The sequence below is a fragment of the Bradyrhizobium ganzhouense genome (assembly GCF_049949285.1).
Classification (GTDB): domain Bacteria; phylum Pseudomonadota; class Alphaproteobacteria; order Rhizobiales; family Xanthobacteraceae; genus Bradyrhizobium; species Bradyrhizobium ganzhouense.
The window spans coordinates 6,432,811-6,543,712 of sequence record NZ_CP181318.1; the positions used below are offsets into that span (position 1 = coordinate 6,432,811).

111 protein-coding genes and 2 pseudogenes (2 of these 113 running past the window's edge) are annotated in these 110,902 nt (G+C 63.2%); 45 read left to right on the forward strand and 68 right to left on the reverse strand.

The genetic code is table 11. The features are described from left to right. Together ACLFLU_RS29700 and ACLFLU_RS29705 are read left to right on the forward strand one after the other, a co-directional pair. Positions 1-608, forward strand: partial view of an NAD/NADP octopine/nopaline dehydrogenase family protein gene (locus ACLFLU_RS29700; protein WP_426408293.1) — the 3' portion only. The gene continues 481 nt to the left of window position 1, outside the view; 608 of the gene's 1,089 nt are visible here — the last part of the coding sequence; the start codon falls outside the window, past its left edge; it ends in the stop codon at positions 606-608. A 3-nt stretch (positions 609-611) separates the two neighbouring features. After that, on the forward strand, positions 612-1,604 hold the full coding sequence (locus ACLFLU_RS29705; protein ID WP_426408294.1) for a 3-hydroxybutyryl-CoA dehydrogenase: 993 nt from the start codon (positions 612-614) through the stop codon (positions 1,602-1,604). Here the strand turns inward: ACLFLU_RS29705 and ACLFLU_RS29710 are convergent. From ACLFLU_RS29710 to ACLFLU_RS29735, 6 genes are all read right to left on the reverse strand, one after another. Then, positions 1,601-2,647, reverse strand: a complete 1,047-nt coding sequence (locus ACLFLU_RS29710) for a peptidase M29 (RefSeq protein ID WP_148752679.1) — start codon at positions 2,645-2,647, stop codon at positions 1,601-1,603. The two genes, ACLFLU_RS29705 and ACLFLU_RS29710, sit on opposite strands and share 4 nt — an antisense overlap. 37 nt (positions 2,648-2,684) lie before the next feature. Further along, entirely contained in the window at positions 2,685-3,449 is a 765-nt protein-coding gene (locus tag ACLFLU_RS29715) for an ABC transporter permease (RefSeq protein ID WP_426408295.1), read from the reverse strand. Beyond that, positions 3,449-4,234: an ABC transporter permease gene (locus tag ACLFLU_RS29720; protein ID WP_426408296.1), complete on the reverse strand. Its 786-nt coding sequence runs from the start codon at positions 4,232-4,234 to the stop codon at positions 3,449-3,451. The genes ACLFLU_RS29715 and ACLFLU_RS29720 overlap by 1 nt, the downstream gene beginning before the upstream one ends. Then, on the reverse strand, positions 4,231-5,076 hold the full coding sequence (locus ACLFLU_RS29725; protein ID WP_426408297.1) for an ABC transporter ATP-binding protein: 846 nt from the start codon (positions 5,074-5,076) through the stop codon (positions 4,231-4,233). Before ACLFLU_RS29725 ends, ACLFLU_RS29720 begins: the two co-directional genes overlap by 4 nt. Before the next feature lie 125 nt (positions 5,077-5,201). Beyond that, positions 5,202-6,896: a dihydroxy-acid dehydratase gene (gene ilvD, locus ACLFLU_RS29730; RefSeq protein ID WP_426408298.1), complete on the reverse strand. Its 1,695-nt coding sequence runs from the start codon at positions 6,894-6,896 to the stop codon at positions 5,202-5,204. A gap of 78 nt (positions 6,897-6,974) precedes the next feature. Then, positions 6,975-7,958: an ABC transporter substrate-binding protein gene (locus tag ACLFLU_RS29735; RefSeq protein WP_426408299.1), complete on the reverse strand. Its 984-nt coding sequence runs from the start codon at positions 7,956-7,958 to the stop codon at positions 6,975-6,977. Between the two features lie 176 nt (positions 7,959-8,134). Here ACLFLU_RS29735 and ACLFLU_RS29740 point away from each other — a divergent pair, with 176 nt between their 5' ends. Next, complete coding sequence (locus tag ACLFLU_RS29740) at positions 8,135-9,043, forward strand: NAD(P)-dependent oxidoreductase (protein WP_426408300.1); 909 nt, start codon at positions 8,135-8,137, stop codon at positions 9,041-9,043. Positions 9,044-9,066: 23 nt separating this feature from the next. Here ACLFLU_RS29740 and ACLFLU_RS29745 read toward each other — a convergent pair whose 3' ends face one another. From ACLFLU_RS29745 to ACLFLU_RS29780, 8 genes and pseudogenes are all read right to left on the reverse strand, one after another. Then, positions 9,067-9,630 carry a flavin reductase family protein gene (locus tag ACLFLU_RS29745; protein WP_426408301.1) on the reverse strand — a complete coding sequence of 188 codons (564 nt, stop codon included), beginning with the start codon at positions 9,628-9,630 and terminating at the stop codon, positions 9,067-9,069. A gap of 9 nt (positions 9,631-9,639) precedes the next feature. Beyond that, positions 9,640-10,869 (reverse strand): acyl-CoA dehydrogenase family protein, encoded by a 1,230-nt coding sequence (locus tag ACLFLU_RS29750; protein ID WP_426408302.1) that lies wholly within the window; start codon positions 10,867-10,869, stop codon positions 9,640-9,642. 111 nt (positions 10,870-10,980) lie between these two features. Next, positions 10,981-12,249, reverse strand: coding sequence for a CaiB/BaiF CoA transferase family protein (locus ACLFLU_RS29755; protein WP_426408303.1), 1,269 nt, complete (start codon positions 12,247-12,249; stop codon positions 10,981-10,983). 236 nt (positions 12,250-12,485) lie between these two features. After that, positions 12,486-12,914 (reverse strand): GNAT family N-acetyltransferase, encoded by a 429-nt coding sequence (locus tag ACLFLU_RS29760; RefSeq protein WP_426408304.1) that lies wholly within the window; start codon positions 12,912-12,914, stop codon positions 12,486-12,488. 63 nt (positions 12,915-12,977) lie between these two features. Next, positions 12,978-13,277: a hypothetical protein gene (locus ACLFLU_RS29765; RefSeq protein ID WP_426408305.1), complete on the reverse strand. Its 300-nt coding sequence runs from the start codon at positions 13,275-13,277 to the stop codon at positions 12,978-12,980. Next, positions 13,274-13,465, reverse strand: a pseudogene (locus ACLFLU_RS29770) (hypothetical protein); the annotation flags it as partial. The gene ACLFLU_RS29765 and the pseudogene ACLFLU_RS29770, both read right to left, overlap by 4 nt. Positions 13,466-13,573: 108 nt before the next feature. Continuing rightward, positions 13,574-13,831: pseudogene (locus tag ACLFLU_RS29775) on the reverse strand (portal protein); the annotation flags it as partial. 60 nt (positions 13,832-13,891) lie between these two features. Continuing rightward, positions 13,892-14,962 carry a peptidoglycan DD-metalloendopeptidase family protein gene (locus ACLFLU_RS29780; RefSeq protein WP_426408306.1) on the reverse strand — a complete coding sequence of 357 codons (1,071 nt, stop codon included), beginning with the start codon at positions 14,960-14,962 and terminating at the stop codon, positions 13,892-13,894. 343 nt (positions 14,963-15,305) lie between these two features. On the opposite strand from ACLFLU_RS29780, the gene ACLFLU_RS29785 reads away from it, so the two are divergent. Next, positions 15,306-16,091 carry a hypothetical protein gene (locus ACLFLU_RS29785; protein WP_426408307.1) on the forward strand — a complete coding sequence of 262 codons (786 nt, stop codon included), beginning with the start codon at positions 15,306-15,308 and terminating at the stop codon, positions 16,089-16,091. Positions 16,092-16,149: 58 nt separating this feature from the next. Here ACLFLU_RS29785 and ACLFLU_RS29790 read toward each other — a convergent pair whose 3' ends face one another. From ACLFLU_RS29790 to ACLFLU_RS29815, 6 genes are all read right to left on the reverse strand, one after another. Then, entirely contained in the window at positions 16,150-16,671 is a 522-nt protein-coding gene (locus tag ACLFLU_RS29790) for a hypothetical protein (RefSeq protein ID WP_426408308.1), read from the reverse strand. A 218-nt stretch (positions 16,672-16,889) separates the two neighbouring features. Then, positions 16,890-17,279 (reverse strand): hypothetical protein, encoded by a 390-nt coding sequence (locus ACLFLU_RS29795; RefSeq protein ID WP_426408309.1) that lies wholly within the window; start codon positions 17,277-17,279, stop codon positions 16,890-16,892. A 134-nt stretch (positions 17,280-17,413) separates the two neighbouring features. Then, a complete protein-coding gene (locus ACLFLU_RS29800; RefSeq protein WP_426408310.1) occupies positions 17,414-17,989 on the reverse strand; it encodes a portal protein in 576 nt (191 codons plus the stop codon). 329 nt (positions 17,990-18,318) lie between these two features. After that, on the reverse strand, positions 18,319-18,597 hold the full coding sequence (locus ACLFLU_RS29805; protein ID WP_426408311.1) for a hypothetical protein: 279 nt from the start codon (positions 18,595-18,597) through the stop codon (positions 18,319-18,321). A gap of 22 nt (positions 18,598-18,619) precedes the next feature. Next, positions 18,620-18,847 (reverse strand): hypothetical protein, encoded by a 228-nt coding sequence (locus tag ACLFLU_RS29810; protein WP_426408312.1) that lies wholly within the window; start codon positions 18,845-18,847, stop codon positions 18,620-18,622. Positions 18,848-18,951: 104 nt separating this feature from the next. Further along, complete coding sequence (locus ACLFLU_RS29815; RefSeq protein WP_426408313.1) at positions 18,952-20,238, reverse strand: PBSX family phage terminase large subunit; 1,287 nt, start codon at positions 20,236-20,238, stop codon at positions 18,952-18,954. Between ACLFLU_RS29815 and ACLFLU_RS29820 the strand changes: the two genes are divergently transcribed. Beyond that, entirely contained in the window at positions 20,238-20,693 is a 456-nt protein-coding gene (locus tag ACLFLU_RS29820) for a hypothetical protein (RefSeq protein ID WP_426408314.1), read from the forward strand. The genes ACLFLU_RS29815 and ACLFLU_RS29820 overlap by 1 nt on opposite strands. A 155-nt stretch (positions 20,694-20,848) precedes the next feature. On the opposite strand, the gene ACLFLU_RS29825 is transcribed toward ACLFLU_RS29820, so the two are convergent. The 4 genes from ACLFLU_RS29825 to ACLFLU_RS29840 all read right to left on the reverse strand — a co-directional run bounded on the left by ACLFLU_RS29825 (position 20,849) and on the right by ACLFLU_RS29840 (position 23,364). Beyond that, on the reverse strand, positions 20,849-21,199 hold the full coding sequence (locus tag ACLFLU_RS29825; protein ID WP_426408315.1) for a hypothetical protein: 351 nt from the start codon (positions 21,197-21,199) through the stop codon (positions 20,849-20,851). Next, positions 21,196-21,579 carry a hypothetical protein gene (locus ACLFLU_RS29830; protein ID WP_426408316.1) on the reverse strand — a complete coding sequence of 128 codons (384 nt, stop codon included), beginning with the start codon at positions 21,577-21,579 and terminating at the stop codon, positions 21,196-21,198. The genes ACLFLU_RS29825 and ACLFLU_RS29830 overlap by 4 nt, the downstream gene beginning before the upstream one ends. A gap of 293 nt (positions 21,580-21,872) precedes the next feature. Next, a complete protein-coding gene (locus ACLFLU_RS29835; protein ID WP_426408317.1) occupies positions 21,873-22,526 on the reverse strand; it encodes an imm11 family protein in 654 nt (217 codons plus the stop codon). 49 nt (positions 22,527-22,575) lie between these two features. Beyond that, complete coding sequence (locus ACLFLU_RS29840) at positions 22,576-23,364, reverse strand: DUF4261 domain-containing protein (RefSeq protein WP_426408318.1); 789 nt, start codon at positions 23,362-23,364, stop codon at positions 22,576-22,578. A gap of 731 nt (positions 23,365-24,095) precedes the next feature. On the opposite strand from ACLFLU_RS29840, the gene ACLFLU_RS29845 reads away from it, so the two are divergent. After that, positions 24,096-24,311, forward strand: coding sequence for a DUF3551 domain-containing protein (locus tag ACLFLU_RS29845; protein ID WP_426414101.1), 216 nt, complete (start codon positions 24,096-24,098; stop codon positions 24,309-24,311). 375 nt (positions 24,312-24,686) lie between these two features. Here the strand turns inward: ACLFLU_RS29845 and ACLFLU_RS29850 are convergent, their stop codons facing one another. The 3 genes from ACLFLU_RS29850 to ACLFLU_RS29860 all read right to left on the reverse strand — a co-directional run bounded on the left by ACLFLU_RS29850 (position 24,687) and on the right by ACLFLU_RS29860 (position 25,791). Next, on the reverse strand, positions 24,687-24,935 hold the full coding sequence (locus ACLFLU_RS29850) for a hypothetical protein (RefSeq protein WP_426408319.1): 249 nt from the start codon (positions 24,933-24,935) through the stop codon (positions 24,687-24,689). Positions 24,936-25,039: 104 nt separating this feature from the next. Continuing rightward, positions 25,040-25,288, reverse strand: a complete 249-nt coding sequence (locus ACLFLU_RS29855; protein ID WP_426408320.1) for a hypothetical protein — start codon at positions 25,286-25,288, stop codon at positions 25,040-25,042. Between the two features lie 242 nt (positions 25,289-25,530). Further along, entirely contained in the window at positions 25,531-25,791 is a 261-nt protein-coding gene (locus ACLFLU_RS29860) for a hypothetical protein (RefSeq protein ID WP_426408321.1), read from the reverse strand. Positions 25,792-26,049: 258 nt separating this feature from the next. Here ACLFLU_RS29860 and ACLFLU_RS29865 point away from each other — a divergent pair, with 258 nt between their 5' ends. The 3 genes from ACLFLU_RS29865 (at position 26,050) to ACLFLU_RS29875 (ending at position 29,470) form a co-directional block, all read left to right on the forward strand. Next, positions 26,050-26,235 (forward strand): hypothetical protein, encoded by a 186-nt coding sequence (locus ACLFLU_RS29865; protein WP_334525284.1) that lies wholly within the window; start codon positions 26,050-26,052, stop codon positions 26,233-26,235. A 423-nt stretch (positions 26,236-26,658) separates the two neighbouring features. Further along, a complete protein-coding gene (locus ACLFLU_RS29870) occupies positions 26,659-27,909 on the forward strand; it encodes an NRAMP family divalent metal transporter (protein ID WP_426408322.1) in 1,251 nt (416 codons plus the stop codon). A gap of 346 nt (positions 27,910-28,255) precedes the next feature. Beyond that, positions 28,256-29,470 (forward strand): mandelate racemase/muconate lactonizing enzyme family protein, encoded by a 1,215-nt coding sequence (locus tag ACLFLU_RS29875; RefSeq protein ID WP_426408323.1) that lies wholly within the window; start codon positions 28,256-28,258, stop codon positions 29,468-29,470. Positions 29,471-29,473: 3 nt separating this feature from the next. Here ACLFLU_RS29875 and ACLFLU_RS29880 read toward each other — a convergent pair whose 3' ends face one another. The 4 genes from ACLFLU_RS29880 to rocF all read right to left on the reverse strand — a co-directional run bounded on the left by ACLFLU_RS29880 (position 29,474) and on the right by rocF (position 32,824). Further along, the gene (locus tag ACLFLU_RS29880) at positions 29,474-29,770 is read right to left on the reverse strand and encodes a hypothetical protein (RefSeq protein WP_426414102.1); all 297 of its coding nucleotides are present in this window, start codon (positions 29,768-29,770) and stop codon (positions 29,474-29,476) included. A gap of 119 nt (positions 29,771-29,889) precedes the next feature. Continuing rightward, a complete protein-coding gene (locus ACLFLU_RS29885) occupies positions 29,890-30,429 on the reverse strand; it encodes a c-type cytochrome (RefSeq protein ID WP_426408324.1) in 540 nt (179 codons plus the stop codon). Continuing rightward, a complete protein-coding gene (gene soxC, locus ACLFLU_RS29890; RefSeq protein WP_426408325.1) occupies positions 30,416-31,687 on the reverse strand; it encodes a sulfite dehydrogenase in 1,272 nt (423 codons plus the stop codon). Before soxC ends, ACLFLU_RS29885 begins: the two co-directional genes overlap by 14 nt. A gap of 159 nt (positions 31,688-31,846) precedes the next feature. Then, on the reverse strand, positions 31,847-32,824 hold the full coding sequence (gene rocF, locus ACLFLU_RS29895) for an arginase (RefSeq protein ID WP_426408326.1): 978 nt from the start codon (positions 32,822-32,824) through the stop codon (positions 31,847-31,849). Between the two features lie 243 nt (positions 32,825-33,067). Here rocF and ACLFLU_RS29900 point away from each other — a divergent pair, with 243 nt between their 5' ends. After that, positions 33,068-33,328, forward strand: a complete 261-nt coding sequence (locus ACLFLU_RS29900; protein ID WP_426408327.1) for a hypothetical protein — start codon at positions 33,068-33,070, stop codon at positions 33,326-33,328. A 17-nt stretch (positions 33,329-33,345) separates the two neighbouring features. Here the strand turns inward: ACLFLU_RS29900 and ACLFLU_RS29905 are convergent, their stop codons facing one another. Both ACLFLU_RS29905 and ACLFLU_RS29910 read right to left on the reverse strand, forming a co-directional pair. Then, positions 33,346-36,090: an EAL domain-containing protein gene (locus ACLFLU_RS29905; protein WP_426408328.1), complete on the reverse strand. Its 2,745-nt coding sequence runs from the start codon at positions 36,088-36,090 to the stop codon at positions 33,346-33,348. A 64-nt stretch (positions 36,091-36,154) separates the two neighbouring features. Continuing rightward, positions 36,155-37,342, reverse strand: a complete 1,188-nt coding sequence (locus tag ACLFLU_RS29910; RefSeq protein ID WP_426408329.1) for a FecR family protein — start codon at positions 37,340-37,342, stop codon at positions 36,155-36,157. Between the two features lie 131 nt (positions 37,343-37,473). Between ACLFLU_RS29910 and ACLFLU_RS29915 the strand changes: the two genes are divergently transcribed. Together ACLFLU_RS29915 and ACLFLU_RS29920 are read left to right on the forward strand one after the other, a co-directional pair. Beyond that, a complete protein-coding gene (locus tag ACLFLU_RS29915) occupies positions 37,474-39,270 on the forward strand; it encodes a ShlB/FhaC/HecB family hemolysin secretion/activation protein (RefSeq protein WP_426408330.1) in 1,797 nt (598 codons plus the stop codon). Between the two features lie 141 nt (positions 39,271-39,411). Continuing rightward, a complete protein-coding gene (locus ACLFLU_RS29920) occupies positions 39,412-40,242 on the forward strand; it encodes an alpha/beta fold hydrolase (RefSeq protein WP_426408331.1) in 831 nt (276 codons plus the stop codon). A 192-nt stretch (positions 40,243-40,434) separates the two neighbouring features. Here the strand turns inward: ACLFLU_RS29920 and ACLFLU_RS29925 are convergent, their stop codons facing one another. From ACLFLU_RS29925 to ACLFLU_RS29945, 5 genes are all read right to left on the reverse strand, one after another. Next, positions 40,435-40,776: a phasin gene (locus ACLFLU_RS29925; RefSeq protein WP_426408332.1), complete on the reverse strand. Its 342-nt coding sequence runs from the start codon at positions 40,774-40,776 to the stop codon at positions 40,435-40,437. Positions 40,777-40,923: 147 nt separating this feature from the next. Further along, on the reverse strand, positions 40,924-41,109 hold the full coding sequence (locus ACLFLU_RS29930) for a hypothetical protein (protein WP_027531907.1): 186 nt from the start codon (positions 41,107-41,109) through the stop codon (positions 40,924-40,926). A gap of 391 nt (positions 41,110-41,500) precedes the next feature. Continuing rightward, positions 41,501-41,965: a hypothetical protein gene (locus ACLFLU_RS29935; RefSeq protein ID WP_426408333.1), complete on the reverse strand. Its 465-nt coding sequence runs from the start codon at positions 41,963-41,965 to the stop codon at positions 41,501-41,503. A 91-nt stretch (positions 41,966-42,056) separates the two neighbouring features. Further along, positions 42,057-42,620, reverse strand: coding sequence for a hypothetical protein (locus ACLFLU_RS29940; RefSeq protein ID WP_426408334.1), 564 nt, complete (start codon positions 42,618-42,620; stop codon positions 42,057-42,059). Between the two features lie 40 nt (positions 42,621-42,660). Then, positions 42,661-43,194, reverse strand: a complete 534-nt coding sequence (locus ACLFLU_RS29945) for a GcrA family cell cycle regulator (RefSeq protein WP_426408335.1) — start codon at positions 43,192-43,194, stop codon at positions 42,661-42,663. A gap of 163 nt (positions 43,195-43,357) precedes the next feature. Between ACLFLU_RS29945 and ACLFLU_RS29950 the strand changes: the two genes are divergently transcribed. Continuing rightward, on the forward strand, positions 43,358-43,966 hold the full coding sequence (locus ACLFLU_RS29950) for a S24 family peptidase (RefSeq protein WP_426408336.1): 609 nt from the start codon (positions 43,358-43,360) through the stop codon (positions 43,964-43,966). A gap of 99 nt (positions 43,967-44,065) precedes the next feature. Further along, on the forward strand, positions 44,066-44,341 hold the full coding sequence (locus ACLFLU_RS29955) for a hypothetical protein (RefSeq protein ID WP_426408337.1): 276 nt from the start codon (positions 44,066-44,068) through the stop codon (positions 44,339-44,341). A 38-nt stretch (positions 44,342-44,379) separates the two neighbouring features. On the opposite strand, the gene ACLFLU_RS29960 is transcribed toward ACLFLU_RS29955, so the two are convergent. Beyond that, positions 44,380-45,354 (reverse strand): quinone oxidoreductase family protein, encoded by a 975-nt coding sequence (locus ACLFLU_RS29960; protein ID WP_426408338.1) that lies wholly within the window; start codon positions 45,352-45,354, stop codon positions 44,380-44,382. Positions 45,355-45,581: 227 nt separating this feature from the next. On the opposite strand from ACLFLU_RS29960, the gene ACLFLU_RS29965 reads away from it, so the two are divergent. From ACLFLU_RS29965 to ACLFLU_RS29975, 3 genes are all read left to right on the forward strand, one after another. After that, positions 45,582-45,782, forward strand: a complete 201-nt coding sequence (locus ACLFLU_RS29965) for a hypothetical protein (protein WP_426408339.1) — start codon at positions 45,582-45,584, stop codon at positions 45,780-45,782. A gap of 146 nt (positions 45,783-45,928) precedes the next feature. Then, positions 45,929-46,876 (forward strand): AAA family ATPase, encoded by a 948-nt coding sequence (locus ACLFLU_RS29970; RefSeq protein ID WP_426408340.1) that lies wholly within the window; start codon positions 45,929-45,931, stop codon positions 46,874-46,876. 6 nt (positions 46,877-46,882) lie between these two features. Next, on the forward strand, positions 46,883-48,262 hold the full coding sequence (locus tag ACLFLU_RS29975) for a vWA domain-containing protein (protein ID WP_426408341.1): 1,380 nt from the start codon (positions 46,883-46,885) through the stop codon (positions 48,260-48,262). A 13-nt stretch (positions 48,263-48,275) separates the two neighbouring features. Here the strand turns inward: ACLFLU_RS29975 and ACLFLU_RS29980 are convergent, their stop codons facing one another. Continuing rightward, on the reverse strand, positions 48,276-48,458 hold the full coding sequence (locus ACLFLU_RS29980; RefSeq protein ID WP_426408342.1) for a hypothetical protein: 183 nt from the start codon (positions 48,456-48,458) through the stop codon (positions 48,276-48,278). A gap of 353 nt (positions 48,459-48,811) precedes the next feature. Between ACLFLU_RS29980 and ACLFLU_RS29985 the strand changes: the two genes are divergently transcribed. Next, complete coding sequence (locus ACLFLU_RS29985) at positions 48,812-49,033, forward strand: hypothetical protein (protein WP_426408343.1); 222 nt, start codon at positions 48,812-48,814, stop codon at positions 49,031-49,033. Positions 49,034-49,041: 8 nt separating this feature from the next. Here the strand turns inward: ACLFLU_RS29985 and ACLFLU_RS29990 are convergent, their stop codons facing one another. Genes ACLFLU_RS29990 through ACLFLU_RS30000 form a run of 3 tightly spaced genes read right to left on the reverse strand, consistent with a single transcriptional unit; the run spans position 49,042 to position 52,989 of the window. Beyond that, positions 49,042-50,433, reverse strand: a complete 1,392-nt coding sequence (locus tag ACLFLU_RS29990) for an NCS2 family permease (RefSeq protein ID WP_426408344.1) — start codon at positions 50,431-50,433, stop codon at positions 49,042-49,044. Positions 50,434-50,446: 13 nt separating this feature from the next. Then, positions 50,447-52,312 carry an adenine deaminase gene (locus ACLFLU_RS29995; RefSeq protein ID WP_426408345.1) on the reverse strand — a complete coding sequence of 622 codons (1,866 nt, stop codon included), beginning with the start codon at positions 52,310-52,312 and terminating at the stop codon, positions 50,447-50,449. An 8-nt stretch (positions 52,313-52,320) separates the two neighbouring features. Then, positions 52,321-52,989, reverse strand: coding sequence for a TetR/AcrR family transcriptional regulator (locus tag ACLFLU_RS30000; RefSeq protein WP_426408346.1), 669 nt, complete (start codon positions 52,987-52,989; stop codon positions 52,321-52,323). A 232-nt stretch (positions 52,990-53,221) separates the two neighbouring features. Here ACLFLU_RS30000 and ACLFLU_RS30005 point away from each other — a divergent pair, with 232 nt between their 5' ends. Then, on the forward strand, positions 53,222-54,235 hold the full coding sequence (locus tag ACLFLU_RS30005; protein ID WP_426408347.1) for a formamidase: 1,014 nt from the start codon (positions 53,222-53,224) through the stop codon (positions 54,233-54,235). An 86-nt stretch (positions 54,236-54,321) separates the two neighbouring features. Beyond that, positions 54,322-55,641, forward strand: a complete 1,320-nt coding sequence (locus ACLFLU_RS30010; RefSeq protein ID WP_426408348.1) for a dicarboxylate/amino acid:cation symporter — start codon at positions 54,322-54,324, stop codon at positions 55,639-55,641. A gap of 18 nt (positions 55,642-55,659) precedes the next feature. On the opposite strand, the gene ACLFLU_RS30015 is transcribed toward ACLFLU_RS30010, so the two are convergent. The 5 genes from ACLFLU_RS30015 to ACLFLU_RS30035 form a co-directional block, all read right to left on the reverse strand. Next, positions 55,660-56,091 carry a hypothetical protein gene (locus tag ACLFLU_RS30015; protein ID WP_426408349.1) on the reverse strand — a complete coding sequence of 144 codons (432 nt, stop codon included), beginning with the start codon at positions 56,089-56,091 and terminating at the stop codon, positions 55,660-55,662. After that, positions 56,088-57,488, reverse strand: coding sequence for a sulfotransferase (locus ACLFLU_RS30020; RefSeq protein ID WP_426408350.1), 1,401 nt, complete (start codon positions 57,486-57,488; stop codon positions 56,088-56,090). The genes ACLFLU_RS30015 and ACLFLU_RS30020 overlap by 4 nt, the downstream gene beginning before the upstream one ends. 250 nt (positions 57,489-57,738) lie before the next feature. Continuing rightward, a complete protein-coding gene (locus tag ACLFLU_RS30025) occupies positions 57,739-59,811 on the reverse strand; it encodes an alkaline phosphatase family protein (RefSeq protein ID WP_426408351.1) in 2,073 nt (690 codons plus the stop codon). 231 nt (positions 59,812-60,042) lie between these two features. Next, complete coding sequence (locus ACLFLU_RS30030; protein WP_426408352.1) at positions 60,043-61,416, reverse strand: hypothetical protein; 1,374 nt, start codon at positions 61,414-61,416, stop codon at positions 60,043-60,045. Positions 61,417-61,512: 96 nt separating this feature from the next. Then, positions 61,513-62,772 (reverse strand): allantoate amidohydrolase, encoded by a 1,260-nt coding sequence (locus tag ACLFLU_RS30035; RefSeq protein ID WP_426414103.1) that lies wholly within the window; start codon positions 62,770-62,772, stop codon positions 61,513-61,515. 405 nt (positions 62,773-63,177) lie between these two features. On the opposite strand from ACLFLU_RS30035, the gene ACLFLU_RS30040 reads away from it, so the two are divergent. From ACLFLU_RS30040 to ACLFLU_RS30065, 6 genes are read left to right on the forward strand one after another with little or no spacing between them, the layout of a single operon-like run. After that, positions 63,178-64,290, forward strand: coding sequence for a BMP family ABC transporter substrate-binding protein (locus tag ACLFLU_RS30040; protein WP_426408353.1), 1,113 nt, complete (start codon positions 63,178-63,180; stop codon positions 64,288-64,290). Continuing rightward, positions 64,287-65,399, forward strand: coding sequence for an ABC transporter permease (locus ACLFLU_RS30045; protein WP_426408354.1), 1,113 nt, complete (start codon positions 64,287-64,289; stop codon positions 65,397-65,399). The genes ACLFLU_RS30040 and ACLFLU_RS30045 overlap by 4 nt, the downstream gene beginning before the upstream one ends. Position 65,400: 1 nt before the next feature. Continuing rightward, positions 65,401-66,327: an ABC transporter permease gene (locus ACLFLU_RS30050; RefSeq protein WP_188096507.1), complete on the forward strand. Its 927-nt coding sequence runs from the start codon at positions 65,401-65,403 to the stop codon at positions 66,325-66,327. 11 nt (positions 66,328-66,338) lie between these two features. Further along, positions 66,339-67,022, forward strand: a complete 684-nt coding sequence (locus ACLFLU_RS30055; RefSeq protein WP_426408355.1) for a cysteine hydrolase family protein — start codon at positions 66,339-66,341, stop codon at positions 67,020-67,022. Beyond that, complete coding sequence (locus tag ACLFLU_RS30060) at positions 67,019-68,551, forward strand: ABC transporter ATP-binding protein (protein ID WP_426408356.1); 1,533 nt, start codon at positions 67,019-67,021, stop codon at positions 68,549-68,551. The genes ACLFLU_RS30055 and ACLFLU_RS30060 overlap by 4 nt, the downstream gene beginning before the upstream one ends. A gap of 13 nt (positions 68,552-68,564) precedes the next feature. Beyond that, positions 68,565-69,044 carry a nucleoside deaminase gene (locus ACLFLU_RS30065; protein ID WP_426408357.1) on the forward strand — a complete coding sequence of 160 codons (480 nt, stop codon included), beginning with the start codon at positions 68,565-68,567 and terminating at the stop codon, positions 69,042-69,044. A gap of 176 nt (positions 69,045-69,220) precedes the next feature. On the opposite strand, the gene ACLFLU_RS30070 is transcribed toward ACLFLU_RS30065, so the two are convergent. Then, positions 69,221-70,327, reverse strand: a complete 1,107-nt coding sequence (locus ACLFLU_RS30070; RefSeq protein WP_426408358.1) for a hypothetical protein — start codon at positions 70,325-70,327, stop codon at positions 69,221-69,223. 572 nt (positions 70,328-70,899) lie between these two features. Here ACLFLU_RS30070 and ACLFLU_RS30075 point away from each other — a divergent pair. The 4 genes from ACLFLU_RS30075 to ACLFLU_RS30090 all read left to right on the forward strand — a co-directional run bounded on the left by ACLFLU_RS30075 (position 70,900) and on the right by ACLFLU_RS30090 (position 75,605). Further along, positions 70,900-72,471: an ABC transporter ATP-binding protein gene (locus ACLFLU_RS30075; protein WP_426408359.1), complete on the forward strand. Its 1,572-nt coding sequence runs from the start codon at positions 70,900-70,902 to the stop codon at positions 72,469-72,471. Then, on the forward strand, positions 72,455-73,546 hold the full coding sequence (locus ACLFLU_RS30080; protein ID WP_426408360.1) for an ABC transporter permease: 1,092 nt from the start codon (positions 72,455-72,457) through the stop codon (positions 73,544-73,546). Before ACLFLU_RS30075 ends, ACLFLU_RS30080 begins: the two co-directional genes overlap by 17 nt. Further along, positions 73,533-74,450: an ABC transporter permease gene (locus tag ACLFLU_RS30085; protein WP_426408361.1), complete on the forward strand. Its 918-nt coding sequence runs from the start codon at positions 73,533-73,535 to the stop codon at positions 74,448-74,450. Before ACLFLU_RS30080 ends, ACLFLU_RS30085 begins: the two co-directional genes overlap by 14 nt. Positions 74,451-74,528: 78 nt before the next feature. Next, entirely contained in the window at positions 74,529-75,605 is a 1,077-nt protein-coding gene (locus ACLFLU_RS30090) for a BMP family ABC transporter substrate-binding protein (RefSeq protein ID WP_426408362.1), read from the forward strand. A gap of 100 nt (positions 75,606-75,705) precedes the next feature. Here the strand turns inward: ACLFLU_RS30090 and ACLFLU_RS30095 are convergent, their stop codons facing one another. Further along, the gene (locus tag ACLFLU_RS30095) at positions 75,706-77,055 is read right to left on the reverse strand and encodes an 8-oxoguanine deaminase (RefSeq protein WP_426408363.1); all 1,350 of its coding nucleotides are present in this window, start codon (positions 77,053-77,055) and stop codon (positions 75,706-75,708) included. A 152-nt stretch (positions 77,056-77,207) separates the two neighbouring features. Between ACLFLU_RS30095 and ACLFLU_RS30100 the strand changes: the two genes are divergently transcribed. Both ACLFLU_RS30100 and ACLFLU_RS30105 read left to right on the forward strand, forming a co-directional pair. Then, the gene (locus tag ACLFLU_RS30100) at positions 77,208-78,035 is read left to right on the forward strand and encodes an FAD binding domain-containing protein (protein WP_426408364.1); all 828 of its coding nucleotides are present in this window, start codon (positions 77,208-77,210) and stop codon (positions 78,033-78,035) included. Further along, entirely contained in the window at positions 78,032-80,758 is a 2,727-nt protein-coding gene (locus ACLFLU_RS30105; protein ID WP_426408365.1) for a molybdopterin-dependent oxidoreductase, read from the forward strand. The genes ACLFLU_RS30100 and ACLFLU_RS30105 overlap by 4 nt, the downstream gene beginning before the upstream one ends. On the opposite strand, the gene uraD is transcribed toward ACLFLU_RS30105, so the two are convergent. From uraD to ACLFLU_RS30125, 4 genes are all read right to left on the reverse strand, one after another. Beyond that, positions 80,755-81,642 (reverse strand): 2-oxo-4-hydroxy-4-carboxy-5-ureidoimidazoline decarboxylase, encoded by an 888-nt coding sequence (uraD, locus tag ACLFLU_RS30110; protein WP_426408366.1) that lies wholly within the window; start codon positions 81,640-81,642, stop codon positions 80,755-80,757. The genes ACLFLU_RS30105 and uraD overlap by 4 nt on opposite strands. 6 nt (positions 81,643-81,648) lie before the next feature. Beyond that, positions 81,649-82,584, reverse strand: coding sequence for an allantoinase PuuE (gene puuE, locus ACLFLU_RS30115; RefSeq protein ID WP_426408367.1), 936 nt, complete (start codon positions 82,582-82,584; stop codon positions 81,649-81,651). After that, entirely contained in the window at positions 82,585-82,998 is a 414-nt protein-coding gene (locus ACLFLU_RS30120; protein ID WP_027531871.1) for a DUF3830 family protein, read from the reverse strand. A 90-nt stretch (positions 82,999-83,088) separates the two neighbouring features. Then, positions 83,089-83,373 (reverse strand): hypothetical protein, encoded by a 285-nt coding sequence (locus tag ACLFLU_RS30125; RefSeq protein WP_426408368.1) that lies wholly within the window; start codon positions 83,371-83,373, stop codon positions 83,089-83,091. Positions 83,374-83,599: 226 nt separating this feature from the next. On the opposite strand from ACLFLU_RS30125, the gene ACLFLU_RS30130 reads away from it, so the two are divergent. Next, complete coding sequence (locus ACLFLU_RS30130) at positions 83,600-83,818, forward strand: hypothetical protein (protein WP_426408369.1); 219 nt, start codon at positions 83,600-83,602, stop codon at positions 83,816-83,818. A 1,015-nt stretch (positions 83,819-84,833) separates the two neighbouring features. Here ACLFLU_RS30130 and ACLFLU_RS30135 read toward each other — a convergent pair. The 5 genes from ACLFLU_RS30135 to ACLFLU_RS30155 form a co-directional block, all read right to left on the reverse strand. Then, positions 84,834-85,223, reverse strand: a complete 390-nt coding sequence (locus ACLFLU_RS30135; protein ID WP_426408370.1) for a hypothetical protein — start codon at positions 85,221-85,223, stop codon at positions 84,834-84,836. A gap of 185 nt (positions 85,224-85,408) precedes the next feature. Beyond that, on the reverse strand, positions 85,409-86,728 hold the full coding sequence (locus ACLFLU_RS30140) for an alpha/beta hydrolase (RefSeq protein WP_426408371.1): 1,320 nt from the start codon (positions 86,726-86,728) through the stop codon (positions 85,409-85,411). Positions 86,729-86,848: 120 nt separating this feature from the next. Continuing rightward, positions 86,849-88,636 (reverse strand): chloride channel protein, encoded by a 1,788-nt coding sequence (locus ACLFLU_RS30145; RefSeq protein WP_426408372.1) that lies wholly within the window; start codon positions 88,634-88,636, stop codon positions 86,849-86,851. A gap of 8 nt (positions 88,637-88,644) precedes the next feature. Further along, complete coding sequence (locus ACLFLU_RS30150) at positions 88,645-89,292, reverse strand: class II aldolase/adducin family protein (protein ID WP_426408373.1); 648 nt, start codon at positions 89,290-89,292, stop codon at positions 88,645-88,647. Between the two features lie 188 nt (positions 89,293-89,480). Beyond that, on the reverse strand, positions 89,481-90,107 hold the full coding sequence (locus tag ACLFLU_RS30155) for a MarC family protein (RefSeq protein WP_334525460.1): 627 nt from the start codon (positions 90,105-90,107) through the stop codon (positions 89,481-89,483). Positions 90,108-90,403: 296 nt separating this feature from the next. Here ACLFLU_RS30155 and ACLFLU_RS30160 point away from each other — a divergent pair, with 296 nt between their 5' ends. Genes ACLFLU_RS30160 through ACLFLU_RS30170 form a run of 3 tightly spaced genes read left to right on the forward strand, consistent with a single transcriptional unit; the run spans position 90,404 to position 93,338 of the window. Continuing rightward, a complete protein-coding gene (locus ACLFLU_RS30160; protein WP_148771077.1) occupies positions 90,404-90,787 on the forward strand; it encodes an Hsp20/alpha crystallin family protein in 384 nt (127 codons plus the stop codon). 8 nt (positions 90,788-90,795) lie between these two features. Beyond that, a complete protein-coding gene (gene lon, locus ACLFLU_RS30165; protein ID WP_426408374.1) occupies positions 90,796-93,177 on the forward strand; it encodes an endopeptidase La in 2,382 nt (793 codons plus the stop codon). Positions 93,178-93,182: 5 nt separating this feature from the next. Next, positions 93,183-93,338 carry a hypothetical protein gene (locus tag ACLFLU_RS30170; protein ID WP_426408375.1) on the forward strand — a complete coding sequence of 52 codons (156 nt, stop codon included), beginning with the start codon at positions 93,183-93,185 and terminating at the stop codon, positions 93,336-93,338. Positions 93,339-93,415: 77 nt separating this feature from the next. Here ACLFLU_RS30170 and ACLFLU_RS30175 read toward each other — a convergent pair whose 3' ends face one another. The 6 genes from ACLFLU_RS30175 to ACLFLU_RS30200 form a co-directional block, all read right to left on the reverse strand. Continuing rightward, positions 93,416-93,718 carry an HU family DNA-binding protein gene (locus ACLFLU_RS30175; protein ID WP_157326967.1) on the reverse strand — a complete coding sequence of 101 codons (303 nt, stop codon included), beginning with the start codon at positions 93,716-93,718 and terminating at the stop codon, positions 93,416-93,418. A gap of 345 nt (positions 93,719-94,063) precedes the next feature. Beyond that, complete coding sequence (locus tag ACLFLU_RS30180) at positions 94,064-95,296, reverse strand: acetyl-CoA C-acetyltransferase (RefSeq protein ID WP_426408376.1); 1,233 nt, start codon at positions 95,294-95,296, stop codon at positions 94,064-94,066. A 127-nt stretch (positions 95,297-95,423) separates the two neighbouring features. Beyond that, positions 95,424-96,887 (reverse strand): GH1 family beta-glucosidase, encoded by a 1,464-nt coding sequence (locus tag ACLFLU_RS30185; RefSeq protein ID WP_426408377.1) that lies wholly within the window; start codon positions 96,885-96,887, stop codon positions 95,424-95,426. A 153-nt stretch (positions 96,888-97,040) separates the two neighbouring features. Beyond that, entirely contained in the window at positions 97,041-97,448 is a 408-nt protein-coding gene (locus tag ACLFLU_RS30190; RefSeq protein WP_426408378.1) for a hypothetical protein, read from the reverse strand. Between the two features lie 141 nt (positions 97,449-97,589). Further along, on the reverse strand, positions 97,590-100,061 hold the full coding sequence (locus ACLFLU_RS30195) for a TonB-dependent receptor (RefSeq protein WP_426408379.1): 2,472 nt from the start codon (positions 100,059-100,061) through the stop codon (positions 97,590-97,592). A 173-nt stretch (positions 100,062-100,234) separates the two neighbouring features. After that, the gene (locus tag ACLFLU_RS30200; protein ID WP_426408380.1) at positions 100,235-101,593 is read right to left on the reverse strand and encodes a histidine kinase; all 1,359 of its coding nucleotides are present in this window, start codon (positions 101,591-101,593) and stop codon (positions 100,235-100,237) included. Positions 101,594-101,800: 207 nt separating this feature from the next. On the opposite strand from ACLFLU_RS30200, the gene ACLFLU_RS30205 reads away from it, so the two are divergent. Next, positions 101,801-102,421 (forward strand): response regulator, encoded by a 621-nt coding sequence (locus ACLFLU_RS30205; protein ID WP_426408381.1) that lies wholly within the window; start codon positions 101,801-101,803, stop codon positions 102,419-102,421. Positions 102,422-102,509: 88 nt separating this feature from the next. Continuing rightward, positions 102,510-103,355, forward strand: coding sequence for an S-formylglutathione hydrolase (gene fghA, locus ACLFLU_RS30210; protein WP_426408382.1), 846 nt, complete (start codon positions 102,510-102,512; stop codon positions 103,353-103,355). Positions 103,356-103,364: 9 nt separating this feature from the next. Here the strand turns inward: fghA and ACLFLU_RS30215 are convergent, their stop codons facing one another. Then, positions 103,365-103,868 (reverse strand): DUF3280 domain-containing protein, encoded by a 504-nt coding sequence (locus ACLFLU_RS30215; RefSeq protein WP_426408383.1) that lies wholly within the window; start codon positions 103,866-103,868, stop codon positions 103,365-103,367. A gap of 127 nt (positions 103,869-103,995) precedes the next feature. Between ACLFLU_RS30215 and ACLFLU_RS30220 the strand changes: the two genes are divergently transcribed. The 6 genes from ACLFLU_RS30220 to ACLFLU_RS30245 all read left to right on the forward strand — a co-directional run bounded on the left by ACLFLU_RS30220 (position 103,996) and on the right by ACLFLU_RS30245 (position 108,854). Further along, on the forward strand, positions 103,996-105,177 hold the full coding sequence (locus tag ACLFLU_RS30220) for an ABC transporter substrate-binding protein (RefSeq protein WP_426408384.1): 1,182 nt from the start codon (positions 103,996-103,998) through the stop codon (positions 105,175-105,177). Continuing rightward, positions 105,162-106,145, forward strand: a complete 984-nt coding sequence (locus ACLFLU_RS30225; protein WP_426408385.1) for a YVTN family beta-propeller repeat protein — start codon at positions 105,162-105,164, stop codon at positions 106,143-106,145. Before ACLFLU_RS30220 ends, ACLFLU_RS30225 begins: the two co-directional genes overlap by 16 nt. After that, positions 106,142-106,948 carry an ABC transporter ATP-binding protein gene (locus ACLFLU_RS30230; RefSeq protein ID WP_426408386.1) on the forward strand — a complete coding sequence of 269 codons (807 nt, stop codon included), beginning with the start codon at positions 106,142-106,144 and terminating at the stop codon, positions 106,946-106,948. Before ACLFLU_RS30225 ends, ACLFLU_RS30230 begins: the two co-directional genes overlap by 4 nt. Then, positions 106,945-107,793, forward strand: a complete 849-nt coding sequence (locus ACLFLU_RS30235; protein ID WP_426408387.1) for an ABC transporter permease — start codon at positions 106,945-106,947, stop codon at positions 107,791-107,793. Before ACLFLU_RS30230 ends, ACLFLU_RS30235 begins: the two co-directional genes overlap by 4 nt. Then, a complete protein-coding gene (locus ACLFLU_RS30240) occupies positions 107,790-108,404 on the forward strand; it encodes a hypothetical protein (protein WP_426408388.1) in 615 nt (204 codons plus the stop codon). Before ACLFLU_RS30235 ends, ACLFLU_RS30240 begins: the two co-directional genes overlap by 4 nt. A gap of 150 nt (positions 108,405-108,554) precedes the next feature. Beyond that, on the forward strand, positions 108,555-108,854 hold the full coding sequence (locus tag ACLFLU_RS30245) for a copper-binding protein (protein WP_426408389.1): 300 nt from the start codon (positions 108,555-108,557) through the stop codon (positions 108,852-108,854). 179 nt (positions 108,855-109,033) lie between these two features. Here the strand turns inward: ACLFLU_RS30245 and ACLFLU_RS30250 are convergent, their stop codons facing one another. Continuing rightward, positions 109,034-109,591 carry a PQQ-dependent catabolism-associated CXXCW motif protein gene (locus ACLFLU_RS30250; protein ID WP_426408390.1) on the reverse strand — a complete coding sequence of 186 codons (558 nt, stop codon included), beginning with the start codon at positions 109,589-109,591 and terminating at the stop codon, positions 109,034-109,036. Then, positions 109,588-110,466 carry a substrate-binding domain-containing protein gene (locus ACLFLU_RS30255; protein ID WP_426408391.1) on the reverse strand — a complete coding sequence of 293 codons (879 nt, stop codon included), beginning with the start codon at positions 110,464-110,466 and terminating at the stop codon, positions 109,588-109,590. The genes ACLFLU_RS30250 and ACLFLU_RS30255 overlap by 4 nt, the downstream gene beginning before the upstream one ends. A gap of 127 nt (positions 110,467-110,593) precedes the next feature. Between ACLFLU_RS30255 and ACLFLU_RS30260 the strand changes: the two genes are divergently transcribed. Next, positions 110,594-110,902, forward strand: the beginning of a protein-coding gene (locus ACLFLU_RS30260) for a quinoprotein relay system zinc metallohydrolase 2 (RefSeq protein ID WP_426408392.1). The gene runs 618 nt beyond the window's last position; 309 of the gene's 927 nt are visible here — the first part of the coding sequence; the start codon lies at positions 110,594-110,596; its stop codon lies beyond the right edge, outside the window.

A 110,902-nucleotide genomic window follows, 5' to 3' on the forward strand; every position in this document is an offset into this window, starting at 1 on the left:
TCCCGCTCGACCAGGCGCCACATGCGCTCGAAGTGATTGGACGCGCCTTCCCTGATGTGATCGAGCCCTGCGGTGACGCGCTATCCGGCGCGCTGATGAATGCGGGCTGCATCATTCACCCGCCGCTGATCGTGATGAACGCAGGCCCGATCGAACATTTCGAGCGGTGGGATATCCACAAGGAAGGCACGCAGGCTGCGATCCGACGGGTGACCGACGTCCTCGACGCCGAGCGGATCGCCGTGCGCGAGGCGCTTGGATATAGCGCACCGCATTTTCCGCTCGCCCACCATTACGCCAAGGAAGGCGAGATCTGGATGTATGGCCGCGGCTCGCATGACCGCCTGACGGATTCCGGCGACTGGCGCGAGCGGATCGTGCTGACCGAACACCGCTACATGCGCGAGGATCTGCGGCTTGGGTTGTCGCTGCTGGTGTCCGTCGCCGGGCTGGCGGGCGTGGCCACGCCCCTCGCCAAGGCTTTCCTGGCCATCGGCGCCGCGATCTGCGGCGAGGACCTCGCGCAAGGCGGCCGGACGCTGGAGACGCTGGGGCTTGGCAAGCTTCACAAGGCCGAATTGCAGATGCTGCTTCGCGAAGGATACTGACCGATGACCCGTCGCGCCAACATTGCCTGTCTCGGGGCCGGCCGCATGGGACGCGGCATCGCCGTCGCATTCGCCTATGCGGGCCACACAGTCACGATGATCGACATCAAGGCGCGTTCAGCGGAGGACTTCGCCAGGTTGGAGGCGGATGCGCTGGGCGAGGTCAGGAAGACCTTTGGCAACCTATCGAAGCTGGGGATGCTGACCGAGACCGACGTTGATCCGCTGATCGCGCGGGTTTCGGTGGTGCCGGCCAGCCAAAGCGGCGCCGCGTTGTCCCAAGCCGGAATGGTGTTCGAGGGCGTTCCTGAGGTCGTCGAGCTCAAGCGCGAGGTGCTGGGGGCGGCTTCAGAGCAGGTTGGCCCCGACACGATCATTGCATCGACGACGTCGACCATCCTCGTCGACGATCTCTCGGGCGCGATCCTGAATCCCCGTCGCTTCCTCAACGTGCACTGGCTCAACCCAGCCTATCTGATCCCACTGGTCGAGGTTTCGCCCGGCAAAGCCACCGATCCTGCCATCATCGACGAGGTCAAGGCGCTGCTCGAAGGCATCGGCAAGGTGCCTGTCGTTTGCGCGGCGACGCCCGGCTTCATCGTCCCGCGCATTCAGGCACTGGCAATGAACGAGGCCGCGCGCATGGTCGAGGAAGGTGTCGCCAGCGCGGAGGAGATCGACAAGGCGATCCGCTACGGTTTCGGTTTCCGCTATGCCGTGCTCGGGCTGCTCGAATTCATCGACTGGGGTGGCGGCGATATTCTGTACTACGCCAGCAAATATCTGGAGGGCGCACTCGGCAGCGACCGCTATCGCGCGCCGGACGTCATTTCACGCAACATGCATGAAGGCCGGATCGGCCTGCGCACAGGGGCCGGCTTCCTCGACTATTCAGGCATGGACGTTGACGCCTATCGCGCAAAGCGCCTCCAGGCCATGGTCGACCTGCTCCGGCACTTCGACCTCGCTCGCCCGCCGGTGCTCGACCGCAGCTAGCCAAAAACGTCCTGAAGCACACCTTCCCGCACCACTGCGACGCCATCGAGCTCGATGGTCGTTCCCATCATTGGAAGGTCGAAATGGCCTGCGGTATAACGGCCGGCAAATTCGTTGGCCCCCGTCGAGAACAGAAAATTGCCGGAGACGGCACGGATCTCAGTGCCGTTGGTGTCGCGCTGGTCGTACATTGACAGCGCCTCGTAACGCGCACCCGGGTTCATGCCGAAACCGACATGCGACACGGCATAAGCCTCCCGATCGCCCCAGGCGGCGAGATAGGCGCGCATCATTGCGGCATCCGTGCCCTCGCCTTCCAGCTCGACCACGTAATCGTCCTTCAACGTCATCTTCACCGGCGACGTCAGGTAGCGCTTGAACGTGAGATTGATGTCGCCCGGCGCCATCACCAGCGTGCCATTAATCGTCCCGCTCTTGGGGAAGCTGACGACGATGCCGCCCGGCCAATGCGCCAGTGTGCCGGGCTTGTCGGTCCAGCCCCACACACCAACCGTGGACGCGCCGACCATGTCCACGTCGAGCGCCGTGCCGGCCTTCGAGGTGACCCGCATCCGCTTCGTTCCACGCAGCATCTTTGCCGCTGCGCGAACGCGCTTCTCCAGCGCGGGATCCGGCACCATCCGCTCCAGCGCCTCGGGATGCTCGTTGGAGATCACCAGAATACGCGCGCCAGCCTTCAGGATTTCGGGCGTCTCCACCGCATGCATCAGGCCTTCGATGGTGCAATCCACCACGAAGCCAGCTTGCTGAAGCGCAGTGATGACCGGCCCAAGCTTTTGGATTGCCTCGCTCGCTCCCGTTGAACGAACCGGAACAATGTTGCGGTTACGCGGTGTCGGCATGACGACATGAAACGGCTTCGCTCCCATTCGCAACAGCGCAAGCTCCGCCAGATGCACGTTCAACGCGCGCGACTGCGTCTCCGAGAGGATCGCCGCGGTATCACCGGCCTTGACCGCACATCGCTCAAAAATCTCGCAAAACGCGTCGATCCATTTTGCCTCGATGCGATCAGCCAACATGGTTCACTCCCGGTCTTCTGGTTTCTTATTCGTCAATTCACGCTTCGGGGAAACCTCGCAAGAGGTACGATCGCACGGCGCCCAAAAGGCCGTTCAAGATCAATCCCAGCAGCGAGATCGTGATCAGCGGCACGAACATGTCGACCGCCTGGAAGGTGCGCGCCGCCGTCACAAGGGAATGCCCCAAGCCGTCCGTCGACGTGATCATCTCGGCCAGAAACACCACGATGCACGAAATGACAAGACCGATCCGGCACCCCGTCAGGATCGACGGCATCGCCGCGGGCAAGACAACCTTGAACAGGATTTCATAGCGCGGCGTTCCCGCTGCCATCGCCGACCAGATCAGCTTCTGCTCCACCATCGACGCCCCATAGTAGGTGGACAGCAGAATGGGAAAGAGCGCGTCCGCGGTCACCAGCGTGATCTTCGATCCGTGGCCGAAGCCAAGCAACAGCAACAGAGCCGGATAGAGCGCGACCTTCGGCAGCGGCGCCAGCACCCGCACGATCGGCCGAACTATGGCGTTGATCGCCGGACTGGCAGCAGCTGCGATGCCAATGCTGACGCCGAGGACGACTGCAATCGCGAAGCCGGCGAACAGCCGGATCAGGGTCGCCGCGATATCCTGCTGAAACGTCCGTGTCACGAGCTGCTGGAGCAGCCGGCTGAACACGACGCCCGGCGGCGGCAGCAAAACCGCAGGCGCGAAGCCGAATGACACCAGGCCCTGCCACAGCGCGATCACCAATGCGATTGGCGCGAGCCCAAAGACGACGTTTGCTGAGAGAGACCGTGGCATCAGGAGAAGCTCAACGGCATGTCGAACTGAGGTTCGGACCAACTCACCAGTCTTGCGCGGACGCGCTCGAAGACCGCATCGAGACAGATGCCCATCGCGCCGACGATGATGATCATCGCGTATACCGTGTCGTATTGGCCCATATCGAGCGCGTTGAACAGGATGTTTCCTGCTCCCGATTGGCGCGCGATCATCTCGCTGGTGATCATCGTGATCAGCGCCAGCACCAGACCGGTGCGGCACCCGGTCAGGATCTCCGGGAGCGCGGCCGGCAACACGATCCGAACCAGGCGCTGCAAGGGCGAAAGCCCCATCGCCGCGCCTGACCACAGCATCTTCTCCTCGACGGCCTTGGCTCCCTCAAAACTGTGATAGATCACCGGGAGGCTGACGCCGAGAAAGATCACCAGCGTCTTGGTGATGTCGCCAACGCCGAGCCACAGCATGATGATCGGCATCAGTGCCGCCTTCGGCACCGGATAGATCACCATCAGTAGCGGATTGAAGAAGGCTGCGACGGCCCGGCTACGGCCCATCAACAGGCCCAGCGGAATCGAGACCAGCACCGCTATGCCGAACCCGATCGCCATGCGGCGAAGCGAGGCCAGGATGTTGATCAGAGATTCCTTGTCACCGAGGATATCCGGGATCGCACGGATCGCTTCGATAGCCGTTGGAAAGCTGTCGTTCTTCAGCGCCAGCGATGCGCCCTGCCATACCGCAAGCAACGCGATGCAAGCGAATATCGGCGCAGCACGTCTGGTCAAGGCGGACGGCGAGATCATGACACTGATCCCGTCTCGTCGACCTCGTCAAACATGCGCTCGATGTCCACGACGTATTTCTGGTAGCGCGGATCGAGCAACAGCTCGTTGCGGCGCCGCGGCCGCGGCAGATCGATATCGATGACTTCCCGGATGCGCCCTGGAGACTTCGACATCATTACGACCTTGTCCGAAAGGAAGACGGCTTCGTCGACCGAGTGGGTGACGAATAGCACCGTCTTGCGGTCACGCTCCCAGATATTCAGGAGATCGTTCTGGAGACGCGTCCGGGTATGCGCATCGAGCGCACCGAACGGCTCGTCCATCAACAGGACTTCTGGATGGTAGGCGAGCGTCCGGGCCAACGCGACGCGCTGCTTCATTCCGCCCGACAACTCCTTCGGATAGAAGTTCTCGTAACCCTTGAGCCCGACCATCTCGATCAGAGCGCGGCTTTGCGCTTCTGCCTCTGTGGGCCGCACACCTTGCTGGCGCGGCCCATACATCACGTTACCCAGCACGGTCTTCCACGGGAACAGCGCGAATTCCTGGAACACCGGGCCGCGATCCGGCCCCGGCCCCGTGATGGCCTGTCCTTTCATCCTCGCCGCGCCGCTGGTTGGACTCACGAAGCCACCGACGATGTAAAGCAGCGTCGACTTACCACAGCCGGACGGACCGAGGATGGAGACAAACGCCCCCTCCTCGATCGCCAAGGAAATATCCGATAGCGCCAAATGATCCTTGCGCGCCGAGGTCTGGAAGACCTGCGAGACGCGGTCGATCTCGATGATCGCAGAAGCCGGCTTTTTTGGCGCCACCGGTCTCACCCATTCGCTCGATCTCGAAGGCACTACCTTCATCCCGTCTCTCGCTTCACTCACGCGCGAATGTCACGCAACCGATCAGCTGAATGTCCTCCATCAGCGGCACGAGCTTAGCAAGAAACCTGCCAAATTGGTCGCCATTTCCGCACGAGTGCAACTGCTCAGTCGAACCACGGCCACTCCGCCGGTCCCTCATGCGTGACCGCTCCACCCGGTGCCTGGCCGACCAGACGCGCATATTTCGCCAGCGCACCTGCGCGATGACGCGGCGGGCGTTGCTTCCAATCGCGTCGCCGTGCAGCGAGTTCCTGCTCGTCGACCAGCAAGTCCATGCGGCGGCGGGCGGCATCAATCCGGATCTTGTCGCCATCACGGACAAGCGCCAGCGGGCCGCCAACAAACGCTTCCGGAGATACATAGCCGATACACATGCCGCGCGTGGCGCCGGAGAACCGGCCATCCGTGATCAGGGCCACTTTCTCGCCCATGCCCTGGCCGTAGATCAGCGCGGTGACGCCGAGCATCTCGCGCATGCCAGGACCACCCACCGGCCCTTCATTGCGGATCACCAAAACCTCACCTGCCTTGTAGCTGCGATCACGAACAGCCGCAACGCAAGCCTCTTCATCCTCGAAGACGCGCGCTACGCCCTCGAAGAACTGGCTCTTCAAGCCCGCGACTTTGATGACGGCGCCGTCGGGGCAGAGATTTCCCTTCAGAACCGCCACGCCGCCGTCTGGCATGATCGGCGCGCGGGCCGCGTAAACCACCTCGCCATCGGGTGCATTGGCCGCGCCATATTCCTCCGCGAGGGTACGGCCCGTGATGGTCAGGCAGCTGCCATCGATATGCCCGCTCTGGATCAACTCGCTGATCACAACGGCCGCGCCTCCGATGTCGTAAACATCCTTCGCCGTGTATTTGCCCCCCGGCCGCAGGTTTCCGATCAGCGGGGTCCTGGTAAAGACCTCGCCGACGTCATCGATCGTGAACGCAATGCCCGCTTCGTTCGCAATCGCCGGCAGATGCAGCGCGGCATTGGTCGATCCGCCCGTCGCGGCGACGATCGCGGCTCCATTTTCGAGAGATCGCCGTGTCACAATGTCACGCGGCAGCGGCCCGCCACGTTCGAGCATCTCCATGATCAACCGCCCTGCGCGGCGCGATATCTGCGCGCGTTCGGCGTAGACGCCGGGCACCATCGACACATTGGGAATCGTCAGGCCCATCGCCTCCGACACCATTCCCATGGTGTTCGCGGTGAACTGACCGGCGCAGGCGCCAATGGTCGGCAGGCAGGCACGCTCGATCCGCTCAAGCGTCGGGGCGTCGATCTCTCCGGTCATGAAGCTGCCGACGGCCTCGTAGGAGTCGAGGACGGTCAGCGTGCGTCCATCCACGCGGCCCGGCAGCGAGCTGCCGCCATAGATGAAGATAGAAGGCACGTTGCAACGAACCATGCCCATCATCACGCCCGGAAGCGTCTTGTCGCAGCCGCCGTATCCGATCAGCGCGTCGTAGGCGAGGCCATGGACGACCGCCTCGATGGAGTCGGCGATCAGCTCACGCGAGAACAGGGAAAACTTCATCCCCTCGTGATTCATGCTGATGCCGTCGGACACCGAGACAGTCGAGAATTCACGCGGCGTACCGCCGGCCTCCTCGACCCCGGTCTTGGCCGCAGCCACCTGAAAATCGTGGGTCATGTTGCAGGGCGTCTGCTCGCCCTTCATGCTGACGATGCCCACCATCGGCTTGGCGATGGCCGCGTCGTCCAGCCCCATGGCGCGCATGAAGGCACGGTGCGGGGCCCGGTCAAGGCCGTCAGTCGTTATCCGTGATCGCAACTTCTTCATGCCTGCATCATCTTCATGCAATGTCCCGCACGCGGCGGGACATTGCGACCTCATTGATCCAGCGAACGGTCCGATCGCCTATTGCAGTGGCGCGACGATCGTCGGGTGCTTGAATTGCGCGACATCCAGCTTCGGCAGCATTCCCGTTTCCGCATAGATGTCGAGCATCTTCTGGATCGCAGGGAAATTTGGCGCCGCACCGGGATCGCGACCGAAATCGTTGTCCTTAAGCAGATAGGTCTCGAGCACCGGGATGGGCGCTTTCAAGACTTCATTGACCACCTTCAACGTCTCTTCACGGTTCGCGAGTGCCTTCTTCATGCCCGACGTGATATCGCGGACATAGGCCTTGACCAGCTCGGGGTTCTTGTCGACGAAATCAGCACGGCAGGCTTCCAGGATGTGCACGATGTTCGGCATGGCCTGCGACAGCGAGAACAGTTTCCTTGTGCCGCCCTTGGCCTCAGCTCGCGCCGCAAATGGCTGGTTCATGTTGACCGCATCAACCCGACCCTGACGCAGGGCATCTTCGGAGACGGCAAAACCAACCTCAACCAGCTTGATGTCCTTGGCCGGATCGACGCCGTTCTGCTTCAGGAGCAGGTTGAACGGGCCTTGCGTGCCGCCGCCGATGACGGAAATGCCAACAGTCTTGCCCTTGAGATCTGCAATCGTCTTGATTGGCGAGTCATCCATGACCGCCCAGTAGACCGAGAAGCCACCGGGCTTCTCGAAGACGTGCTGCGCGACGATGTAGGCCTTGAGATTGCCGCCGACCACGCCGTTGGCAAGTGAAAGCGGCGCCTGCGTTGCGCAATCCAGCGCGCCGGCCGCCAAGGCCTGCGTCATCGGCGCGGTGCCCTGAAACTGGGTCCACTCGATGTTATAGGTCTTGCCGATATCGGGAAATTCGGCCGGCCTGCGCATCATCCAGTATTTGGATTCCTCGGCCGGGATGGTCCAGCCCACGCGGATCGTCTGCTGAGACCATGACGGGCTCGCGCCCGCGATCAAGGCCGCCACAGCCCCTGCTGCCAGCATCCATCTCGAAACTGCCCGCATCGTGCCCACTCCGTTGCTCCGGCGCCGACGGACGCCACCCAACCCGACCGGCACAAATGTTTCATGGTTCAAACAATCAAGCAAGCCATGCAAGCCGGCCGGTTTCGCTGCGGGATGCGTTATGTATGGTGCGCAGCGGTCGCGCGGCGTTGCGCCGCGACACAAGGAGGCAACCTATGGCTGAAGCGAGCAAGGCAAACCCGCAGGGCGTCGAGAGGCTCGGCTATCTCGGCCTCGGACTGATGGGGACGCCAATGACCCGGCGCCTGCTCAAGGCCGGCTATCCCGTCAGCGTCTGGAACCGTTCGGAAGGCAAGGTAGCTCCACTCGTCGAGGCCGGCGCCAAGCGCGCGGACACGCCTCGTGACCTGTTGGCGAACTCCGACATCGTCTTCATGTGCGTGACCGATGCCGCAGCCGTCGAAGAGGTGATCTTCGGGCCGGAAGGTCTTGCGGCAGCTCCCGGCGTAGGCAAGCTCGTGGTCGATTTCTCGTCGATCCATCCTGACGCCGCGCGCGAGCTTGCAGCACGAATGAAAGCGGCAAACGGCGCAAGCTGGATCGATGCACCGGTGTCCGGCGGCAGCAAGGGCGCCGAAGAAGGCACGCTGGCCATCATGGCCGGCGGAGAGGCCCCCGACATCGAGCGGGCCCGGCCCTATGTGCTGGCCATGGCGCGCAGGTTTACCCATATGGGTCCCACCGGCGCGGGCCAGACCACAAAACTCTGCAACCAGGTGATCGTCGGATGCGCGATGGCCGTCCTCGCGGAGGCAACGCGCCTTGCCTCGAATGCCGGAATTGACGCGAGCCGACTGCCCGAGGCGCTCGCCGGCGGCTTTGCGGATTCGATTCCGCTTCAGCTCTTCGTGCCGCGCATGGTCCAAGGCATTCATTCGCCGCCGCTCGGCCACATCGCGACGATGCTGAAGGATCTCGACACGGTCGCCGATGTCGCCCAAGCAACGTCAACGCCGGTGCCGATGGCGACCCTCGCGGGACAGATCTTCAGGCTGGCCAAGGCTGCGCGCGGCGCAGATGCGGACGCTCTGGAAATCTACAAGCTCTCGGCCACAGACCGCTGAACTGACCAGCGCCCCTGGATCGCCTACGGTGACTTCTTGCGCTCGTCGTCGGACAGAAACCGGCCATACGCCCCCCGCGCAAACAGCAGCGGCTCTTTTCCGTTGTAGGCATAGGCCTCGACCGCACCGAGAAAGATCACGTGATCGCCGCCATAATAGCGATTGACGGACCGGCACTGAAAATTGGCCACGCTCTCGGCAAGCACCGGCGCGTTGCCGAGGCCCGGCGTCCAGTCCACGCCGGCGAACTTGTCCTCGGACGACTTTGCGAACTTGTTGGCAAGCGCCTGCTGCGAGGTACCCAGCACGTGGACGGTGAAATGGCTGGCGTTCTGAAACACGGTCAGGCTCGAGGAGTAGACTCCGAGGCTCCATAGGACCAAGGGAGGGTTCAAGGAGACCGATGCGAATGAATTACAGGTGATGCCATACGGCTTACCATCGGCGGCCGTGGCTGTGATGATCGTTACACCTGTTCCGTACGTGCCGAGCGCGTTGCGAAAATCTCGCGGATCAATCTGCGAGCTATCGCTCGCGAACTCGTTGGCTGGATCAGGAGCGGCCGGCTGCTTTGGCTGGTCATTCATCGGCCGGCCTCACAAGGTGAGATTCTCGGACGGCAGGCCGAGTGCCACGCGCCCATAATTGGTTCCGGCCGCATCGAAATTGAATGCGAGGTGCGAATTGATGGCGTGCGCATCTCGGAACTGCCGCTGCAACACCCCCGTCGTGAACAGGCCGCGCGCGCCACTCGCCGCGAACAGCATCGACACGGCATCCGTGCACAGATTGACCGAGAACGCCCCGTCGCGCCGATACCTGGTCTTAATAGCCATGTCTGGCGTGTGCTTGCTTCGCGCGTGCTCCATCGCCTCGATGCAGGCCGAGCGCATGATGAGGCGCGCAGCATCGATCTTGGCGGAGGCCTCTGCGATTTTGATTTGCGTGCTTTGGAAGTCGCTCAGCTTGGCGCGGTTGTATGTCGAGATACGGTGACGCGCGACCTCCGCATAGTCGTCGAGGCACGCCTGCGCATTTCCGAGCGCGACGCCGGAGAGAACATACGGAAACAAAGAGAATACCGGCAGTGCGTACAGCGGATTGGGGTTCACACCGCTTCCGGGCGTTGCGCCTCCCGCCAAATCACCGACAGCGACCGTCATATGCTCGGGCACAAAGGCGTCCCCGACTTCGACATCCGACGATCCGGTGCCGCGCAGTCCGGCGACATTCCAGGTGTCGAGAATCCTGTAATCGGCCTTCGGCAACAGGAAGATGCGGTATTCGATGCCATCAGCCTCGTCGTCGGACGACACCACGCTCGCGAGCATGTTCCATGCGCATGAGCCGACACCAGACGAGAACGGCCAACTTCCGTGCAGCCGGTATCCGCCCTCGACCTTCCGCGCGCGGCCGGCGGGGAAGATGAACGATGACGCGATCAGGACGTCCGGATCTGGGCCCCAGACCAGATTCTGCGCGCGCGGCTCGAACATGCCGAGCATCCAGTGGTGGCTTGCCAGATTGGCCAGATTCCAGGCTACCGACGCGTCGGCGCGACCGAGCAGCTCGGCACAATCGATCAGGGCGACGTAGTCGAGCTCTGAGCCGCCGATGCGCCTCGGCTGAAGCATCCGGAACAGGCCGGCATCGTGCAGGTCTCGCTCGGTTTCCGGTGGCAGATGCCGCAGTTCCTCGGTGCGAACCGCGCGCTCCCGCAATTGCGGCACGAGCGACCGGGCCTTGGCAATCATCGTCGCATAGGCTCGTCCGCCGGGGTCTGTCGCAACCGACTGCCCCATACTCGGCTCTTGACCTGGCGCCATTCGTGTCCCTCGCTCTTACGCATTTATGCGGCGGGAACCCTGCCAAATCAAGCTGGCGCAGCACCAAGGGAGGCGCAAAGGCTTGCCTGCGACCACGACGCCCTGTTCTGCTCAATCCGACGTCGCGGCCTTGCGCTGACCAAACACCCCTTTTTCGGCCAAAGCCGCAATCCGGCCCTCGTCATAGCCAAGCGTCTCCCGCATGACGCCTTCGGTATGCTCGCCCAGCAGGGGCGCAGCCACGGGATCAATTGCCGCCGTCAGGCTCATATTGATCGGCGGCTCGATGTTGGGCACCCATTGCGCCGTACGATGCGGGATCCGGCTCAGGCGCGCGCGCTCGCGCGCTTCAGGCGCATTGAACCCCTCCTCGACCGTCCGGAGATAGCCGACCGGGATATTGGCCAGCTTCATCCTCGCCATCCAGTTCTCGAGCGTGTCGCCCGCGAACACCTCCGCGATGGCTGCGCGCAGCAACTCCTTGTTCTCGGATCGAGCCTTTCGCGTGGCGAACTGTGGCTCATTGATGAGATCCGGGCGATTCATCACCTCCACCACCAGCCGCCGATACAACCGATCATTGGCGCAGGCCATGTAGAGCGGACCGTCGGATGCTTCGTAGACGCCGACGGTGGGAGATCCACTCGGCGAATTTCCGAACCTTCCGGGGTTCTCACCATTGATCAGATAGGCCATGCCATAGAAGCCGGTCATCCCCATCGCGACGTCGAACAGGGCGACCTCGACGTGCTGTCCGCGACCGAGCCGATCCCGCGCCAATAGCGCCAGCAAGATGGCATTGCAGGCCGACATCCCCGTCGCCATGTCGACAATCGGCGGGCCGGTCCGAACCGCCGGACCATCAGCAAACCCGTTGAGCGACATGAAGCCGCTCTCGGCTTGCGTGATGGGATCGAAGCCGGGGCGCGAGGCGAATGGTCCGGCGCGCCCGTAAGCAGAGATCGAACAATAGACCAGCCGCGGGTTGAGCGGTGCGACAGCCTCATAATCGAGACCGAACTTCTTCATGACCCCGCTGGAAAAGTTCTCGACGACGACGTCCGCCTTGCGGATCAAATCCAGTGCGATCTCGCGCGCCTCCGGCACGGCGAGATCGAGTGCGATGCCGCTCTTGTTGCGGTTCAGGCTGAGATAGGCAGCGCTTTCGCCACCGATCTCAGCATGCTCATAAGCGCGCGTATCGTCGCCACCATCGGGGTTCTCGATCTTGATGACGCGCGCGCCGAAATCGGCGAGCGTCTGCGTGCAGGCGGGACCCGCGACCACGCGCGTGAAATCGACGACCAGCAGACCATCAAGTGCGGTTGGTCCTCCCGCCGCCCGCGACGGACGTTCCGGCAATTGAGGCTTGGTGGACATCCCAGGGGCTCCCTTACATCGGCTTGTGCTCGCCGAATTTCCTGCGAGCGAACTTAAAGCCCGGCAGAGCCGACTTCGCAAGTGCCTCAGCAGCAACGCTTCAATACGCAAAAAGGACCCGGCAGCGGTCAAGCTGCCAGGTCCTCAAGCATTCTAGGCGAACAAGGCCGCGCCTGCATCAGCGCGCGCCATTTGACGTTGCGAAAAGCAACCTCCCGCGTCACGGGAAACTCCGCTTAGCGAAGCGACCTTCGCCAATAGAGGGTATGCGACCAGGCCCAGGGCATCTCCGGTTCGTAGAGCCGATAGCCCGCCTTGATGAAATTATTGGCGGAAAAACGATTATCCGTTGTATCCGAAACGATACTGTCCCATCCGATGCGCCGGCCCCGCGCTTCGACGGTCCGCATTAGCCGGAGCTGAAGTCCCTTGCCCCAATGTCGCTGCAAGACCCCTACTCTGGAGAAGTAGCCGCTATTTCGCTCACGAGTGGACGGCACAACACCTGCGAAAGCGACCGCATCATCACCGTGATAAGCGAGCCACCACGTTCCGATGTCGAACTGCGGCATGGCCGCGGCATCGAAGAACGTGAACCGATGCAGATCAGCCAAGGTGTCGGCAACGTCATCATCGAATGCATCGATCATACGAATTCTGTACATGGCAGGATCCATAGTATGGAACGACCTCGGGCGGCCGTTCGGCGATGCCACCGCCACGAAAACTCACTTGCTCAGCACGACCTTCACGCCGAGCCAGACGGCTCCCATCAGGCCGGTCGCAATCACCGTAATCACGGCCTTGAAGGTGTAGCTCTGCGCTTGCTCCACGCTCTTTCGCCACCGCCGCAGGTGCTGGAAATCTGCCCTCACCTCTTTCCGGTCATCGTCTTCGATTCCAAAGGAAGCCAGCACCGACGCGACCGCCTTCAACACGATCGCATCGATGCTGTCCTGTTGGAGCCTGTGCTGCTCGGCCAGCGTCTCAGCGACGATGGCCCTGATTTCGTCGTCTGGCATCTTCACCGCTTGATGATCCTTGCAACATTCTCAAATCCGCGCTTGGCGAAGTAGAAGGAGACGACGAGATTAGCGGTAATCGCCGCAAACCCTGCGAGCGGATCAGTTGATCCGAGGCCGATAACCTTGTCCCAGACAAGGAGCTTCGCGAAATAAATCGTCACGCAATATCCGATTAGCTTATCCGGCTCGTGCCTGCGCACGAGCCGCGCGGCCGTATTGGCGCTTGCCCCGCCGGCGGTCGCGGAGAGATGCTCTTCCACGGTGTCGCGCGCCAGCGTCTCGATCTCGGTCGTCTCGGTATGCGGCTGCAACGCCCTGATCTGGCCGGCGTCAAACCCTTCCGCGATCAGCTCCGCTTCGGTCTTGGTGACGACCTCGTGGAAGCAATAATTGCAGTCGCGAATGCTGCGCGCACCGCGCTCGATGCCGAATTCTTCGGGTGGCACGCCCATGACCCGCGCCTGGGCGAGCTTGCGCGTGGTGACGATCGTGACGTCATGCAAGACGGGAGAGCCCATCGGCGCCGGCGGCGCCGTGGCTAGCAAGGGAACGGGCATGTTTGATTGAACTCTTTGGTTTTGCCGCGTGTCGGCAGACAGCAGAACGGCCGCGGCGGCCTAGTAGCCGTTGTTGCGCATATAGTCCTGGATCAAGCCGAGTAGTCCGCCAGCGGGCGCTTGATCCGGATTCGTGCGCAGTGATTCATCTCGCCGCGGCGAGGCCCATTGATCCAATGCGCGATTGGGATCGGGTGCCAGCAGCGCCTCGAGTGGAAAGCGAGCCGGAGCCGACGGCTGTGCACGCGAACCGGACGGCATCCCCGAAGCGGCTGACGCTACGCCAGGACCACCGAATGACCCCGGCATCGCGAACGGCCCGAAATTCCGGAACTCCTCGGGCGCAAAGCGCAGCGGTGGCGGCGCCGGGTCGACAATTGGTGACGAACTCCCGGGTGATTGCGAGCGCGAAGATGCAGGAGCCCGCAATAACGCCGGACCGTTCGGCCCACCAAGCGATGTCGGACCTTCCGTGCCAGGAATAGCCATTCCGGACGATGACAGAGGCGCAGCTCCCAGCCGAGGAAGATCCGTCGGCAATGTATCGCCGGGAAGAGATGGCCGAATCTGGGGAGATCGAGACGGCGCAGTTGTCGAGCCAGGTGGAAGCGCCGGCTTCGGCTCCCCGTTCTGGTACGGAAAGGCCGGACGATCGATATCAAACACGTCCGGATCAGCCTTGTGCGTGATGTCGCTGGAATAGATTCCGAACCGTTTGTTCGGATCGGCATTCAAAGGTGCCTTGCCGGAAATGATCTCACGATGCAGATGCGGACCGGTCGTGAGACCTCCCTGATCCTGAACATATTTTGTGGTGCCGATGACCGCACCCGGTATGGGCTGATTTGCAACAACCGGTGTACCCGGCGCCGGCAGCTGATCCGGTCCGAGATGGCCATAGAGCTGATAGAAGACTGTGCCGTCCGGGGCTTTTGATTTGACGACAACGGACATGCCGTAGCCATCGATTCTGCCGGTTCTGAATATTTCTCCGCCGTACTGCGCGTAGACCGGCGTTCCGGGCTCGGCCGGATTATCGCTGCCGCCGTGATAACCACCCTTGGTCTTCGCGCGGGGCGTCAGCCAATTTTCCTTGGTCGGACCATAGCCGGGATATTTGTACTCGGGCATCTCTTGTTTCCCTCAATTGTTGACACTGCGCGCGCGTTCGAAGAGGTGAACCTTTCCCGGCCTCGCCAGCGCCAGCGCGCCCGCTGGACCGACATCGAATCCTGCGTGCAAGTCTGGCAGCGATCGTTTTGCGGACGTCGCGCGAAAGCGGGGACTTGATGTCCTGAGCGGTCAGGTAGTACTTTAGTCCGTCTCAACCAGCGGACTATGCTCATCCATCGACTGGCATACGGACACATGCTGTTCTCGGCATCCGCCGCGGTTCGCATCAAAATTTAACATCCACGGAGACAGCAAATTGAGATTCGCTTCAGCCGCTCTCAAATCGGTTCGAGAGATGACGATGCGGGCAATTATCCTTTGCGCGTTTTTCGCATCGATAGGGGCATGCAACGCATTCGCGGAAAACTCGTCAGACGCTCCATGCCCGGCAGATTTCAGTTGTGTTAAGCCGTATCCCCGCGACGGTGCTTGTCAGCATCCCGCGATCGTTCTCGATGAAAAGACGAAGAGCGGGGGTTACGAGGATGACCCCTACTCGCGCACATTCGAAAAAGCCTGCATTCCAAAGACCGGAGCACTGGCGACACGCCGGGGTGGCGAACTTCGCCTGACGTTGGGCAATGGCGCCGTGAAACTCTACAAAGACAATCAGAGCAAGAAGGCCTGCGACAAAGGGCCCTACGAAAGCTGCAAGACTTACATGCTTTATGACTATTTCCCCGACCACCAGCTACTTCTTGTCCACGTCCTGTACTACGAAAGCGACGAATGGATTCTGGTCCGGCAGCGCGATGGAAAGGAGGAAAAGATCGTCGCTCCCCCGCGCTACTCGCCCGGCAAGAAGTGGCTCGCATCAGTCTTCTGGACCGAAGGCCCATCCGATGGAAACAACGGAATCGACATCATACCGGCGAACGGCGGCGCGACCGAGCCTGCCTTTCATTACAGGTCTGAGGGCTATGAGCTTTGGGAGTACGACCGCTGGGAAGGTGACGATCGTCTATTGCTCAAAGTGAGCTGGCGCCCCAAGCCTGACTCCGACCTCGTCGACTGGCCCGCTGAAGTTGTTCGCGTGAACGGGCAATGGCAGTTGCATCGGTGGCCTCCCGGTTCGCCGCGGCCTTGAAACCCTCAGGCATCGTCTGCGTGGCCAAGCCGGACGAACATCCTCGGCTGCAGTCGACTTAGTAACCGTTGTTGCGCATATAGTCCTGGATCATGCCGAGCAGCCCTCCGGCCGAGCCGCTCGTCGCGCTCCTTGCGTCACTGCGAGTATCAAATCCTCGCATTGACGATGCCATGGAAGAGCTTGGTTCATTTGCGAATAAGCCGATTGGCCGGCTGGCCTGCGACGGTTGAGGTTCGCCAGGCAGTCCTCCCCAGTCGCCAAATCGACCGTTGGACGTTGAAGGATATGCCGCTGGAGCGCTTCCCGAAGCGGAAACAGCGCCAGCATTTGGGGCGTCCACGCGCGTGAGACGTCGAACAGCATTCGTTTCAGGGCTCTTCTGGTCCGGCTCGGGGTAGCCATATTCCCACACGTTTCGATGGTTCGGCAGACCCGCTCCGTCAACGGAATCTCTGATCAGCTTCTTGATCCATGGCTGCGAGTAGTCCTCCGAGAAATCGAAGGGGCCAATTCCATAGGTAACGCCAACGCCGGGCGTGCCGAAGCCCACACCCGTCTCGTTGCCCACAGTCGCCACGTTCGCTCCGACCCACCCTCTCCCGATGCTTCCTGCTGCCGATGGCCCCGTCAGCAGAGTGCCTAGATCATTGGTATATCCTGCCGACGCACTGAAGCCAGGCGTACCGTAATAGAGCTGCGGATAGAGCCTTCCGGAATTGTCTATATAGGCCCCAGCGCCAACTCCTCCCCACGCCGGCACTCCCACCGTGAATCCGCCATAAGTCCCCTTGTCGCTCATTGGTTCTGCTCATCATTCCGGGCCTCGGCCCTCTTGCAATTCTGCTCGTAAGTTCTCGAACACCTGATTGCGAAAAACACGCCGTAGAGAAAGGCTGCCAGGAACCCGCAGCCGAAGACCATCAGGACCGGCTGTCCGGATGAAAGGAGGGCTAGTCCTCCGCTAAGACCCATAACGATGGATCCTTTGACAAATCGGACATACTCCGCCTGCACAGAGAGTGGCGTCGGATGCTGCAGCGCCCACACCGAAAATGCATAACGCGCATTCTCGTAGTCCTGAAACTGAGGTGGAAGATGCTCGCGTACGGCGTTGAAGACGTGCAGGTACGTGACGGTTGTCCAGATGACGGCTATCCCCGTCAAAACCGTGAAGAGAGCTACCATGATGTCCTTTCGGCGAACCAGGCTTCGTGAGGCAGACGTATGTACTCCACGTTCGCCGGCAAGCTTCGCATAGCCTGGCTGAAAGCACGAGGCCCGCGCTGCCAGCCTGCGAGCGCGAACGTCCTTGCTGATGCTCAGGATGCAGTCTGCGACACGCCTCGCTGGTCAGCCATGTCATGCACCGTGTGCGCGACGATCTTCATCGCCCCGCTCGATTCCGCGACGTCCTGGGCAAGCAACGCGAACTGATCGTCGGTGAGATCGTAGTACGTCTCCCGGCTCTCCTCCTCCCGCTCCTCCCACCAGACCTTGACGATGCCGACCTTCGAGAGCAGCGCGTCCTTGATGAAGGAATAGAGCACCATGAAGCCGGGGTTCTGCTGCATGAAGACGTGATTGACGTAATCGGTCTCCTGCTGCGCGGCGACGACATCTTCCGGGCCGACCGGCTCGAAGCGCACGACCTCGTCGGCGCCGGCAAAGATGTCCATCAGCGACGGCATCAGGCCTTCGATCGTGTCGGCGACGTCGGTCGACACCGCGCGCGAGCGGCCGTCCTGCGCCGGCATGTCCTTGCGCATGTCGCCGAGATAATAATCCATCGCGTCGGCCCGCTCCTCGGCAAGCCGTGCCGCCGACATGGCGGCGAGCGCGTTCGCTTTCTCGGAGGCGAGCATCGCCTTCACGTCGGAGATCGACATCTTTGGCATGAAAGACCTTTTCGGTTTGGCAATGCTGGTCTGTTGATTTTTCGCTACCGGAGTCACCTCCGCGCCTCTCTTCAGCGCCCGGTCGGAGACACCCGGGTCAAACGGCGGATATCCGCGGGCCGAACAGAGCCGCGAGCTCCGGCCGCAGGCTCACCATCCGCCTCGCCGGGAGCGGGCACGATGCCGGCCTGGGACGCAGTCCAATTTCCAAAACGGTCGGCAAGTAGAAAATTCAACATGAACATTCCTAACCGAATTGAGCGATGCCGCCATCTAGCAGCGACGAATGGCAGAGCTCGGCAGTGCCGATCGAGCGGGCGATGCAAGGATTAGATAGAGAGCCGGAAGAGCAAGGTGATCGCGAGAAGCACGATGAAAACGACGAAGAGCCCCATAACTCCGGCAACCGAATCGTCCAGTTCAATTCGACCGCTTTCATCCCGCCGGTAGCCGAGCCAGTTGAAGCGCTGCAGCGGTGAATTGAACGGCTTGACATAAACTCGACCAAGCGACAGCAGCGGAAAGACAATCCGTGGGACCGTGCATCCTATGCACTCGACGAACGCCTCATACAGGAAGCCGATGCAGCTGGAGACGAAGTTATCCATCTCACCCTCTCTGGCTGAACGTTCAGCGTGCCCAGCCGACCACGTTGACACCCAGGCCATAATCAGAACGGATGGACTTGACGAGATAATTCGTTCGACCTGCGCCTTTCGATTTGACATCGCCGACGCCCGACAGCTCGCCACCGCAATGGCTGCGGCGATGCGCTGAAGGGCTCGACATAGATCCGGCCGAACGCAAAAACGGCAAGGTGGCTCGCGCCACCGAGTATCCGATCAGGTCGATCAGCATTCCAAACGTCGACATTGCAAACTCACGCAATGGTAGAAGCTGCATCTTCTAGAACATAACAAGAACAACGTCAACCGCAGGTTTGCCGCAGCCAAGTGCTTCCCTCACACCCATCCCTGCTCCGCATATCGTATCGGCCGGTTGAACGCGGCCACCCTGCCCGGCTGCTCGTAGCAGATCGCCATCAGTCCGAGCGCATCGGCGGCGTGGCTCGACCAGTCGTGCTCTGGGCCGAGCCCGATGTTGCGCGCCTCGTCCTTGCGCTCGTGATAGAAGCCGAGCGCCTCGCGGCCGGGCTCCGTCGTCTCTTCGTTGAACCAGAGCTGCGCCCCCAACCGCCGCAGCGCCTCGATCCGCATCATCGCCGCACCCGGTCCCTGGTTCTTCACCGGCGGCTCGACCGTGAAGCCCGCCTCGCGCAGATGATCCTCATAGCGCTTGCCGGTGATGGCGTTCGCGGCGACGCCGTCATGCGGCAGATAGAGCACGGCATTGTCGTAGCCGCGCGAGCGCAGCCAGTTGACGTGAAACGCCAGCACCTGGCCGACGCTCTCGTAATAATCCAGCACGCGAATCTCGGTTCCCACCCATTGCACGATCCAGATCGTGAAGGCATCCGCTGCGGCACCGGCGCCGCCGATATCGATGAAGGCGCGCAGCCGCAGCAGCGGATCGGCCGAGACCTTTCCGATCCGCCCCTGCGCGCGAGCTTCCGACAGCAGCGCTGAAAAATAGGCGCCCTCGAAGGCGCGCGCATAGTCGCCTTCCCAGATGTGATCGTAGCGCTCCGGGTAGAGTTTTTGGTCGAGCAACCGCTCCTCCTCCAGCACCTCCGGAAACCAGGGATTGTCGCGCCAGTTGGCTTTCACCACCAGCGCCCCGTCGGGCTGACGCGAGCGCAAAAAATCGTCGATCGCATCGCTCTTGCGGCGCGGATTCCAGCTCGCCCACAGCTCGGAATTTTTGGCGCGGATCGTCGGCCGCAGCAGCGCCAGGCTGCGCGCGCTCAGCGACTGCGCCTCGTCGATCCAGGCGATGCGGAATCCTTCCAGTGATTTGATCGAGTCCGCCGTATGATCCAAAAGTCCGCGAAAGATGATGAGCCCGTCGCCGGGCGTCTCGATCTTGTCGCTATAGAGCTTGAAACCATGGCCGAGCCCGAGGCTTGCGATCTTGCCTTCGATCAGCCGCTTCGACGATTGCGCCAGCGTCCGCTGCGCCTCGCGAATGCAGACCGCGAGCGTGCCGCGCTCGGCCTGGCAGGTCTCGACCAGGAGCTCGCCGAAGAAATGCGATTTCCCCGAGCCGCGTCCGCCGTACACGCCCTTGTAGCGCGCGGGTTTGAGCAACGGCGCAAAGATCCTGGCCGTTGGAATTTTGAGGATGGACAATGGATACGCTCGCTCGCCCTAGGGCAGGCTGGTACGCCTGCGCCACATCGCGGACCAGTCTTCGTTGCTACGCCGCAGCGGGCGCCGACTTCGACGACCGCTGCGCGAAGTTCAATGACACCATCGTTGCCTTTTCCGGAAAATCGATCACGACAGCCTCCAACATTTGCAAGATCGACAAGACGCGTGCGCAACTTCCCGACACCGTCAGGATCGGCGCGACCTGCGCGTTGCAGCCCGCATCAGGCCCGGAAGTCATCAGCGTGCAAGACACGGCCTCCACGCCGGACGGAGAGAACCTGATGTTCAAGAAGGTCGACGACAAGACCGTCGTCCTCTGGATCATCAACAACGGACATTTCACCGGCGACGGTCGGACGCTGTCCTATTGCAGCGACCAGGTGCAGCGTGCTTATGCCGGGCAGCGACGGACCAACAAGCAGACCAAGAACTAGCCCAAGCAATACAAGGACCATCGAAATGAAAAACCCGCGACCGACTGCCCGGCGCGGGTTGAACCAACTTATCTCGATGATGCTATTCTGCCGGTGTTTTGCCCGACGTGTCAAACGTTCAATCGAACAGCATTTCAAATCGCGATCCTGACGGCTCAAGCATCGGCGCCAGCGTCACCCGCATCAGCGCTTCCCGGATGCACGATGATGCGTTCGATCCGGTGGATCAATTCCAGCACGCCGTCTTCGCCGTTCTCGACCGGTTGCGCCGTCTTGCCCCAGCCGCGATCGAGGATCGCATTGGCGGCCGAGAGGCGAACGGCCGGCGTCGCATCGTCATTGCGCATGATGCCGACGAGAACGCGGACGGCCGTCCTAGTATGACTGCGCGCCAGCGACCCGATCTCGGTCAGCGTTCGCGCTTTCGACGTCCTCTTCGATGCCTTCTTGGCGGCAGGCCGGTAGACGTCCGCGACCTTAGGCTCGTATTCAAGACCATCGCTCAAGCAAAAATCTCCCACACAACAATCGCGACCAGGCCCGCAAGCGCGAGCGATATCAGATAGACTGTCATCGTTTCTCCAACAAAAGCAACAGTGCGGCAGATCGCGAGACGACGCGCGATCGTTTCGGCGCGAACCTTATCCCCGCTTCCGGGGACCGCGGCAGCGCAAGCAGAGCTCGCGCCGCGGGCCGGCACGTTCGCGCGTGCACGGCCAATCAATGTGGTTCGGACGGCGGCGCGCGTGTCGGCGCTCCATGAACGCGTTTCAACGAGGGCGAGGCCGCGATGCGCGGGACGCCGTCCGATTCCTAAAATCGAAACAAAAAAGCCCGCAGCGGATGCTTCCCGCGCGGGCTGACAAACTCGTTTCGATGATGCCATTCTGCCGGTGTTTTGCCCGACGTGTCAAACTTCATTTGCAATCGGAGCGCGGCTGCCGCAATTGCGGCGATGCGCCCCGTAAGTCGACATGAAAAAACCCGCTGCGGATCATTCCGCGCGGGCTCGACCAACTCATCTCGATGATGCCACTCTGCCGGTGTTTTGCCCGACGTGTCAAACGATGTCGAACCGAGTTCGCGGAAATCGGCATTGGACGAAAAGGCCGGCCGATTCAGGTCGTGGGGCGAAACAGCTCGCGCCGATTATGCTATCGACGAAGGGGACCCGCAGAACTAGAGATGTGACGCATCCCTAAACAGGATTCCTGCAACACCAGCGGTCTTGCATGCATCCTTGAGCGCCTGATCGGCGATGACGGTTGCATCCTTATGGGCCAATCTGAAAACGTGCGCGCTCCCCACCGCGTCTTCTCTAAAGACGAGCTTGGCCCCCTTGATTAAAAAATTGTAGTATTTCAATCCGTAATTTCGGTAGATCGGGTCGTCAACAATACCGATGTTCAATCGTGATCGCGTTTCATCCACCGCGTCAAGGACACGAACGACGTCGCAAAGCCAATATTGAGGTCCAGTGTAGTGCCCCTGTGGTACGCGGATGTCGCATGCGACAAAGGCAAATCCGGTCGGATCGACCACTTCGAACACCGTCTTCATCCGATCGGAAATCAACCAGTAGTGATGAAATAGCTCTATATCCTTTGGGGCAACCCCTATCTTTTTGTCAAACAGGAAACGGGGTGGCTCCGGATAATTTGGAAATCCTCGCCCCGGAGGCGGTTCAAGCACCCCGGTATCGGGGGCGAGCACGTCCGCATTTTCCATCGCGAATCCCGGCCGCCCTCCGAGACGATAGTTGGGTCCCGTCTGGTAAAACCTGCGCTTGATCGTCCTAGACCGTTTGATCGGCTCAGGTTTTTCGTCGCTCATCCTCGTGGTCCCTCTTGACGACTAGGCAGAGACGGCATCACTGCCGTTCTTAAGATGTTGTGTTCGCCGCACAGAACAGTACAGGCAAGCCCGCAAATCGCTTGGATGATCTAAAGCTCGCCGTCATTCGCTCGTGCTCATCCCCTCCAAAGGTGTCGCCGTCTTTAACGACCGCACCATGCTCAATCAGATAGACTGCGAGGCCTGCCACTCTGTCGATCATAATTCGAAGCCCAAGCGTGTCGGTCTCGAATTCAATCTCGCGCCCCGCAAATGCCGACAGTCCCATTGTTACGGCGCCGATCTTCGCCTCCGAACGGAATGGCATGATGTCGATCCAGAGGGTAAAGGGATAGTCGGGAAATTGCGCAAAGGATTGACGCGACATCTCCATCCAAAGCTTGGCGGGTCGCGCGACCTTGGTGTCCCACACCACCGCGGAGCACGTTGGCATCGTGGCAATCAACGCGCCAACGACGGCTGTCGTGAGACGGGCGACCGGCAGTGGTTGCAGATTCTGTCCCAGCACCGAGACAATCAGATGACCTTGATGACGCAAGGCTACCGTCTTGCCTTCCGGCCAGGTGGAAGCCGCGCGTGACCACAAGCCGGGATCTGGCGGAATGGGGGCCGGCATCGACATCACAGCAACCAATTCGCCGCCACATCGGATGAGCGGCGAGTTCACTGAAGGCTGCCGAATGTCCTCCGCACCGCGACCATCCTCGATTTCAACCGCCAGCTCGGGATGTCTCGCGCGAAGGGCCTTGACGACCAGCACCATGTCAGGGGTCGTCGGCATTTCTAACAAGACAAGGGCGAGGATGGAGCTACTCATTGGCCGCCTCATCTAATCCAACTGGGCAGCTGGTGATCACCCAGAGGTTGAAATGCGAACTAGAACAAACTAGGAACATTGTCAATTACGGCAGCTCCGGACTCGACGGGCGAATCCGAGCCATTTCTCGCTTGCAATATTCGTTTAGCTGCGCCGTTAAGCAGGGCTACTTCTTCAAACAAAAAAACCGCGGCGAGAACTCACCGCGGGCCAATTAGCCCATCCAGATGATGTCATTCCGCTAGTGTTGCCCGACGCAGCAAACTTTATTGCGATTGCCCGCGACGCGCTCGACATCACGCCTCATTCAACCCCGCACCGCGATCCACCACGGCCGCATCGCCCTTGGCGCTGAGCTCGAAGGTGTCGCCATCCTTCCGCACGTAGCCGCCCGCGATCAGCCCGAACAGCTCCGCCTGCTTGTCATCGCTGAAAGGCGATGGACTGGCCGATGTCGCAGAGCACGGCGATCTGGGCGTCTGTCAGCATGGAATCTTCCCGACGGTACAAGAGCCGCGGCCGTCGACTTGTTCTTTCAGGACGCCAGGCCGGACCGCGGCATCAAAAAGCCCGCGGCGGATTTGCTCCGCGCGGACCGAACCAAACTTGTCGATGATGTGATTCTGCCAGTGTTTTGCCCGACGTGTCAAAGCCTATATAGAGTCGAATTCGCAGATCCCCGGAGTCACATCATGCGCGCGCTTCCCATTCTTCTCCTGGTCGGGATCACAATGTCTGTGGCTGCTCCGGCCGCGGCTCAACGGTTCGCCGGCAATGCTCCGGTGTGCCTTCAGAGGTGGCAGTGGGGCGGCAGCAGCTATATTTCATGCCAGTATAGCTCATGGGACGAATGCAGAGCGTCCGCTGCGGGCCTTTCCGCCATGTGCCTGCAAAACCCTTATGCGCAGCAGCCGCCTCATCCAGACCGCAGTCCGCGTTCCCGATGAGATACGATTGCGGCGGCAGCAGTTGCTGCGGTGCCGCGCTGAATGTTCGTGTTCATGCAAAAGCCCGCTACGGATTTCTCCGCGCGGGCTGAACCAGACTTTCCGATGATGCCATTCTGCCGGTGTTTTGCCCGACGTGTCAACGCGAGAGGACGGCCCCGGCGCGGACGGGGGCCTGGGCGCCGGAGCCGCCATTCCAGGCCGGTCAATCGGCGGCAAACCGGCCACCATATAAATTCGGATTCAGAGCCGAAAGTTCCTAACGGAGCCGCAACGACCGTGCTGCCGCCAGCGCAGCGGTCGCACAGGGATCAATCGCACGAACGCGGCGCGATCTCCGGTCGCGTTCGTTCCGCTTGAAGGACGCCCAGTCGCTCACGCAGCTTGCGACAACTCCGCCGCGCGCTCTTCCCGTCCCCGCAACATGGCGATCGTGGCCCGCATATTGTCCCTGCGCGAGCGCAAGGCCAGCGCCAGCATCGAATAGGTGGGGCTGCCGGGATCGGCATTGCCGGCATTGCGCTCCTCCTCGGCAATGTCGCTGTCGAGCATCTGGATCCGCCAGCGCAGGTCGGAGATCAGAGCGTGGAGCGCGGTCGCTTCGAAACGGGACGTTGTCTGCATGTGATCGCCTCAATCTGAAACGGCCCGATCGGCCGGGCCGGGATGAAGCCATCGTGCAGCAAGAGCGATGCCAGCTGCCTTGCGGGAACCGGAGCAAGCGCCCCCTACTCCTCCGCCAGCTTCCGCGCGATATAAGCGTCCACCGTCTCGGCAAATGAGCGCTGCACGCCGACCGAAGTCACATGCAGCTCGAGCGCGTCCTGCTGGAGCACGCGCAGGCCGCGACTGCGTGCGCTGACCGGCGCCATCGCGACATAATCGTCGATCGCGCTCATCGCCAGCGGAATGCCTTTCGGATCTCCTCGCGCGATCAGCAAACGCAGAAAGCTCAGGCAATCGGCCAACCCCGCCATGGGTTCGTATCTCAGCCCTGCTGCGATTTCGGCCTGGGCTTCCTGATGGGCTGGGTATGGGTCCCGAACAGTGCCAGCAGCAACGCGACTTCTTCCTTCGAACCGACCTGGATCATGGCGATCTCCTTTTCGCTCCGTTGGTCGGGTCCAGCGGCGAAGGCGTTCAGGACGATCTGGTTTCAGGACTGTTTCAAAGTTGTTTCGTCGTCGCGCAAGCCGGATCGCGCTGGACTGACGGATACTCAGCCATTCGGCTGCCAACCGATGATCGCACCGACGAGACAGAGAAGCGCGCCGAAGGCGGTGCCGACCATCTGCATCCAGTAACGGATCGGCATGGTGTCCCGGTCAAATTCCTGCCGCGACCAGCGTGACCAGTCCAGCCAATCATCACTGATGAACAGGATCTTTCGCTCGACATAGCCATACCAGGCCTTGCGGGCGCAATAGATGCTGATCCCGAGCGCAACCAGGCGATAGAGAAGATCGAGCGCGGGGTTCATGCAAGCATCCGTTCGTCAGGCCGGCCTGCCGATGACCGGGCCCAATTGCCGATCAGTCGGCAAGGCCCCGGCAGCTATGGCAATAGCTCTGCCTGTCTTGGTGTCACGGGCGAGGCTGCAGGTTCAATCGCGGCCGCGATCGGGCACGGGCTTTACCCAACGAGTCAAACTTTAAATCAAATGCAACGAAGCGGATTCGGCCGAATGAAATCTCTCCGCGCCATGCTGGCACACACGTGTTCCAAGGAGAGATGCGCGATGTATTACGTCGCCGCCGCATTGCTGGGACTGTCAGGACTGTTCTACTCCGCGAGCCATCACGAACTCGGCCAGTTCGGCTCGAACGTGTGCAGCTATGGCAGCACCTTCTGCGACAATCCGGTGGTCGTCTTCACTGGCGCTGCGCTCGCCGCCGCCTGGGGCATGTTCGTCAGCATCAAGTAGCACGAAGCCCGGCGTCCATCGAAGGCCGGGCTCGATGATCGCACGTGCCGCTGCTCGGCGACCGGTGGGCGGGCTCGGCCGCCAGCTCCTTGCGGACGGCGGCGGCCGAGTGCTCATGGCCGCCGGGCGACCTTGGTCGGCGTCAAGCAATGGCTTATGACGCTCCCTACAATCTCAACGTGCTTCGCAAGGGCATCGCGCGCCGCCGCAAGCGGGGTCACGGTCTTGTCGTGACGCGGAGCTAGACCGCCGCTGGAGAAAGATCGCGGCACGGCATGTCGCTGACCGGCCGAGGAACTTTCCGGCTATGATCGCGCTTAGGCCTTGAATTTCGCAATTACCGGAAGGTCAGCCCTGTCGAACCGATCGCAACACCTCCCCGCCAAACATGGCCGCGCCGACGCGCCGACGAAGTCCGCTCCGATGCTGCTGCAGCGGCTCGGTCCCGGCCTGATCACCGGCGCGGCCGACGACGATCCGTCGGGCATAGCCACCTATTCCCAGGCCGGCGCGCAATTCGGCTACGGGCTGCTCTGGACGATATTTCTGACCCTGCCGTTCATGATCGCGATCCAGCTCGTCAGTGCACAGATCGGCCGGGTCACCGGCAAGGGGTTGGCCGCCAACATCCTGCAGCTCGCGCCGCGCTGGATCGTGATGGGGCTGGTGGCGCTGCTCGTCGCCGCCAACACCTTCAACATCGCCGCCGACATCGCGGCGATGGCGGAGGCGCTTTCGCTGGTCATTGGCGGGCTCAATCACGAGCACGCGCTGATCTTCGCGGCCGGATCGACCCTGCTCCAGGTGTTCGTGCCCTATCGACGCTACTCGCCGGTGCTGAAATTCCTGACGCTGACGCTGTTCGCCTATGTCGCCACCGCCTTCACCGTGAACATCCCGTGGAGTACGGCGCTGCTTGCCACGGTGTGGCCGAAGGCGACCGTCAACGCCGATTACCTCATGATGGTGGTGGCGGTCCTCGGCACCACCATCAGCCCCTACCTCTTCTTCTGGCAGGCCTCCCAGGAGGTCGAGGAGATGAACCAGGGCAAGCGCGACCGGCCGCTGCGCGAGGAGACGCAGCGCGGCGGAGATCCCGAGCTCGCACGCATCAAGGTCGACACCACGCTCGGCATGCTGCTGTCGAACGGCATCGCTTTCTTCATCATCCTGACCACGGCCGCCGTGCTTAACGCCAACGGGGTCACCAACATCAATTCGGCGACGGAGGCGGCCGAGGCGCTGCGTCCGCTCGCCGGCGACTTTACCTTTGCGCTGTTCGCACTCGGCATCATCGGCACGGGCCTGCTGGCGATCCCGGTGTTGGCGGGCTCGGCGGCTTATGGCGTTGCGGACATTTTCGGCTGGCGTGCCACGCTGGAGGCAAAGCCGGAGAAGGCGGTCGGCTTCTACACCATCATCGCGGCCGCGACCGTGATCGGCTTCGGCCTCGGCTTTACCGGCATCAGCGCGATCCACATGCTGGTGTGGAGCGCCGTGCTCAACGGCATCGTCGCCGTCCCGATCATGGCGATGATGATGCTGATCGTCTCGAACGGGACAATCATGGGGCGGTTCAAGGCCCGGTCTTGGCTCGTCACGCTGGGCTGGCTCGGCACCGTGCTGATGGCGCTGGCCGTCCTCGCTCTGCTCGGCTCATTCGCGATCGGCTAGAGCGGCGACAGCGCCGCCGAAATCTGCGACGCGATGACGAAGGCCGCGAACACGGCCGGCACGCTGACGAACCGCAGGAACTGGTCGGCCGAAAGCATTTTTGTCTCCCCAAATACAAGGGCGCCCTCGCGGCCAAAACGTCTGGGCTTGGCGCAATTTCGGACGATCCTGGCTATCCCCACCGGATTCTACGGAGTTTTCCACCCAAACGGCACGGAAGACGCCTCCGGCCGCAATCTCGGCAGGCTTCACGGCTGCCGGTCGTTAGCCTAACAATTGTGGCTGGGCTCGGGCTTACGACCGGGACACAAAACCAACAACGCCCGGCCGGGCGACAGGGAGCGACATGACAAAATCATCAAAAGCAACAAGTCTCGAAATCCTCGCCTGCGACGCCGGCTGGAGAAACTACCACTTCGTCAAGGTAACGACGGAAGACGGCATCGTCGGCTGGAGCGAGTTCGACGAGGGCTTTGGCTCGCCCGGCGTGGGCGCTGCGATCCAACGCCTGTCCGCCCGCGTCATCGGCCAGAATGTCTTCCAGCATGAGCGCATCCATGCCGAGCTGTTCGCGGCCACACGTCCCGCGGCCGGCGGCGTGGTGGCACAGGCGCTCGGCGCGATCGAGAATGCGCTGCTCGATGCCAAGGCGAAATGCCTGGGCGTGCCCTGCTACGAACTCCTCGGCGGCAAGATCCGCGACCGTGTCCGGGTCTACTGGTCGCATTGCGCGACCTGGCGGATCAATCATCCGTCCTGGTACAAGCCGCCGATCGAAAATCTCGACGGCGTCAAGGCGATGGGCCGCGAGGTACGCGAGAAGAAGTTCACCGCGCTCAAGACCAACATCTTTTCCTATGACGACGGCAAGCCGACCGGCTGGCGACCCGGCTTCGGCTCGCCCTTTGCGCCCGAGATCAATGTCGACCGCAAGATCCTGCGCGACCTGCGCATGCATCTGGAAGCGATCCGCGATGGCGCGGGTCCCGACGTCGACATCCTGCTCGATTGCAACTTCAATGCCAAGACCGAAGGCTATTTGAAGATCCTGCGCACGATCGCCGATCTCGACATGTTCTGGATCGAGATCGATAGCTTCAACCCGCAAGCCCTCGGCTATATCCGCAGGCAGAGTCCGCATCCGATCTCGTCCTGCGAGACGCTATTGGGCCTGCGCGAATTCCTGCCCTATTTCCACGAGCAGGCGATGGACGTCGCAATCATCGACACACCCTGGAACGGCGTGTGGCAGTCGATGAAAATCGCTTCAGCCGCGGAAGCGTTCGAGGTCAACGTCGCGCCGCATAATTTCTACGGCCATCTCTGCTCGATGATGAACGCGCATTTCTGCGCGGCGGTGCCGAACCTGCGTATCATGGAGATCGACATCGACCGCCTCGCCTGGGATCGCGAGCTGTTCACGCATGAGCCGGAGATCCAGAACGGCCATCTGATCATTCCAGACCGTCCGGGCTGGGGCACCGAGCCGAACGAGGAGGCGCTTCGCGCCCATCCGCCGAAGACGACAGGCGGGCTCCTCAGCTACGGCCGCAAGAGCTGACGCCTACGGCGTCACCGGATTGACGGTCGGGGACGTCTTGGGCCCCGGCCGCTCCGGTTCGACCGGCGATTTTGGTTCGGTCGGAAGCACCTTCGCGCCTGCCGCGTGAGCGGCTTCACCTGTGGTCGCATACATCGCGACATGAGCCGGCTGGGTCTTGGCACGGTTCCAGGGGCCGTGATCAACGATCAACATCGCAGCAATTGTCACGCCGGCCACAATCAACGCGATCACACCGGGATGGCGAAGCGCCGAGGACAGGGAGTTTGCGAAGCGGTCAGTTGTCATCGAAAGACCCATCATTTTTCCTCTCGCAGGTTAATTCAAATGCGGCCAACGAGTTCCGCGCCAGACTTGAGTCCGCGCTAGACTTAAGCAAGTTCCGAGCCAATCCCCGAAACTCGACCATGTCGCTTCATTCACTTCACGTCGGGACGTGCGTCACCGACGAACTTGTCGCGGTTCGGCATTTTGATCGCCGCGAGCGATTTGGCATCGAGCGTCGCATCCGCGCCGACCAATCCATTCAAGTTCAGGATGTAAGCCGACACTGCGTACACGTCTTCATTGCTCAGCGACTGCGGCGCGTTCTGCGGCATGGCGCGACGGATGTAGTCGAACAATGTTGGCGCATAAGGCCAGAAGCTTCCGACGGTGCGGACCGGTTTGGCTGTCCCGATCGTGCCCTGCCCACCGACGAGCCGATCACCTACTCCGCCCTCACCGTTGTCGCCGTGACATGACGCACATTGCTGGGCGAACACCTCGCCTCCATGGCTGACTGAACCGCTCCCTTTCGGCAGATTGCTGCCATCGCGCCCGACATCGATATTCCAGCCCGCGATCTCGGCAGCCGTCGCGGGCCGCCCGATGCCGTAGCGACTTTGCGCCTGCGCTGCGCCCGCTGAAGCGCAGAGCAAGATTGCGAGGGCGCCGCCGCAGATTTTACGCCAGCGCATTGGTCACCTCCCCGTCGGCCGCGATGCGCCAGGGCCAGATCGCATTGTTGTGGTAGAAATAATTCTCGCCGCGTACCGCAAGCAACTCGGCAAGCGTCGGCTGCACGTAGTCTGTTTCATCGATTGCGCGGCTCTGGATCACCGCGGGCTTGCCGTCCCATTGCCAGGGCAGACGGAAGCGCGTGAGGGCACGGGTCAGCACCGGCTCCTGCAATTGCGCATCCTGCCAGCTCTTACCATCATCGACGGACACCTCGACCCGCTTGATCTTGCCGTGGCCACTCCAGGCGATCCCGGTGATTTCATGGAATCCGGGCGCGCTGAGGCGCTGGGCGCCCGATGGACGCGTGATGATCGACTTCGCTTCCATGTAGTAAGAAAACTCTCGTGCCGTACCGTCCGGCAGCAGGTCGGTGTACTTCGAGGTCTCCTCGCGCGAGTAAGCGGGCTCCGTAACCACGTGCAGGCGCCGCAACCACTTCACGTTCATATTGCCTTCAAAACCCGGCAGGAGCAGCCGCAACGGATAACCCTGCTGCGGACGAAGCCGCTCGCCGTTCTGGCTATAGACGAGCATGGCATCCTCGAGACACTTCTCAATCGGTATGCTGCGGGTCAGTGCTGCCGCGTCAGCGCCTTCGGCGATCACCCATTTGGCCTCAGGCTTCAGTCCAGCCTCCTGGAGTACCAGCTTCAGGCTGACGCCCGTCCATTCGGCGCAGCTCAGCAGGCCGACGAGGTCCGACGCCGTCTTGCCATAGGGCTTGGTGTAACCGGGATTACCGGAGCATTCGAGAAAATGGATGCGCGACTCCGAAGGGAAGCGCCGCAGATCGTCCATGGTGAAGATCAGGGGCCGTTCGACGAGGCCATGAAGCATCAGCCGGTGCTGCGCCGGGTCGATGGTCGGAACGCCGCCGTGATGCCGCTCGTAGAACAGACCGTTCGGCGTGATGATGCCGTCGAGTTCCTGCAATGGCGTCCGGCCGGACGCGGAGATGTACTGTTTGAGGTTCTTCGAGATGTTCTTGACGACGCCCTTCTCGAACGGTGACGGCGCTCCGTAGGGCTGGCTTCCCATCGGATCGCCCGGCGCCTTCATCCAATCGGGGACGTTAGGCGGAAGGTTTTCGGTCTCCGCGGCGGCTGATGCACCGGCTCCCAGGACGACGCCGCCTGCCACAGCGCCGCTCCCTTTCAGGAAGCGACGGCGTGTAGTCGTTGCGGATTTGTCGCTCGTGTCGATCGTGCTGCTCATAGCGGACCCTCGGATGAAGCTCGGCCCGCATGAAACCTTCCGCGACGCGCATTTGCAATTCGCGTGCATTTCAAAAACAGGCGATTTCGATCAGGACTGACCTAAATCCGCCGGCGGCGGCAGCAGTTCCATTCTTTGCGATGCACAATGGCTCGCGTATCACTCACCCGGCGCGATTGCATTGCTGGGTGTCGGCCGATCGGTGATCTGCTGACCGAACAGGCTGCCGATCAATTCGACCGCGGTGCGTGCAGTGCGGCCGCGCTCGTCCAGGAACGGATTGAGCTCGACGATGTCGACCGATCCCACCACGCCGGAATCGTGCAGTAACTCCATGATCAGATGCGCCTCGCGATAGGTCGCCCCTCCCGGCACCGTGGTGCCGACACCCGGCGCGACGCTGGGATCAAGAAAATCGACATCGAAGCTGACATGCAGCACGCCGTTGCTGGCCTTGACGCGCTCGATCACGCGCCGGATCAGCACCGCGACGCCGAACTCGTCGATCTGGCGCATGTCGACAATCCTGATCCGGCGTGCGCGCATCAGCTCCTTTTCGAGCTTGTCGATTGAACGCGCACCGAACAGGTCGAGCCTGTCCGGAGCAATCGAGGCGCGCGGATCATCGCCCAGCAGGCCGTCGAGGCCGGCCTCGCCGCACAGGAACGCCGCCGACATGCCGTGCATATTGGCTGTGATCGTCGTCTCCGGCGTATTGTAGTCGGCATGGGCGTCGAGCCAGAGCACGAACAGCTCGCGTCCACACTCCTGCCAATGTCTGGCCATGGCGTTGACCGAACCCATTGACAGCGTGTGATCTCCCCCGAGGAAGATCGGCAGGGCACCGGTTTGCGCGATCTCATAGCCGCGCCGACTGAGCATGCGCGCCCAGCGCTGGATTTCGCGATAGTGATTGGCCTTCTCCGGCGGCCTGTCGGCGAGATCCCGGACCTCGGCCACGGAGAGATCGCCGTAGTCGACAACCTCGAGATCCAGGCCTTCAAGCAGGGTTGCAAGGCCGGCAGTACGCAGCGCCGCGGGCCCCATCAAGGTGCCGCGCTGTGAAGCGCCCATATCGATGGGCGCACCCAGCAGCGCGATCCGCTGGGCTCGATCCGTGATGGTTCGATCGGTCACGGCAACCTCCTGATATCGGCAAGGCTGCGCCAGCGTAACAGAGATTCGCATCCGTCGTTTCACGGGGATACGGAACAAATTCCCGCGCGCCGCATTTTCTCTGCAAGGCCGGCACCCGCCGTTCAAAACGGCGCATGTCGCGGATAGCCAAAGGTCTTCGGGCCCGCTGTTCAAAACGAGCGCACGCGCGGATAGCCAAAGGTGCCGGCCTCAGTTTCTTCGTCATATCTGGAGGCCGCGAGCTTGAGCACGGACATACCGCAGCCCAATCCTCAGCCCGGCATGGCCGAGCGCGCCATCGATACAGCGACCGATGTGTCCCACACCATCGGCGAAGTCGCAGGCGGATTGCGTGCCGCCGTCGATCGCCTCACTTACACGATCAATGAAGCGCGAAAGCCCGGACGGCCGCTCTCGACAGTGGCGGCAATCACGCGCGAAGCGCCCCTGGCCAGCCTGTTCGTCGCTTTCCTCTTTGGCGTAGCGGTTGCGCGCCGGCGCTAGAACCCAAACAGGAGCGCTTAGGCAGCGCTGACAGTTTCCAGCTCGGCCGCCAAAAACTGCTTCTCGAACGCGTCGGCAGGCATCGGACGGCCGAAGAAGTAGCCCTGCCCTTCCTCGCAGCCCATGCTGACCAGGAAGTCCGCCGTCGCGCGATTCTCGATGCCTTCGGCAACAACCGAGAGACCGAGCTGCCTGCTGAGGCCGATGGTCGAGCCGACGATCGCAGCGTCGTCGGAATCCGCGAGCAGATCGAGCACGAATGAGCGGTCGATCTTGAGCCCGTCGAGCGGAAACTTCTTCAGATAGCTCAGGCTCGCATAGCCCGTTCCGAAATCGTCGAACAGGATGCGGACGCCAAGCTGCTGGATCCGCTTGAACATGTCGAGCACCCGGCCCTCGTCATGCAGCAGGATATCCTCGGTGACTTCGATCTCGAGCAGCGAGGGGGTTAGCCCCGTCGTTGTCAGCAACTCCGCAACCGAATGCGCGAGATCGCCGGAGTGGAGCTGCGACGGCGAGAGGTTGATTGCGACGCGTACAGCGTTGCCCGACAACTCCCACGCACGCGCCTGCCGGCCCGCGGTCTCCATCACCCAGTTCGCGATCCGCTCGGACAGGGCCGAGGTGTTGACCACCGGCATGAACTCTCCGGGTGACACGTAACCGCGCACCGGATGCCGCCAGCGGATCAGCGCTTCAGCTCCGACCAGGCCTCCATCAATCAGGCGAACCTGTGGCTGATAAAACAGCTCGAACTCGCCGCGATCTGCGGCAAGCGCCAGTTCGGTCTCCAGCGTCAGCCGGTTCTCCAGCTCCTGCCTGATCACGCTCTCGAAGATCACATGGCTGCCACGCCGGGTCGCCTTGGCGCGGCTCAACGCGAGATGGCCGTTGCTCAGGAGATCATCCGCGCTCTGTCCACCCTCCGGATGGACGGCGACGCCGATGCTGATCCTGACACGATGCTTGCGCGTTCCTGTCACAAGCGGCGCCTCGAATGCGCGCGCAATCCGCTCGGCGAACGCGGCAACCGGCTCGTCGCTATCCGCGCAATCCAGCGCAATAGCAAACTCGTCGCCGCTGAGCCGGGCGACCACCGCCTTGCCATCGACCTCGCTCCGCAGGCGTTCAGCGACCGCCCGCAGCACGAGATCGCCGATCGAATGTCCAAGCATGTCGTTGATCTGTTGAAACCCATCGAGTCCCAGCACGAGCAGCGCGACTTCGGAGGACCGCCGCTCCGCCGCAACAATCAGGCTGGCGAGTCCCGCATGCAGCGTGTTGCGATTAACAAGACCGGTTAGCGCATCATACTCGGCGAGATATCGGACGCGTTCGGCCTCGCGCTTGCGCACGGAGATGTCGCGGAGGATCGCGCCGTATTGGAAGCCCTCCGTCCCCTGCCAGCCCGAGAAACTCGCCTCGACCGGGAAGGTCTCGCCATTCTTGCGCCGGCCCTCGAACTCGACGACGACGGCACCGCCGGGGACCAGCAGCGCCTGGCGCGCGGCGTCGCGCATGGCAAAGGTCTTTGTTCCGCCCTCCGCCGGTATTGCGCAAAGCGTTTCGAACGGACGACCGATCATCTCGGTCGGCATGTAGCCGAAGATCGCGCTCGCGCCGGGATTCCAGACCGTGATCCGGTGATGTTCATCGGTGCAGACCAGGCCATCGCCGAGCGACATCGCTATGCGATGAAAGCGGCTTTCGGCGATGCGCCCCAGCAGACTGCGGAAATCGATCTCGTCCAGCGCGATCGCCGTCAGATAGGCGACGATCGCGATGTGGAACAGCGATGTGTCGATAACGAGCGGCCAACGTTCCTGCACAAGCACAGCGGCCAGTTCGATGCCTGCCCCGGCTGCGATCAGGATCGCGACGCGGACACCCGGTGCGACGCGGCGCCATGAATACATCATCAGCAGGCAGATCAGACCCAGGCCCAAGATCATGCCTGCATTGGACGTCCAGCGCAGCATGCGGTTCTGGAGGACCGATTCTGTCGCCAACGCCTGAAGGACAGGCCCCGCAACGATGCGGCCATTCGGGACACTGAACCGGTCGCCCAGTTCGAGTGCGGTGGCACCGACGATGACCTTCTTGTCCCTCAGCTTATCGAGGGTCACAGCATCGCCCCGCAGCACGTCGACATAGGAAACACTGGGAATCGATGTCGCCCGAATGCTGAAGTCGATCAGGAAAGGCGGCCGCCGATTGGCGTCCTGCCCGGCCAACACGACGGCCATCGACGGCATCTGCGCCTCGCCGAGCTTCTCGCCGATCGGATAGCGGCGAACGAGCCCATCAGATTCGACCGCCACATTGACCACGGCCGGCCACGACTGGTTGCCGAATGGCTTCAGGGGGCGATTGATATGAGCCGCCCCCCCATTGGGTGTCGGCTGCTTGAAGGACGGCAAAATCGTCGAGCCGCCGACTTCACGAAGCGCGGTGAGGAAGGCTTCGTCGGAGGCCGGATCCGACGGCGTGCTGAAATCGATGTCAAAAGCCACATCCCGTGCACCAGCGGCCTCGAGCCTGTGCAGGAGATCAGCGTGCAGGCTGCGCGGCCAAGGCCATACGCCGATCTGATCGATCGAGGGCGCATCGATGGCGACCACGACGACGTTGCCGCTGGCCTCCCGCGACTGCCAGGCGAACCGCAAATCAGTGAGCGCGTTGCGAAGCGAGCCGTGCCATCCCGTGGACAGTACGACTGCCAGAGCAATCACGACAAGAATATGTGGCCGATAGCGTTTCACCTTGCTCCCCCTGCACTGGCAGCGCTCGCCGCCAAGTGCTCCCCCCTATGACGACAGCACGGCTCTAGTGATGCTTGTACCAACCGTAGTGGTTGCCGTTGTTGCCGCTGTTCCCGTTCCCGTTGCCACTGTTCCCGTTGCCGCTATTTCCGTTGCCGGTCGCAGCATTCCCGCTGGTCCCGCTTCCCGAGCTACCGTCGGTCGCGTTGTTCGAGCTGGCGGCGGCCGCAACAGACGTCGGCACGCTCAAGGACGTCGATGTGGCACTGGAAGCAGGTGCGCTGCTGCTCACTGCGACCGCTGTTGCAGTGGAGCTGTTGGCAGCCGTGGTCGTCGTGCTCGACTTGCTATCGCTCCATACCGTGTCGCTGCTGGCATTCGCGTTACGCACCCGTCCTGGTGCGACGGTGTCGTGGGCGAGCCCATGCGTGACCTTGTGGAAGTTCAGCTTAACCTCGCCGAGCGAGCTCGAGATGCGCACCACTCCGGTCCTGAGCGTATGAGTTTCGCTTGACTGGCGCGATCGCGCCGGTGCGCCGGCCGTCTTGCTGCCCTTGTCGATCGTGCCAAGCGCATGGCCGTTCGCCGCATGGCGCGGTATCGACAGGCCCAACTTCGGCACGGGCACACGCTCGATCGTCGAGGCGCGTGGCTTGCCTTGCTCGATTGGACTGAACGTGCCGGCACCGCTCAGGCTGAGACCGGGCTTGCCGTGCTCGAAGGCAGTGGCCGCCTGTCCCGGCATGACCTGGGCAATCTGGCCAGTCCTGAAATCGGAGACTTCAACCTGTCCACGGAGCACACCAACCTTGGTGCTGCCCGCGCCCACCGTGACGCTGAAATGCGTGCCCTTGACCACAGCGGCGAGATACGGCGTCTCGACCTCGAAATGCTTGACGTTGCGCTTCTCGACCTCGAGCAGGATCGAACCCGCCTGCTGGATGATGGTGGTCGAGAGCCCCTCCTTCTTCTCGGCGGGCACACCGACCACCGAATTGGGAGAGATCAAAATCGTCTCTTCGCCGCGAACGAGCAGCACACGGCCGTTGCGCCCGGTGCGGATGGTATCCCCCGGCTTCAGAGTCTCCTGCTGATTGAGCGACACCTGCTGGGTGCCGCTGGTCGCGAGCCAGACCTCGCCCGATGACTTGCTGACCGACCAGACGCCGTCATCCGCAGCGGATGCACCGGACGCCGTTCCCAGGATCAGCGCTGCCATCAAGGCGCACTGCATTCCAATTCGAACGAGCATGGTGACCCCTCAGCCTGCGTTACTGCGAGCCCTGATGCGTATCCGAGATCACTCAAGATTGGCTTAGCGGGAACCCGGGAGTCCGGCAGCGGCATTAACCAATCGTTGACCATAAAAAACTATGAAAAATCATGTGGCTACTGAATCCTTACCGGCGCCTGGAGACCTCTCCGTCAAACTACCGAGAACGGTCCGTACCAGGGGCAGTTGGACGGTATCTTGCTGCCGCGCTGGTGCTACTCGGACCGGCGTTTGCGGGAATTCCGCAGGCGTTCGCGCAGCAGGCGAACCAGCCGGGGTTCGATCCGCGCCAGCCGGAGAAGTATTTTGAAAACCAAACCGAGCAGGAATCTCTGAACCGGCCTCCGGTGAAGTTACCCTCGGTCGGCCAGCCGAACACCGGCGGCGACATCAGGCCGCAATTCGTCCTGCGCGGCGTCAATGTCAGCGGCGCCCACGTCATCTCCTACGATCGCATCGCCGCCCTCTATCAGCCCTATCTCGGCAAGAAGGTCTCGCAAGCCGACCTCGCCACGATTGCGGGGGCAATCAGCGATCTCTACCGCGCCGACGGCTTCCATCTCAGCCGGGCCATCGTGCCGCCGCAGGACATCGCCGATGGCAGCGTGCGGATCCAGGTGATCGAAGGCGCGATCGTGCAAGCCGATCTCAAGGGCGATGGCGCCGAGCAGTTCGGCGTAAGGCCAATGCTCGGGCCGGTCCTGGCCGAGCAGCCGTCGCGCTTGGCAACCCTCGAACGCCAGCTCTTCCTCATCAACGGCCGGCCGGGGGTTCGCGTCACCGATACCGCCCTGGAGGAGATCGGTGGTGCGACCGGTCGCTTCCGCCTTACCGTCTATCTGAAGACCTGGCACGTCTTCACGTCGTTTGGCCTGGACAATCTCGGCTCGTCGTCGGTCGGACCGTGGCAGACCTATGCGACGGGTGCCTTCAACTCCTACCTCACGCCCGGCGACACGCTCGCGGTGAACCTGTCGACCATTGCCAACGATCCGCGCGAGCTCGGCTTCGCGCGGCTGTCCTATGACGCACCGGTCGGCGTCGACGGCGTGCGCCTCGGTGCCTCCGTCCTCTATAGCGCTGTCCGGCCGGGCGACGCGCGCCGTCTCGACAGCGACATCACCACAACGGAGGCTTTCGAGGTGCGGGCAAGCACCGTGCCTTTCATGTCGCAAGCGTCCGGACTGACGCTCACCATGGCCGGGACCTTCAGCAACGTGTCGGAGCACGATCTCTACGGTCCCTGGTACAACGACCATATCAGGACCGCGAGCCTGAGCGCCGATTACCGGCTGCAGGATCGCTTCGGCGGCACCAACTACGCGACGCTGATCTACCGCCAGGGCCTCGACGTCTTCGGCGCCTCGCAACTCAACGACGATTTGCTGTCGCGCGACGGCGCCTCCTCGAACTTCTCCGTGCTGAACCTCTGGTTCACGCGCTACCAGACCCTCAATGACGCCTGGTCGCTCAAGCTGTCTGCGGCGAGCCAGACCGCGTCGCGGCCATTGTTCACCTCGCAGCAATTCTATCTCGGCGGCGCAGCCTTCGGCCGCGGCTATGGTGCGGCCGAGATCAGCGGCGACAACGGTCTTGCCGGCTCTCTCGAGCTGCGCTTCGACCAGACGCTCAATTTCCGCTACTGGAGCGGCTACCAGCTCTACGCTTTCGGCGACGCTGGCGCAGTCTGGAACGACGGTTACCGTCTGAGCGACGGCCTTGCGCTGACGTCGGCCGGTGCCGGCATACGGTTCTTCCTGCCGCAGGATTTCCAGGCGGATTTCGGCATCGCCGTGCCCTTGAGCTACCGGGCGCCCTACAATGAGCGCCGCAGCCCGCGCTTCCTGTTCACCCTGGCGAGCGCGTTCCGGCTTTGCCCCGAACGCGGCAGAAACGGCTGCCTCTAGCCGCGCGGGCGTCGCCTCGATGCGGTCCTTTGGGGCCCTTCTCACAGACTTGCCTAAATTTAATCCCGTAATGTGCTCACGATCGCTCGATCTGGGCGTTTTCAATGGCCATGTTCAGTCAAAAGTGATTGAGACGGAACCATGAAGAGGGTTTTTGCAATTCTGGCTTTTCTCTGCGTCCTTGCGGCGGGCCAGTATGTCGTCGTCAGCAAGTTCGCGATCCGACACGAGATGCTATCCTTGTTCGACGCCGCGCGACAGCGGCCGATCTCGGTCGATATTGCGGTGCGGCGCGACTACGAGACCAAGGCCAATCTCGGCCTCTGGAAGCTTCCGGTCGCCATCATCAGCAATGGCAACACGGTCAAGGCCACCGAGTATTCCTTTCTCGCCAACGTGCTTGCGGCGCGCGGCTATCTCGTTGCAAGCATTCAGCAGGATCTGCCGAGCGATCCGCCCCTGATGACCCGTGTCGGCCAGAAATATGTCGGCCGGCGCGAGGTCTATATGCGCTGCGAAGCCAACATCCTCTACGTGCTGAACACGTTGAAGGGACGGCAGGAGAATGCTGACTACGATCACATCACGCTGGTCGGTCATTCCAATGGCGGCGACGTCTCGATGTATGTCGCGCAGCAGCATCCCGAGCTCGTGTCGAAGGTGATCACGCTCGACAATCTCAGGGTGCCCTTCGTGCTCAACGACCACATGAAGATCCTGTCGTTCCGCTCCAAGGATCCGCATTTCCAGACCGACCCCGGCGTGCTGCCGACACCGGAGGAAGCCAAGGCGCGCGGCATCGACATCATCCATACCGGTGCGCAGCATACCGAGATGAGCGATCGCGGGCCCGACTCGGTCAAGGAGAAGATCCAGGCGACACTTGACCGCTTCCTGCGCGACAGCGCCAGCAGCGCGCTCGCGCCGGCCGATACGACTTCCCCGATGATCATGAATCCCGGGGACTACTAACCGGGATGGACTACTAACCGGGATCCTTTGCTGCAGATCAAGGCAGCTGCAGAAAGGATGACGGACGGCGAATGAGGTTCATCCGGTGGCCCATCATGGACCTGCGACGGAATTGAAATGCGCAGCGCGTCACTGCGCAGGATCAATTTGTAAGCACACGGCCGTGGTGCGAAAAATCAGGACTTCCCCTTGTCAGGATTTGTCCTTGCCCGGCTGCATGAAGTTGCCGGTCATCTGTCGCATGTGATCGCCGGCATTGGTGAACTGGCTTCGCAGGAACTCGGACTGAATTCGCATCGCCTCCTGAAGGTCGGTTGCGTGAACCAGCTTGCGAGCGTGTTCGAACGCCGCCTTCATGTTCTGCTCGGTGAAGGCGAGCGCCTGCTTGGATACGTCCGCGCCCGCTCCGGGAACGGACGACATCGATTTGGTGGCGGCATCGAAAAACATGCCGAATGCCTTCTCGGCCTGGTCGATGGTTTTCTCAGCTAGGTCGCGCAGTTCGGCCGGAACTTCGAGCTTCGGTTCGATCATGGTCGCACTCCTCCCTCTTTTTCCTGACTGATTACCACATTTGTCGCACCGCCTTCCAGCGGCCAGACGCCAGCAACGGACGCCAGCCGGCGGTCCGTTTTCCGGTCTGAAAGGTGGACAAAGCGTAGTGTTGGCCCGTGGCCGGGCTCAAGACAGCGGGTGTTCGGGGATAGTTTCGTCGGTGACGAGGTCTTCGACGAGCTTGATGACCTCAAAGCGCTGCCGGGGAGCGAGCTTGAGAAAGGCGCGCAGCAGGCGGAGACTTTCGACGGTACCATTCGCGGGTGCGCCGAGCTTAAGATGCAGTTCAGCCGCGAAATTGAGGTTTTTCATCTCGCACCTATGACAGAACTCGGCCCCTCGGGATCTGGCGTCGGGAGCCCTATCGAGAACCGCACGCCGTCACCGACACCATGGCGACGGCGAACTCTAGGTCGTAACACCCCAGCAGGTTGGCGTGCTGAGCTGCAAATCTGGAGAGACTCGGCCCGACCCGAGAAGTTGCAATTATGGCAAGGAACAACCCCTCGATCAAGCCAAACCGTATGACTTAGCGATGCTTCGTCGGCATCGTGCTACGGCAATTCCGGATAACAGGAATACGCGCTGCCGTCACCCACCTGCGTCAAGAAGCAGCAATCAGTCACCACACGGCCCCGATCGCTGTCAATTCGACTACCGTTTCGCGTTGTTTCCGGTGTGATCGGAAACTGGCAACCACGGACTAGCGCTTCTTCAGCGTATACACGTAATCGTTGAGTCCGATTTCGGCGGTTGCATCGTCCACGAAATGAATGTCGATCTCGCAACCGGTCTCCAGCGTCGTGATACGGGTCCCGGTGAAGCCGAGCGAAGCGGCAAGCGCCTTAGGGTCAGCCTTCTTGTCGGCCCGCTGCATCTCGTCGAACGCGCCCTGGAAGAGCATGTCGGGACTATAGTCCGTCACGTTGTATCGCGGCCTGGCGCAGGCGAATGGACGCGGACCGGAGATTTCCCTCGACTTAAGGACCACCGTCTTGCCGATCAGCCGCGCGCGCTCGGCATCGTCAGGCTTGCGGTGCGGATCGGCCCATGGTGCCACCACGGCCGTCGTCAACGTCCAGCTTCCGACATAGAAGGGATCGGCAGCCACGGCCGGGCCGACCGTGCAGAGCGATGCGAACACAGAAACAATGCAGTTGAATTTCATCCGGCGAGTCCCCTTCATCTCTCGGTTTGGACTCGCCGCTCCGCATCACGGTTCATCATTGCCCAATATTTCTCGCGCCGTGAACCGTTGTTCAGCGGCGGCGCGCCGATGCATCCGTCGCAAAGCCGTAGATCAGCGCCAGCCGGTCGAGGCATTCGCGAAAGCGCCGGGCGAAATAGTCGTTCCAGCGCTGGGTGCGGACGGCGCGTCGCTGCCCGATCTGGTCCATGGTCAGGCCGAGCACCAATACGTCATGCACCAGCGCGGCACCGTCGGTGCCGAGCTCGTGTTCGACCCGGTTCAGCCGCAATACGGCCTGACGCTGGCTCTCGGTAATGGGCTCGCAGGAGCGCGTGCCGTCGACATATTCGCGGGTCGGATCCATGGCCTGAGGGCCCCGCTCCGCCCGCTCCCAGTCGTTCTGGTAGGCGCGGCCACCCCGATATTGCGCCTCGTCGATCTGGTGGTGCGCGTGCAGCCGGCCGAGCGGATCGTTGCGGATCGACCGCATCGCCACGATCCTCTCGTCCTGATCGAGCGCCAGGGGATTGTCGACCTCGACCTCCGCCAATTCCGCATTGAACGGCAGGTCGCGCGATCGGCGGTCGTGAAGCCCGGACAATTTGTAGGACATGTTGCGTCTGGCACGTGCCACTCGAAGACTCCTTGCAAACTGAATTGAGAAGGGGCGCTGGTCAGGCGGCGGAGATCACCCTCAGCACGACGGCGCCGGCGGTACGGCTGGACACCGCTCCGGGACCGCGGGTCAAATGCGCATGCGGCGCGCAATAGCTCGAGCCGGGCAGACGGGGGTGACCGCAGAAGCTGATCTCCTCTCCCTCGCTGTCACCGCCGTAGGGATAGCGGCAATCGCCTCGCTCGAGCTCGAGCAGCGTGATCAGTCGCGGCCGGACGCCGACGCAGCGCAATTTGACCGGATTGGCCGGCCTTAGTGCCGATGGCGGCGGCAGGTTCAGACCGGGTATTGCGACACGAAGCGGCGCGAGCGGACCGGGCTCGCCCGGCAAGGACGGCACGATCGATGGGCTCGTCATCCGTGCGGGCTCGGCGAGCCCGAGCCGCTTGGCGCGACCGACCACCGCATTGCGCGTGTAAGCCGTTCCAAACCTTGCGTTAATCTCCCTTCCGATCTCCGCATATGACAATCCCTTGAAAAAATAGTCGCGAAGCGCGTCGGAATGCTCCGACGACCAATGGCCCGGTTCCATGCTGCTGTCCTGTGATGCGCCCCGATCGCACGATCCGGAGGCGGAACGCACATTCCGTTATTCCGAAGTCAAAGTCAAGCGCGAATTCTGATATTCATAATTGCATCAATTCCGAATTTCGGATTACAAGAGGGAGAGCCAATAGGCAATCGAGGGAATCACCATGTTGGACGCTGCGATGATCGAACGGGGCCTGGAGAAGACGGGCAAGAGCAAGGGTGGGCTGGCCGCGGCGATGGGCGTGCGCCCGGGCGCCGTGTCGGAAATCCTCGGTGGCGAACGCCTGGTGAAGGCCTCGGAAATCATTCCGATCATGCAATATCTCGAGCTGAACCTCGCGCCGATCATGGGCCGGGTCGGCGCCGGCGCCGTGATCGAGCCGGATTTCGAGCAGGTCCCTCCAGAGGGGCTCGGCGACATCGCGCTGCCCTTCCCGATCATGGAAGAGACCGTCGCCTTTGAGATCCTGGGCGATTCGATGCTGCCCAAATACGAAAGCGGCGACGTGATCGTCGTATACAAGGACCAGCGCCATCCGCTGTCGAGCTTCTACGGTGAAGAGGCCGTGGTCCGGCTCAAGACCGGTGAACGCTATTTGAAGACCATCGAACGCGGGAAAACCCCCTCCGTCGTCAACCTCAACAGCTTCAACGCCAAGCCGATCGTCGGCGTCAAGCTCGACTGGGTCGGAGAGATCTGCCTCTCCATGCCCAAGGGCCAGCTCGAGCGGCTGCGCGCCAAGTCGGCCCGCCCCCGCAAGAAGGGCCGATAGGCACAGATTTCCGATTTTCGGAAATATAACTTGACTTAATTCCGTTTTTCGGAAATACTCTGCCGCGCACCCGGCCTTGGGGCGCGGCAGGATCGTTTCATGCAGTATTTCGTCGTGATGATCGATTACGGGCGGCGCGGACGCGAGGCGATCGTCGACCCCGAGATCACAAGACGCGAGGTCATCTCCCGCGTCACTTCCGGCGAGTACCAGAACATCTCGTTCATCCACGAAATCGCAGAAAATTCGGTCGACGACGTCACCGAGGCCATCCTGGCCGAGGCCGCCCTTCCCCAGATCCCGCCTGAAGATATCGACCTCCAGGCGGTCCGGCTCGATCACGCCCGTGACCTGCGTAAGCACGAGCGGACGTGACGCAGGCTGAAGCAGCCTGCGTCACGTCCGGCGGGCGATCACACCGTCAGAACGGTCGATCCCGTAGTTTTGCGCGCGGCGAGATCGGCATGCGCCTTCGCGGCATCCTTCAGCGCGTAGGTCTGGCGCACCTCGATCTTGACCGCGCCGGACTTGACGACGTCAAACAGCTCGTTCGCCATCGCGACCAGGTTCTCGCGCTTGGCGGCGTAGGTGAACAACGTCGGCCGGGTGACGTAGAGCGAGCCCTTCTGGGCGAGCAGGCCGAGATTGAGCGGCTCGACCGCGCCGGACGAGGCACCGAACAGCGCGGCGACGCCGAGCGGCGCGAGGCAGTCCAGCGACTTCAGGAACGTGTCCTTGCCCACGGAATCATAGACCACCGGCACCTTCTTGCCGCCAGTGATCTCATCGACGCGCTTCACGAAATCCTCGCGCGTGTAGATGATGACATGGTCGCAGCCATGCGCCTTGGCGAGTTTTGCCTTCTCGTCGCTGCTGACCGTGCCGATCACGGTCGCGCCGAGATGCTTTGCCCACTGGCTCAGGATCAGGCCGACGCCGCCGGCCGCCGCATGCAGCAGAATGGTGTCGCCGGCCTTCACGCGATAGGTCTGCCGGATCAGGTACTGCGTGGTCAGTCCCTTCAGCATCATTGCCGCCGCGGTCTTGTCGTCGACACCGTCAGGCAGCTTCAACAGCCGGTCGGCGGGGATCAGCCGCGCCTCGGAATAAGCGCCGAGCGGTGATGCACCATAGGCGACCCGATCGCCCGGCTTCAGATCGGTGACGCCTGGCCCGACTTCCTCGACAACGCCCGCGGCCTCGCTGCCGAGCCCGCTCGGCAATGGCGCGGGATACACACCCGAGCGGTTGTAGATGTCGACGAAGTTGAGACCGACGGCAGTGTGGCGGATCCGCGCTTCGCCCTGCCCCGGCTTGCCGACATTGACTTCCTCCCAGACCAGGACTTCCGGACCGCCGGTCTTGTGAAAACGAATGGCATGGGTCATGGGCGTTGCTCCCTTATCGTTGCGTTGATGGTCCGAGAAAAAGCGGATCGGCCGGAGAAATAGGCATTTGGTCCGCCCGTTACAGTACAGAGACGTAACAAGAATGTCACAGCGAACGACAAACGCTCGCCGTTCCGCCTCTGTTCGAAAGAGTTGATGACGGCATCGACGCAACCGGCAGTAGCCTTTGCGCGGGGTTTGGTGGTCGCCTGCGAAGGAGAGCCGAGATGCCAGCCTATGTACAGCATCATCAGGATATCGAAATCGCGCCTGTGATTTGCCCGACGTGCATGGGGTTCCAGCCGATGTATGTGCGCGAGGTCGAGCCGCACTGGAGCCTTGCCAAGATCGACTTCGTCTACGAATGCGCCGATTGCGGCGCCGAGGTCAGACAGACCATCCGCAAGCCGGAGCTGCTGCGGCACTGACCGCACCATCAGTCGCCTCTTAAGTATTTGCGCCGAACGGAAAAAGCAGACGTCAGCGCGGATCAGGCCCGTCCCAAACAGGCTTGTTCTTTGCCGGGAACGCAGGCAGAACAAGCCTCAAGCAAGACCTTTGGGAGCGCCCTTTCGTGGCTGAACAGAAGGCCTCGACCTCGATCGAGGCAGTGGAGAGCGGCCTCGCCGCGCAAGGCTATATCGCGAGCCGGCAGATCGCGACCGCCGTCTATTTGTCGCAACAGATCGAAAAGCCGATCCTGGTCGAGGGCCCCGCGGGCGTCGGCAAGACCGAGCTGGCCAAGGCGATTGCCGCCTGGCGCGGCATGAAGATGATCCGCCTGCAATGCTACGAAGGCCTCGACGAGGCCAAGGCGCTCTATGAGTGGAAATACGCCAAGCAGCTGCTCTACACGCAAATCCTCAAGGATAAGCTCGGCGAAGTCCTTGGCGGCGCGCAGACGCTGCACGCCGCGCTCGAACAGCTCCATGATTTCGGCGATGTGTTCTTCTCCAAGGAATTCGTCGAGCCGCGTCCCCTGCTCCAGGCGCTGGAGCAGCCGGGCGGCTGCGTGCTCCTGATCGACGAAATCGACAAGTCGGATGCCGAATTCGAATCGCTGCTGCTGGAGATCCTCTCCGACTTCCAGGTCACGATCCCGGAGCTCGGCACGGTCTCGGCGATCACGCCGCCGACGGTGATCCTCACCTCCAACAGCGAGCGCGATCTCGGCGACGCCCTGAAGCGGCGCTGCCTGCACCTGCATATCGGCTTCCCCGAGCAGCGGCTGGAGGAGCGCATCGTCGAGAGCCGTGTGCCGAACATCTCGCACACGCTGCGCCGGCAGATGGTCGGCTTCATCCACGAGATCCGGTCGCTGGATTTGAAGAAGCTGCCCTCGGTCAGCGAGACGATCGACTGGGCGCGCGTGCTGGTGCTGCTGCAGGCCCCCGAGCTCGACACCGAGATCGTCAAGGACACTCTCAACGTGCTCCTGAAATACGAGGCCGACATCGAGGCAGCTCACCCGCAGATCACGACCTTCATTGCTAAGGCGACCCGGTCCAACGTCTTCGGTTGACGCCCGATGCGCGAAAATCTTCATCGTTTCTTTCGAGCTGCGCGGGGGGCAGGCGTTCATGTCTCGCCCGCCGAAAGCATCGATGCGATGCGCGCCGTCGCGCAGGTCGGCCTCACCGACCGCGCCATCCTGCGCGACGCGCTGCTTCTGACGCTCGCCAAGTCGCAGGACGAGAAGCTCGCGCTCGGCGACTGCTTTGATCTGTTCTTTAGCCAGCCCGAGCCTCGACAGGATCAACCCGAGGCCGACGACAGCGACGACGCCTCGCAGGACTCCGATCAATCGCCCTCCTCAAGCTCGGCCAGCGAAGCGGGCGAAGGACAGCCTTCCGAAGGATTGGGTCCGCTTGCACAAATGCTGATGTCGCAGGATCGCAATGCGATCCAGGCCGCGATTGCGAGCGCATCCGGTGCAGCCTCGCTCTCGGACATCCGTTACTCCACCCAACGCGGCATCTTCTCCAGCCGCATCCTCGACGCCATGGGCCTTCAACGCCTGCGCGACGATCTCGACGAGCTGACATCAACCAATCCCGCGCTGGCCGAGCGCCTGCGAGCGGCGCTCGATGCCCTGCGTGAGGCGGTGCGTGACACAGTCTCGCAAGGGCTTGCGCTCTATGCCCGTGAAGAGGCCGAAAACCTCCGCAACGAAATCCTGCGCAACGCGCCGCTGGCCCGCATCGAGCGGCGCCAGGTCGCGGAGATGCGGGCGCTCATCCGCCAGATCGCGCGCCGCCTGCGTGAGCGCTATTCGAAGCCGCGCAAGCGCCAGCGCCGCGGTCACCTTGATGTCCGCCGCACGCTCCGCCGTAACGCCGCCTGGGGCGGCGTGCCTTTCCTCACCGCGTGGAAACGCAAGCACCGCGACCGGCCAAAGATCGTAGCGATCTGCGACGTCTCCGGCTCGGTGGCGCAGGTTTCGGACTTCTTTCTGCTCCTGATCCACTCCCTGCATGAGGTTGTGGACGACGTCCATTCCTTCGCATTCTCGTCGCATCTGATCGAGGTGAGCGAGATTCTGGAGAAGAAGTCACCCGAAGAAGCGATGGCCGAGATCATGTCCAAGGTCGGCTTCGGCTCGTCCGATTACGGCTCTTCGCTGGTCGATTTCGAGAAAGACTTCATGAGCATGCTGACGCCGCAGACCACGGTGATCGTGCTCGGCGATGCCCGCAGCAACAATCTCGACCCACGTGCGGACATCTTGCGTCGAATCTCCGAACGCTCGAAGCGACTGGTCTGGCTCAACCCCGAAGGACGGCTCGCCTGGGGCTTTGGCGATTCCGAGATGCCGCGCTATGCGACCTTTTGCAGCGTGGTGCGGCAATGCGCCACCGCGCAGCAGCTCGAGCGCGCGGTCTCCGATATCGTTGCAACTTACCAGTAGCTCGCGGCCGACGTCAGCTTCGCGCAAGCTCCACATGGGCGGCGTTGCACTCGCGAAAGTGATAGGCAATTTCGTCGAGCGCGCGCTGTTCCCATTCCTGGGCTTGCGTAAGCCAGAAAACCCGACGCTCAAAATCGAGCGCCGCGCGCTCACGGCACAGGGATTCCTGACTGCGAATTTCCACCAGCCTGTTCATGCACTCACACTCCTCGTCGTGTGAAGCCATTCCCTGCGAATCAGCGTAGCAGAATCACGAACCCAGCGTCTCACCATTTCTGTGCATATCGCGACGCAAAAATGGGACAGCAGCGCTTCCCGTGCATTGCAGCCGTCGCAACGCAACATCAAGTGAAGATCATCAATTAGTGATCAATGATCGGGACGATAATCGTGTCCGAGCGATCTTAACTATTGTGGCGCAACAGACAGCGGCAATTCGTGAAGAGAAGTTCCAAACAGCTCACCGGATTCCCGACTCATTGTCGTCGCATGGTCTTCATGCAGCGCCGCTAACAGGGGCGCGCGAACGTGACTATTGCTCGAGGCAACATGAACGACGATTTCGACTTCGATCTTTCGCCGGATCAATGGGCAGCCCTGCGCACACTTCGTAACCCAATAGCGAACAATCGCCTTTCGAAGGCCTATCTCGTCGACAGCCTCGTCAAGCTCGGTCTCGTTGTCGTTGATGATGGCGTGCCCGCGATGACTCCCATCGGACGCAAGGTGCTGGTGCGCGGATCGTGCCGATTGCTGGACCTCGCAGCTTAACGTACGCGTCAAAAGATCTGTGCGATCACGATCGCGTATGCGACGAACACGACCCCGAGTCCCCACACCATTGCCGGAATCTGCGACCGCCGGCCGACTGCCACTTCCAGAGCAATGTAGCTCAGCGTGCCCAGCGCCATTCCGTTGATGAGGTTGTTGGTCAGCACCGTGATCAGCAGCGTCAGCACGATTGGAACCGCGTTGGCGAGATCGGTCATGTCGATGCGGGCAAGTCCTTGCATCATGAGCACGCCGACGAGCACCAGCGCGGGCGCGGTCGCTTGCGGCGGGATGATGACGAAGATCGGCCAGAAGAACAGCGCAAGGAAGAAGAATCCAGCGACGGTCAACGAGGTCAGGCCGGTGCGACCGCCGGCCTGCACGCCGGTGATGGATTCGATATAGGCCGTGACGACGGAGGTTCCGAGCAGCGGCCCGACGATGGAGGCCGTCGCATCGGTCGCAAATGCGGCGGTGGCATTCGGGATTGAGCCGTCTGGTTTGCGCAGATTGGCGGCCCCCGTCACGCCGATCAGCGTACCCAGCGTCGAGAAAAATTCGGCGCACAGGAAATAGAACAGCAGCGGCAACGCGACGACGAAATGGCTGAAGAGATAGCCGATGTCGAGCGCCATGAAGGTGCTGGTCGGCCAGCGCGGCCACGCCATGATGGCTGACGGCACTGACGTCACCATCTTGCCGTTGGCGCCTGGAACGAAGAAGCCGATCAGCGTGAGCACCGCGATCGACAGGATCAGCGCCGCCGGCACCCGGCGTACCACCAGCACCGGCGTGAGCAGGAGACCGAACAGTGTCAGCAGCACCGGCGGGCTGCGCAAGGAGCCCATGGCGATATAGGTTGACGGATTCTGGACCACGAATCCCGCGCCCCGTAGCGCAATGAAGACGATGAGGGTACCGACCGCCGCCTGGATGCCGATCTTCAGCGCTTCCGGCACGTCCTTCGCGACTTTCTCGCGCAGCTTCGACAGGCTGAGGATCAGGAACAGCACGCCGGTGAAGGCGACCATGGCGAGCGCGCCCTGCCAGGGCATCCCCATCTGCTTGACGATGACATAGGTGAAGATGACGTTCGAGCCCATCGCTGGCGCCACCGCAAGCGGCAGATTGGCCCACAGCCCCATCATCACCGAGCCGACGATTGCGGCGAGCGCCGTGGCGCTGACGAGATCGGCACGGTCCATCCCGGCGTTGGACATGATCGCCGGATTCACGGCGATGATATAGGCCATCGCCGCGAACGTTGTCGCGCCGGCCATCACCTCGCGGCCGACGCTGGTGCCACGCTCGGTGAGGCCAAAGGTACGATCAAGCAGTCCCGAGGCTGGGCGCGGTGCCGGCTCGGCGGGAGCGGCTTGCGGCTTCGTCATCTCGTTCATCGCAGTCTTCCCCCTACCAGACCACCGGGTGCGCTTCGCCGGTCTGCACGTTGATGAAACCAAGCGGCGCCTGCTCGCACGGCGCCACCAGCACCCAACTCCAGGGCGCACAGGTCAGCGTCGCAAACATGAGCCTCTCCGGGAATCCTGGGTACCAGCGCGGCCGGAACGTTGGCTCGTACATCCAGTCGACCTTGCGACCTTCCGCATAAAGCGCCTGCATCTCGGCATCGAGCGCTTGCGCCGAACGGCAGCTCATCAGCCCGCCGACCTCGAAACGCACGGTCGCAACGAGCTCGCCCTCGCGCACCAGCGCCCAGCCGCCCTGAAGCTCGATCAGCGCGTTGACCGCCTTTGCCATCGCCGCGTCGGACGAGCCGACCACCCAGATATTGTGCTTGTCGTGCGCGACCGAGCAGGCAACAGCCGTCTCCGGCGTGCGCGGACCACAGCCGCGCCAAAACATCTTTGCGACGCGCCCATCGCCGGAAAAGCGATCGACGATGGCGAATTTGGTGATGGCCTCGCCCTCGTCGCGTTGCACCGCACCGTCACGCACGGGCAGCTCGAGAGTGTAGAATTCGGGGTGCCAATGGAAGGGACGGATCACCGCCGCCTTCATCGTGGTACGGCCAGGCTCGGCCGGCAGTTCGAAATCTTGAGGCTTGATCGAGCGCTTGATGTTGACGGTCTTGGTTGCCCAATCCGGCCACTGGATTTCAGGCACCCGACCCAGATAGCGCTTGCCTTCGGAGACCTGCGCGCCATCGGCCCACACTTCGGCGATCGTGAGCTTGGTGACGTCCGAGAGCAGCACGACATCGCCGAAACGCCCTGGAGCCAGACTCCCGACGAACGGCGTGATGCGTATATGCCGCGCCGGGTTGATGGTGAGACACTGGATTGCGATCTCGGGCGCAAGACCGGCCTCGATCGCGACCCGCGCATTGTGATCGCTGGCGCCGAGCTCGAGCGTGTGGCTGGCACTGCGGTCATCCGTCGTGAACGCGACCTGCGACCAGTCCTGCAGACCTTTCGCGAGCAGCCATTTCACGATCTCATCCATCGCGTAGACACGCAGCTCGACGAACAGGCCGCGGGTGAGCTTGTCCCAGGTCTCCTCCGGCGTTTGCACTTCGTGGTCGGAGGCGAGCCCTGCAGCGGCAAAGGCGTTGATGGAGGGCAGATCCCGCAGGCCGGAGGCATGGCCTTCGACGACGCCGCGCGCTGCGAATGTGGCCTCGATCATGCCCCAGAGCCGTTTGTAGGAGGGATTGTCGGGATTCCACACCGCCGGCCAATCCATGACCTCGTCGAGCCCGGTGACCATCAGGCTCTCGGCCATGAAGCGCGCCTGCTCGTCGTGGCCATACCAGCCGCCACCCCACTCATAGGCCGTCGGCGGCACCGCCGATCCCGGCTGCGGAAAGATCTTGAGCGGCGAGCCGCGGCGGCGTGCCTCGAACCAGAATTCGAGATTGCGGGCGCCGTTGACATTGGAGAACTCGTGGCTCGCCTCGCAGGTCCAGGTATTGCCATGCGGCAGCACCAGTGCCGCCTCCCATTCTGGCGTCAGATGCGAGCTTTCAATATGCTTGTGCACCTCGCCGAAGCCGGGGACGGCCGCGAGATCCGGCCGATGCACGCGCTCGCGGACCTCGCCGGGATAGCTACCGGCCGGCCCGACCCAGGCGATGCGCCGACCCTTGAAGACGATCTCCTGATCCTCGCTCCAGGTGCGGCTGTGCACATCGAGCAATCGGCCGACCCGCAAGGAGCGATCGGCCGGGCGCCGGCCGAGTGCCGTCAGCACCAGGTCCTGACGGATGCGGACTTCGTCGGGCGCGTTGATCAGAAGGTCGTCGGGGATCGCATTCATGGCCTGCCTCACTCTACGCCGGTGTTTTCGCGCGCAATGGTTCGCTTGCGCGGCGATTTTCCGGCCTTGCCGCTGCGCGCCGCAGCGGCATCGCGCTGACGGACATCGCTCAAAAGGGTCGTGAGCGCCCACTCGATCGCGTCGGCGATCTCGGCGCTGGACATGCCGAAGTCCTCGCGCATCGCATTCCAGGCCAGCACGTTGTTGAGATAGGACGCGAGCGCCTCCGCCTGGCGGACCTCCTTTGCGGGGAGATGCCGCACCAGCGGCGCCATCGCCTTGCGATGCTGGTCGATCAGGTGCCGCCGGAAGCCGGCGCGCACCCGGCGGCCCGCCCGCGTCATCGCAATGGCACGCGCCAGATGCGGGTGGCGGTCAAATCGCTTGCACAACTTGCGGAAAATATCCGGCAGCTCGTCGGGCGAGCTGAAGGGAATATAGCTGAAGACGTTGTCCTCGATCCACTCGCCGGCCGCCGCAAACAGCTCAGCGCGGGTCTTGAAGTGCCGATAGATGGTTCGCTCGGCCACCTTTGCGCGCTTGGCGACCGCGGCCATGGAAATGTCGTCGGCCGCCTCGTCCTCCAGCGTCTCGACAAAGGCCGCGACGATGCGCTGCCGCGTCATCTCGGCATATTCGTCGCGAAGGCTGGCGATATGTCGCTTTGCTGTACTCATGTCACAAGTCTGACATCAAGCAAATTGGAGGGTCAAGCCGAGAGTTGAGGCAGGCCGCGCCGCAACAATGGGCGTCGGCACGCTCTGGGGCCGGCGGCCCACGCGAGCACGGCTATCGCCTGTCGCCTGAAAAATGGACTTTTGCGCGCCGCCAAAATCGGATTTGCTCTGCCAAGAACTGCGCGCGACGGCGTCGCGCGGACGGCAAGGAAGCCGACGGAGGGAGCTGATCATGAACGGGCTTGGCGGGCTGAACAAATCGCCTGAGGGCGTGGTCATCGGACTGGTTCAATTGCAGTTGCCGATCGTCGCGACCAAGTCCGATCTCGCCAGGCAGACCGAGCGTATCGTCTGGATGGTCGGCAAGGCCCGCCGCAATCTCTCCACCATGGATCTGGTGGTCTTCCCCGAATATTCGCTGCACGGCCTCTCGATGGACACCAATCCCGAGATCATGTGCCGGCTCGATGGGCCCGAGGTCGCGGCATTCAAGAAGGCCTGCATCGACAACAAGATCTGGGGCTGCTTCTCCATCATGGAGTTCAACCCGCACGGCAATCCCTACAATTCCGGCCTGATCATCGACGATCACGGCGAGATCAAGCTCTATTACCGCAAGCTTCATCCCTGGATTCCGGTCGAACCGTGGGAACCGGGCGATATCGGCATTCCCGTGATCGAGGGCCCGAACGGCGCCAAGATCGCGCTCATCATCTGCCATGACGGCATGTTCCCGGAAATGGCGCGCGAATGCGCCTACAAGGGCGCGGAGATCATGATCCGCACCGCCGGCTACACCGCGCCGATCCGCGATTCCTGGCGGTTCACCAACCAGGCCAACTCGTTCCAGAACCTGATGGTCACCGCCAACGTCTGCATGTGTGGCTCGGACGGCTCGTTCGATTCCATGGGCGAAGGCATGATCGTCAATTTCGACGGCACCGTGCTGGCGCACGGCACCACCGGCCGCGCCGACGAGATCATCACCGCCGAGGTCCGGCCCGACCTCGTGCGCGAAGCCCGCATCAACTGGGGCGTCGAAAACAACATCTACCAGCTCTGGCACCGCGGCTATGTCGCAGTGAAGGGTGGCGCGATGGACTGTCCCTACACCTTCATGCAGGACATGGTCGCGGGCACTTACCGGCTGCCATGGGAAGACCAGGTCAAGGTCACCGACGGCACCTCCTGCGGCTTCCCGGCACCGAGCCGCATGTTCGGCAAGACGGCAAAAGCCGCGGAATAGGCAGTTTCCCGGCCGAAACCGCGGCATTCTGGCACGGTTGTTGCTCCTTTTGGCGTCCAAGTCGCGTCAAACCGGGGGAATCCACCATGTCGACCATCACCGCGGCACCCACCGCCGAGCCTAAGCCGCTCTATACGTCCCTGTTCGTCCAAGTCCTCGCGGCGCTGATCCTGGGCATCATCCTCGGCGTGGCCGCCCCGGACTTCGCCATCAGCCTCAAGATCCTCAGCGACGCCTTCCTGAAGCTGATCTCGATGATCGTGGCGCCGATCGTGTTCTGCGTCGTCGTGCACGGCATTGCCGGCGCCGGCGACCTCAAGAAGGTCGGCAGGGTCGGCGTCAAGGCGCTGGTCTATTTCGAGACGATGACGACGGTGGCGCTCGTGGTTGGCCTCATCCTGGCCTATCTCTTCGGTCCCGGCCACGGCATGAACATCGATCCCTCGACGCTGGATGCCAAGGCGCTCAACACCTATGCCGACAACGCCCACAAGCTGCAAGGCGCCGGCATCGGCGCCTTCCTGCTGAACGTGATCCCGTCCACCTCGTTCGACGCGCTGTCGCGCAACGACGTGCTCCAGGTGCTGTTCTTCGCCGTGCTGTTCGGCGTCGGCCTCGCGCTGGTCGGCGGCGAAAAGGGCCAGCTCGTCACTTCGATCATCGATGCGGCCTCAACGGTGTTGTTCCGTGTCATGGGGCTGGTTGTGCGAGTCGCCCCGCTCGGCGTGCTCGGCGCGGTCGCCTACACCGTCGGCAAATACGGCGTCGGCTCGCTGAAGCAGCTGGTCTCGCTGGTCATGCTGTTCTACGTCTCGGTCGGCATCTTCGTGCTGGGCGTGCTCGGCGGCGTGATGGCGCTCGCCGGACTCAACATCCTCAAATTCCTCGCCTATCTGCGCGAGGAATTGACCATCGTGCTTGCGACCGCCTCATCCGACGCGGTGCTTCCTCAGATCATGAAGAAGCTGGAGCGTATGGGCGTGAAGGATTCCGTCGTCGGACTGGTCATCCCGACCGGCTATTCCTTCAACCTCGACGCCTTCTCGATCTATCTGACGCTTGCCGTCGTCTTCATCGCGCAGGCCACCAACACGCCGCTGTCCTTCGGCGATCTTCTGCTGGTGCTGGGGGTCTCCCTGATCACGTCAAAAGGCGCGCACGGCGTACCAGGCTCGGCGATCGTGATCCTCGCCGCAACTCTGAACGCGGTGCCGAGCATTCCGGCGATCGGCCTCGTGTTGGTGTTGTCGGTCGACTGGTTCATCGGCATGGCGCGCGCAGTCGGCAACCTCATCGGCAATTGCGTAGCGACAGTCGTCGTAGCCGCCTGGGAAGGCGACCTCGACCGCGCCAAGGCAGCCAAGGTTCTCGAGGGCGGCGAGCTGGTGGACGTGACCGCGGGCTGAGGCGCGCGCGTTCCGTCGCTAGCGCAGGTGCCCGCTTTCGAAGTGCTTACGCTCGGCCGCCGTGAGCGGCGGCCTGGCTGCGCTCGCCGGCGTCACCGCAGCGACGACGGCGACGCTCGGGCCCTGCGGCGCCAGCACCAGGACGTCGACACCGTCAGCGTTGACCTGCATCGCATAGTCATGGCCGCTGAGGAGCCGCGCCACCACGCGACGCAACGGTCCATCGAAAACTCCCGTCGTAAGCGTGTCCAGCGCATCGATGGTGCGATAACGCAGATTGAAGTGTTCTTGCAGCGCCGCCAGCACATCATGTAGCGAAGCGTCGTGGACTTCGAGATGCACGGCCTCCGGCCGACCTCCGACCTTCACTTCGGCCGCCGCAGCTTGACCGAAGGCCAGGAGAACGGCAGACGCCATCACGAGGAGCAACGATGGTCGCAGCATCGTCATGCCAGCTCCGCCTCGGGAATCTCGCGCGCCAGGCGTTCGCGCAGCGGCCTCAGCCGATCGGCATGGTGACGCCATTTGCCGACGGAGGAGGCGTAGATCGCGCGGCGCACCTGAACGGCGCTGGCTGTTGCCGAAGGCGCCGGGCTTTCGTGAAAGCGCATCACCCCATCTTCCCAGGGAAGCCCGAGAAACCGGATGATATCACGGCTCGCCGCGGCCTGGTCCCGAACGACGTCCTCGTAGTCGATCTCCATGAGCACGTCCTGCGACAACACGCTGCGCCAGTGCCGCGTCAGCCGGCGATAAGCGAGATAGTAGTCCGCAAGGTCGGTTTGATCATAGGAGAACGCGAATTTGTTGCGGAAGTGCGCCTTGTAGATCGCCCAGCACGCGTCCATCGGATGCCGCTGCACCAGGATGATCTTCGCCGAAGGCAGCGCCGCGTGAATGAGGCCGCAATAAAGATAGTTCTCCAAAGTTTTATCGATGAAACGAACATTGTCCGGCACGCGAAGCGCCGCGGCCTGATCCAGGTAGCGCCTGCCAATACCCTCGAGGTCGCTCCCGCTTGGACGTTCCGCCATGGCGCGGCGCATCTCGGCAGCGAACGCGCTGGTCTCGCCTACCGAATGCATCGCGGAGTGGCTCGCGATAATCCGCTCCACCAGTGTGGTACCGGTGCGTGGCAGGCCGGTAACGAAAACAGGCGCGGCGTTGGCGTAGCCCCGGGGCGCAGCGTCGATCCAGCGTCGCGTATGCGCCTGGATGATCGCGTCGACTTCGCCAATCTCGGCGGCGGGGTCGCGCGGTAGCGACCGGCGCTGCAAATTACAGCCGGCCTCGACATGCGCGAAAGCGCGGTCCCAACGCTCCAGATCCTCGCATTCCTTGCCGAGCGCAAAGCGCAGCATGATTTCGCTCGGCGCCGACAAACGCCCTTCAGCGATCACGGCCTCCATCTCGTCGACATGGTTGCGGTCGCTGCTCTGGATTCGCAGGTCCGAACGCAGGTAGTGGGCCAATCCGTAGCGACGGTCGTACGCAATCGCCGCGTCGCAATGCGCTTCGGCGTCGCCGAGTGCGCCGATCATCCGCTCGGCGGCGGCCAGATTGAACAGATACTGCGGAACGGCGGGCTTCTGGGCAACAGCACGGCGGAATAGCTCTCTCGCCTGCTGTTGCAGCCCGAGCAGGCCAAACATGGCACCGACTGCGTCAAGCGCGTCCGGCTCCTCGCCTGCATGCCTGGCCGCGGCTTCCGTCGCTGCACTGGCCTGACGCGCCTCCCCCTTCACGAAGAGGCATTTTGCACGCAACACCAGCGCAATCGGGTTGATCGGAGCGAGAGCGACGGCACGTTCCGCGCTTACCGTCGCCGCATCGAGGCGATCACGCATCAGCGCCGTCTCCGTCAGCAGCGCCCATGCGCGCCAATCCGACGAATTGCCTGCGAGCACCTTTGCGCAGATCGTTTCGGTGGAGCTTAGATCGCCGCTTGCAAAGGCACGGCGCGCCGCCTCGATCGAAGCGGCGCTGGCGGCATGCTGTCCTGTAGCTTCCACGCGCGTTACTCCATGCGATTAAGACGAGATTGACCCGGCGGCTGGGCAGCCGCCGGGTCATGCTGAAAAAGGCTATCGGCCCCGATCAGTCCTGGTCGTTATCGTTATTGTCGTCGTGACGATCGGCGAAGTTGAAGTTGCCGAAGAGATCGCCGATCGCCGGCCGGTTGACGGGAACGTAGGGATTGTCGTCCGACGCAATCGGATTCGGCAGGGCATCACGCGTCTTGGGTCCGAGCGGCTTGAGGTGCCAGTTGCGTTCGATGAACTTGGTGATCGAGACGTGGTCACCATATTCATGCGACATGTGGCCGCCGCGCGAGTATTTCGAGACGACGAGAAGCGGGATGCGCGTGCCGTCGCCGAAGAAGTCGACCGGCTGGACATAGCCGGAGTCGTAGTAACCGCCGCCCTCGTCCATGGTGATGACGATCGCGGTCGACTTCCACAGCTCCTTGTTGGACTTCACCTTGTCGACGATGTTCTTGGTGAAGGCCTCGAAGATATCGACACGGGACGACGCCGGATGACCGTCGTTGAAGGTGCTCGGCTTGACGAACGACACGGCGGGGAGATTGCCATCGGCGATGGCGTCGTAGAGATCGATCGTGTCCTTCATGTGCGCATCGCGCTGCGCCGCATGGGTCATGACCGAAGCGGAGAACAGGAAGGGATTGCAGATGTTGCAATAGAGGTAGGCGACCGGGTCCAGCGAGCCGAAATTGGCACCCTCTCCGGGGGCCGTCTTGAAGTCATTCCAGCGCTCGCCGAAATAGGCCCAGGACACATCCGCCTGGGTCAGCGCATCGCCGATATGCCGCTGCTTGATGACCGGCGGCAGAGTGAACGGGCCATTGTTGATCGGATCAGTGGCACCGCTGCCGATAAAGGCCGGAACGTAGTTGTTCAGCAGGTAGTAGGCGTTCGGCGCACAACGCGGCGACACATGAATCGCGTTGAGGTAGGTAACGACCGGACCCACGCCAGGCTGGCTGGGATCCGAGCAGTTCGAATAGCTGCCGCCGCCATAGCCGTCGTTGAGGTACCAGTTGTTGGTCCCAGGCGCCGGGTTCGGGTTCTCGACCTCATTGACATATTGCGGCGGATTGGAACCGGGGACAAGCACGTGGTCCGGCTTGGCAGGATCACCCTTGTCGTCGGCATAATAGAGGGCGTCGGCATAGCCGATCATCATGTGATTGGCGAAAGTGCCACCCATCACGCTCTGGTGGAAATTGTCGTTGAGCGTGTACTTGCGCGCAAGCTCGGTCAGATAAGGCGCGTCGCCCTTGGCGACATTGTAGAAGCCGAGCGCGATCGCGCCTTCCTTGAGCGCATGCGGGGTCGGATTACCGTTGCTCCCGGAGGAGACGCTTGATTCGACAAAGGTGAAGAGATCGGCTTGGCAGCCGCTCGGATTGTGGTGTGTGACCTTGGCGACGTCGCAGTCGAGCTCCTGCCACATCTGGTAGAACCGGTGCACCGGGCTGCCGCCATAGGTCTTGTAGAGGCTCGACGGAGTTTCGCCACCCTGCGCCAGGGTCACGAGCGGATAGGGACCGTTCGGCAGACTGTCGGAGTCCAGGATCCGCGTGTCAGGCGAACTGCCCGGCAGGCCGGTCGCACCCGTCGTCAGCAGCGGCAGATCCTGCTGGCGGAGGCCGTAATCCCCTTGCGCCGCGAGTTGGAGCGTGGCGAGACATCCCGGACCATTGAGTGCAGCCTGATCGACGGAGGTGTAGCAGGTTTGCGGCGCATAGGAGGTGCCAGGCGTCTGCACCTTGTTGGTCGTCTGATTATAAGGCGTCTTCGGAGTCGGATTGATCGAGTAGGTATTGTTGACGACGGTCGAGAACTGCGCGGCCTTGGCGTAATTCGGACCGGGCTGGCCGTCCTTGGTGATGATGCCCTTGGAGAGCAGATTGTCGACGCGTTCGTCCGGATGACGCGGCTCATAGGTAGCGAAGACGTGGTCGAAGGTGCGGTTTTCGCCAAGAATGACGATCACATGCTTGATCGGGCTCTCGGTGCGGTCACCGTTCTTGTTGCTACCGCCGAGCATGTTGTCCATCGCATAAACGTCATGTCCCATCAGCGACAGAATCGCGGCTGTCACCAAGGTACGGTCACGCAGACGTCGTGTCGTTTTTGAAAGCATTGCACACCCCTCTCGTCGTTTCCTGAATGCAGAAAGATTGTTTCAACGCATGTCAGGTTAAGAGGCGCGCTTGTCAGACGTGCTGCTCGCCCGTGTCACTTCGGTTACGAGATTATGACGACGAGCAGAGACCTATTGTCGCAACCAGCGGGCGCTTCTGGATTGCCATCAATGGCTTGCCGCGGATTTGGCCGGAAGTTCCAATGCGGCCGGCTCCAGGAGGATCGCGGCTCAGTCGTCCCAGTGGAGCAAGGGCGTTCCGTATGCCCTGCTCCAGACCGACAGGAAGCGCGGAAACCAGGAATGGGCCACCGCGCCCTTGTAGGCCCAGGTGCGATACTTCAGCCCCTGCTCCGAGATCAGTTCCTGATAACCGCCGTGGACTTCGGTCGCGGTGCGGATGTCCTTCAATATCCCTTGCGCGCAGGCGCGGTAGGTATCGCTCCCCGCGAACTCGTCGAAGTCCAGCATGCGGTCCGCGAACTCGACGTTGAACGTCGGCCAGGACGAGCGCCCCTGATAGGCCGGCGCCGCGATCTTGTGGATCATCTTGTTGCGCGGATTATCCGCCGACACCAGGAAGTGGAATGTGCTGGGGATGCGGAAGCGCGGCTCGGCAATGATCAGATCCGTCGTCGCCGCAAACAAGGCGCGCTCGTTCGCATCGCTCATATCCCAGAAGCCGCGATGCACGCTGACGAAATCCAGCGCGACCAGGGACACCGGCGGGCCAGCCGGGCCATCCAGCGAATGCCGGATATAGCCGTCCTTGCCAAACAGGTGGAGCAGGTCCCGCTTGTACTGCCCGAGATCGCGCCCGAGCAGCCGCTTCAGCTCATTCTCGTCGACTACGCCGAGTTGCACGCCCCACACGAAGGTCGTGTAGACGCAGGCATTGGTGACAAAACGCCGGCGTTCGGCGCGAGTGTCCGTTGCCGCAGAGCGAGGTCCGCTGGCATCGCACAGCAAATATCCGGCGCCGTCAGCCTCGAACGGCTCGAGCTCGCTTGCGAGCTTTAGGATCGCGCGCTTCAGATCGCCGCCGTATTCGGCCAGCAACAGACGGCCGGCGTGCGCGCATTGCGACATCGCCAGATAGGACGACGCCCGCTGCTCGGCCGAGAGCATCTGCTGGAGGCCGGCGAGAATGCCGAGCAGCGTATCCGACGGACGCGAGAAATAGTTCACGCCGAGATACCGGCCGCGTCCCGCCGGAACGATGGTCGTCGTGACGACGTCGGCGCGAACCGCCTCCAGCAACAGGCGCACGCTCTTTTCGAGCAGGCGCGCCCGGCGCACCGCGTCCCGCGCATCCATGATGGTCTCGGGGTCGAGGACATCGGGATAGAACCAGGCGAAGTCGCGCGGGTAATAGGCGGAGGCGTGGGGTGCGCCCGTAACGAGGAACGCCTCGGTCACCGAAAAGGCGCTGTCCATCGAGTGCCGGTAAAGATCCTCGATGGCCGACAAGGAATGATGCGACTGTCTCAGGAAACGATCACCGAGAAAATTGACCGCCTGAAGCGCATTCGCGACAAAGGTCGCAGCCTTGCCCTGGTAAAACCGGTTCTCTCGATGGGACGGAAAGGAAATATCGCTGTTCATCTGGGTAGGTCGGCTGATGTCTGGTGATCCGGGTGCTGGGCAGTCGCCATTTTAGCCCTGCCTGATTCGTATCTCTACCCGGTGACTTGCGGGGGCTCAGCCCTCCCGCGGCCTGAAATGCTCGATGACCCGCAGCAAAACGCGCGCGCCGGCATCTGCGTCCGCCAGCTCGACATGCTCGTCCGGATGATGACTGATGCCGCCGCGGCAGCGCACGAAGATCATGCCGACATCGGCGATATCGATCATCGCCATGCCGTCGTGCCCTGCTCCGCTCGGCAACTCGAAGGCGGAAAAACCTTCGGCGGCGATCGCCTGTGCGATCTGCTCCTTCAGCCAGGGCGCGCAAGGTGCAGTGCGGTTCTCATGGGTGACGTCGAGCTGCAGCGCCAGTTGCCGGCGCTTTGCAATCGCCTCGATCTGCCTGACGACATCGGCGACCGCGCGCTTGCGATGCATATCGGTCGGCGCGCGCATGTCGATGGTGAAGGATACTTCGCCCGGAATGACATTGGTCGCGCCGGGCCTCGCCTGGATATAGCCGACGGTGCCAACCAGGCCCCCCGCGTCGGTCCGGCAGAATTGCTCGATCGCGCCAATGCATTCGGCAGCACCACTGAGCGCGTCACGGCGCAGCGCCATCGGCACGGTGCCGGCGTGACCCGCCATCCCGTTGAGCCGCGCCGCCAGCCGTGTCGCACCCGCAATCGCGGTGACGACGCCGACGGGGAGATTCTGCGCTTCCAGCACCGGTCCCTGCTCGATGTGCAATTCAAGATAGGCCAGCAGCTCGCGCCGGGCGCGCGCGGCCGCGCCGATGTGGTCGGGATCGAGGCCAAATTTGACGAGCGCATCGCGCATCGACACGCCGTCGCGGTCGCGCGTGTTCAAGACGCTCTCGTCGAATGTGCCGGCCACCGCGCGGCTGCCGAGCAGGGTCGAGGCGAAGCGCACCCCCTCCTCGTCGGCAAAGCCGACCACCTCGATCGCAAACGGCAGGCGCTTGCCGCGGCGATTGAGGTCGGCGACGCAGGCGATCGCCGTGATCACGCCTAACGGCCCATCCCATTTGCCGGCGTCACGCACCGTGTCGTAATGCGAGCCGAGCATCAGGCAGGGCGATCCCGGCCGCTCGCCCTCGTAGCGTCCGCAAACATTGCCGATCGCATCGAGATGCGCGCTCATGCCGGCCTCACGCATCCAGCCCAGGATGAGGTCCGAGGCGGTGCGCAATTCGTTCGTGAGATAGATGCGGGTGAGCTTGCCGTCTTCTTCCGAGATCGCCGCGAGTTCGTTAATCCGACGCACGATCTCCTCGCCGAGCGATGCATGTTGAACGGCGGTCACGGCAGCCATCTCGGTCAAGCTTTCCATCCTGGAGACCGCGCGGGCGGTCGCAATCCCAATCGATACAAGTTCGGTGCCAGCGAATTCATGCGCCAGACGCCGCTTCAACTCAGCGCGTGGTTAGCATGAATACGGGTGATCGGCCGACCGCCCCAGTCCCATCATGCACACGTGAGAGCCGGTTAAGACTGCTTAACTACCTTGCATACAATAGGACGATACTGCTTATAATTTAATCTGACTATTTCCTGACCAAGATTTCTTGTGCAGATATAATCAATATTTTTCAATGCCTTATATCGAAATGCCCATTCCACAGCCTCTGGCATGAAGCTTGCGACATCCTGTCCCGGGCTCCGCCAGACCGGCGTAGCCGCGAGATTAGGGCGGTCCAGCCGCCAAGGGGAGTAAGCAATGGATTTTGGCAGGATTTCACGACGTCATTTGTTGCAGGGCGGTGCCGCCCTCACCCTCGGCGCGGCGGCCGGCGCCCGCCCAGCCTTCGCGGCCGACACGACCATCGGCTTCATCTATGTCGGCTCGCGCGACGACTACGGCTACAACCAGGCCCACGCGCAGGGCGCGGCGGCGCTGAAGAAGATTCCCGGACTGAAGGTGGTCGAGGAAGAGAAGGTGCCGGAGACCGACGCGGTCGAGAAGACGATCGAGTCCATGATCAATCTCGACGGCGCCACCCTGCTCTTCCCGACCTCGTTCGGTTACTACAATCCGCACATGATCAAGATGGCCACCAAGTACCCGAAGCTGCGCTTCGAGCACTGCGGCGGCCTCTGGACCGACAAGGACCCCAAGAACGCCGGCAGCTATTTCGGCTATATCGACGAAGCCCAGTACATCTCGGGCATCGTCGCGGGCCTGACGTCGAAGAGCGGCAAGCTTGGCTTCGTTGCAGCCAAGCCGATTCCCCAAGTGCTGCGCAACATCAACGCCTTTGCGCTGGGCGCCAAGTCGGTCAATCCGAAGGCCACCACGCAAGTGATCTTCACCGGGGACTGGTCGATGCCGGTCAAGGAAGCCGAAGCCACCAACAGCTTGATCGACCAGGGTGTGGACGTGCTGACCTGTCACGTCGACGGCCCCAAGACCATGGTCGAGAACGCCGCGCGCCGCGGTGCCTTCGTCTGCGGCTATCACACCAACCAGTCGGCGCTGGCGCCCAAGGCATATCTCACCGGCGCAGAGTGGAACTGGGAAGCGCTCTATCCGAAGTTCGTCAAGATGATCGCCGCCGGCGAAAGCATCCCGAATTTCTACCGCGGCGGCCTCAAGGAAGAAATCGTCAAGGTCTCGGCCTATGGCGACTCCGTCTCGGCCGAAGCGCGCAAGGCGGCAGACGAGGCCAAGGCCAAATTCCTGTCCGCTGACGGATTTGCCATCTTCAAGGGCGGGCTGGTCGATAACAAGGGCAAGACGGTCATCGCGGCCGGCACCGATCGCGGCCAGAAGGATCCTGAACTCGAGAAGATGGACTATCTCGTCGAGGGGGTGATCGGAGCGACTTCGTGACAGCGGAAGCGGCGGATTCTGCCGAGGCGGTCGGGACAATGGCCCCGGCCGCCAACCCGGGGTTTCTCCAACGCCACGGCGGCACGATCGAATATATCCTGATCCCGGGCGCGGCGCTTGCCGGCGCGCTCGTGGTGTTCGGCATCTTTGTGATGCTGTTCGGCAAGAACCCGCTCGACCTTTATTTCTACATGTACTACGGCGCCTTCGGCACCTGGTTCTCCTGGCAGAATACGCTGACGCGTGCTGCGCCGCTCATCCTCACCGCGCTCTGTACGGCGCTGCCGGCGCAACTCGGCATGGTCATCATCGGCGGCGAAGGCGCATTGCTGATCGGCGCGCTGTCGGCGACGAGCGCCGCACTGTTGCTTCAGGGCATGCCGCCGCTCGTGGTGCAGATCGCCATGGTCGTCGCCGGCGTCATCGGCGGTGGGTTATGGATCATGCTGGCGGGCGCGCTGCGGCAGTATCGCGGCGTCAACGAGACGATCTCGAGCCTGCTGCTCGTCTACATCGCGCTCGCGATCCTCAATCACCTCGTCGAAGGCATGATGCGGGACCCCGCAAGCCTCAACAAGCCGTCGACCCGCGAGATCGGCGCAGCCAACATGATCGGATCCATTCCCGGCACTGACGTGCATTGGGGCCTCGTCTTCGGCCTGATTGCCGCGATCGCGGCCTACATCCTGATCTATCACACCGTGTTCGGCTTCGCCGCGCGGGTTGCCGGCGGCAACATCCGCGCTGCCAAGATCGTCGGCCTCGGCGTCAGCAAGCTGATCCTGACCATCTGCTTCCTCGCCGGCGGCGCCGCCGGTCTTGCCGGCATGGTCGAGGTTGCCGCCGTACAGGGTCGCACCAACGCCAATCTCGCGGCGGGCTATGGCTTCACCGGCATTCTGGTCGCTTTCCTCGCGCGGCAAAATCCGCTTGCGATCATCCCCGTCGCGATCCTGCTCGGCGGCATCAGCGCGAGCGGCGGCCTGTTGCAGCGTCGCCTGGGATTGCCAGACGCATCCGTGCTGGTGCTCCAGGGCATCATCTTCGTCTTCGTGCTCGCCAGCGATGCGCTCTACGGCCGCATCGGCTTCCTGAAGGGAAAATCCTGAGATGGCAGACGGATCGATCGGACTCTGGACCGTCCCGCTCGCCGTGCTCGGCGGCGCCATTCGCGTCTCGACACCCTTCCTGTTCGTGAGCCTGGGCGAATGCATCACCGAGCGCTCGGGGCGCATCAATCTCGGCCTTGAAGGCACGCTGGTAATGGGCGCGATGAGCGCCTACGGCATCTCCTATCTCACGGGATCGCCGTGGTTAGGGGTACTCGCCGCCGGCATCACCGGCGCGCTGCTTGGCGCGCTGCACGCCGGCATCTGCTCATTGCCGCGCGTCAACGACGTCGCGGTCGGCATCGCGTTGATGCTGTTCGGCACGGGCCTCGCCTTTTATCTCGGCAAGCCGCTGATCGAACCGACCGCACCGCGCCTGCCCGCGATCGATTTCGGCTGGTGGAGCGACATCCCGCAGCTGCGCGCCGCGCTGCGCGTCAACGTGTTGTTCCTGATCGGCGTCGCGCTGGCGCCGATCCTCTATTGGGCCTTCCGCACCACGCGCTGGGGCCTTTTGATCCGCACCGCCGGCGAGAGTTCCGACGCGGCGCGCGCGATGGGCCATTCCGTGCTGCTGATCCGCCTCCGCGCCACCATGGTCGGCGGCTTCCTTGCCGGCATCGGCGGCTCGTTCCTGTCGCTATTCTATCCCGGGAGCTGGAACGAGGGCCTGTCCTCGGGCCAGGGCATCACGGCGGTGGCGCTCGTGATCTTCGCGCGCTGGGATCCTCTGCTCTGCCTGTGGGCCTCGCTCGCCTTCGGCGGTGCCGCGGCGCTCGGACCGGCGCTGCAATCGGTCGGCGTCACCTCCGGCTATCACCTCTTCAACGCAGCGCCCTACATCCTGACGCTGGCGATCATGATCATCACCTGCTCGCCGAAACGTACGCTGACCGGAGCCCCGGCCGAATTGTCGATCACCCGCTAGAGAGCGAAATCATGCCCGAGCGCTATCTCAAGTCCGAGCCCTATGCCTGGCCCTACAATGGCGATCTCCGCCCGCAAAACACTGCGCTCATCATCATCGACATGCAGACCGATTTCTGCGGCATCGGCGGCTATGTCGACAAGATGGGCTATGATCTGTCGCTGACGCGGGCGCCGATCGAGCCGATCAAGAAACTGCTCGCCGCGATGCGTGCCCAAGGGTTTCACATCATCCATACCCGTGAAGGCCATCGCCCCGATCTTTCCGATCTTCCGGCCAACAAGCGCTGGCGCTCGCGCCAGATCGGCGCCGGCATCGGTGATCCCGGCCCGTGCGGCCGCATCCTGGTGCGCGGTGAGCCCGGCTGGGACATCATCGAGGAGCTTAGCCCCCTGCCGGGCGAGCCGATCATCGACAAGCCCGGCAAGGGCTCGTTCTGCGCCACCGACCTCGAATTGATCCTCCGCGTGCGTGGCATCGAGAACATCGTTCTCACAGGCATCACCACCGACGTCTGCGTCCATACCACCATGCGCGAGGCCAACGACCGCGGCTTCGAGTGCGTGCTGCTGCACGATTGCTGCGGCGCGACCGACAAGAGCAACCACGACCATGCACTGAAGATGATCAAGATGCAGGGCGGCGTGTTCGGCGCGGTCTCGACTTCGGATGCCTTCATCGGAGCGATTTCGTGATCATCGGCGAACCGCCTCCGCCATCCGGCGCGTTCGGCGTCGATGCTATCGCCATGACCATGCGGTTCGGCGATTTCCTGGCGCTGGACAATGTCGAGCTGAAGGTACGGCCCGGCTCGTTCCATGCGCTGCTCGGCGAGAACGGCGCCGGCAAGTCGACCCTCGTCAAATGCATCATGGGCTATTACCACGCGACCGAAGGCGACATCCTCGTCGGCGGCCGCGAGCAGGCGATCGCCAATCCGAAGGACGCGCATGCGCTCGGCCTCGGCATGGTCTATCAGCATTTTACGCTGGTGCCGGCCATGACAGTCGCCGAAAACCTCGTGCTGGCGCGCGACGACGTGCCAGCCGTGGTGAACTGGCCGAAGGAGATGAAGGAGCTCGAGGCGTTTCTCGCCCGGATGCCCTTCAAGGTGCCGCTCTCTGCAAAAGTCTCCGACATCTCGGCCGGCGAGCGGCAAAAATGCGAGATCCTGAAGCAGCTCTATCTGAAGCGCCGCTTCCTGATCCTGGATGAACCGACCTCGGTGCTGACGCCGGCCGAAGCCGACGAGGTGCTCGGCATGCTCCGCGACATGGTCGTCAAGGATGAGCTGACCATCCTGATGATCACGCACAAGTTCCGCGAGGTCATGGCCTTCGCCGACGAGGTCACGATCCTGCGCCGCGGCAAGCTCGCAGGCGCCGGCAAGGTCGCCGAGCTGACGCCGGACGCGATGGCGCGCACCATGATCGGCGCCGAGGAGTTGACCATGCAGCCGCCGCGCACAGGCGAAGCCGGACAGGCGCGGCTGGAGCTGGCAAAAGTCCGCGCGCTCGACGATGCCGGCGCCATCGCCGTGCATGACGTTTCGCTGACCGTACGTGCCGGCGAGATCGTCGGCATCGCCGGCGTCTCCGGCAACGGCCAGCGCCAGCTGGTCGAAGTCCTGGCCGGCCAGCGCGAAGCGGAGGATGGCGAAATCCGCGTCGCAGGCGATCCGTATCACGCCAGCCGCGAGGAGATGCGGCGCCACAGGATGTCGCTCCTGCCCGAGGAGCCGCTGAAGAACGCTTGCGTCGGCGGCATGAGCGTCGCCGACAACATCGCCTTCCGCGAGTTCGACCGCGCCCCCTTCGCCAGTGGCGGCTGGTGGCTCAACCGCGGCGCCTTCCGCGACGACGCGAAGAGGAAGATCGGCCAATACAAGATCAAGACCCGCACGCCCGATACGCCGATCTCGGCGCTATCAGGGGGCAACGTGCAGCGCGCCGTGCTCGCGCGCGAGCTTGCGGGCGACGTCGAGGTATTAATCGCAGCCAATCCCTGCTTCGGCCTCGATTTCGCGGCCGTGGCGCAGATCCACGCCGAGATCATGGCTGCGCGCAATCGCGGCGCGGCGGTGCTGCTGGTCAGCGAGGATCTCGACGAATTGCTCGAACTGTCCGACAGGCTGGTGGTGATGTTCCACGGCGAATTCGTGTATGAAGCACGGACCAGCGAGGCTGATCTCACCGAGGTCGGCCGGCACATGGCGGGGCACTGACCGCGGAGGCGCGATGGAAGGCGAGCGCGACGAGCACTTTTTGCGTTTGTCCTTCACGGTCGCCCGCCGCTCCCTCACGCACGGCAACCATCCCTTCGGCTGCATCGTCGTCGATGCCGACGGCAAGGTGCTGATCGAGACCGAGAACGGCTACATGCCGGATCACGACGGCACCGCCCATGCCGAGCGCCTCGCCGCCACGGAAGCATGCCGCACGCTCAGGCGCGACGTGCGGGCGACGGCGACGCTCTATTCCTCCGCCGAGCCCTGCGCGATGTGCGCCGGCGCGATCTACTGGGCCGGCATCGGCCGCGTGGTCTATGGCCTCAGCGAGCACCGCCTGCGCGCCGTGACCGGCAATCACCCGGAGAATCCGACGCTCGACCTGCCCTGTCGTGACGTGTTTGCCAGCGGCCAGAGGCCGACCGAGGTCGTCGGGCCGCTGCTCGAGGACGAGGCCGAAGCGCTGCACGACGGCGTGTGGACGAAGTAGCTCGACTTCGTAGGGTGGGTTAGCGAAGCGTAACCCACCGCTTTTGTCTCTGCGGATAATAGACCGTGGTGGATTACGCCTTCGGCTAATCCACGCTACGCTCGACGCTGCAAACGCCGATGGCGCCGCGCGGGACATGCGCGGCGCCATCGTTGTAGCTTGGAGACCTCAGCCGATCAGAACTTCACAGTGATACCGCCGTAAACCGTGGACTCGTTGCAGCTCTTGGTGCTCTGGCCGGTCGCGGCGACCGTGCAGACGCCGGGCATCGCATTGTGGTCAAGGCCGAACTTGTTCTCCCAGTAACGGTAGGCGACCCAGAGGTCGACGAAGTGCGAGTACTTGTCACCCCAAGCCGCCTTCGAAGCATCGAAGGTCAGGCGGATCGGTTCGCTGTTCAGCTCGGTCTTGGACGCGGTCGAGAACCGGCCGATGCCCGAGAGCGCAGGAAGGCCGTTCGAGTCGCCCTTCGGGCCATACCAGCCGGCACGGCCGCTGATCGACCAGAACTGCATGTTCGGCGGCAGGAACCCGAGGTCCATGTAGTAGTTGATTTCGACAGCCCAGGTCGGGCGGTAGCTGACGTTGCCGTCGGAGTTACAGGTTACGCCGGCGACGCCTGCACCGAACAAGCCGCACTGGGTGAAGGAGTTGTGGTTCGAGAACTCCCAGTACATCAACGGAGCGACGTCGACGTAGCCCTTGTAGGGAAGGTCGAAGGCGAACTGGAGACCGGCGACGACGTCGCGCTTGGCCGGCGCCAGGAAGTTGTTCTCGGTGTTCGCATCCATACCGACTTCGAAGGAGATGTTGTGCAACGGACCCATCGTGAAGGTCTTGGTGTTGAACAACTCATTCCAGCCGAAGGTCGAGCGGAACAGGCCGTAAATCTCGGTCGCGCCGGCGCAGTTGGCGGCGCCACCGGTGATCGTCACACCCGGTGCGGTACAGGGCGAAGCAGGGTCGTTATGCCCCGACTTGAACATCGAGATGGTGAAGAAGTTGGTGCCGTAGGCCCAGAGGTCGAAATGGGTGAAGGAGTAGACCTGCTTGGCGGTGGTGCCGTTGATGCTGCCATCCGGGCGCGTGCTCCACATGCCGGGATCGGTGCCCTTGGGCATCCAGGAGAACGACACGCGGTTATCGATCACCAGGAAGAACGGAAGGTCAGGCGCCTTCTTGGCCGCCTTGACCGGCAGATCCGCAGCGTGAGCCCAGCCACCGATGGCTAGCGTAGCAAGTGACAGCGCCGTTGCTGCAATTGCCTTGAAACGAAACGACATCCTGAATACCCCCAAGCTTGGACACGTAAAAATGAACGTCCATTGCGTGCGACACTTGCGCCTAAGTCCCGAGGTGAGAAGCCTCAACTTTTTTCAAGGCATGCCGTTTGTTTCGGCAGCGCGCAGCGTTTCATTGCGGAGTTTCAAGAGATTTGGTGCCGCACCGTCAGCGGCCGTCGACAACGCCTTGCCGAACATTCCCGTTTGATTCTGTTTGGCTTTTGCGTCGACGCGACAACCCAAGCGCGACTGACGAAAACGACCGTCGTGGTCACGGCGAGATGCATACGAGCGATGGCGCGACTTTGCTCAACTTCACGTCAAGCCTGCATAGCGGGTTCCGATTTGGCTTGAACCGTCACAAATTTGCAACAGCCACCGCCTGCAGCACGCGGCCGCAAGAGCCGTGCAAGGGGCCGTTGAGCACGCCTGATGGCTGGAAACGGCCGCGACTCGCGCGGGCGGCCTCCTGCCGAAGCGTTAAGCAAGGGATGACGCTTTTTCACACCTTACGCGGCGGTTCAAACTAGCCCACTATTGAGGCACTTCATCCCATGCAAGCGCATCAGCGAATGTTAGATCCGACGCCTAACGGCCTGCATTCCGGCGAGTCCCCGTTGCTTCAGACGGTGGGGCTCACCAAACGCTATGGGGATTTCCTCGCCAACGATTCCATCGACATCGATATCTGGCCGAAGGAAATCCACGCCTTGCTCGGCGAGAACGGCGCCGGCAAGTCGACGCTGGTGAAAGCGATCTATGGGCTGATCCAGCCCTCTGCAGGCGAGATCCGCTGGCAGGGCGATCGAATCGTGCTGTCCGGCCCGTCGGAAGCGCGCAGCCGCGGCATCGGCATGGTGTTCCAGCACTTTTCGCTGTTCGACAATCTCACCGTCGCCGAAAACGTCGCGCTCGGCCTCGACGGCAAGGAATCCTTCAAGGACATGTCGGCGCGGCTGGAGCAGGTGTCGAAGACCTATGGCCTGCCGCTCGATCCCAAGCGCGAGGTCTGGCAGCTGTCCGTCGGCGAACGCCAGCGCATCGAGATCGTCCGCGCGCTGATGCAGGACCCGAAATTCCTGATCCTGGACGAGCCGACCGCGGTGCTGACACCGCAAGAGGCCGACCAGCTCTTCATCGTGCTGGAGCGGCTCAAGGCCGAAGGCCGCGCCATCCTCTACATCAGCCACAAGCTCGAAGAGGTAAAGCGGCTCTGCGACACAGCCACGATCCTGCGCGGCGGCAAGAAGATCCAGACCTGCAATCCCCGGCTCGAGACCGCCGCCTCGCTCGCACGCATGATGGTCGGCGGCGAGATCAAGGAGGTGAAGGCGGCCGCCGGCCGGCAGACCACGATCCCGCGGCTGGTCGTCAACGATCTCACGCTCGCGCCCGACGAAGCGCACGGCGTGCGGCTGGAGCACATCTCGTTCGAGCTGAAGGGCGGCGAGATCCTCGGCATCGCCGGCGTCGCCGGCAACGGCCAGGACGAACTGTTCGCGGCGCTGTCTGGCGAGCGCCTGGCGAAGGACCCCGGCACGATCGTGATCGAAGGCATCGCCGCCGGCCACCTCTCGATCACCAAGCGGCGCAAGCTCGGCGCCGCCTTCGTGCCGGAGGAGCGGCTCGGCCACGGCACCGCACCGCGCATGAAGCTGTCGGAGAATGCGCTGCTCACCGGACACGCCGCCAGCGGCATGGTCAGTCACGGCTTCATCGACACCGCCGCGACGCTGAAGACCGTCGACAAGGCGACCGAAACCTTCGACGTGCGCAAGGCCAAGCGCGATCCGGAAGCAGCATCCCTTTCCGGCGGAAACTTGCAAAAATTCATCGTCGGCCGCGAGATCCTGCGCAACCCGGCGGTGCTGGTGGTGAGCCAGCCGACCTGGGGCGTCGATGCCGGTGCTGCCGCCGTCATCCGCCAGGCGTTGCTTGATCTCGCCACCGCTGGCGCCGCGGTGCTGGTGACCAGCCAGGATCTCGACGAGCTCGCCGAAATCGCCGACCGTATCGCTGTGATGTTCCACGGCCGCCTGTCGGAGCCGCTCGCCACGCGCGACGCAACACGCGAAAAGCTCGGCCTGTTGATGGGCGGCAGCAGCCTCGAGCCGAAGGAGGCCGCGCATGCAGTTGGTGCTTGAGAAGCGCGCCGAGCGCTCCAACACGATCGCGCTGGTCTCGCCGCTGATCGCGATCGGCTTGACGATCGTGACCATGACCATCCTGTTCGCGATCCTCGGCAAGAATCCGCTGCTCGCCCTGCAAGCCTATTTCATCGCGCCGCTCACCGACGGCTATTCGCTCCAGGAGATCGCGGTGAAGGCGACACCGCTGGTGATGATCGCGATCGGGCTGTCGCTCTGCTATCTCGCCAACGCCTGGAACATCGGCGCCGAAGGGCAATTCCTGATAGGCGCCGTGGCCGGAAGCTGGATCGCGGTGAAGACGCAGGGCACCGACGCCGGCGCCTGGGTGCTGCCGGCGATGTTCGTGCTCGCCGCAACCGCAGGCGCGCTCTATGCGCTGATCCCGGCGATCTGCAAGGTGAAGTTCGGCGCCAGTGAAATCCTCACCAGCCTGATGCTGGTCTATGTCGCCGACCTCTTCCTCGACTACCTCGTGCGCGGGCCCTGGCGCGATCCACAAGGCTTCAACTTCCCGACCACAGCGGAGTTCGATCCGGTAGCGACCGTTCCGTTGCTGATCGAAGGTGGTCGGCTGCATCTCGGCTCGATCATCGCGCTGCTGGTGGTTGCGGCTGCTGCGATCCTGCTCGGGCGCACTATCAAGGGTTTTGAAATCCGCGTGGTCGGTGCCGCGCCACGCGCGGCGCGTTTCGGCGGCTTCAACGCCAACCAACTCATCATTCTGACCTTCGCGGTATCGGGCGCGCTGGCAGGGCTCGCCGGCATCATCGAGGTCGCCGGCCCCGTCGGGCATCTCCAGCCCGGCATCTCGCCCGGCTACGGCTTCACCGCGATCATCGTCGCCTTCCTCGGCCGGTTGAACCCGATTGGAATATTAATTGCAGGCCTTTTCCTCGCACTGACCTTTATCGGCGGCGAGCAGGCGCAGATCGCAATGAAGATCCCGTTGGACGTCACCAAGGTCTTCCAGGGCATCCTGCTGTTCTACGTACTCGCCTGCGATTCCCTCATTCTCTACCGCTTCAAGCTGGTCTTCCCGAACCGTCAGGTGGCCCGTGGAGCTGGTTGAAGCCATCATCCTGTCGGTGCTCGCCGCCTCGACGCCGCTCCTGATCGCGGCAACCGGCGAGCTCGTGACCGAGCGCTCCGGCGTGCTCAACCTGGGCGTCGAGGGCATGATGATCGTCGGCGCCGCTTGCGGCTTTGGCGGCGCGTGGCTGACCGGCTCCATTCTGATCGGCGCGCTGTTCGGCATCATCGCGGGAACGCTGATGTCGCTGATCTTCGCGCTGATGACGCTCGGACTAGCGGTCAACCAGGTCGCGACGGGGCTGGCGCTGACCATTCTCGGCGTCGGTCTCTCCGGCCTGATCGGGGCCGGTTTCGTCGGTGAGCGCATCACGCCGGCGGCGCATCTCCACATTCCCGGCCTTACCGACGTTCCGCTGATCGGCCGCGTGCTGTTCGGCGAAGACGCCTTCGTCTACTTCTCCATCGCACTCATCATCGGCGTGTGGTGGTTCCTGTATCGCACGCGCGCTGGATTGATCCTGCGTGCCTGCGGCGACAATCATGTCTCCGCGCATGCGCTCGGCTATCCCGTGCTGCGCATTCGCACCCTCGCCGTGATGTTCGGCGGTGCCTGCGCCGGACTTGCGGGAGCCTATCTGCCGCTCGCCTATACGCCCTTCTTCATTCCCGGCATGACCGCAGGCCGCGGCTGGATCGCGCTCGCACTGGTCGTGTTCGCATCCTGGCGCCCGGGTCGACTTGTGGTCGGCGCCTATCTGTTCGGCGCGGTGACGATCCTGCAATTGCACGCGCAAGGCTGGGGCGTCGGCATTCCCTCGCAATTCATGTCGGCACTGCCTTATCTCGCGACCGTCATCGTGCTGGTTCTGCTCTCCCGCGCGCGCACCGGCGGCTCGACCGCGCCGGCCGCGCTCGGCACCGTGTTCGTGCCTGACCGCTAGAGTTTGATTTTCGCGGCGTGCGCGATGGGGCGCACACGTCGCGGATCGTGGCTTTCCCCTGATGTTTGGAGATTGATGATGAGGAAAACACTTCTTGCACTGGCTGCCGGCCTTCTGCTTGCCGGGAGCGTCAGTGCAGCCTCCGCCGCCGACAAGCTGAAAGTCGGCTTCATTTACCTCGGCCCGATCGGCGATCTCGGCTGGACCTATCAGCACGAACTCGCCCGCCAGGCGCTGGTGAAAGAACTCGGCGACAAGATTGAGACAACCTATCTCGAAAACGTGCCCGAGGGTCCCGACGCCGAGCGCGCCATCGAGCAGCTCGTCCGCGCCGGCAACAAGCTGATCTTCACCACGTCGTTCGGCTACATGGATCCGACGCTGAAGGTCGCCAAAAAGTATCCGAACGTGCATTTCGAGCACGCCACCGGCTACAAGCGCGACAAGAACATGTCGACCTATTCGGCCAAATGGTATCAGGGCCGCTACATTCAAGGCCTGATCGCGGCCAAGATGTCGAAGTCCGGCGTGCTCGGCTATATCGGCTCGTTCCCGATTCCGGAAGTCGTCTCCGGCATCAACGCGACGATCCTCGCGGCGCAGACCATCAACCCGAACATCAAGGTCAAGATCATCTGGGCCAACACCTGGTTCGATCCAGGCAAGGAGGCCGACGCCGCCAAGGCGCTGATCGACCAGGGCGCCGATGTCATCATGCAGCACACGGATTCGCCCGCAGCGATGCAGATCGCCAGTGAACGCGGCAAGCTCGCTTTCGGCCAGGACTCCGAGATGATCAAGTTCGGGCCCAAGACCCAGCTGACCTCGATCCTCGACACCTGGGGCTCCTACTACATCGAGCGCGTCAAGGCCGAACTCGACGGCACCTGGAAGTCCGAGGACAGCTGGGGCGGTCTCGACAGCCACATGTTCGCGATGGCGCCGTATACCAACATGCCTGACGACGTGAAGAAGATTGCCGAGGATGCCCAGGCCGCAATCACCACGGGCAAGCTGCACCCGTTCAAGTGCCCGGTCGTTGGGCAGGACGGCAAGGAGATCGAGTGCAAGGGCGGCGCCAATCTCGCCGACGGCCAGATCCTCGGCATGAATTTCTACGTCAAGGGCATCGACGACAAGCTGCCGGGTAAGTAGCACGCTTCTTGCATTGCCTAAATCACCTGCTCCTCCCGGAGGAGGTTCGGAGGGGGTGGCCAGAAGCACCCGGCACTTGTGGTCGCCCCCTCCTTCTATTCTATCCAGCGTGCATCGCCCGTGCCGCGGAACTATGCCGGCGGATGAGGTCCGGGACGTCCAGCCCCGGGATCGCGCCGTCGACCACGGCCCAATTCCCCGCCACCATCACCCGATCGGCTCGATGCGCCCCGCACAGAACCAGCGCGGCCAGGGGATCGCCGTGGCCGGAGAAGCGCAGCTCGTCCAGCCTGAACAGCGCGAGATCGGCAGCCTTGCCAACCGCGATCTCGCCGAGCTCCGGCCGACCGACACACGCCGCCGAGCCCTTGGTGGCCCAGCGCAGCGCATCCTTGTGGCTGACCTTGGTCACGCCGTAGCGCGCCCGCTGCAGCAGGAACGCGGCACGCACCTCCTGCATCAGGTTCGATCCATCGTTGGAGGCCGAGCCGTCCACCCCGAGACCGATGCCAACGCCGGCCTCTTCCATCTCGCACACCGGACAGCAGCCGGAGGCCAGCAACTGATTGCTGCACGCACAATGGCTGATGGTCGTCTTCGCCTTGCCGAGGCGCTTCATCTCGTCGGCATTGAAGAAGATGCCGTGGGCGAGCCAGGTCCGCGCATTGAGCCAGCCGCATTGCTCGAGATAGTCGAGTGGACGGCAGCCATACATCTGGTGGCAGAATTTGTTCTCGTCCTCAGTCTCGGCGAGATGGGTATGCAGGCGCACGTCGAGCTTATCGGCGAGATCGGCGGTGGCGCGCATCAGCGAGGTCGTCACCGAGAACGGCGAGCAGGGCGCGAGCGCAATCTGCACCATCGCGTCCGCACCGCGCTGGTGATGTTTTGCCACGACGCGCGCGCTGTCGGCGAGGATGGTGTCCTCGTCCTGCACGACACTGTCCGGCGGCAGGCCGCCGTCGCGCTGCGACAGGTTCATCGAGCCGCGCGTCAGCAGCACGCGCACGCCGAGCCGCTTTGCGACGCCGACCTCGATGTCGACGGACTCTTCGAGTCCGGCCGGAAATACATAATGATGATCCGTCGTGGTGGTACAGCCCGAGAGCAAGAGTTCGGACATCGCCACGGTGACACCGAGCTCGAGCCGCTCCGGCGTCAGCTTCGCCCACACCGGATAGAGCGCCTGCAGCCAGGGAAACAGCTCGCGGTCCATCGCCGCCGGCAGCGCCCGCGTCAGCGTCTGATAAAAATGATGATGTGTGTTGATGAGGCCCGGCAGCACGACGTGCTCGCCCGCATCGAACACCGTGACATCGGCGGTCGCCGGTGTTCCGCCGGCCGGCACGAGTTCAATGATACGACCATCTTTAACGACGATGCCGCGCCCAGCGCCGTCAGCGAGGATGGCCAAGGGATCTCTGATCCAGATCGGCTTTGCGTCGCTCATGATCCTGTTTCTCCTCGCCTCGTTAACGAATGGCCTGCAAGGCAGAGGCCATCCCGGGAGCGTTATTGCTGCGACTTGTTGTTGCCACTTGGCGCTGGTCTTGCAAGACTTTCCCTTTGACTCATTCACCCGGCGCAGGCGTTGTCGCAGCCATGGACTTGAATACCATCACAGCGGTCAGCCATCCGCAAACGCGCGCCCAACTGCCCGTTTGGACGCCAGGTGATGCTTGGCTCGCTGGCGGCACCTGGCTGTTCTCGGAGCCGCAAGTCCACCTCACGCGGCTGATCGATCTCGCCGATCTGAAATGGCCGGCGCTGGCGATCACGGAGAGCCATCTCAGCATCGCTGCCACCTGCACGATCTCGCAGCTCGATGCGCTCACCTGCCCGCCCGACTGGCTCGCAGCACCGCTGATCAACCAATGCTGCCGCGCTTTTCTCGCCTCCTTCAAAATCTGGAAGACGGCGACGGTGGGCGGCAATCTCTGCATGTCGCTGCCGGCAGGACCGATGATCTCGCTCACCGCTGCGCTCGACGGCGTCTGCACGATCTGGAAAGCCGGCGGCGGCGAGCAGAAGATTCCCGTCGCCGAATTCGTCACGGGCAATCAGCACAACCGCCTGTCGCCGGGCGACCTGCTGCGCCAGATCGACATTCCACTTGCCGCACTGAAGCGTCGCTCCGCGTTTCGCCAGATCTCGCTCGCGCCGGTCGGCCGCTCCGCCGCACTTTTGATCGGGAGCATCGACAGTGCTGGCGCGCTGAGGCTGACCGTGACCGCATCGACCGTGCGCCCCATCCAATTGTCGTTTCCAAAGCCGCCCGACGCGGGCGCGCTTCATACAGCGATCACCGAGGAGATCACCGACGATCTCTATCACACCGACATTCATGGCAAGCCGCTCTGGCGCAAGCACATGACGCTGCGGCTCGCCGAAGAAATCCGCGCCGAGCTCCTGGGTGCAACGCCGCCATGAGCTTCGAGGTCAATGGCGCGAACTTTCCGCAAACGCCGCGCGCCGGCCAGTGCCTGCGCACGTTCCTGCGCGAGCTCGGCCAATTCGGGGTGAAAAAAGGCTGCGACGCCGGCGATTGCGGCGCCTGCACCGTGCTGCTCGACGGCGAGCCCGTGCATAGCTGCCTGATCCCCGCGTTCCGCGCGGAGGGACGCGCGATCACGACGATCGAAGGTCTCGGCGGTGAACATGGCGCGCACCCGATGCAGCAGGCCTTCCTCGATGCGCAGGGATTCCAGTGCGGTTTCTGCACCGCCGGCATGATCCTCACCTGCGCCTCGCTGAACCAGGCGCAGCGCACCGATCTCGGCACCGCGCTGAAGGGCAATATCTGCCGCTGCACCGGTTATCGCGCTATCGAGGATGCGATCCACGGCAAGACCAATGTCGAGGACAGCGTCGCGGCCGGCGGCGCGTTCGGCCGCAGCCTGCCGGCGCCCGCGGGCCCGGACGTCGTCCGCGGCACGGCGCGTTACACGTTCGACACCACAATCGACAATCTGCTGCACATCAAGCTGCTCCGCTCGCCGCATGCGCACGCAAGAATCGTCGCGATCGACCGATCGGCAGCGATGGCTGTGCCCGGCGTGCACGCGGTTTTGACGCATGAGGATGCGCCTTCGGTGCTGTTCTCGACCGCGCGGCACGAGAAGGACTGGATGGACCCCGAGGATACCCGCATCCTCGACAACGTCGTCCGCTTCATCGGCCAGAAGGTGGCGGCGGTGGTCGCGGAGAGTGAAGGCGCTGCCGAGGAGGCTTGCCGTCGGCTGAAGGTCGAGTACGAGATTTTGCCCGCGCTGATCGATCCTGAACAAGCGATGGTGCCGGGCGCTCCGCTCGTTCATCCCGATCGGACCACCGCGAACCGCGTTGCCGACGCGCAGCGCAATCTTGTCGCGGAGACGCATGGCGAATTTGGCGATGTCGCCTCGGCCCTTGCCGCATCCGCTGTCACCTTTGAGGCTACCTTCCACAGTCATCGCGTGCAGCATGCCGCACTGGAGACCCATGGCGGCCTTGCCTGGCTCGACGATGCAGGCGTGCTCAACGTTCGCACCTCGACGCAGGTGCCGTTCCTGACCCGGCGCGCGCTTTCTGACATCTTCCAGCTTCCCACGGACAAGGTCCGTGTGTTCTGCGAGCGCGTCGGCGGAGGCTTTGGTGGCAAGCAGGAGATGTTCGTCGAGGACGTTTTGGCGCTCGCAACGCTGAAGACCGGTCGGCCCGTCAAGCTCGAGCTCACGCGCGAGGAGCAGTTCATTGCGACCTCGACACGGCATCCTATGCGGGTCCGCATCAAGGCTGGCGCTGATGCCGACGGCAAGCTTACCGCGCTGCAACTCGACGTGCTCTCCAACACGGGCGCTTACGGCAATCATGGCGGCTCCGTGATGTTCCACGCGGTGTCGGAGTCCATCGCCGTCTATAACTGCCCGAACAAGCGGGTCGACGGCTTCGTCGTCTACACGAATACGGTGCCAGCCGGCGCATTTCGCGGTTATGGCCTGCCGCAGGCCTTGATCGCGGTGGAGGCTGCCATCGACGAGCTGGCCAGGCAGCTCGGCATCAGCCCCTATGAGATGCGCCGGCGCAATATCGTCAGGCCCGGCGATCCCATGCTCTCGCCGCCGGAGTCCGACTATCACGACGTGCTCTACGGCTCCTACGGGCTCGATCAGTGCATCGACCTCGTCGAGCGTGCGATGCAGGCGTATCAGCCGCAGCCCGAGCTGTCGCCGGAATGGCTGACCGGCGACGGCGTCGCGCTGACCATGATCGACACTGTGCCGCCGGCCGGCCACATCGCAGACGCGATGATCGCGCTCAACGACGATGGCGGCTTCGATCTCACGGTCGGCACCGCCGAATTCGGCAACGGCACCAGCACCGTGCACCGGCAGATCGCGGCAACGGTTCTCGCAACCACCGTCGACAGGATCCGCCTGCGCCAGTCCGACACCGCCCATGGCGGCCACGACACCGGCGCCTATGGCAGCACGGGCACGTTCGTTGCCGGCAAGGCGACGCAAGCCGCAGCCATGCAGCTGGCGACCGAATTGAAGGCGGTCGCCGCCAACGCTTGGCTTTGCGATGCCGCGACTTGCGCGCTCGAAGGTGAATTCGTCGTCAGCGGCGTGCGGCGAATGTCCTTCGTTGAACTGGCGAAGCTCGCGCGCGAGGCGGGTCGTCCGCTCGTGGCGCACGGCAATTCCGAGGGAACGCCGAGGTCCGTCGGCTTCAACGTGCAGGGCTTTCGCATCGCCGTGAACAAGGGTACCGGTGAGATCAAGATTCTCAAGAGCGTGCAGGCGGCGGATGCGGGCGTCGTCGCCAATCCCATGCAGTGCCGCGGCCAGGTCGAGGGCGGCGTTGCGCAGGCCATCGGTGCGGCGCTGTACGAGGAGATGGTGATCGATGCGAATGGCCGCGTTACCAATCCCAAATTCCGCGATTACCATCTGCCGTCCTTCGCGGACGTGCCGCGCACGGAAGTATTGTTCGCCGAGACATCCGACACGATCGGACCGCTAGGCGCGAAGTCGATGAGCGAGAGCCCGTACAACCCGGTCGCCGCCGCGCTCGGCAACGCGATTGCCGATGCCACCGGCATCCGCTTCACCGCGCCGCCCTTCAAGCCGGACCGGCTGTTTCCGGCGCTACTCGACAAGTTCGGCAATTAACTGCCGCGGTAGGTCGAATAGCTCCAGGGTGTCACCAGCAGCGGCACATGGTAGTGGCTCTCCGGTTCGCTGATCGCGAAGCGCAGCGGGATCTCGTCCAGGAACGGCGGATCTGCCAGTGGCACGTTGCGCTCGGTGTAGTATTTGGCGACGCTGAAGCGAAGTTCGTAGCGGCCGATCGGCAGCGGGCGGCCGCCGATCAGCGGCTGGTCGGTGCGGCCGTCCGCATTGGTGACGGCGCGCGCAATGACACGGCTCTCGCCGAGCGCTGCGAGCTCGACGAGTTCGACCGGGATGCCGGGCGCAGGCTTGCCGGCGTGATTGTCCAGCACATGGGTCGAGAGCCGGCCGTGCACTCTCAGCTTGTCGTCGGCGACGACGAGCTGATCGAGCCGCAGCGCCGAGATGCGGCCGATCTCCTCGATCGCGCGCCGCGTCTCGGTCTTGGCGATATTGCGCAGCCGCGTTTCGAAGTCGCGCAGCACGGAATCCTTGGTGTGACGGCGCACGCAGACAATGTAGGGGATGCCGAACTTTTCGCGATAAGCGTTGTTGACGCGCTCGAATGCCGAATATTCCGCCTCCGACAATCGGTCGAGGCCAGCGCTGTTCTGCTCGTTGGTCGATTCCGCCGTCAGCCCCGCCGCACGCTGGGTCTTGTTGGCGAGATCGGGATGCGCCCGGATCAGCGCCAGCTGCACATCGGGTTCGGCAGCCTGTATCGTCGCCATCAACGCGGCATGCAGCTGATTGATGCCGGCAAACGGCCGCTGCGCCGCCAGCTGCTCAGCAATCCAGGGCGAATATTCAACGACATTGGCGAGCGCGCCGACGAAGTCGGCCTTGCTTGCAGCGTTCAGATCGGCGAGCGAGATTTGCGCCATCGTGCTTTACCCGATCTCGAACGCATCGGCGGCAAGATGCGCATGCTTGTCGTGCCAATGCTGCGCGATCTGCAACCGCGTCGGGACCCAGACGTGCTCATGCTTGCCGATATAGTCGAGAAAGCGGATCAGGCCCGCGGCCCGGCCCGGCCGGCCGGCGAGGCGGCAGTGCAGCCCCACCGACATCATCTTCGGCGCGGTCTCGCCTTCGGCATAGAGCACGTCGAACGCATCTTTCAGATAGGTGTAGAACTGCTCGCCCTCGGCAAAGCCCTGCGGATTGATGAAGCGCATGTCGTTGGCGTCTAACGTATAGGGAATGATGAGCTGCTTGCCTGTCGCGCCCTTGACCCAATAGGGCAGATCGTCAGCATAGGAATCGCAGAGATAGAGGAAGCCGCCCTCCTCCATCAACAGCCGGTTGGTGTTGATCGAGGAGCGCCCGGTGTACCAGCCGAGCGGCCGCGATCCGGTCGCTTCGGTATGGACGCGGATCGACTCGGCAATCTCGGCGCGCTCCTGCGCTTCCGTCATGTCCTTGTGCTCGATCCATTTCAGGCTGTGGCTCGCGATGTCCCAGCCGGACTCCTTCATCGCAGCGACGATTTCCGGGTTGCGCTTCAGCGCGGTGGCGACACCGAACACGGTGGTCCGCCACTTCCGCTCGTTGAACATCCGCCACAGCCGCCAGAAGCCGGCGCGCGAGCCATATTCGAACATGGATTCGATATTGGCGTGACGCTGGCCGGGCCAGGGCTGCGCGCCCAGCACGTCGGACAGGAACGCTTCCGACGCGCGGTCACCGTGCAGAATGTTGTTCTCGCCGCCTTCCTCGAAATTGACGACGAACTGCACCGCGACCCGCGCGTTGCCGGGCCACTCTGGATGCGGCGGGTTGCGGCCGTAACCGCGGAGATCGCGCGGGTAGCGGGCGTCAGTCACTCAGACTTCCTCGAAGCGGATCGGCAGCGCGCCCTTCCACAGCACGCTCTTGCCCAGCGTCGCGAGATTCTCCAGGCCCGAGGTCACGGTGATGAAGTGATTGCCGGCGAGCTGGCCCATCTTGCTGGCGAAATGCACGCCGCCATAGGCCATCAGGATCTCGGTCTCGCTGATGCCGCCGGGATAGAGGATGATCTGGCCGGGCGCGGGATAGCTGGTGTGGTTCTCGTAGCCGACGCCGAAGTCGAGATCGCCGAGCGGCATCCAGACGCCTTCGCCGCTCCAGCGCACATGGATGATGTGGCTCTCGAACGGCAGCGCCTTGCGGAACGCCGCGACCGTCTTGGGCGCCGCCTGCTCCTCGAAGCGGGCATCGAAGGTGAAATCGCCGGCGCGGATAACGAGTTTGCTCATCTCATCTCTCTGGATCGGGGGCGGTGGCCCCCCGGGGAACTTTCAAGCAAAGAGCATTCCAACGGGTTTCGCGCAAGTGGCGCCGGGCCTTCACCTGCGGTCGTAAGACCAGCCGAACAGGCCGCTCCGCCGCACCTCCGGCTCGGGCTCCGCGGCAGCAGCCGGCGGTGGCGCCTCCTTCAGTTCCGCCTGCGGCGGGGGCGGCGGAGGCGCCGGCAGGTTCTCGCACTTCATGGAGTAGACCAGCTTGCCGTCCGCCGTGCGCCCGATCGGCGCGCAGGGGTCGGGGTGCGCCGCCGAGGTTTTCGGAGTCAATTTGACCTGCGCCGCAGCCGGCGCGGCGATCAAAAGCAGGACCAGCAGATATTTCGACATCGTTGTCGCGCCTGAAACCTCAATTGGCTCCCATTCAACCGGATTGCACCGGTCAAGTCCATCGGGCCCGGCGGGGCGATTGCCGAATATTTAGCCGAGACCAAATAATTTGCTCGCCCCATCGTGAAGCGGCGTTGCCGTGATATTCGGCCGGACGCATCTCCATGTCAGCGGCGACGACGATGACACCTCTCGGAACCGGGACGTCGTCACGGGAGAAACAACCATGCAGAAGACTCTTGCCATTCTCAGCGCCACGGTGATCACCGCCATGACCGTCCAGACCGCGGCAGCGAGCGACCGCCACCACGCTCGCAAGGCGCAGCCCAGCCCCATAACCCAATCGGCACGCGACTCCAACGCGGCCATGTGGCCATCGCAGCCGACCATCCCCGATTGGTCGCGCTACGCCAACGGCGCGATGTCGGCGCCGGCGGGACGGTGATGTTGGAGGCATATGGCGCGCTGCTGATTCAATTCCGACATCCCGAGGCGCGAGACATGGGACGCGACGCGTCCCATGAGGAGCCTCGAAGGATGAGCGGCCGAGATACAGCCGGGCCGTCGCCCTTCGAGGCTCGCCGAAGGGGCGAGCGCCTCCAGCGACAATAGCTTCGCCATTGCGCGGGGGTGACGGTGATGGATTGGCGCTCGATGCCTCCACATCGTCATTGCGAGCGCAGCGAAGCAATCCAGAGTCTTTCCGCGGCAACAGACTGGATTGCTTCGCTGCGCTCGCAATGACGGAGCAAGGGGCCGCATCGCCATTCTCCAAATCGCATTTCACTTGCAGACACACCTTCGCATTCTCGCGGCGTAGTTCGCCCGAGCTTTGCCTGGTCTCTCCACCCGCTTGTCCAAGAGGGCGCAGGGAAGGCCGGGTGCCAGCTCGCACCCGCGGTCTGCTGCGCGAAATGTAGCGCAGAAGAACCGCACAGCAGCATACAGGTGAAGCCCAACACACGGCCTTCCCTGCGCGATGGGTTGACGGCTTATGCCGCGCTCTCCCGGGAGCCGAATTCGTTCTGGCCTCCCTCGCCTCGCAGATTGGCGATGCGGTTAACCCGGTTGGGCGCTCCGCACCTCCGCGACAGGCTTGACCGTAGCAACGACGGCCAGGACCACACGGTTTTGCCGTACGCGCGTTCGCCTCTCGCCACAGGGTTTTCCCGCGCTGTCGACGTTGCGAGAAAAATACTGGCGAGACGAACTAACAGCGCCGCTCATCCGCACGCGGTTTCGGGCTCACAGGGACTACCCGCCCTGCCCGCACCCTCTCGTGCCGACGCTGCCGCGTCCACCGCAAGCCCGGCTCGCAATCAGTGACGACGTACGATCGCCCCTCGAGGATGAGCCGGGATGGGCGACACATACGCCATTTCCGAATTTCGGTAAAGCGGAATGTTTTTGTCGGGAAGGATTGACAGCCCGTTCCGGTGTTTTGGCTGTCCGGGCAAAGATCAGTACGGATTGTAGTACCGTGGCCCACCATAGTAACCGTAGCCGGGACCAGGGCCATAGTATCGCGGGCCACCATAGTAATAGTTGTCATAGTATTCCTGGCGCCGGCTCTCGGCGATCGCGCCTCCGATCAGACCGGCCGCAACGCCCATGAAAGCGAGGCCCGCAGCACTCGGTCCGCGCCGATAGTAGTGACGACGCCGCGCGGCGCTGAAATCGGTCGCGTTGGATGAGCCCTGCCCTGCCGCAGCGGCCGTCGTGGCCGCCTTAGCCGGCGTCGGGGACGCGGCGGCCGACGGCGACGCGACGCCCAGGACCAGGGCGAAACTGGTGAACGCGGCCAGCGCCGTGATGCGGCCAACTCTCGAATTCACGGACCTGTCACTCATCTTAAAGTCCTCTGTTCTCGCCCAAAAAAGAGATATGGAAACAACAGCTAATGCGCAAAGCGCTGAAATGGTTTCGTGATCGCGGCAATCTGCCACGCTTGGAACGATAGTAAGCCGAACCGCCCGAGCCAGCTTGATCCATTCAACCTGAGTGGAAAATGAACGGGAGCGCCGTTTTCCGGTCGCTAGGCCCGATAGCTCCAGTACCTCCGGAGCGCATCGCCTGAGGCCTGGAGGTCAAAGCGCTGGTCGGGCGCGAGTTGCTGCACGATCAGATTGAACATGTCGTTCAGGATCGAGCGCTTCTCGCCGAAATAAGAGTGGTGCAGACCGACCAGGCTGGTGTCGACCAGCGACGCATCGATCGTATCGACGCCGTCGACGACCGTCAGCGTCTCGCCGGCCTCACCCGCCCGGGGATAGCCGTGCACGAATTTCGAAGCCAGCAGCGCCACATCGCGGGACGAGGCATAGAGCGTGACGCGCGCGGCGCATCCTTTGAATTTTGCCGCGAGCTGGACGAAGCGGTCGCGGTCGATGTCGGGCGCGGCAAAGATGATCTGACCGAGCTTTGCGGCGCCGGCCGGCAACTGCCACGACGTGACACGTTCGAGCGTATTAATCACCGCGCGGTTGCCCATGCTGTGGGCGATGATGTGAACCTTGCCGGCGCTGATTTCGCCGAGCGCGAGTTGGAGAAACGCCTCGAAATGATCGCGCGACCAGTCGATCGTGCTCTCATCCACCGTGTACTTCTTGGTGTCAGCCGCGGACGCCCAGCTATACAGCAGCGTCCGGCCTGCGAATTTCAGATCCACCGCAAGCTGCCCGGCCCGCCGCGCCGCATCCTCGAACGTCACGTTGTAGCCGTGCACGAAGATCAGGACATCATGCTCGCCCGCTGCCGCAAGCGAGTCCTTCAGGCTCGTGACGAAGGCATCCCGGGCAAGCGCCGCGACGGTTTTGAGGACCACGTGCTTCTCGGGATTGGCCGAGAATTCGAGACGCCACCAGCTGGGACTGGTGAGTTCACCCAGGTCGCGGCCGCGCGTCGGTACGCTGACCTCCGCGACGCCGAAGGACAGCGTGCCCCGCGCGCCGCCAAAATAATGCGCCGGCGTGTCATCGCCCCGGGCGCGGTCGGTGCCGTAGAAGACGGGAATGGTGACGACGCCGGTCGTCTCATCCGTGGTCGGGCGGATCGTGTCCGGGACGACGAGCGGCGACACCCGGCCGCGACGAGTCACGGTCTCCCTGGCGGCGGCGGGCGCTGCCATGTCAGCCATCACGCGCTCGACAAGTTCCATGGCCGGCGGCTCCGCAAGCAGCCGAACGACCAGCAGGTCGAGCGATTGGCGAAGCCGATCCGGATCTTCGCCGTGGCCGGCCCGCCCGGCGAGCTCCTGCAATTCCTCGCCGTAGGGCGGCCATTTGTCGCCCAGCAGATCCTTCAACCGGGGCCCGAGTTCGAGCAAGGCAAGCAACAGGCGAAGCGTGTCCGACATCGCACGTCCCTCGTCGCTGAATGCGGCCAAGGCACCGGCCCTGCCGCCTATCTCTAGCCTAGAGGTTGTGAATGATCTGGCAAGTCCGCTGCGCGTGCCAGCGTCAACTTGCCCGGGCGCCTACGACAGCGCGCCCAGCACGCCGCGCGTGGCCTTGTCGATCTCCTCGACATAGCGGCGGCGGGCAAAGGTCTCGGTCAGGAAGCCGACCACCTTGCGGCTGTCGGTGGAATCGACCACCGCCAGCATTTCGGCCTCGGCCTCGTCGAACACCGCCATCGCGCTCTTCACATTCATTTCCGGGATCAGCACGATCTCGGTCAGGCGCGCGAGCTCGATGATCTGGATGTCGTCGGCGATGGTGTCGAGATCGCTGGAGAACAAATCATGCAGCAGGACCAGACCGACATATTCGTCAGTATTGTTGACAATGACGATGCCCGGCCGCGATCCCAGCGGAAATTCGCTTCGGGTCGCAGCGATCGTCGTGGTCGACGGCACCTTGCCGACGTCGGAGCGCATCAGGCGCTCGACGGTGAGGTTGCGCAGCCAGCCGACATCGTTGGCACTGCGAATGGTCTCGCCGCGCAGATGCAGGCGCCAGGTCGAGAAGGAGTGGCCGAACATGAAGCGGACGCAGATCGAGGTGACGATGCAGCCGGCTAGCACCACGGCGGTGACGTCGACATTGCGCGTCATCTCGAGCACGAGGAACGACATGGTCAGCGGACCGCCGACGATGGCGACACCCAGCGTGGCCATGCCGGTCAGCATCGCCACCAGCGGATCGATCACGAAGTTCGGACTGATCAGCAGCAGCACCGCCGAGAAGAACTTTCCGATCAGGCTGCCGACGAACAACGAGGCGAAGAACAGGCCACCACGGAACCCGGAGGCCAGCGAGATCAGGCAGGCCGTCACCTTCAGCGCGATGATGATCGCGATCAGGCCGATGGTCATGTCGTGGAAGAGATCGAGCACCATGGCGCCGTGGCCGGCCGCCAGCACCTGCGGCGTGACAATCGCAAAGCCCCCGACGATGAGGCCGCCGATGACCGGGCGCAGCCAGACCGGCAGCCATTTGAACAGGCGCTCGAACATCGAGGACGAGCGCATCACGGCGATGCCGACGCCGCTGGTGATGAGCGCGAGCACGATCAATGCGAGATATTGCTCGACGCCGACCGCGCTGACCTTGGGGATTTCGATCGAGTAAGGCGCGCCACCGAGCCATTGCGCGGTCAGTGCGCCGGCGAGCGAGGCCGCCAGGATCGGCGCGGCGCTGCCGACCGAGTAGACGCCGACGATCAGTTCGCAGGCGTAGAACGCGCCGGTGATCGGCGCGCCGAAGGCCGCCGCGATCGCCGCTGCAGCGCCGCAGCCGACGATCAGGCGCAAATCGTTACGCCGGAGATTGAAGAATTTTCCGAACAGCGAGGCGATGCCCGAGCCGATCTGGGTGTAGCCGGCCTCGAGGCCGACCGAAGCGCCGCAGCCGTTCGAGATCAGCGTCTGGCTCGACACCACCACGCTGTCGCGCATCGACAGATTGCCGCCGCGCAGCGCATTGGCCTCGATCGGGTCGACCGCGCTGGAAATCTTCCACCGTCGCCGCCACCACTCCATGATGCCGAGCACCAGGCCGCCCAGCGCCGGCGCGATCAGCGCCGCCCAGGGATTGATATAGGTGTTGGCGGAGAGGCGCACGTCGATCGGAATGCCGTAGATCACGACATGGGCGATCTGCGCGATCTCGGCCATCAGCGTCACCACCGCGCCGGCCAGCGTGCCGATCACGAGCGAGAGCGGGATCAGGTAGAACTCGTTGCTGCGCAGGAGTGCGCGCAGCCGGACCATGGTGCGGTTCGATCCCTTGCGATCGACGATATGCCTGATCCGCGCGAACACCAGCCGCCCTACCCGTCCGACACGCCGTAGCCGGCCATGCGCTGACGGACCCGTTCGATCTCGGCGCTCGACAGCAGCGGCGGTTTTCCGATCTGGAGGCAGCCGTGATATTGCCGCGCCAGCGTCTCGACCTCGACAGCGAGCCACATCGCCTTGTCGAGCGTCTTGCCGACCGCGATCATGCCGTGATGGTCGAGCAGGCAGGCGAGCCGGCCGACCAGCGCGCGCACCGCGTGCTCGGACAACTCAGCCGTGCCGAAAGTGGCATAGGGCGCGCAGCGGATGCTGTCGCCGCCGGCGGCCGCGATCATGTAGTGCACGGGCGGGATGTCCATGCCCATGATCGCCAGGATGGTGCAATAGGTCGGATGGGCGTGCACGACGGCGTTGACGTCGGCGCGCGCCTTCAGGATGTCCAGGTGGAAGCGCCACTCGCTGGACGGCTTCTGGTCGGGGGCATGCGAGCCGTCCATCGCCATCAGGACGATCTGGTCCGGCGTCATGGTGTCGTAGGGCACGCTGGTGGGCGTGATCAGAAGCCCCTCCCCGTGCCGCAGGCTGATATTGCCAGAGGTGCCCTGGTTAATGCCGAGCGCATTCATGCGGCGGCAGGCGTCGATGATGGCCTGTCTCTTGCCGAGCTCGTCCACTGTCATCGACCTCTCGATTTCATCTCGACCTTCTTGGCGATGGGCGTTTGTTAGACCCGAAGTACGTCAAAGCAATATGGCAGTGCAAGCGAAAGCGGACCTGCTCAGGCGCCGCCTTGCCGGCGGGCCCACAAGATCATAAATTACATCGTAATATCAATATATTAACAGATTGCCGCAGCCCCGAGGAGACTCTAAGACAGGCTGGCCCGGACGGCCGCAATCCCGTTGATCACGAACTGCACCGAATAGGCCGCGAGCAACATGCCGAGGACCCGCGACAGCACGGCATTTCCGGTGCGCCCCAGCGTCCGCGCGATCAGGCTCGCTGAGACGAAACAGAGCATGCAGAGCAGGCAGACGGCGAGGACGACCGCGATGATGATCGCAAGCCTCGCCCCATAGCCGGCATTGCCCGTCAGCAGCAGCGTGGTCGCAATCGCGCCGGGGCCGGCCATCATGGGGATGGCAAGCGGAAACACGGCAACATCGGAGGCATGCTCTGCGGTCGCCTTGTCGGCCTCCCGCGCCTCGCGATGCGGCCGGTCGCCGAAGATCATCTGGTAGGACACGCCGAACAGCAGCAGTCCGCCGGCGATCTGGAACGCGGGGATACCGATCCCAAGCTGGCGCAGCAGCCAGTTTCCGGCGAGCGCGATCACGACCAGGATCGAGGCCGCGATGAAAGGGGCGCGCAGCGCCACCGTCCGCTTGATCTTGTCGGGCATGCCCCCGGTCGCGGCCAGGAACGCCGGCGCAAGGCCAACGGGATCGACCACCAGCAGCAACGTCACGAAGGCGGACAGGGCGAAGTCGAGCATGGGTCAGCCGCCTCGGGCGAGCGTGGGTCAGACGGCCAGCCATAGCGGCTCACGAGCACCTTCGCGAGGAACATCTGCTCATCCCGGCGGAAGACCGCGCCGCCGCCTGATTTCAGAGTCCCGCCCCATTGTTGCCTCCGGCGCCGCAGAACATCTCCGCGGCGTCATACGTCTGGCTGCAAGGGCCTCCTCTGCTTCGAGGGGCCAGGCATGCTCCAAACGCGCGATGCTGGAATTTGCGGGAACCATCACCATATCCTCGTTTTCCAACCGCAGCGCCTTCCCCGAGTTTTGCCATGCAACCCAAAAATCCCTTCGACTGGATGCTGTCCGAAGCCCTGGACCAGCTGACCCGCGGCGAACGGCTGCGCCAGCAGTTCGGCCGCCAGGAAGCCTGCTGGGAGCCGCCGATCGACGTGCTCGAAACCGAGCATGAGCTCCTGATCCTGGTCGCGCTTCCGGGCGTCAATCCGGACAATGTCGAGACGGTGATCCAGGACGGCGTGCTTATCATCTCCGGCCAGCGCACGCTGCCGCCGGAGCTTCGCAACGCCCGCATCCACCGGCTCGAGCTGCCGCAGGGGCGTTTTGAGCGCCGCATTGCATTGCCCCTTGGCCGCTACGCCATCAGCCGCTTCGTGATGGACGGCTGCGTCGCACTGCGCCTCGCCAAATCCTGAGGTCGATCATGGCCACCGAACAGATGAATACGGCACAGACCAATCCTGACGTGAAGATCCCCGAAGACGCACTGATCATCATCCCCGTGCGCGAGATGGTGCTATTCCCCGGCGCCATCGCGCCGATCGCGATCGCGCGGCCGAAGTCCGTTGCCGCCGCGCAGCAGGCGCTGCGCGAGCAGCGGCCGATCGGCATCGTGCTGCAGCGCAGCCCCGAGACCGAGGAGCCCGGCCCGGACGATCTCTATAAGGTCGCGACCATCGCCAACATCGTGCGCTACATCACCGCGCCCGACGGCACGCATCACATCGTCTGCCAGGGCGTGCAGCGCGCCCGCATCCTCGACTTCCTGCCGGGGACGCCGTTCCCGGCCGCGCGCATCCAGCAGATCCCCGAGCCGACCACGTCCTCGCCCGAGATCGAGGCGCGGGCGCTGAACCTGCAGCGCCAGGCCATCGAGGCGATCGAGCTGCTGCCGCAGGCGCCGCCCGAGCTGGTCGCGATGTTCCAGAGCACCACCGCGCCCGGCGCGCTGGCGGATCTGGCGACCTCGTTCATGGACATCAAGCCGCAGGACAAGCAGGAGGTCCTGGAGACCATCGACCTCGCTCTGCGCGTCGAGAAGGTGTCGAAGCATCTGGCCGAGCGGCTGGAGGTGCTGCGCATCTCCAACGAGATCGGCCAGAAGACTCGCGCCAGCTTCGACGAGCGGCAGCGCGAGGCGATCCTGCGCGAGCAGATGGCGACCATTCAGCGCCAGCTGGGCGAAGGCGACGGCAAGGCCGCCGAGGTCGCCGAGCTGACGGCTGCCATCGCCAAGGCCAACATGCCGCCGGAAGCGGATGCGCACGCGAAGAAGGAGCTGCGCCGCTACGAGCGCATGCCCGAGGCCGCCGGCGAATCCGGCATGGTCCGCACCTATCTCGACTGGCTGATCGAGCTGCCCTGGGCGCTGCCCGCGGAGAAGCCGATCGACATCAAGGAGGCGCGCCGTATCCTGGATGCCGATCATTTCGGCCTGGAGAAGATCAAGGGCCGGATCATCGAATATCTGGCGGTGCGCAAGCTCGCGCCGCAAGGCAAGGCGCCGATCCTGTGCTTCGTCGGCCCGCCCGGCGTCGGCAAGACCTCGCTGGGACAATCCATCGCGCGTGCGATGGATCGCCCCTTCGTGCGCGTCAGCCTGGGCGGCGTGCATGACGAGGCCGAGATCCGCGGCCACCGGCGCACCTATATCGGCGCGCTGCCCGGCAACATCATCCAGGGCATCAAGAAGGCGGGCGCACGCAACTGCGTCATGATGCTGGACGAGATCGACAAGATGGGCCGTGGCGTGCAGGGCGATCCCTCGGCCGCCATGCTGGAGGTGCTCGACCCCGAGCAGAACGGGACGTTCCGGGACAATTACCTGGGCGTGCCCTTCGACCTGTCGCGCGTGGTGTTCATCGCGACCGCCAACATGCTGGACCAGATTCCGGGTCCTCTGCTGGACCGCATGGAGCTCATCAGCCTTGCCGGCTACACCGAAGAGGAGAAGCTGGAGATCGCCAAGCGCTACCTGGTGCGGCGGCAGCTCGAGGCCAACGGCTTGACCGCCGAGCAGGCCGAGATCGAGCCGGAGGCGCTGAGGCTGGTCGTGAAGGGTTACACCCGCGAGGCTGGCGTGCGTAACCTCGAGCGCGAGATCGGCAAGCTGTTCCGCCATGCCGCGGTGCAGGTCGCCGAAGGCACGGCTGCCAAGGTCGTGGTCACGGCAAAGGACATCGCCGACGTGCTCGGCCAGCCGCGCTTCGAAGGCGAGATCGCGCAGCGCACCAGCATTCCCGGCGTGGCCACCGGCCTTGCCTGGACCCCGGTCGGCGGTGACATCCTGTTCATCGAGGCCTCGCGGGTGCCCGGCCGCGGCGGGATGATCCTGACCGGCCAGCTCGGCGATGTCATGCGCGAGAGCGTGCAGGCGGCGATGACGCTGGTGAAGAGCAAGGCCACGCAGCTCGGCATCGATCCCCAGGTGTTCGAGAAAAGCGACATCCACGTTCACGTGCCGGCGGGTGCAACCCCGAAGGACGGACCGAGCGCGGGTGTGGCGATGTTCACGGCCCTGACGTCACTGCTCACCAATCGCACGGTGCGCAGCGACACCGCGATGACCGGCGAGATCTCGCTGCGCGGGCTGGTGCTGCCGGTTGGCGGCATCAAGGAGAAGGTGGTGGCTGCGGCCGCCGCCGGACTGAAGCGGGTGATGCTACCGGCGCGCAACAAGCGGGACTACGACGACATCCCCAAGAGCGCGCGGGACAACCTCGAATTCATCTGGCTGGAGCGCGTCGACGAGGCCATCGCCGCAGCGCTCGAGCCGGCCGAGGCCAAGGTCGAAGCGGCGGAGTGAATGCGATGAAGAAATTGCTGGAAAAAGCGAGGAGATCGCGAAAGACGCAGCGGCTGCGCCAGCTGCTCGATCGCGCCATCGACCGGGTGCGCGATGCGCTTGCAGGACCCGAGCCGCGGCTTCAGCCGATCCCGGTCCGGGTGAAGCGCCGCAAGGGCTGAACCCCTCCGCCTCAGCCCTCGCGGTCACACGTACTCAGTACAAAAGGCCCCCTCTGATCGAGGGGGCCTTTGCGTTATCAGGCCACGGCGTCCTTAGCGGCCTTGACCGGGCGGGCGCGGACGATCTTCCGGGCCGGCTTGGCCTTGAACATCATCTCTTCACCTGTGAACGGGTTGGTGCCCTTGCGCGCCTTGGTCGCGGGCTTCTTGATGACCACGAACTTGGCAAAGCCCGGCACCAGGAAGAGGCCGTTCTTCTTCAGCTCCTTGTGGCCGACATCCGTCAGCGTCTCCATGACGTTCTTGACGTCGCGCTTGGAAAGCTCGGTGGCGGTCGCAATCTTTTCGATCAACTGCGATTTCGACATTTGGGTTGGCATCGTGTCTCCTCTGATTCGTTGCCGGTTGCATATTAGACCAACCGGCGAAGGCCTATAGCCTTCTGCACAGTTTTGTCGCGGTTTTACGGGCTTTTTTGGCCCCCTGAGGCAAAAAACCCTGCATTTTAGCGGCTTCCAGAGCGGAAGAAGCCTCGAGCAGCGGATTTTGCCTTGTTTCAAAGGCCCGCAAGCAGCCTTGCTAAAGCTGATTCGATGCTTTCGACAAGCGACGACCGGCCTCCTTGCCGGCGAAGGAGCGCGATTCACCCTGAAAAATAAGGCTGGATCGACGTGTTGCGTGCTCTCCCTCTCCCCGCAAGCGGGGAGAGGGGAAGGGAAGATGCGCTAGATGCGCTCGATGATGACCGCCGGAGCCATGCCGCCGGCCGCACACATGGTGACGAGACCACGCTTGAGGTCGCGCCGTTCGAGCTCGTCGAGCACGGTGCCGATCAGGATCGAGCCGGTCGCGCCGATCGGGTGGCCGAGCGCGATCGAACCGCCATTGACGTTCACCTTGGCGCGGTCGAGCTTGAGATCGCGGATATATTTTTCCGCAACGACCGCAAAGGCCTCGTTGATCTCGAAGAGATCAATGTCGTCGATGGTGAGCCCGGCCTTCGCCAGCACCTTGCGCGTCGCCGGCACCGGCGCGTTCAGCATCAAGGTCGGAGAATCCCCCATGTTCGCCATCGCCACCACGCGGGCGCGCGGCTTCAGGCCATGCGCCTTGGCGTAGGACGGTGACGCCAACAGGATCGCAGCGGCGCCATCGACCACGCCGGACGAGTTGCCGGCGTGGTGCATGAAGTCGATGTTGAGATCAGGATATTTTTGCAGGATCAGGCCGCGATAGGTCGTGCCCTTGTCGTCCAGCGCATAATCGGCAATCGCCGGAAACGCAGGCTTCAGGCTGCTGAGCCCTTCCATCGTGGTCTGCGGCCGCGGATATTCTTCGCGGTCGAGTGCGAGGCTGCCGTCCTCGCGGTGAACGGGCACGAGGCTCTTCTTGAAGTGGCCACCGGCAATCGCGTGCGCAGCGCGCTTCTGGCTCTCGAGGCCGAGCGCATCGACGTCCTGCCGCGTGATGCCTTCCAGCGTCGCGATCGCGTCCGCACAGACGCCCTGATGCGACTGCGGATGCCTCGCACGCAGGCGCAGATTGCCCGAGTCCATCATCATCGGACCGCCGCCGCGACGTCCCTCCATCGACATCATCTCGCAGCCGCCAGCGATGACGAGGTCTTCCGCGCCCGCCATGATCGAGGATGCCGCCATGTTGACGCTGGTGATGCCGGAGCCACAGAATCGATCGAGCGTCACCGCGCTGGCGCGCACGTCATAGCCGGCATCGAGCGCCGACATGCGGCCGAGATCACCGCCCTGGGTTGCGACCTGCGCGCTGCAGCCCCAGACAATGTCGTCGACATCGGCGGTGTTGATCCCGGTGCGATCGGCGAGCGCGCGCAGCACGGTCGCGCCCAGCTGCTGCGGATGAATGCCCGAGAGTGCTCCCTTGCCGGCCTTGCCGACGCCGCGCGGGGTACGGCAGGCATCGATGATCAGCGCGTCGGTCATGGGCGTTGTCCTCTTGTTATGAGTGTTGGGAGCGGTTTTGAATCAGGGGGAGAGCGGAGTCAATGCGCGGCGTCTACGCCCCTAGGGGCGGATTTTCCGCTGCGCGTAAAATCCGCCCCTCAGGACATCACGCCCCCGCCGCGTTGGTTGCGATCACGTTGCGGTAGAAACTCGCGCTCAGCTTGGCGGTGCGCACCTGGGTATCGAAATTGACGTGATAGAGCCCAAAGCGCTTGTTGAGCCCGAACACCCATTCGAAATTGTCCATCAGGCTCCAGAGGAAGTAGCCGCGCACCGGTACGCCCTCGGTGGTGGCGCGCTGGAGCTGGGCGAGATAATTGCGCAGATACATGATGCGGTCGGTGTCGTAGATCTTGCCGTCCTGCGCCACCTGGTCGTCGCCCGACGTGCCATTCTCACTGATATAGATCGCATCCGTCTTCCAGATATTTGCAGCCAGCTTCGGCACCCAGTAGATCGTCTCGGGGCCGACGCGCAGCCAGTCCGAATTCATGTGCGGAAAGTGTTTTGGGACCGGCAGCGGCATGAAGCCCGCGCCCTGGTCGGAGGCGACGATATAGTGCTGCGGCGCGTAGATGTTGAGGCCGAGGAAGTCGACCGGCGAAGAGATGATCTTTAGCTCGGCGTCGGTGTATTTCGGCGCATCGGCGCCCGCGTAATTCAGGAACGCGTCGGTGTAGCGGCCGGTCATGATGACGTTGAGATAACCGGCATTCATCTCGCGCAACGCAATCTCGGCGGCGCGGACGTTCTCGGGCGTATCGATCGCGGGAATGCAGGCATCAATGTTTTCGGCCGGCCCGACACGCGTGCCGCGTCGGCCATGAGCGCGCACCGCCTGCACCGCAAGCCCATGCGCGAGCGCGCTGTTGTGCCGGATCTGATTCACGTCGGCCTGCGACAAGGTCAAGCCCGGCGCGTCGATGCCGACGCCGTAACCGAAATAGACGAAGCGGCCGCTCTCGTTCAGCGTGAAGACATTCTTGACGCGATCGGTCAGGTGCTCGGCGACATAGGCCGCATAGTCGCCAAAGATCTTGCAGGTCTCGGTCGAGCGCCAGCCGCCAAAACGGTCCTGCAGCGATTGCGGCAAGTCCCAGTGATAGAGCGTCAGCCACGGCTCGATGCCGTTCTTCAGGAGTTCGTCGACCAGGCGATTGTAGAAGTCGAGCCCTTTCGGGTTCGGCTTGCCGTCTCCGTCTGGAAACACCCGCGGCCAGGCAACCGAGAAACGATAGGCCTTGCAGCCGAGCTCCTTGATGAGCGCGATATCGTCCTTGTAGCGGTGATAGTGCTCGTTGGCGCGGTCGCCGGTGGTTCCGTCCTCGATCTTGCCGGGGATGCGGACGAACTTGTCCCAGATCGAGGCCCCTCGCCCATCCTCCTCGACCGCGCCCTCGACCTGATAGGACGAGGTCGCCGTGCCCCAGAGGAAATTTTGCGGAAAGCCGCCAGCGCTACGCGACATCGCCGCCGGCATGGCGCCGGCGAGCTCCAGGGGCGCCGTCATTCCGGCTGCGGACAACCCCGCGATTTTCGCGAACTGGCGACGCGAGAGCTTGTCCGACATTGATGCTGCCCCGAGATGATTGATGCGGCGGCACAATGACGGGGCGCAGGCGGTTTGAAAAGCGCCGGCACCGACGTTTGAGGATGCAGAATTGCGCGGCCCCCGTGGGCGCGACATCTCAATGCAGGCGGCGGGCCGCGTTGGCTGCTGCGATCAGCGCGAGCGTTTCGGCAGCTTTGGAAGCTTGCCGGGATCGAACGCCGGGACCTGCCCGGCTCGTTCGGGCGCCGCCGCCGGCTGTTCCGTCAGAATGAGCGTTCCCTGGAGGACTATTTCCCCTGCCTGCCCGGCTGTGGCCGTGTAGGTCGCGATCTTGCCGGGGCACGTGCCCTCGATGTCCAGCGTCAGGTCATCATAAACGCCGAAGACGGTGATACGTCCTTCGGTATGACGCTTCGTGGACACGGTCGCGGTGAAGCGATCGCCATCGACCTTGCAGGAACCGTGATACGTCATCAGGCTGTCGCGGCCCCAAATCTGGCCGTCCGCGACATGGACGATGCCGGTGCCTTGATCGAGCGGCGTCTTGTACCAGGCTGCGTAGGTACCGTCCTTCAGCATGGGAGCAGTCTCCCTTGGTCTTTCCGCGCTGATCTTCCGCACGGCAGCACTAAGGAACGGTTAATCACGCGGTCCGTGTCATTCCGGGCTCCAACGAACGAGGCGCAGAATTTGGGCGGGCATCCGCTCCTCCAACTCGCCTCAGAACGTCACCCTTGCGCCCGCGTAGAACGCGCGCGGCCTTGCAGGGCTCAGCGAGCGCGGATCGGTGAAAGGGTTTCCCCCATTGGTGAAGTTCGGCAGAGCGCCGGTGTCGAAGAACTGTCCGTAGGTCGCGTAGCGATTGTCGAAGACGTTGTCGATCTTGCCGTAGAGCTGGACGTTCTTGGTGACCTGATAGGACGTGTGCAGGTTGAAGACTGTGTAGGACGGCAACTTCGAATATTGGTTGGATTCGTCGCCGACCAGGTATTGGCTGGAGACGAACAGCGCATTGCCGCCAACTTTCCAGTCATCGGTAACGGCGTAGTCGATACCAACCTTGACGCGGTGACGCGGGATGGCGGGAATCTGGTTACCGGGCAAGACCTGGATGTGGCCGTCGGCGTCGGCGAACGGGCTGTTCGAGCCGAGCGTCAATGCGTCGAGGAAGCGGGCATCGACGAAGGTGTAACTCGCCTGGAACTGAAGCGTCGGTGACTTGATGTTGACCTCGGCCTCGAGCCCCTGCCGCCGTGTCCTGCCGACGTTGGTGAAATAGCCAAAGCCGGTCCGGTCGGGAACGGGGACGGCCAGGATGTCATCATAATTGGTGGCGCGGAAGCCGCCCACCTTCCATCCGAGCGTGCCGATGTTCAGCTCTCTGGTGCCGCGCAGGCCGGCTTCCACGGTCTTGGACACGACCTGCTTCAACGGCGGGTCGGAGACCAGAAACGCCGCGATGAGACAGGGATTGTTCGGGTCCGCGCAGCCGAGTTCGAGCGGTGTCGGCACGCGATTGGCCTCGGAATAGCCGGCATAGGCAGTCAGCTCCGGTGTGATCTTGTAGGTCCCGCCGATCACCGGATTGAACCGGGTATAGGTGTAGTCGCCGTTGAGCGCGGTGCCGAGCTGGTCTTCCAGCGAGATGCGCGCCACGTTGAAGCGGCCTCCGCCTGTGATCGCGAAGGCATCCGTGACGTTGAACGTATCCATCGCATACAGGCCGTTATATTGATTGACGGTTCGCAGCGAGACGGGACCGGCAAACCCGGTCGCGATCGTGCCGGTCGGCCCCAGGAAGACGCCGCTGCCGCTGACGACATAGTTCTCTCCGATCGAACCGATCTCCGCCATGGCATCGTAGCGCGTGACGCTGGCGTCATAGCTCGTGCCCATCACGAAGCGGTTGTCGTGTCCGAACAACTGATCGGTGTTGGTCGCCTGCCCCGAGACGCCAAAGGTGGTCGAGCGAATCGCGCTCCGGTCGATCTCGCCGAGGATCGTCCCCGACGCAAAGGGATTGCCAAGCTGCACGCCGTTCGTGCCATTCGCGGGCGTCGCACCGTCGCCGAAGCACAGCAACGTCGCGTCCGCCGTGCACTCGCCGACGTTGGTTGGATTGCCGTCGACGATCTTCTGCTCGTATCTGCGCACATGCGCGGTGCCTTCGAGCGTCCAGGTCGGCGTCACGTCGGCCTTGGCGGTCAGGTTGAGATAGCCGACGCGGTTGGAGCTCGTTTGCGGCGTCGTGTAGGTCGCGCCCCAGTAATTGTTCAGGAGCTCGGCCGGCACGGTGGCGCTGGCGCCGAAATCGTTCTTGGCGACCCCCATATTGACGTGGAATTCGCTGTCGCCGGCCCTATAGCCAACGTCACTGTAGAAGCGCCGCACGTCCGACTGGGAGAAGTTGCGGAAACCGTTATCGTGCAGGCCTTCGAGCGCGGCGTAGATGCCGTAATTCTGGTCGACCTGCTTGCCCCATTGCGCCGAGCCCTGGATGCGGCCGAACGAGCCGCCCATGACATCAAGCTCTGCGCCTTGATAGGTGAAACCATCCTTCATTTGCAGATTGATCGCGCCCCCGAGTGCGTTGAGGCCGAACACCGGGTTGTTGGTCACCAGCGTCACCGACCTGATCGCCGCGGTCGGGATCAGGTCCCAGTTGACGGCGTCCGAGAACGCTTCGTTGATGCGCACGCCGTTCTGGTACACCGCGAGGCCCTGCGGCGTACCGGTCACGGGCGAGGCGACAAAGCCGCGAAACTCGACGTTCGGCTGGAACGGGTTGCCGGTGATCTCGCTGATGCTGACTCCGGCAATGTTGTCGCGCAGCGCATCCGTGACGTTGAGAGAGCCGGTCCGCTTGATCTGGTTGGCGTCAACGGCGTTGATCGCCGACGGAACCTTGTCGACATCGAGACCCCTGCCGGTGCCGGGCGCAGTCGGATAGACGTAAATCCTGCTCCCCGTGGGCTTGCCGACGCTCGCAGCCGTCCGCGCAACCGGCCGTGACGGTGCACGCCGTGCAGTTGGCTGCGGCGCCACCACCTCGACCGCGGGCAGATTTTGGACGTTGGTCTCTTCGTCCTGCGCAGCGCGGGCATTGGTCCCGAAACAGAGTCCGGACACCAACCCGGTCGAGACCGAGGCCATCAGCAGATGTCGCGTGTGTCCCAGCTTGCGCATTCCCATCGTCCCACCCGTAACCTTCGGCTGTTTTGGTTTTCGCCGTTCGGTTGTGACGAGTGTATTCGGCGGCAGCTGATGCACTAGCCACAAAAGGTCGGGCATAATCCGCACCCGCTTTCCCGACGAAATCGGGAATTTTTCCCGATCGGGAATTTTCCCGCTTGAGCCGGGGGTCATCAGGCCGCCGCAGTTGGAACCAGCGCCTCCACGGTGACGCCGCCCTCACCCGACGCCACGTTCAGCGTGCCGCCCAGCGCCAGAATGCGCTCGCGCATGCCGACGAGGCCGAAGCCGAGTTTTTGGCCCGGCTCCATGCCGTGGCCGTTGTCGCTGACCCGCACCCGGGCACAGCAGCGACCGTCGCGGCCCGGCTGCTCCGCCGGCTCGATCACGACATTGATCGCGGTCGCGCCGGCGTGACGAAACGCGTTGGTGAGCGCCTCCTGCACCACGCGATAAATCGTCAGGTCCGCGGTCTCCCCCGTAACCCCCAGCGCCGGCGAGATCGTGGTCTCGATGGTCACGTCGGGATGCGATTCCCGCCACAGCCGCGACAGCGATTCCAGCGCCTTGCCAAGGCCAAGCTCGGCGAGGCCGACGGGCCTCAGGCGTTCCAGCACGCGACGGGTGAACTGCTGCAGCGCGTTGATCTGCTCCAGCAAGGCGCCACCGTGCTTTCGCACGGCATCTGCACTTGGTGCGCGTCCGTCGGCTAGCTTTGCGAGTGCGCTCGCATGCGCACGCAGCGAGAACAGATACGGCCCGAATTCGTCATGCAGCTCACGCGCGATCTCCTTGCGCTCGACGTCCTGGAGCGACACCGCGCGCTCGGCAAGCCGCCGCTTGTCCTCGACCGCGTCGCCAAGCGTCGCCGCGAGATGATTGAGCTTGGTGCAGATCGCAGCGAGCTCGGGCGCGCCGCCGGGCACCGCACGGGCGTCGTAACGGCCGTCCTCGAGCTCGCCCATCGTCCGCGTCAATGACTGCAGCGGCGCGAGCGCCCGGCCGACGACATTCATCATCACCAGGAACAGCACCAGCGCGATGACTGAACCGACCTCGAGCTGCGTCACAATGGCGTCCCAGATCTCGGCGATCTCGTCATTGGGATGCGAGGTAATCACCAGCGAGCCGGGCTTGCCATGCACCGAGACCGGCACGCTGACGGCGGTCTGCTCGGGATGAACCAGGCTGACGAACCAGGCGGGTGGCCCGGACGTGTCGTCATCGGCCTCAGTGCGAGGCGGCGTCAACGGGTTCCCGCCGGCGTCCCGGAGCGCAATGCTGACGTGGCGGAGCCGATTGAGGTCACGCGCGATCTGGTTCAGCCTGGCATCGGGGTCCGGCGCCTCGTTGAGATCGGCAACGATCATCTCGATGAACTCGCGCGCCAGCCGGATCACGCTCTGGTCCTCGGCCTGCACGCGGGGACCGGCCTCTGCGACCTGGCGGGCAATGTTGACGGCGAGCCCGAGCGCAAGCAGCAGCGCCAGCAGGAGGTTGATGCGCCCGCGCAAGGATAGATTTTGCCACATTGCTCTCGCCTGCCCCACGAAGGATCGCTCGCGCCCGTCCGATAGCGTTGACAGAGACGAAGCGCCCGATATCTAATCGGAAGCGTACAGCAATCCCGGCCGGGTTGCATGACCCGACATGAGGTGCGCGTTTGTCTCGTCCGGAATCATGCGGCGCGAGCACAGGCAAGTTCTATCACGGGGAACGCGCTGTCGCGGGGAACGTCTATGCGCATTCTGATCGTCGACGATCATCCCATTGTCGCCTCCGGCTGCCGCGCCGTGCTGGCCGACGAAGGCGAGATCGAGATTCTGGAGGCCGCCGACGCCGAGGACGGCGAGTGCGTCTTCATCGTCGAGCGCCCGGACCTCTGCGTGATCGACATCAACCTGCCGACCGTCTCCGGCTTCGAGCTTGCGCGCCGCATCCTCGAGCGTGCGGCTGATGCCCGCATCATCATGTTCAGCATGAACGACGACCCCGCTTTCGCCGCGCGCGCGATCGAATGCGGTGCCAAGGGCTACGTCTCCAAGACCGGCGACCCCGACGATCTCGTCGAGGCGATCCGCACCGTCGGCGGTGGCGGCACTTATCTGCCGAGCGCGATCGCGCGCAGCATCGCCTTCGCAGGGCCCATGCTGGCGCAGAGCCCGCTGTCGAAGCTGAATGCGCGCGAGATGGAGATTTTGCGGCTGCTCAGCGCTGGAAAAAGCCTGTCCGAGATCGCCTGGCTGGTGCAATCGTCCTACAAGACGGTCGCCAACACCTCCTCGATCATGCGCCAGAAGCTTGGGGTGAAGACCTCGGTCGAGCTGGTGCGGCTGGCGATCGACAGCGGTGTGGCCTGATCGTGCATTAGGCTTGGCGCGCGCCACAAATTTCCGTCACACAAGCATTGCATTCTTGATGTGGTGAGTTGCCACGGAGCAAACCGGCATGACGATCCAGACTGTCTCGACCAACACTTCCTATGGCGGCGTACAGGGCGTGTACCGCCATGCGAGCCAGGCCACCGGAACCGACATGGTGTTCTCTGTCTATGTTCCCCCGCATGCCGACGGCGCCAAGCTGCCTGTGATCTGGTATCTCTCCGGCCTCACCTGCACCCATGCCAACGTCACCGAGAAGGGCGAATTCCGCAAAGCCTGCGCCGAGCTCGGTCTGATCTTCGTCGCTCCCGACACCAGCCCTCGCGGGCCTGATGTGCCCGGCGACGCCAATAATGCCTATGATTTCGGCTTGGGAGCCGGTTTCTACGTCGATGCGACCGAAGCGCCGTTCGCGCGCAATTATCAAATGTGGAGCTATGTCACCGACGAGCTGCCCAAGCTCGTGGCGGGAAATTTTCCCGTCGACGCCAAGCGGCAATCGGTGATGGGCCATTCCATGGGCGGCCATGGCGCGCTGACCGTGGCGCTGCGCAACCCGCACCGCTATCGCGCGGCCAGCGCTTTCGCGCCGATCGTGGCGCCGTCACAGGTGCCGTGGGGCATCAAGGCGCTGACCGGCTATCTCGGGCCGAACAAGGATGCCTGGCGCAGCCATGACACGGTGGCGCTGATCGAGGATGGCGCAAAGTTCTCCGGCTTCCTGGTCGACGTCGGCGAGGCCGATAACTTCCTCAGAGAGCAGCTCAAGCCGGAGCTGCTGCAGGCGGCCTGCAACAAGGCGAACATCCCGCTGATGCTGCGGCGCCAGCCGGGCTATGACCATAGTTATTATTTCATTTCGACCTTCATGAGCGACCATCTGCACTGGCATGCGGAGCGGCTGAGGGCGTGAAAACGCCCTCTACTCCGGCTTGCCGTAATTCGGCGCGAGCAGGCGGTTGCGGATCAGATAGCTCATCGTGCGCGACCAGGATTCGTCGGTGTTGCCGCGCATGTCGGCGCTCGCCGCCGTGATCATGTTGCCGGTCTTCACGTCGCGCAGATAGATGTTCAGATTGATGATCAGGTTCGAGACCTTCTGCACCATGCCGGTGATCTCGAGGTCCGCCCCTAACTGTCCGGCAAGCTTGAGGTCGCAACCGCCGCAGGCCTGCAGATTGGCGTGACGGGCGGCATCCCTCACCGGCGCGATATCGAGCAGCTGGAACCGGCCTGACTCAGTCAGTTCCTTGCGGAGCTGGTCGCTGATATGCGCAAGCCGCGCTTCCTCCGGCTTCGAGCCATAGAACTCGCCGGGCAGGCTGGTGTCGATCAGCTCGAAATCGAACACGGCGAGCTTTGGCGGATCGGCGACTGCCTGCGAACCCGTCAGCAGCAAAGCCGCGAAACATATCAGCGCTCGCATGATCGTGATTCCGCCAGTGGTGTCGCGACGACCAAATGCGGGGTTGCAAGCCCGGCCAAATCGGTCATGCTTTACCAGAGACAATTCTTCACCGACGGTCAAGCCGGGGAGAACGTCAGGAGGAAGCATGATCCGATGGTTGCTCGGCCTGATCGGCCTGTGTCTGGCAGCGGTGCAAGCGCTCGCGGCCGACCCGGTCACGATCGGCGTCGGCTATCTCGGCGTCGCCGGCACCAGATCGACGCTCTCGCTGGTCGAGCAGCCTGCGGACAATGACGGCGTCGCCGGCGCAAAGCTCGCGATCGAGGACAACAACACCACCGGAAAATTCCTCAACCAGCGTTTTGTGCTGGAAGAGCGCCGCATCAAGGAAGGTGAGGACGTGGTCCAGGCCGCGACCGCGCTTGCCGAGCACAACGGCTTCATTATTACCGACCTGCCGGCCGATGCGCTGTTGAAGGTCGCCGACGCCTTGCGCGAACGCGGCACGCTGCTGTTCAACGCCGGCGCCATCGACGAGCGGCTGCGCGAGGCCGATTGCCGCGCCAATGTCATTCACGCCGCGCCGACGCGCTCAATGCTGGCCGACGCGCTCGGCCAGTACCTGGTATGGAAGCGATGGCCGCGCTGGCTGCTGGTGGTCGGCTCGCATGACGAGGACAAGCTCTACGCCGATGCACTCCGCCGCGCCGCCACGCGGTTCGGCGCCAAGATCGTGCAGGAGCGGACCTTTGAAGACACCGGCGGCGCGCGCCGCACGGACTCCGGCGTGACGCTGATCCAGCGGCAGATGCCGGTGTTCACGCAAGCCGCGCCCGCCTACGACGTGCTGGTCGCCGCCGACGAGAGCGAGGTGTTCGCCGCTTATCTGCCCTACCGCACCTGGGATCCCCGCCCCGTCGCGGGCTCGGCCGGCCTGGTGCCGCGGAGCTGGGACGCCGCGCAGGACCAGTGGGGCGCGACGCAGATGCAGAACCGCTTCATGAAGCTGAATTCGCGGCGCATGACCGCGCTCGACATGCAGGCCTGGACAGCCGTGCGCATGATTGGCGAGGCCACGTCGCGCACCAATTCCGGCGACGTCAAGAAAGTCACGGATTTCATCAAGGGACCGGATTTCTCCGTCGCTGCCTTCAAGGGCACCAAGCTGACGCTGCGCGACTGGAATCTCCAGCTCCGCCAGCCGATCCTGCTGGTCGACGGCCGCATGGTGGTGTCGGTGTCGCCGCAGGAAGGCTTTCTGCACCAGGTCTCGGAGCTCGACACGCTCGGCTACGATCGTCCGGAGAGCAAATGCAAGTTGAAATGAGGACACAGATGTTGCGTGTGGGATTGCTGTCCGGATTGGTGCTCGTCGCGCCGCCCGCCCATGCCTTCATCGCCTATGTCTCGAACGAAAAGAGCAACACCGTGTCGGTGATCGACACTGACAACTGGACCGTGACCAAGACCATCAAGGTCGGCCAGCGCCCGCGCGGCATCGAGTTCACACGCGACGGCAAATTCGCGATGGTCGCGGTCGGCGACGACGACACCATCCAGGTCATCGATGCCAAGACGCAAGCCGTTGTCGACACCCTGCCCTCCGGTCCCGACCCTGAATTATTCACCCAGGATGCCGCCGGAAAGACACTCTATGTCGCCAACGAGAACGACAACACGGTGACGGTGATCGATCTCGAGAAGCGCGCGCGCCTCGGCGACATCCAGGTCGGCGTCGAGCCCGAGGGCATGACCATCAGCCCGGACGGGAAGATTCTGATCAACACGTCCGAGACCACCAACATGGCGCATTTCATCGACACGTCGTCGCGCCAGATTGTTGCAAACGTGCTGGTCGATGCGCGGCCGCGCTTTGCCGAATTCAAGCACGACGCGTCCGAATTATGGGTGTCCTCCGAGATCGGCGGGACCGTGTCGATCGTCGATCCGCAGAAGCACGAGGTCATCGGCAAGGTCAATTTCGAGATTCCCGGCTTGAGGAAAGAGGCGATTCAGCCGGTCGGCATCGGCATGACAAAGGATGATAAGACAGCGTTCGTCGCGCTCGGCCCCGCTAACCGCGTCGCCGTGGTCGACGTCGCCACGCGCAAGGTGACGAAATATCTGCTGGTCGGCCAGCGCGTCTGGCACATGGCGTTCACGCCGGATGAAAAATATTTGCTCACCACCAATGGCGTGTCGAACGACGTTTCGGTCATCGACGTCGCCGCGCAAAAGGTGATCAAGACCATTCAGGTGGGCGAACTGCCCTGGGGCATCACGATCGCACCATGACCAGCCCCGCTCCCATCGCCGAACCTCGCCAGACGCCACGGCCAGATCCCGCCGCGGTGCCGGCGCTGTCGATTGACGGCGTCAGCCATTCCTACGGCCCGCGCCGGGCGCTGATCGAAGTCTCCTTCAACGTGCAGCCCGCGAGTTTTACGGCCCTGCTCGGCCTCAACGGCGCCGGCAAGAGCACGCTGTTCTCGCTGATCACGCGGCTGTTCGGCATCCAGACCGGCCGCGTCGGCATTTTCGGTCATGACATCAGCCGCACGCCCGGCGAGGCGCTGCGGCTGCTCGGCGTCGTGTTCCAGCCGCGCACGCTCGATCTCGATCTGTCGCTGACGCAGAACCTGCTCTATCACGCTGCGCTCCACGGCATCAGCCGCCGCGAGGCGGCCTCGCGCAGCGCCGATCTGCTCGTGCGCATTGGCCTCTCCGACCGCGCCGGCAGCAAGGTGCGCGATCTCTCCGGCGGCCAGATGCGGCGGCTGGAGATCGCCCGTGCGCTGCTGCACCGACCGCGGCTGTTGCTGCTGGACGAGCCGACCGTCGGGCTCGACGTCAAGGCCCGCGCCGATATCATCAGCCATGTTCGCCAACTCGTGACCGAGCAGGGCATCGGCGTGCTCTGGGCCACCCATCTGTTCGATGAGATCATGCCCAGTGACGACCTCGTCGTGCTGCACCAGGGCAAGGTGCTCGCGCAGGGACCGATGAGCCGCGTCATCGCCGAGGCCGGCGCGCAGGACGTCAATACCGCCTTCATGCGTCTGACCGGCGCGCAGACGATGCCGGGAGGCGGCGCATGAGCAGCATCACCACGCGCGATGCGCCGCGCGGCTTCTCGGCCTCCGAGTACATGACCTGCCTGACCGGCATCGTCTGGCGCGAGGGCCTGCGTTTCCTGCATCAGCGCGAGCGTTTCGTCTCGGCGCTGGTGCGGCCCTTGGTGTGGCTGTTCATCTTTGCCGCCGGCTTCCGCCAGGTGCTCGGCATCTCCATCATCCCGCCCTACGAGACCTACATCCTCTACGAGGTCTTCATTGCGCCGGGGCTGATGGCGATGATCCAGCTCTTCAACGGCATGCAGTCCTCGCTCTCGATGGTCTATGACCGCGAGATGGGCAATATGCGCACGCTGCTGGTGAGCCCGCTGCCACGCGGCTTCCTGCTGTTCTGCAAGCTGCTCGCGGGCACCGCGGTGTCGCTGCTCCAGGTCTACGCGTTCCTGATCATCGCCTGGTTCTGGGACATCACGCCTCCGCCGATCGGCTATCTCACCGTGCTGCCGGCACTGATCCTGTCCGGGCTGATGCTGGGCTCGCTCGGCATGCTGATCTCGTCCGGCATCAAGCAGCTCGAGAACTTTGCCGGCGTCATGAACTTCGTGATCTTCCCGATGTTCTTTGCCTCCTCCGCGCTCTACCCGCTCTGGCGGGTGCAGGAGGGCAGCCCCTATCTCTATTATGTCTGCCAGGCCAATCCGTTCACTCATGCGGTCGAGCTGATACGTTTTGCGCTGTATGGACAGATCAACTGGATCTCGCTGGCGGTGGTCGGAGCTTGCACAATCGTCTTCATGATCGCCGCGATCTATGCCTATGATCCTTCGCGCGGGCTGGCACGGCGCGGGCCTGCGGGAGGCGAAGGATGATGGTTCGGACATTTGCCATGGCAGCCCTTGCGTTCGCGGTCTCGACCGCCGCCGCACGCGCAGCCGATCCGCGCTATCCCGACTGGCCCTGTTCGCAAGCCAAGGTTCCGGAGATCTCGCTCGCGGCGGTCTGGGCCGGTCCTGCGCTCGATGACGCCGGGAGCAAGTGGAAGGACGACGGCAAAGTCAGCGCGCTTGTCTCGAAGCTGGCCGCGCGCAAGACGCCGCTGGACGAGGCCGAGAGGTCGGTGAAGGAATTCTTGAGCGGCTCCGCGGCCGACAAGACCGCCAACGCAAAGCTGCTGTTCGCCGGCCTGTTCGACACGCTGAACGCCCAGCGCTCCCAGGTCATGAGCGGGCTCGAACGCGTCAGCCGCAAGCAGCGCGAAGCCGCCGACAAGATCCGCGAGGAGACCGTCCAGCTCCAGGCGCTGCAGGACGCAACGCCGCGCGACGACTCCAAGGTCGACGCGATGAGCAACCAGCTGATCTGGGAGACCCGCATTTTCGAGGATCGCCGCAAGGTGGTGCGATTCGTCTGCGAGGTTCCGACCACGATCGACCAGCGCCTGTTCGCGCTCGGTCGCGTCATCCAGCAGGAAATGGAATAGCGTCAGCCTTATAGCGTCAGTCCTGCTGACAGCTTTCATAAAAGTTCCCGCGATATCAACGCGATCATTCATGTTTGCCGCGCTATCTGACGGAACCAAATCGATCTAGGATGGCTTGTCGATGTGAAGCTCCAATGCCGGGAGGCCTCGATGGGACCAGCAAAATTCATCCTCGCAGGTGCTGCAGCCATCACCATGCTCGCATCCCCCGCCTTTGCTGACGACATGACCGGGATGGTCACCAGCATCAATCGGCTCAACAACACGATCTCGATCCAGGAGACGCAAAAGCGTACGGTCGGCGGCAGTGCCGGCGGTGCTGGTGCACTCCAGCAGTACAAGGCCAAGGACGCCGCGATGCTGGATGCCGTCCATGCCGGCGATCGCGTGACGTATTCCGCGACCGACGCGGATGGCACGGGCACGCTGACGAAGCTGCAGAAGCAGTAGGGTGAGTTTTCGCCTCGCCCCTTGCGGGGAGAGGCGGCTCGCCGCGGGTCGATCCGGTTGATGAGTGCGATACTGCCTCCACATCGTCATTGCGAGCGCAGCGAAGCAATCCAGAATCTTTCCGCGGAGGGACTCTGGATTGCTTCGCTGCGCTCGCAATGACGAGGAGAGAGCTAGGCTCACTGCTCAGGCCGCGGCTCGGGCTGTGCCTCCTCGGTTGGCAGATTCGCATGCTCCCAGCCATCGGTCCCTTCGGGATACCAGGCGACGTTGGAATAGCCGTAAGCGAGCGCGCGCTTGGCGGCATTCCAGGACATCCAGCAATCGGCGAGGCAATAGATCACGAGCAGCGCGGCTTTGTCATTATGCGACGCTTGCACGAGACCGCGCTGGAAATAATCGTCCATCGCCGATGGCAGCGCGCCGTAGCCGGTGTCCGGCAGCCAGATGCTACCGGGAATGTTTTTTCGCGGCGCATCGCGCCATACCGTGCCTGCGGGAAGGTTCTTCGGCTTCGGGGCGCGCGGCAGCACGTCGATGAAGGCACCGCTCTTCGCGCGCCAGATCGCCTCGGTCTCCGCCGTCGTCAGCACGCGCGCGCCTTCCAGCGTCGCCGGCACCGGCGCGCGGTAATTGTCGGTGCGATAGCCCTCGGGCTCGAACGGCTCCTGCTGCTGCGCCAAAGCCGGCACCGCCAGCATGGCGGCGACGAGCGCAGCGGCAAGAGGCCGCTTCATGGCGCTTTCTTGGCCGTCTCCGCACCGAGCGGCCGGTCGTTTTCATCCAGCAGCGGCACACCGAAGTCGAGCAAGATCTTGTTGATCTCGCCCTGGTTCTCCTGGATCAGCTTGTTGAGCTGCCGCTTCCAGTTCTGGTCGGCGGCGCGCACGCCCATGCCGATGCGATAGACCAATTTTGGACCGGTGGTTTCCTTCACCAGCGGCGTCACGTGCAGCGAGCCGGCCTTCTTGGCGTAGTATCCCGCCATCGGCCCCCACAGCACGCCGGCGTCGATCTTGCCGGCAGCGAGGTCATCGATCATGGCCTGCGCCGAATTGTCGTAGCGCGTGTCGATCATCAATGGATAGGGCTTTGCATCGCCCATCAGCCCTGCGATTGCCATGTTGGTCGCCGGTGGCGTGCCGGCGACGATGCCGACATGCTTGCCTTTCAGCTTCGGGTCTTCGAGCGTGTCGACCTCCTCCAGTCCGCTGCCCGCTTTCGCAACCAGCGCGTACGACGTGCGATAATACGGATTGGTGCCTTGCACGAGGTCGTCGCCTTGCGGGAAGCCCATGATGACGTCGCAGCGATGCGCACCCAGCGTCATGCGCACGAAGCCCGTGGCCTGCGGGAAGAAGACGTAGTCGAGCTTCTTCTGAAGCTTGTCCGCGAACAGCTCGGCAAGCTTGTTCTCGATCCCCTCGCCCTTCTCGTTGGAGAACGGCAGATTGCGCGGATCGGCGCAGACGCGCAGCACCTTGGGGTCGACCAGCTCGAACGAGAGGTCACCACTATCGGTCGTCTGCGCGCGAGCGACGCCGCCGATCGCACAAGACGCCGCCATCACACACAGTGAAATCAACCAGCGACGATGTCGTCCGGCCTCCATCCCGCTTCCTCCTCATTTCATTCGAATGCTATCCATGCAACGCATGGACGCACCATGTTTTGCCAAACTTTGCGTTGGCTTGTTGTGCTGCAGTGCAATGCGGCAAACCCTGAACTGAGGCGGAAAAGTGTCGCATCTCACGTCAAAGATCGCAGCCCTGTCCCTGCTGGGACTCGCGACGCTAGCACGCGCGGGAGCGGCCGAATTGCCTGTGAGCGAAGTCGCACCGGGAATCTTCGTGCACTCCGGGACCATCGCCCTAATGACGCGCGAGAATGAGGGCGACATTGCCAATGTCGGCTTCATCGTCGGCGAGGATGCGGTGGCCGTGATCGATACCGGCGGCAGCCTTCGTGAAGGCGAGGCGCTGCTGGCCGCGGTGCGAGCCCGTACCAGCAAGCCGATCCGCTACGTCATCAACACCCACGGCCATCCC

Coding starts and splice junctions, on each gene's coding strand:
- soxC (WP_426408325.1), bottom strand. CDS start 31,687: ATGAGCAGCACGATCGACACGAGCGACAAATCCGCAACGACTACACGC.
- ACLFLU_RS29820 (WP_426408314.1), top strand. CDS start 20,238: ATGGATACGCTCGCTCGCCCTAGGGCAGGCTGGTACGCCTGCGCCACA.
- ACLFLU_RS30140 (WP_426408371.1), bottom strand. CDS start 86,728: ATGTCGGACACGCTTCGCCTGTTGCTTGCCTTGCTCGAACTCGGGCCC.
- ACLFLU_RS30240 (WP_426408388.1), top strand. CDS start 107,790: ATGATGGTTCGGACATTTGCCATGGCAGCCCTTGCGTTCGCGGTCTCG.
- ACLFLU_RS29750 (WP_426408302.1), bottom strand. CDS start 10,869: ATGGCGCCAGGTCAAGAGCCGAGTATGGGGCAGTCGGTTGCGACAGAC.
- ACLFLU_RS30055 (WP_426408355.1), top strand. CDS start 66,339: ATGCCCGAGCGCTATCTCAAGTCCGAGCCCTATGCCTGGCCCTACAAT.
- ACLFLU_RS30090 (WP_426408362.1), top strand. CDS start 74,529: ATGAGGAAAACACTTCTTGCACTGGCTGCCGGCCTTCTGCTTGCCGGG.
- ACLFLU_RS29800 (WP_426408310.1), bottom strand. CDS start 17,989: ATGCCAAAGATGTCGATCTCCGACGTGAAGGCGATGCTCGCCTCCGAG.
- ACLFLU_RS29985 (WP_426408343.1), top strand. CDS start 48,812: ATGAACGACGATTTCGACTTCGATCTTTCGCCGGATCAATGGGCAGCC.
- ACLFLU_RS30035 (WP_426414103.1), bottom strand. CDS start 62,772: ATGGCTGCCGTGACCGCCGTTCAACATGCATCGCTCGGCGAGGAGATC.
- ACLFLU_RS29950 (WP_426408336.1), top strand. CDS start 43,358: ATGTTGGACGCTGCGATGATCGAACGGGGCCTGGAGAAGACGGGCAAG.
- ACLFLU_RS30020 (WP_426408350.1), bottom strand. CDS start 57,488: ATGCGTGATCGCCTCGATGCGGCGACGGTAAGCGCGGAACGTGCCGTC.
- uraD (WP_426408366.1), bottom strand. CDS start 81,642: ATGGCGCAAATCTCGCTCGCCGATCTGAACGCTGCAAGCAAGGCCGAC.
- ACLFLU_RS29990 (WP_426408344.1), bottom strand. CDS start 50,433: ATGAACGAGATGACGAAGCCGCAAGCCGCTCCCGCCGAGCCGGCACCG.
- ACLFLU_RS30250 (WP_426408390.1), bottom strand. CDS start 109,591: ATGAAGCGGCCTCTTGCCGCTGCGCTCGTCGCCGCCATGCTGGCGGTG.
- ACLFLU_RS30100 (WP_426408364.1), top strand. CDS start 77,208: ATGGACTTGAATACCATCACAGCGGTCAGCCATCCGCAAACGCGCGCC.
- ACLFLU_RS29875 (WP_426408323.1), top strand. CDS start 28,256: ATGACAAAATCATCAAAAGCAACAAGTCTCGAAATCCTCGCCTGCGAC.
- ACLFLU_RS30120 (WP_027531871.1), bottom strand. CDS start 82,998: ATGAGCAAACTCGTTATCCGCGCCGGCGATTTCACCTTCGATGCCCGC.
- ACLFLU_RS30185 (WP_426408377.1), bottom strand. CDS start 96,887: ATGTCGGACAAGCTCTCGCGTCGCCAGTTCGCGAAAATCGCGGGGTTG.
- ACLFLU_RS30050 (WP_188096507.1), top strand. CDS start 65,401: ATGGCAGACGGATCGATCGGACTCTGGACCGTCCCGCTCGCCGTGCTC.
- ACLFLU_RS29830 (WP_426408316.1), bottom strand. CDS start 21,579: ATGGCATCATCGAAACGAGTTTGTCAGCCCGCGCGGGAAGCATCCGCT.
- ACLFLU_RS30040 (WP_426408353.1), top strand. CDS start 63,178: ATGGATTTTGGCAGGATTTCACGACGTCATTTGTTGCAGGGCGGTGCC.
- ACLFLU_RS29780 (WP_426408306.1), bottom strand. CDS start 14,962: ATGCCCGAGTACAAATATCCCGGCTATGGTCCGACCAAGGAAAATTGG.
- ACLFLU_RS30075 (WP_426408359.1), top strand. CDS start 70,900: ATGTTAGATCCGACGCCTAACGGCCTGCATTCCGGCGAGTCCCCGTTG.
- ACLFLU_RS29935 (WP_426408333.1), bottom strand. CDS start 41,965: ATGAAATTCAACTGCATTGTTTCTGTGTTCGCATCGCTCTGCACGGTC.
- ACLFLU_RS29965 (WP_426408339.1), top strand. CDS start 45,582: ATGCCAGCCTATGTACAGCATCATCAGGATATCGAAATCGCGCCTGTG.
- ACLFLU_RS30155 (WP_334525460.1), bottom strand. CDS start 90,107: ATGCTCGACTTCGCCCTGTCCGCCTTCGTGACGTTGCTGCTGGTGGTC.
- ACLFLU_RS29925 (WP_426408332.1), bottom strand. CDS start 40,776: ATGATCGAACCGAAGCTCGAAGTTCCGGCCGAACTGCGCGACCTAGCT.
- ACLFLU_RS29745 (WP_426408301.1), bottom strand. CDS start 9,630: ATGAATGACCAGCCAAAGCAGCCGGCCGCTCCTGATCCAGCCAACGAG.
- ACLFLU_RS29910 (WP_426408329.1), bottom strand. CDS start 37,342: ATGCTCGTTCGAATTGGAATGCAGTGCGCCTTGATGGCAGCGCTGATC.
- ACLFLU_RS30135 (WP_426408370.1), bottom strand. CDS start 85,223: ATGAGTGACAGGTCCGTGAATTCGAGAGTTGGCCGCATCACGGCGCTG.
- ACLFLU_RS30195 (WP_426408379.1), bottom strand. CDS start 100,061: ATGGGAATGCGCAAGCTGGGACACACGCGACATCTGCTGATGGCCTCG.
- ACLFLU_RS30255 (WP_426408391.1), bottom strand. CDS start 110,466: ATGGAGGCCGGACGACATCGTCGCTGGTTGATTTCACTGTGTGTGATG.
- ACLFLU_RS30230 (WP_426408386.1), top strand. CDS start 106,142: ATGACCAGCCCCGCTCCCATCGCCGAACCTCGCCAGACGCCACGGCCA.
- ACLFLU_RS30170 (WP_426408375.1), top strand. CDS start 93,183: ATGAAGAAATTGCTGGAAAAAGCGAGGAGATCGCGAAAGACGCAGCGG.
- ACLFLU_RS29710 (WP_148752679.1), bottom strand. CDS start 2,647: ATGTTGGCTGATCGCATCGAGGCAAAATGGATCGACGCGTTTTGCGAG.
- ACLFLU_RS30215 (WP_426408383.1), bottom strand. CDS start 103,868: ATGCGAGCGCTGATATGTTTCGCGGCTTTGCTGCTGACGGGTTCGCAG.
- ACLFLU_RS30000 (WP_426408346.1), bottom strand. CDS start 52,989: ATGAGTACAGCAAAGCGACATATCGCCAGCCTTCGCGACGAATATGCC.
- ACLFLU_RS29720 (WP_426408296.1), bottom strand. CDS start 4,234: ATGATCTCGCCGTCCGCCTTGACCAGACGTGCTGCGCCGATATTCGCT.
- ACLFLU_RS30080 (WP_426408360.1), top strand. CDS start 72,455: ATGCAGTTGGTGCTTGAGAAGCGCGCCGAGCGCTCCAACACGATCGCG.
- ACLFLU_RS29975 (WP_426408341.1), top strand. CDS start 46,883: ATGCGCGAAAATCTTCATCGTTTCTTTCGAGCTGCGCGGGGGGCAGGC.
- ACLFLU_RS29810 (WP_426408312.1), bottom strand. CDS start 18,847: ATGCTGATCGACCTGATCGGATACTCGGTGGCGCGAGCCACCTTGCCG.
- ACLFLU_RS29955 (WP_426408337.1), top strand. CDS start 44,066: ATGCAGTATTTCGTCGTGATGATCGATTACGGGCGGCGCGGACGCGAG.
- ACLFLU_RS30010 (WP_426408348.1), top strand. CDS start 54,322: ATGTCGACCATCACCGCGGCACCCACCGCCGAGCCTAAGCCGCTCTAT.
- ACLFLU_RS29920 (WP_426408331.1), top strand. CDS start 39,412: ATGAAGAGGGTTTTTGCAATTCTGGCTTTTCTCTGCGTCCTTGCGGCG.
- ACLFLU_RS30125 (WP_426408368.1), bottom strand. CDS start 83,373: ATGTCGAAATATCTGCTGGTCCTGCTTTTGATCGCCGCGCCGGCTGCG.
- ilvD (WP_426408298.1), bottom strand. CDS start 6,896: ATGAAGAAGTTGCGATCACGGATAACGACTGACGGCCTTGACCGGGCC.
- ACLFLU_RS30095 (WP_426408363.1), bottom strand. CDS start 77,055: ATGAGCGACGCAAAGCCGATCTGGATCAGAGATCCCTTGGCCATCCTC.
- ACLFLU_RS29740 (WP_426408300.1), top strand. CDS start 8,135: ATGGCTGAAGCGAGCAAGGCAAACCCGCAGGGCGTCGAGAGGCTCGGC.
- ACLFLU_RS29715 (WP_426408295.1), bottom strand. CDS start 3,449: ATGCCACGGTCTCTCTCAGCAAACGTCGTCTTTGGGCTCGCGCCAATC.
- ACLFLU_RS29755 (WP_426408303.1), bottom strand. CDS start 12,249: ATGTCCACCAAGCCTCAATTGCCGGAACGTCCGTCGCGGGCGGCGGGA.
- ACLFLU_RS29845 (WP_426414101.1), top strand. CDS start 24,096: ATGTCTGTGGCTGCTCCGGCCGCGGCTCAACGGTTCGCCGGCAATGCT.
- ACLFLU_RS29870 (WP_426408322.1), top strand. CDS start 26,659: ATGCTGCTGCAGCGGCTCGGTCCCGGCCTGATCACCGGCGCGGCCGAC.
- ACLFLU_RS30245 (WP_426408389.1), top strand. CDS start 108,555: ATGGGACCAGCAAAATTCATCCTCGCAGGTGCTGCAGCCATCACCATG.
- ACLFLU_RS30025 (WP_426408351.1), bottom strand. CDS start 59,811: ATGCTTTCAAAAACGACACGACGTCTGCGTGACCGTACCTTGGTGACA.
- ACLFLU_RS30160 (WP_148771077.1), top strand. CDS start 90,404: ATGCAACCCAAAAATCCCTTCGACTGGATGCTGTCCGAAGCCCTGGAC.
- ACLFLU_RS30190 (WP_426408378.1), bottom strand. CDS start 97,448: ATGCTGAAGGACGGTACCTACGCAGCCTGGTACAAGACGCCGCTCGAT.
- ACLFLU_RS29760 (WP_426408304.1), bottom strand. CDS start 12,914: ATGTACAGAATTCGTATGATCGATGCATTCGATGATGACGTTGCCGAC.
- ACLFLU_RS30205 (WP_426408381.1), top strand. CDS start 101,801: ATGCGCATTCTGATCGTCGACGATCATCCCATTGTCGCCTCCGGCTGC.
- ACLFLU_RS29705 (WP_426408294.1), top strand. CDS start 612: ATGACCCGTCGCGCCAACATTGCCTGTCTCGGGGCCGGCCGCATGGGA.
- ACLFLU_RS30220 (WP_426408384.1), top strand. CDS start 103,996: ATGATCCGATGGTTGCTCGGCCTGATCGGCCTGTGTCTGGCAGCGGTG.
- ACLFLU_RS30070 (WP_426408358.1), bottom strand. CDS start 70,327: ATGTCGTTTCGTTTCAAGGCAATTGCAGCAACGGCGCTGTCACTTGCT.
- ACLFLU_RS30180 (WP_426408376.1), bottom strand. CDS start 95,296: ATGACCGACGCGCTGATCATCGATGCCTGCCGTACCCCGCGCGGCGTC.
- ACLFLU_RS29945 (WP_426408335.1), bottom strand. CDS start 43,194: ATGGAACCGGGCCATTGGTCGTCGGAGCATTCCGACGCGCTTCGCGAC.
- ACLFLU_RS29785 (WP_426408307.1), top strand. CDS start 15,306: ATGCGGGCAATTATCCTTTGCGCGTTTTTCGCATCGATAGGGGCATGC.
- ACLFLU_RS30150 (WP_426408373.1), bottom strand. CDS start 89,292: ATGACAGTGGACGAGCTCGGCAAGAGACAGGCCATCATCGACGCCTGC.
- lon (WP_426408374.1), top strand. CDS start 90,796: ATGGCCACCGAACAGATGAATACGGCACAGACCAATCCTGACGTGAAG.
- ACLFLU_RS30225 (WP_426408385.1), top strand. CDS start 105,162: ATGCAAGTTGAAATGAGGACACAGATGTTGCGTGTGGGATTGCTGTCC.
- ACLFLU_RS30235 (WP_426408387.1), top strand. CDS start 106,945: ATGAGCAGCATCACCACGCGCGATGCGCCGCGCGGCTTCTCGGCCTCC.
- ACLFLU_RS30175 (WP_157326967.1), bottom strand. CDS start 93,718: ATGCCAACCCAAATGTCGAAATCGCAGTTGATCGAAAAGATTGCGACC.
- ACLFLU_RS29795 (WP_426408309.1), bottom strand. CDS start 17,279: ATGGTAGCTCTCTTCACGGTTTTGACGGGGATAGCCGTCATCTGGACA.
- ACLFLU_RS29735 (WP_426408299.1), bottom strand. CDS start 7,958: ATGCGGGCAGTTTCGAGATGGATGCTGGCAGCAGGGGCTGTGGCGGCC.
- ACLFLU_RS30065 (WP_426408357.1), top strand. CDS start 68,565: ATGGAAGGCGAGCGCGACGAGCACTTTTTGCGTTTGTCCTTCACGGTC.
- ACLFLU_RS29960 (WP_426408338.1), bottom strand. CDS start 45,354: ATGACCCATGCCATTCGTTTTCACAAGACCGGCGGTCCGGAAGTCCTG.
- ACLFLU_RS29725 (WP_426408297.1), bottom strand. CDS start 5,076: ATGAAGGTAGTGCCTTCGAGATCGAGCGAATGGGTGAGACCGGTGGCG.
- ACLFLU_RS30105 (WP_426408365.1), top strand. CDS start 78,032: ATGAGCTTCGAGGTCAATGGCGCGAACTTTCCGCAAACGCCGCGCGCC.
- ACLFLU_RS29995 (WP_426408345.1), bottom strand. CDS start 52,312: ATGAATGCGATCCCCGACGACCTTCTGATCAACGCGCCCGACGAAGTC.
- ACLFLU_RS29865 (WP_334525284.1), top strand. CDS start 26,050: ATGTATTACGTCGCCGCCGCATTGCTGGGACTGTCAGGACTGTTCTAC.
- ACLFLU_RS30015 (WP_426408349.1), bottom strand. CDS start 56,091: ATGACGATGCTGCGACCATCGTTGCTCCTCGTGATGGCGTCTGCCGTT.
- ACLFLU_RS29835 (WP_426408317.1), bottom strand. CDS start 22,526: ATGAGCGACGAAAAACCTGAGCCGATCAAACGGTCTAGGACGATCAAG.
- ACLFLU_RS29885 (WP_426408324.1), bottom strand. CDS start 30,429: ATGCGCTGGCGTAAAATCTGCGGCGGCGCCCTCGCAATCTTGCTCTGC.
- ACLFLU_RS30130 (WP_426408369.1), top strand. CDS start 83,600: ATGCAGAAGACTCTTGCCATTCTCAGCGCCACGGTGATCACCGCCATG.
- ACLFLU_RS29850 (WP_426408319.1), bottom strand. CDS start 24,935: ATGCAGACAACGTCCCGTTTCGAAGCGACCGCGCTCCACGCTCTGATC.
- ACLFLU_RS30200 (WP_426408380.1), bottom strand. CDS start 101,593: ATGTGGCAAAATCTATCCTTGCGCGGGCGCATCAACCTCCTGCTGGCG.
- ACLFLU_RS29930 (WP_027531907.1), bottom strand. CDS start 41,109: ATGAAAAACCTCAATTTCGCGGCTGAACTGCATCTTAAGCTCGGCGCA.
- ACLFLU_RS29855 (WP_426408320.1), bottom strand. CDS start 25,288: ATGGCGGGGTTGGCCGATTGCCTGAGCTTTCTGCGTTTGCTGATCGCG.
- ACLFLU_RS29840 (WP_426408318.1), bottom strand. CDS start 23,364: ATGAGTAGCTCCATCCTCGCCCTTGTCTTGTTAGAAATGCCGACGACC.
- ACLFLU_RS30030 (WP_426408352.1), bottom strand. CDS start 61,416: ATGAACAGCGATATTTCCTTTCCGTCCCATCGAGAGAACCGGTTTTAC.
- ACLFLU_RS29915 (WP_426408330.1), top strand. CDS start 37,474: ATGTGGCTACTGAATCCTTACCGGCGCCTGGAGACCTCTCCGTCAAAC.
- ACLFLU_RS29880 (WP_426414102.1), bottom strand. CDS start 29,770: ATGGGTCTTTCGATGACAACTGACCGCTTCGCAAACTCCCTGTCCTCG.
- ACLFLU_RS30005 (WP_426408347.1), top strand. CDS start 53,222: ATGAACGGGCTTGGCGGGCTGAACAAATCGCCTGAGGGCGTGGTCATC.
- ACLFLU_RS29805 (WP_426408311.1), bottom strand. CDS start 18,597: ATGGATAACTTCGTCTCCAGCTGCATCGGCTTCCTGTATGAGGCGTTC.
- ACLFLU_RS29980 (WP_426408342.1), bottom strand. CDS start 48,458: ATGAACAGGCTGGTGGAAATTCGCAGTCAGGAATCCCTGTGCCGTGAG.
- ACLFLU_RS29860 (WP_426408321.1), bottom strand. CDS start 25,791: ATGAACCCCGCGCTCGATCTTCTCTATCGCCTGGTTGCGCTCGGGATC.
- fghA (WP_426408382.1), top strand. CDS start 102,510: ATGACGATCCAGACTGTCTCGACCAACACTTCCTATGGCGGCGTACAG.